The sequence below is a fragment of the Aminobacter carboxidus genome (genome assembly GCF_014863355.1).
Classification (GTDB): Bacteria; Pseudomonadota; Alphaproteobacteria; order Rhizobiales; family Rhizobiaceae; genus Aminobacter; species Aminobacter carboxidus.
Genome location: NZ_JACZEP010000007.1, coordinates 1 through 112,054, shown reverse-complemented (window position 1 = coordinate 112,054; position 112,054 = coordinate 1). Strand labels below are relative to the sequence as shown.

Below are 112,054 nucleotides of genomic sequence, written 5' to 3'. Positions count from 1 at the left end.
GCGCGCGGCTGATCAATGCCGGCAATTTTGCCGAGGTCGCGCGGCCTTGTGGCAATGTCGCAAACAGGCTGCAATCGCGCCGCGGCGCTCTATAGTCTGCGCGCAATATCATCTCGGAGTCGTGGGTAATGGCTGAGTTTCCGAAAACGGCAAAGGTCGTCATCGTCGGGTTGGGCGGCATTGTGGGCGCATCCATTGCCCATCACCTGATCGAGCGCGGCTGGACCGACATTGTCGGCATCGACAAGTCGGGCGTGCCGACCGACATCGGCTCGACGGCGCATGCCTCCGATTTCTGCTACACGACCAGCCACGACTATCTCTCGGTCTGGACCACGCAATATTCCATCGATTTCTACGAGAAGATGGGTCACTACGCCCGCATCGGCGGTCTCGAAGTCGCGCGATCAGGCGACGACACATGGATGGAAGAGATCAAGCGCAAGCTTTCCTCGGCCAAGGCATTCGGCACCCGCGCGCATTACGTCTCGCCCGCCGAGATCAAGGCGATGTTCCCACTGATCGAGGAAGATCAGGTGATGGGCGGCATGTTCGATCCCGACGCCGGCCTCGTCATTCCGCGCTCGCAGACGGTTGCCGGCAAGCTTGTCGATGCCGCTGAAAAATCGGGCAAGCTCCAGGTCTTCGGCAACACGCCTGCGACCTCGCTGATCGTCGAGGGCGGCCGCATCAAGGGCGTCGTCACCCATCGCGGCACGATCATGGCCGACCATGTCGTCGTGTGTGCCGGCATCTGGGGCCGCCTGATCGCCGAAATGGTTGGCGAGGACCTGCCGGTCATGCCGGTCGACCACCCACTGACCTTCTTCGGCCCGTACAACGAGTTCGAGGGCACCGGCAAGGAAATCGGCTTCCCGCTGCTGCGCGACCAGGGCAACTCGGCCTATATGCGCGACACCGGCGACCCGAAGACCACCGAAGGCGGCCAGCTCGAGTGGGGCTATTACGAACAGACCAATCCGCGCCTCTGCCATCCGCGCGAGCTCTTGGAAAAACACGAGGCGCGCCTGTCGCCGTCGCAGCGCGACCTCGACATGGAACAGATCATGGAGCCGCTCGAGCGCGCCATGGAGTTGACGCCGATCCTTGGCGAGATCGGCTACAACGAGAGCCACTCCTTCAACGGCCTGCTGCAGGTTTCCGCTGCCGGTGGCGCCTCCTGCGGCGAAAGCCAGAAGGTGCGCGGCCTCTGGTACTGCGTCGCCATCTGGGTCAAGGACGGCCCCGGCTACGGCAAGCTGATCGCCGACTGGATGACCGACGGCCGCACCGAGATCGACCACAACTCGATCGACTATGCGCGCTTTTATCCGCACCAGCTGGAAGAGAAGTTCATCGAAGGCCGCAGCTTCGAGGCGGCCCAGAAGATCTATTTCCCGGCCGTGCACACCCGCGAGCCTTACGCCACCGGCCGCAACGTCAAGCGTTCGCCGTTTTATGAGCGCGAGGTCGAGCTGGGTGGTTACTTCATGGAACTCGGCGGCTGGGAGCGTGCGCACGGCTACAAGGCCAATGAGCACCTGCTGGAGAAGTATGGCAACCGCGTGCCGGTGCGCGAGAACGAGTGGGACTCCAGGCACTTCTGGCGCGTCTCCAACGCCGAGCATCTGGCGATGAGCGAGGATTGCGGCATCGTCAACCTCAGCCATTTCCACATGGTCGATATCGAGGGCCCCGACCATGTCGAGCTTCTGGAATGGCTGTGCGCTGCCAAGATCGGCGGCGACGGCAACATCGGTAAGGGCGTCTACACCCACTTCCTCGACGACGAGGGCATGGTGCGCGCCGACTTCACCGTGTTCCGCATGGCCGACCGCTGCCGGCTGGTGAACGGTGCCGACGCCGGCCCGCGCGACTTCCACTACATGAAGCGCGTCGCCGAGGATCGTGGTCTCGACGTCACCATCACCGACACCTCGGAAAAATTCATCACCATCGGCATCTGGGGTCCGAACGCCCGCGAGACGCTGAAGAAGGTGGTGGCGAACCCTGATGGTCTCGACCAGGAAAACTTCGCCTTCGCGGCGATCAAGCAGATCGAGATATCAGGCAGACAAGTCACCGCCTTCCGCATCTCCTATGTCGGCGAGCAGGGCTGGGAACTGCACATGAAATACGAGGACGGCCTCGCCGTCTGGGACGCGCTTCGCTCGACTGGCGTCATGGCCTTCGGCGTCGAGACCTATGCCAATTCGCGCCGCATGGAAAAGAGCCTGCGCCTGCAAAACGCCGACCTGCTGACCCAATACAACCTCATCGAGGCCGATCTTGCCCGCCCGAAGGTCAAGGATGTCGATTTCCGTGGCAAGGCCAAGCACCTGGAGTACAAGGCGCGCGAGCACCAGCCCGCCATGCTGTGCACGCTGGTGATGACCGAAAACACCGACAAATCAGGCGTCAAGCGCTACCCGGTCGGCACACTGCCTGTCATGGATCCGGAGACCGGTGACGTGCTGGTCGACGAACTCGGCCGCCGCTCCTACACGACCTCCATCGCCTTCGGCCCGACCATCGGCAAGAACATCGCGCTGGCGTATCTTCCTCACGCTTACTGCCAGCAAGGCCGCAAGCTGAACGTCGAGTATTTCGCCGAGACATATCCGGTCGAAGTCGTCGGCATCGGCTACAAGCCGCTCTACGACCCGGAGAACCTGAAGCCGCGCAGCTGACGCCCGGCTTGGGCTATTCGAGTGCCAGTTCGACCAGCGCCAGATAGGCACTATCGTCGGCGAGGTGCTGGTTGTAGCCGCGCGCCGCGTAGAGGCCGAGCAGTGCCAGATAGAGCATCTTTGCCCTGGCGCGCGCCGTTTCGGCTGTCAGGCCTGCAGCGGCGAGTTCCTTTTCAAGGTAGGCGAGGCGGGCGCCGTCCACGCCTCGCAGGCGTTCGGCGACATGCGCGTCGGTCGCGGCCCATGACTGGATCGCCGCTTCGGCGCGTGCCGAGTCGATGCCGTAGACCGTCTTGACCAGCGCATCCTGCGCCAGGTGGCGCAGGCGCTGCTTGGGCGTTGCCAAATCAGCAGCGTTGTCGATCAACTGCTGCGTGAAATCCGCATCCCAGACGTCGAGGATCGCTGCCAGCAATTGCGGGCGGTCCTTGAAGTGCCAGTAGAACGAACCCTTGCTGACACCGAGCGACTTGGCAAGGCGTTCCACCTTGACGGCCTCGACGCCGCCCTCGGCCAGTGCGGCAACGGCGGCGATCAGCCAATCCTCGCGCGTCAGGTCCTTTGTCTGGCTTTTCGTTTCCACGTCTTTTTCAGCCATCACGTCTCTTTCTGTGGCATCATGCCACGCCATACGCATCCGTATGGCGATTTCGAGGTGATTGCTATACATACGCTACCGTATGTTAATGCCATGTGGCACTGCCAGCACCAAGCGAAGGAGATGGAAGTCATGGTCAAATGGAGCGCCGTTGCGCTGATCGCACTCGGCATCATTCACCTGCTCGTGCTTGGGGCAGATATTCCGGCGGAACTGCCGAACTGGTCGTCGCTCAATCTGTGGACCTGGGATCATTGGGCACCGCTCAGGGCGCAGCCGCTCGACCTGGCGCTCTCCGGCGGCGTGTTCTGGCAGTCGATTGGCTCGCTGGCCGTTCCGTTGCTCATTCTCGGCGCGCTCATCTTCTGGCTCGACCAGCAGGACCTGCCAATACCGGTTTTCGTTGGCTGGGGACTCGTCGTCTGGACAGCCATACTGGCGGCGATCATGCCGCCGAGTGGGTTGCCAGTTGTGCTCGTTGTTTCGATCGTTCTTACGGTCGGCCTGCAGGCTCGGGCGAAAAAGCGTAGCATCTCTCTGCTCAAGTGACAGTTTCGACGCCGGCTTCCCGACAATGTGATTGAAAAGCCCGGCTTTCTGGCCGGGCTTTTCTTTTGAAGCGGGCGATTCTCGCTTACCCTTGGTACATGTCTGCCGTGGCCAAAGCTCTTCTCGCCGGCGGTGCTGCTTTGGCACTGATGCTAGGTCTCGGCCTTCATGCTGACGCGGCCGAACAGGTCGATGTCGAGTTGGTTCTGGCCGTCGACGTCTCGCTCTCCATGTCACCTGATGAGCTCGAGATACAACGTCATGGCTACGCGGCAGCGCTGACTCATGAACGCGTCCTGGAGGCGATCGCCGAGGGCGCCTATGGCAAAATTGCGGTGACCTATGTCGAGTGGGCCGGCTCGACGTCGCAGATCGTCGTCGTGCCGTGGACGGTCATCGCTAATCGTGCCGATGCTGATCGCGTGGTGCGCCAGCTGTCGGCCAAGCCGCCCAACAGCGCCCGCCGCACCTCGATTTCCAGTGCGCTGGAGTTCGGCACCGACCTATTCGCCGAAAGCGCCTTTCGCGGCTTGAAGCGGGTGATCGATATCTCTGGTGACGGACCAAATAACCAGGGCCCACCGGTGGATCTCATCCGCGATGCTGCGGTGGCGCAAGGCATCACTATCAACGGCCTGCCGCTGATGACCAATGGCGGTTTTGGCAACGCCTATGACGTCGAGGACCTCGACCGCTATTATGCCGATTGCGTCATTGGGGGCCCGGGCGCCTTCATGATTCCGGTCAACGAGTGGTCGCAATTCCCCGAGGCGATCCGGCGCAAGCTGGTCATGGAACTGGCCGGACCGGCGTCGCGGCAGTGGGCCGCCGAGGAAGCGGCGCACCCTCCCATCGTGCTTGCCCAGGCACAACCCAAATACGATTGCCTGATCGGCGAGAAGCTGTGGCGCGACCGCTCCTGGCTCTGGGATAGCCGCTAGGAACAACCTCCACACGGCGATGCAGCCGCGTGAAATGCCAAAGTTTGGCCACGTGGCTGTTTTCTCTGCGTCTTCTGGCCCACGAGGACAACGAGAATCATGAAACGCCTAGCACTCCTTGCCACCGTCGCATCGGTTCTGATGGCTGGCAGCGCCAACGCCCAATATGACGACGACGTGGCCTGCGAAATGTACGAGCACAACGGCTATGGCGGTCGTGTCCTGCCGATGCGGGCCGACCAGTCGATCAGCTTCCGCGCCGGCCGGTTCTGGAACGACCGCGTTTCGTCGGTGCGTGTGGCGCCCGGCTGCACCCTTGTCGTCTACCAGCACACCGGCATGCAGGGCGCGTCGGAAGAGTTCGACCGCAATGCCCGCTCCATTGGCGGCTGGAACGACCAGATATCGTCGGCAGAGTGCATCTGCGACGGCTATCAGGACGACGGCGCCGACGATTACGACCCCTACCGGCGGCAGTAGCCGCTCAGGCCGCGATCAGCTGCTTGCGGTCGATACGCTCCTGCTGCGGCGAGCGGGCATAAAGCTCGCGGTAGCACTTCGAGAAGTGCGAGGCCGATACGAAGCCACAGGCGACCGCGACCTCGACGACAGGCATCGACGACTGGATCAGCAGATGCCGGGCGCGGTCGAGCCTGATCTCGAGATAATAGCGGGCAGGCGAGCGGCCCATCTCGGTGCGGAACAGGCGTTCGATCTGGCGCCTGGACAGGCCGACATGGTCGGCGATCTCGATCAGCGAAAGCGGCTCCGACAGGTTGGCTTCCATCAGCTCGATGATGGTCAGGACCTTCGAATTCTGCACGCCGAGCCGCGCCCTGAGCGGCAGGCGCTGGCGGTCGGTCGGGCTGCGGACGCGATCGGTGAGCACCTGTTCGCAGATGCGGTTGACGAGATTGTCGTCGAAATCGTCGCCGATCAGCTTGAGCATCATGTCGAGCGCTGCCGTGCCGCCGGCGCAGGTGTAGATGTTCTGGTCGACCTCGAACAGGTCGGCATAGACATTGGCCTTGGGGAAGGCCTCGGCGAAGCCGGGCAGGTTTTCCCAATGGATGGCGCAGCGCTTGTTGGAAAGCAGGCCGGCATTGGCCAGCACATAGGCGCCGGTGCACAGCCCGCCGACGGCGACGCCGCGATTGTACTCCTCGCGCAGCCAGGCAAAGACGGACTTGTTGGTGTAGGTCTCGACATTGATGCCGGTGCAGACGATGACCATCGAGGGGCGTTCGGGCCCGGCCATCTTCTTGCGTTCCTCGTCGAGCGAGGTGTTGACGGCGCATTCGACGCCATTCGAGGCGGGTACGGCCCTGCCGTCGATGCTGGCCAGGCGCCATTTGTAGGCCTCGTAGCCGAGCATGCGATTGGCGATGCGCAAAGGGTCGAGGGCGGTCGCGAAGGCGACCATGGTGAAGTCGGGGACAAGGAAGAACACAAGCGATCGTTTGATCGGATGTCTGATGGCGTTCAAGGAACCCTCGCGCTGGCCGGGAGCAACGCGACTTTGATGTCGCGAATAGCATAGCGTCAACAGCAAATTCCCTTGCTGTCAATGGGGTTGAAGCTGTCGCTAAAATTAAAGTTTGCGACATGGGCAAAACGCCGCTGGCTGTTTTGAGCGAACAAATGGCGCGTTTGAAATGGTGGGGCTGACCCAAGCCGCGGCGAAACGCCGGCGACGTGGTCAAATGGTGGCGTCACAAAAGAAAAGAGCGGCTTGCGCCGCTCCAATGGTTCGATCCGGGAGGAAAGGATCGAATGAAACTCAGCCGACGAGCATGCCGAGGCGGTTGGCGGCGATCGCGCCGGTCTGGCCGGGCATCGTGTTGGCAAGGCGCTGACGCTCCATTGCGGTCGACAGCGATGCGTCGCGGCGGAAACCGAACAGGCGGGCAAAAATCTTCATGACACGTCTCCATGCATAGTGGTTACACGGGGTGCCTTCGCGTTGTGGAGTGGGGCAGCTCGTTTTGACTGTGCGCATATAGGCCTTGGCCGATGCGGATCATGCTGCAAATGCGAAGTGGCACACCTCAAAAGCGACACGCCATGCGACAATTTTCAGATGCAATGTCGGTCGCGACGAAACAGTCAATGATTACAGTTGCTTGAGAATTTTCGGCGCCGCCATGCACGCCATTCATCCCAGTCGTGCGGCGCTCGCATGGCTAAGACCAGGTCGCATGACCTGCCGACATGATGCGACAGGCTGGCGACTTCGCCTCGACATTGCTCAGACCGTTTCACCGCTATGGCCGCGACGGTAGCCTGTGTTGGAATCGAAGGCTTCGGGCCAGCCGATGTCCTTTTGCAATTCGATCGGCAACGAGCGGATCGAGCGGGCGGTGTTAAAGCGGGTGCGGGCGGCGTTGAATTCGCTGGCGATACGCCCGATCGACGAGAAAATGAACATTGCGGTCTTTTCCTTCCTGCTGGGCCGGTTCAAGGCCGGCTTGAGGTGCACGCCCGGTAGGCACCGCTTGCTTCAACCGTCTCGCGCATGATCGCGCTTCCGTTCCGGGCTAAATCGACGCTTGGCCATTGGCCGCTGCTTCGATGGTGTTGACTATCTCTTATGGATGAGGTTCAATCAAACGAAATGAAATGATGTGTTCGATCAGAAATATTGAAGGTAAGCGGCCATGAACGCACCACTCAATCACCCGCTTCCGTTGCTCGATCTCGACGTGCTGCGTACTTTTGTGGCGATTGCTGAGACCGGCAGTTTCACCACGGCGGCCAATGCGGTGTTCCGTACGCCGTCGGCCGTGTCGATGCAGATCAAGAAGCTTGAGGATATTCTCGGACGCTCGGTGTTCTTTCGCGATGCGCGTTCGGTAACGCTGACCACTGACGGCGAAATGCTGCTTGGTTATGCGCGCCGCATGCTGGCGATCAACCGCGAGGCGGTGTCGAAGTTCATCATTCCTGACATCGTGGGCGTGGTTCGACTGGGTTCGCCCGACGATTTCGGCGAACGGGTGCTGCCGCATGTGCTCAAGCGCTTCGCCCAGACGCATCCCTCGATCGCCGTCGACGTCATCATAGACCAAAGCAGCAATCTCAGGCGCCGCATGGACGACCGTGCGCTCGACATCACGCTGCTCACCAATGCCTGCAAGGCCAATGCCGCAGGCGCCGAAACGCTGCTGACCGAGCCGATCGTCTGGGCCGGTGCCAAGGGCGGCTGCGCCCATCTCCGCGAGCCTTTGCCGGTGTCGATCTGGGAGGAAGGCTGCGCCTGGCGGGCAGGGGCGCTCGAGGCGCTCGGCCGCGACGGCCGCAACTACCGTGTCGCCTATATGAGCGCGCATACCGCCGGCCAGCGTGCCGCGATCCTGTCCGACCTCGCGGTCGCGCCCCTGCCAAGATCGTTCATCGGCGATGAGCTTGTCGAGCTTGGCGTCAAGGATGGCATGCCGGAGATCGGCAATTACAGCCTAGCGATGATCGTGGCACCCGAGGCAAGCGCGCCGGTCAAGGCTGCTGCCGACCACATCCGTGCGGCCTTCGAGACCTTCAATCTGACCGGCAAGTTCTAGAGCGCACCTGCGGTTGAAGCTCCAGCTTCAGCGCCTGACAGCAGTGGCCATGGAACGGTAAATGCTCGCCATCAGCGAGGATGGCGGGTTCCAGGCGAGGTCGCGCTGGATCTCCGGCGGTAGCGCATTCATGATGCGGGTAGTCCGGCGGGCGCTTCGCGCCTGCTTGTAGCGGGCGCCAATGCGCCCGAGATCGTCGAAAAGGGGCATCTGGCCCTCCTTTCAATTGTCGTGAATTCAGCAATCAGATCGCGCGGCGGCGTGGTTTCAATGCCATGCGCGGTCGCCGGTCGGCCGCGGCAGGCCGGCCGGCGGTGCGCTGGCGAAAGGCGAGCAGACCGACCTTTTCGGCGAAGGTCATGCGCAACACGCTTTCGGCCGAGCGAACGCGATGACGTTTGTCGCTGGGGCCAAGGGGCCGACGGGCCAACCGAGTTCGATCTGGATGTCGATGGGGAGTTGGTTGATCAGCAGCGCCACGCGACCGTATTTGTGGAGTTGACCCGCGGCGCCCGACCCGTGATGGGTTACCCCGTCGATCCAGCCGAGCTCGACCTGCAACTCGCGCGGCAAGCCGTTCATCATGTTTTCGATGCGACTGTCGCGGCACGCATGGCGCAACACCGAACCGTACTGATGAAACTCTCCAATGATGGACATGGTCGTCTCCTGGGAGTAACGGGCCGGCAGCACCACGCGAGACTGGATGCGCCGCCGGCCGGGTAAAAGTTTATGCTCGTTTATGTTTCATCTTGATATCGCTTGAGCGCTTTTTTGTTTCATATGGCGCGCGATGCTGAAACATCTGTCGTCAGCGGTCGGGCGACATGTAGATCGTTAGTGTCGCGTGGCGCCCGCCGTGTTCAGGTGCAGGCCAGCCAATGTCCTTCTGGATCTCTGGCGGCAGCCTGTTCAGCATGCGTTCGGATTGGGCCGCGCGACGCGCGCTCTGGATTGCCGTCCCGAAGCGACCAATGGTGCTCATCATCGACATTGTCGTCTCCTGTCATGCCGCTGCGTCGCGCGCCTGTCTGGGCGGGCAATGAACGCTGCGGCTCGCTTGAATCGGTGCCTGTCCTTTCCAAAACCGGTTTCGATTTTCGAGGCCATGCACGTTTGCCGCCTGGAGGCGAGACGAGCGGAAACTAGTTCGGGATTGTTTCGTATCGATTTCGTATAGACGGCAACTTGCGGTGGAGTGGTTGCGTGACGGAAACACACCCGATACGTGCATTGTAGCACAAAAGCACTTCGGCGAGGTATGGAATGCCTCGCCGAAGCGTCAAATCTACAAGTGCGGTCAGGTCAGTCGCGGGAGCGGCGGGCGGCGCGTTCCTCGCGTGAACGTCGGCGTGGTGCCCCGTCAGTCGGCTCGCCTTCCGTGTTCGCCTTGCGTGGCGGAAGCTTCACCGCTGCCGACAGCTTGGGGAACGGATCGACCTTGTTGGGCAGCGCCATGGCGTCGATGAACAGCTGCTGGAAGTGCGGTTCAAGCGCCGTCTCGATCTTTTCGATTCGGCCGACTTCCTGTTCGATCTCGCGGCGATGGTTGCGGTTGAGCAGCGCCATCAGGGCACCGGTGCCGGCGGCGTTGCCGACGGCTTTGACCTCGTCGAGGTCGCAATCGGGGATCAAGCCCAGGACCATCGCGTATTTCGGGTCGATGAATGAGCCGAAGGCGCCGGCGAAACGGATCGTGTCTACGGTCTCGACGCCTTGCTTTTCCATCAAGAGCTTTACGCCGGCGTAGAGCGCTGCCTTGGCAAGCTGGATGGCGCGGACGTCGTTCTGGGTGACGGTGATGCGGGGTTCACCCTGGCGGCCTTCGCGCAACAGGTAGGAGAAGGTGCGGCCGTTCGGGATGATGCGCGGGCTTTTCTCGGCCATCGATCCATCGATGACGCCGTCTTCGGAGATGATTCCCGACAGATACATCTCGGCCACCACCTCGATGATTGCAGAACCGCAGATGCCGGTGACGCCCGTTGTCCACGAGGCCTCGTCAAAACCCTCTTCATCGGACCATTTGTCGGTGCCGATGACGCGGTATTTCGGCTCCAGCGTATCAGGATCGATGCGCACGCGCTCGATGGCGCCAGGGGCGGCGCGCTGGCCTGAGGAGATTTCAGCACCCTCGAAGGCCGGGCCGGTGGGGGAGGATGCGGCGACGACCCGGTTCCGGTTGCCAAGGATGATCTCGGCATTGGTGCCGACATCGACCAGCAGCATCATCTTGTCCTGGCGGTATGGTCCCTCGGACAGGGTGGCGCCGGCGGCATCTGCGCCGACATGGCCGGCGATGCAGGGCAAGGTGTAGAGACGCGCGCCCTTGTTGACCTCGATGTCGATCTCATGCGCCCAGAACTGCAGCGCGCCCGACACTGCGAGCGCAAAGGGGGCCTGGCCGAGCTCGGTCGGGTCGATGCCAAGGAACAGGTGGTGCATGATCGGATTGGCGACGAAGACGCAGTCGAAGATGTCGTCGCGGTTGGCCTGGCCTTCCTCGCAAACCTTGCCGATGAGGCCGTTGACGGCCTCGCGCACGGCCTTGGTCATCGCTTCGCGGCCGTCAGGGTTCATCATCACGTAGGAGACACGGCTCATCAGATCTTCGCCGAAGCGGATCTGCGGATTGGACGTGCCCGATGAAGCGGCGATGCGGCCCGACAGCAGCGATACCAGATGCATGGCAATCGTCGTTGAGCCGATGTCGCAGGCGATGCCGTAGGCCTCGTTCTTCAAGCCGGGGAACAGGCCGATGATGAAGGGCCGCGACGAATCCATGTCGCGATGGACAACGGCGGTGACACCCCATTTGCCCGGGCTGACTTCCGGCTGGTCGGGCAGCTTGGTGCGCAGGATCTTCTGGACCTGGGCGATGAGATGCGGCGCGACCAGCAGGTCTTTCCAGCCCCAGTCCTTTTCGAGCGCCACCTTCAGGCGGTCGAGGTCACCGAGCGGCTTGTGCATGTCGGGCTCTTCAAGCTCGACATAACAGAGCTGGACGGCGGCGTTGCGCTCGATGACGCGGTCGGTGGCGGCCTTGCGCACGACCTGCGCATTGATGACGGTGTCCTGCGGCACGTCGATGACCAGGTCGCCGTGGATCGTCGCCGAGCATGACAGGCGTCGGCCGTCCGGCAGGCCACGTACACGCTCGTAGCGCTCTTCTTTTGGGCCCTTGGGTGAAATGTGGTCGTTGGACGAGATGATCTTGTGCTTGGCGAAATTGCCTTCCTGTACCTCGACCTGGCAGCGACCGCAGGTGGCGCGTCCACCGCACACGCTTTCGACATAGACGCCAAGTGTGCGTGCCGCGTCGAGCACGGGCGTTCCCACCGGAAACCGGCCCCGCTTGCCCGATGGCATGAACAGGACGAGAGGATCGGTGATGTTGGCGGGAGAGTTCATTGCAATGCTCCGGCGTTGAAGCTGCGTTCCTCTCCCCGTTCGCGGGGAGAAGATGCCGGCAGGCAGATGAGGGGCTGCGCCGCCATCCGCGATATTGTCGATATGCTTTTGCCGCCCCTCATCCGCCCCATTGGGGCACCTTCGCCCCGTGAACGGGGAGAACGGATCGCCAGCGCCATCGCATCCGTCGCCCCAGCTAAGGCTGGAGGATGATCGGTGCCGTGAGCAAGCTCAGGGGAGGGCGTGGAATTGTGCACAGTGGGATCCGTTTATCCCCTTGCCATGCGGGCTTCACGTCCGCCACGGCGGCGGCCGCCGGCGGCTTCACCAGGTGCGTTGACGGCAACGGGCGCTGCTACGGCGTGACCACCCTCTGACGGCTTGTAGTCCTTGTAGGTCTTGATCCAATTGGTGCAGTGCTCGTCGGTGCCGTTGAGCACGTTTGCGCCCCGCACCGCTTCCATTTCCTGCGGACGAACAGGGTTCATAATCGCCGACGTCATGCCGGCGCCGATGACCATCGGGATGAAGGCGGCGTTGATGCCGTGGCGGTGCGGCAGGCCGAACGAGATGTTGGACAGGCCGCAGGTGGTGTTGACCTTGAGCTCCTCGCGCAGGCGGCGCAGCAATGCGAAGACCTGGCGGCCGGCGTCGCCAAGTGCGCCGATCGGCATCACCAGCGGATCGACGACGACGTCATGGGCGGGAATGCCGAAATCGGCGCAACGCTCGACGATCTTCTTGGCGACGGCGAAACGCACGTCCGGGTCCATCGAGATGCCGGTCTCGTCGTTGGAGATGGCAACCACCGGCACATTGTACTTCTTGACCAGCGGCAGGATGGCCTCGAGCTTTTCTTCCTCGCCGGTGACGGAGTTGACCAGCGGGCGGCCCTTGGCAACTTTGAGCGCGGCTTCAATCGCAGCCGACACCGAGCTGTCGATTGCCAGTGGCAGGTCGACGAGGTTCTGGACGATCTCCAGCGTCTGCACCAGCAGGCCCGGCTCGGTCTCGTTCGGGTTGACCGAGGTCACGCCGGCATTGATGTCGAGCATGGTGGCGCCGCAGGCGGCCTGTTCCAGCGCGTCCCTGATGACCGTTTCGAAATTGCCGGCGACCATCTCGGCGGCCAGCTTCTTGCGGCCGGTCGGATTGATGCGTTCGCCAATGACGCAGAAAGGCTGGTCGAATCCGATAACGATTTCGCGGGTCGCCGAAGCGACGATCGTGCGGGTCATGAAGTTCTCCCTGAGATATAAAGATTTCTTTATATCGTTGTCTGGTTTCGTTCAAGCGCGACGGCCGCGCCTGCCTGTCAGTGCGCGGTCTTCACCATGTCGACCTGCGATTCGGTAACGTCGTCGTGCAGGATGTGCTCAAGCCGCTCGGCGACGCGCTGGTCGTCGGAACGGGCTTCGCGCTTCCATGGCTGGCGACCCTTAAGTACGCCCGATTCATCGACGATCTCGGCAACATATTCCTCCTGCCGGTAGGCCATCACATGGACGCCCGAAACACCTGATATTTCCTTGACCTCGTTGATGATGTCGATGCAGAGCTGCTTGCCTTCCTTCTTCTGATCCTGGGCGCCTTCCAGGCGCTTGATGATGGCGTCCGGGATGTGGATTCCAGGGACGTTGGCGCGGATCCATTTAGCGGTCTTTGCCGAAGCGAGCGGGCCGACGCCGACCAGGATGTAGCATTTCTCGTCGTAGCCGAGGTCGCGTACGCGGTTCATGAAGGTGCGGAACATCGGCACGTCGAAGCAATACTGGCTCTGCACGAACTGCGCGCCGGCAGCGATCTTCTTACCCAGGTGGACAGGCCTGAAATCATAGGGCGGCGCGAAGGGGTTGACCGCCGCACCAAGGAAAAGCTGCGGTGGGGTGGTCAGCTTGCGGCCCGACAGGAATTTTCCGTTGTCGCGCATGATGCGCACGGTTTCGAGCAGCGACATCGAGTCGAGGTCGAACACCGGCTTGGCGCCGGGCTGGTCGCCGGCCTGCACGCCGTCGCCGGTCAGGCACAGGATGTTTGCCACGCCCATTGCTGCGGCGCCCAAAACGTCGCCCTGGATGGCGATGCGGTTCTTGTCGCGGCAAGCGATCTGCATGATCGGGGCATAGCCCATGCGGGTCAGAAGCGCGCAGATGCCGACCGACGACATGTGGCAGTTCGCACCGGATGCGTCGACCGCGTTGATGCCGTCGACCCAGCCGTCGAAGATCTTGGCGCGGTTGTAGACGTCTTCGGGGTCGGCGCTGTCGGGCGGGTTCAGTTCCGTGGTGACGGCGAACTCGCCCCGGCGCAGCACGCGCTCCAGGCGGCCGCGCGAGGAATGGCCGGGCAGGGGATCGAGCGGCAGCTCGATGCCATCGGGATGCTCGTCGGGCTGGCGCGGGCGCGGCGGGGTCATGCGGCTTCCTTGCTGGCGGTTTCGCGCGTTGCCGCAGCTTGCGCGGTCACCCTCAGCCATGCCGAGGTTTCGCGCAGCGACTGGTCGACCGGTTTCTGGACGTTGAGGATGGCGTCGCCCTTGACCATATTGCGAGAGCCTTCCCAGGCCTTGACCCAGACGCAGGGCATGTCGGGCTCGACCTCGCAATTGCCGTTGGCGCGCACGCCGCCGCACGGGCCGTTGCGCAGCTGCTTGGGACAGTTCATCGGGCAGGACATACCCGTGGACGACAGCACACATTGGCCGCACATGCGGCAGTCGAACATCAGGCCCTTGACCCGCTTCTCGACGAATTTGATCGGGGCTTCGACGCGGCCATAGCCGATCGTCTTCCACAACGGATGAAGCAGCAGGAACATGTCAGCGAAGCGGCTGTAGAACCATTCGAGCAGGCGCGAATGGCGGATCGACCACAGCCTTATCGTGTAGCTGCGCTGGACGCGGCGCTGGGGCGACACGTCCGCGGGCTTGTAGTCGCTTTTCGGCGCGGCCTTCTTGACCAAAGTCGCCTGGGTTACTGTCGGCTGGGTATCAACCATCTTCCTTGCCGCCTGCCTTTACGAGAGCGACCAGCCGCTCGCGTGTGAAATTCGCATCGATCTCGGCCATCGCCCTGTCGGCTTCGGCTTCGAGGTCGTCGCTGACCGGAATCGGTTCGGCCTTGCGCCACTCGGCCAGATAGGCGTCGGTGTCGCCAGCGCCCGTGCGCATGGCGCACATGTCGATCGCTTCGGTGAAACGCAGCGGCAATTCGCGCTTGGCGTTCTGCCGGCCCTTCTTGACGATGACCTGGGCAGGGATGTCGCGCCAGTAGACGATGATCAGGTCGGCCATTTCAGTCTCGCTTTCGATGTTGTTGAGCATTGCCGCAACCATGCGGGTGCCGCTTGTTATGGGACGACGCGCGCGCATTCAAAAGCGACGCGGTCTGCTGTCGCAAAAAGATAAAGCCAGGATTGTCGAAGTTGCGTCTACCAGATGCCGCGGCGAATGCCCGTCGAGAGGTACTGCCAGATGGTCGGATGGTACCATTGCTGCGAGGGCAGACCGGTATCGACAGCTGTCAATCTACCGGCGAGGGCGTCTTCGACGGCCTTGATGCAGATGTCTCGCGAAAACGCTGCCTGGCGCATCGCATAGCTCGCGATGGTGTCGCCTTTTTCAGGATTTCCCCTGGCCTGGTACAGGACGGAACCGGTGTCGACGCCGGCGTCGACGATATGCACCGTCGAGCCGAAATTGCCGCGATCGCCCGTGGCAAGCGCCCAGTAGCCGCCATTCATGCCACGATATTTCGGGTTGATGCCGGAGTGGTAGTTGATGACAGGGCAGGGGATGGCGGCGAGCGTCTTGGCCGACAGCAGACGGCAACTGGCGAGGAACACCACTGATGGCTCGAGCTTGCGGACGGTGTCGACGAGTTCGGGGCTGTTGGCCGAAGACACCGCAACGATTTCCTGGCCGGCTCGCGGCTCGGTTTCCAATTTTTCCTCGGCAACGATGCGCTCGATGCCGCTGTTGAGGAAACGTTTGGCGACACGGATGAGGGCCATGGTTCCCAACTGGCCGGCCACGGAGACCCAGCCGAGCTTCTTGGCGCGGCGCATCAGCAGGTCACGCTTGGAGTAAGGCGTTTCCAGAACGACTGTCATGGGGCCGAAGCGATCGGTCAGGCCGTTGATGATAGCCCAGATATGTTCGCCGCCTTCGGTCACGAAGACGATCGGCCTGCGGTCCATTCAGCCTACCCCAGCCATGCCAGGAAGGCGTGCGTGGCAAAGCCAGCCCCGCCGACGACGGCACAGACGACGGCGAGCGAGGCAACGCCAACGACGCTGCCGACGGCAAACAGGATGCCGTCGCGTTCAGACAGGGCCAGGCCAAGCAGTGCTGTGGCGAAGGCCGGCAGCCAGTTGCCGAACGGGATCGGAAGCGTGATCGAGACGGACAAGATGAGCGCGATGATGCCGATGACGCGGTCGCCACGTTTGCGCCAGAATGGCCAGTAGCGCGGCCGCACCACCTGTTCGAGGCGGACAAGCCTTGGAATGACCCAGTCGGTGACGGTGCGGAACTGCTCCGCCGACAGCGAGCGCTGGGTGATAAAGGTGGGAAGCCAGGCCCGGTTGCTGCCGAAGGCCATCTGTGCCGCGACGATCAGCAGCGGCAGGCCAAGTACGGCCGAGGCGCCCGGTGGCAGCGGCAACATGTTGAAGGCGGCAAACAGCACGAGCAGCGGCGCGAAACTGCGCTTGCCCAGCGTATCGCGGATGTCTCCGATCGAGATGCTGCCCTTGGCGTCACGGGCGAGCTGGGCGAAGATCGTGGACAGGCGCCGGCCACGGCGGCGCTTCGGCGCCGCATCGAATTCGCCTGCGTCGGTTTGGTTGTCTTGCCCTTGCATTCAGCCTTCAGCCCACTTGCGGCCCGCTTTCATACGCGCCAGTCCCCATCGCAGTGTGCGACGGCCAGGTTAATCCTTGATGACCCCGGAGGGTGCGAATGTGATGTCGCTTCGCGCAGAATGCAACATCAGCGGCGGAATTCGATGATGTCGAGTTTGGATTCGTAGCGCGGTGCCGGAAACTCGATCCGCCATGCCGTCGGCCCTGATCTGAAGGCATAGCCGACCTGGTCGGTATCAGGGCCGCGGCCGTAGGCCTTTGGCTTTTCGCCCGTCACGAAGCCTGAGCCCAGATAGATCAGCCTGGTGTCGCTTTCGGTGTAGAAACGGCCCTTGGTGCGCTGCGAGCCCGATATCTTCTCCAGCATCCAGCCCGAGCCGTCATCAGTGACCTTGCACTTGAACCAGCCGTAGACGACGAGCGGGCCGAGGCCTCCGGCCTTGATGGTGCGGCACTGCCAGTTTCCGGTCATGTCAAAATCGGAAAATGACGCCGGCTTCTTGGCAACGATTGCGTCCAGTGTGGCGACCTCGCCGGCCTGGCCGGCCTTCGCCTGCTGAAGCGCTTCCTTGCGTGTGGCGTCGTATTTTTCGAGCCTGGCCTTGTCTGCCGGCGTGATCAGCTTCTGCACCACGCCGTCGGCATGCGCGAAGGTCGCCGTTGCGGCGATGGCTACAGCAAGAATCAGTTGTCGAAACGCCATGGCAAACCTCTCCAAAGGCCGAACCTCTGGCGAGGAATCAGGCTCTTTGATGATTTGCCGCAGCGCCCGATGCGTTGGCAAGAGCCTCGGGCAGGTCGCCATAACCGGTGGCGCGGCGCTCATAGACGAGGCCGAGCATTTTCGCGGCATCCTCGGCGACCTTGTCGAGCGCCGGATCGTCGGTCTGGGCGAGATAGATCAGCTTCTCGTAGTTGCCGAAATAGTCCTTCACCAGCTCGGGGTGCCGGTCGAGGCCGAGCGGCTTGATGAAGAAGGCATCGAATTGCCGGCACAGGAAGTCGGTCATGTAAAACGACATCATGTCGGCCTCGCCGACCTCGGCATAGGCCGCAGCACCCTGGTAGAAGGCAAAGCAATGCGGCCCGGCAATGCGCTCGACGCCATGCTTTTCACAGACACGGTCGAGCAGGCCGCCGGTGCCGCAATCGGCGTAGCCGACATAAATGTGCCGATACCCTTCCGCCTTTGCTTCGGTGATTGCCTTATCCATGGCAGGCGCGATCCGGCTGGGATGAAAATGAAAATCGGCCGGCAGGCAGGTCAGTTCGAGATGATCGAGCGCGAGGTGCCGCTTGACCGCCAAAACCTCGCGCGCAATCATGCCGCAGCCTATGACCAGCAGCCTGTCTTCGACGTCGGGTTTCGTTGTTTGTTTTGCGGCCATGGAACCAGTCGAACCGGCCTTCGTTGCTATAGGACGAAGTTTATCGAGAGAGGGAGACACCGTCCATGAAACTGTCACGTCTGGCACCGATCGCCGTCATCGCCTGTGCGCTCGCACTGGCCTCCTGCGCCAACACCGTTCGCGGCGTCGGCAAGGATGTCAAAGGTACGGCGAACGCCATCGAGGACACAGTCCAATAAGGCACTACGCCTGGCATTTCAGATCGGAATGAAAGGGCCGCGCCGCAAGGTGCGGCCCTTGTTCATTATCCGGCAGCGCGCAGATTGTGCTTGCGCTTCATGTAGTCCTTGGCGGTTTCGACGGCGACAGCCGCGTCGCGGCAATATGCGTCGGCACCTACGGCCTTGCCGAATTCCTCGTTGAGCGGAGCACCGCCGACGAGCACGACATAGTCGTCGCGGATGCCCTTTTCCTTCATCGTGTCGATGACGACCTTCATGTAGGGCATGGTCGTGGTCAGCAGCGCCGACATGCCGATGATGTCGGGCTGATGCTCTTCGATTGCGTTGAGATAGTTCTCGACTGGATTGTTGATACCGAGGTCGATGACGTCGAAGCCAGCGCCTTCCATCATCATGCCGACGAGGTTCTTGCCGATGTCGTGGATGTCGCCCTTGACGGTGCCGATGACCATCTTGCCCTGCTTGGGTGCGCCGGTGGCGGCGAGCAGCGGGCGTAGGATGAACATGCCGGCCTTCATGGCATTTGCCGACAGCAGCACTTCGGGGACGAACAGGATGCCGTCGCGGAAATCCTCGCCGACGATGCGCATGCCTTCAACCAGCGCTTCGGTCAGGACCTTGTAAGGCACCCAGCCGCGCTCGAGGAGGATGTTGGTGCCTTCCTCGATCTCTTCCTTGAGCCCGTCATACAGGTCGTCGTGCATCTGCTGCACGAGTTCGTCGTCGGAAAGCTCGGACAGGATGATTTCGTCGTCGGACATCTTCGGAGGCTCCCTCGAGGCAGCGCTAAAGTGCGGCTTGCTGATAGTGCGCTATACCTAGCTTGCAAGTGCCGCGAATCCATAGCTGATTTGCGACCTCCTGCAAAACGAAAGCGACTGGCAGTCTGGCGACGGGCTTGTCGATTTTGCGACAGGCGTTGGCGCTGGCGAGCCGTTTCGATATGGGTGCATGATTACGATCCGTCGTAGAGCCGCATGGGCGGCGAAAAACGGATTCTTACGGAAGGCAGGGCCATGGGCGAAGACGCGGCAGTCGAGCAGGAACAAGCGGGCGGCAGGCGTGGACGTGGCGCAAGTGGTGGTGCTGCTGCGCGGCGCGCAGCACGCAGCGGCGGCGGTCCAGGCACACAGCTCACCTACATCAAGCGCCAGATCAACGTTTATGAGGTGCTCAACGAGGAGGGCCTCGCCCTCATCGAGAAGAATGCCGACACGGTGCTCGAGGAGATCGGCATCGAGTTTCGTGACGACGCCGAGGCATTGGCGCTGTGGAAGGAAGCCGGCGCCGACGTCAAGGGCGAACGCGTGCACTTTCCCAAGGGCCTTTGCCGCGAGCTGCTTAAAACCGCGCCTTCGGTCTATACCCAGCATGCGCGCAATCCTGAACGCTCGGTGCAGATCGGTGGCAATGCGACCGTATTCGCGCCGGTCTACGGTCCGCCCTTCGTGCGCGACCTCGACGGTAACAGGCGCTACGCGACGATCGAGGACTTCCGCAATTTCGTGAAGCTCGCCTACATGGCGCCGTCGATCCACCATTCGGGCGGCACGGTGTGCGAGCCTGTCGACGTGCCGGTGAACAAGCGCCACCTCGACATGATCTACAGCCACATCAAATATTCCGACAAGCCGTTCATGGGCTCGGTGACAGCACCGGAGCGCGCCGAGGACACCGTGGCAATGGCCAAGATCGTGTTCGGCGACGACTTCGTCGAAAACAACACCGTTCTGACCAGCCTGATCAACGCCAACTCGCCGATGGTCTTCGACGAGACCATGCTGGGCGCAGCCAAGGTCTATGCGCGTCACAACCAGGCCTGCATCGTCACGCCGTTCATCCTTGCCGGCGCGATGAGCCCGGTGACGGTGGCGGGCACTCTGACCCAGGTTCTGGCCGAGGTGCTGGCCGGTGCCTCGTTCACGCAGCTGATCCGCAAGGGCGCGCCAGTGCTGTTCGGCACCTTCGCCTCGTCGATCTCGATGCAGTCGGGCGCGCCGACCTTCGGCACGCCGGAACCGTCGCTGGTGTCTTACGGCGCCGCCCAGTTGGCACGCCGTCTCGGCCTGCCGTTCCGCACCGGCGGTTCGCTCTGCGCTTCGAAGGTCCCGGATGCGCAGGCGGCTTATGAAAGCGCCAACACGCTGAATTCGACGCTGCTTGCCGGCACCAATTTCGTGCTGCACTCGGCCGGCTGGCTCGAGGGCGGTCTCGCCTCGTGCTACGAGAAGTTCATGATGGATATCGACCAGCTCGGCATGCAGCAGAAGTTCGCCGAGGGCGTCGATCTCTCCGAGAACGGCCAGGCGATGGACGCCATCCGCCAGGTCGGGCCCGGCAGCCACTATCTCGGCTGCGACCACACCCAGGCGAACTTCCAGTCGGCGTTCTACCGCTCCAGCATCGCCGACAACAATTCCTACGAACAGTGGCTGGCAGAGGGTCAGAAGACAGCACCTCAGCGCGCCAACGATCTCGCGCGCCGCTGGCTGGAAAGCTACGAGGCGCCTTATCTCGATCCGAGCATCGACGACGGCCTCAAGGACTTCATCGCCGCCAAGAAGGCGTCGATGCCCGACGCCTTCACGTGAAAGGAGCCCGTGTCAGGCGGGGCTAAAGTCGCCAGCATCATTCACAAGGAAGTCTGGCGGAGCGCATTCTCCGACCCGGACCGGAAGGGGTGACGCTTGCCGTCCCCCGATGTGGACCAGATTTCCGCCGCGCTGGCCGCTCATGGCCTCATCCAGCGCGGCGGTTTTGTTCTTAGCGATGGCGATGTGGCGCCGGACGGCCCATCGAACAAGCCGGCGCGATCGGTGCTGCTTGTGGGGCAGGCGGGTGCTGCGCCCTGGTCGCATTTCCAACGCTGGCGCGAGGCGCAACCGGCCAATCTGCAAAATCCGCTCGACAGCTGGTCGCGCGAGGTGATCGGCGCTGTCGCGCGGGAATTTGGCGCGCGCGCGGTGTCGCCATCCGACAAGCCTTTTCTGCCGTTTCAACAATGGGCGATGCGTGCTGAAGGGCTCAGGCCATCGCCGCTGGGCATACTGATGCACCCCGCATACGGGCTCTGGCATGCCTATCGCGGCGCGTTGCTGTTCGAGATCGATCTGCCTTTCGGTGAAGTTCGCGAACAGAGTCACCTTTGCGACCTATGTGTTGGAAAACCTTGCCTGAAATCCTGTCCGGTCGATGCCTATTCGGAAGCTGGGTTTGCCTATGAGCAATGCCTCGGCCATGTGCGCGGCCCATCGGGAGGTGCCTGCCGGACGCGAGGCTGCCTCGATCGCAACGCCTGTCCCTATGGTGTGGTCTTTCGTTACCCTGAAGACGTGCAGGCCTTCCATATGAAGAGCTACGCCAGCCTCTGAGTTCGCGCAATTTGTGCTGGCCCAATCGCTTCCTCGCTTCGCTTGTTGCCATCATTGGCCGATCAGCATATTCAAAATCATCTGATGACTTGATGAATGTTGCGATGCAGCCGGCCACCCGAACCAATCTCACCGACAGCGCCGCCGATAGCCTGCGGGCCGAAATCGTAAGCGGCCGCTGGGTCGTCGGCGAGCGTATTCCCAACGAAGCGGCACTCACCGACCTGTTGTCGGTGAGCCGTGGCACCGTGCGCGAAGCCGTTCGCGCGCTGGTTTCGCAGGGCCTTTTGGATACGCGTCAAGGCTCGGGCACCTATGTCCGCTCGGCGGTCGATCCCTCGGCGGCGCTGGACCGCGTCAAGCGCGCCGGCCTGCGCGACCAGTGGGAAACGCGCGCCGCCCTGGACGCCGAAGCTGCGCGGCTTGCAGCACTGCGCCATACGCCGGCGGATCTGGTGAAAATGCGCCGCTTGCTCGAACTGCGCGGCACCGTGGCCGATGGCGGGCATGAGGCCTTCATTCGCCGCGACATCGCCTTCCACAAGGCAGTCGTCGAGGCCTCGGGCAACCGGGCGATGTTCGAACTCTACGACTTCTTCACCGGTGCCATTGCCGAGACCATCAAGGCGACGCTGGGTGGCGATCTGCCTGAGCCGGACGCGCCAGCGCATGTCGCCATCATCGATGCCGTGGCCTCTGGCGATCCGGACAGGGCTGCCGCAGCAGTCCGCGCCTTCATGGCGCCGGTGCTTCTCGAACTCGACAGGTTGCTTGCCCAATGAACCAGAGCTTTGTCCCAGCCGGCCAAGCCGCCGAGGTCGTGGCCATCGACGGCCTCGGCGACCAGCTTGTCGATGCCGAGATCGACAGCCTGCTGGCGCCGCAGGCGCCCATCCTGCGCAGCGGCATGGCGCGTTTTGTGCTGGGCGCGAGTCTGGTTCTGATTGCCTTCAATCTGCGGCCGCTGTTTTCCAGCCTGTCTGTGCTGTTGCCTGAAGTGATGCAGGCGACCGGCCTGTCGCCTGCCGGTGCGAGCCTGCTTACGACGCTGCCGGTGCTTTGCCTCGGCCTGTTTGCGCCGCTGGCACCCAGGATGGCGCAGCGCTTCGGCGCCGAGCGCACGCTGCTCTTCGCCTTGGCGCTGCTTGCCTTCGGCACGGCTTTGCGAGGGCTTGGCACCGCGCCGCTGCTGTTCATCGCGAGCTTCATCGCCGGTGCGGCGATTGCAATCGGCAATGTTCTGCTACCCGGGCTGGTCAAGCGCGACTTTCCCGACAAGGCGGCGATGATGACCGGCCTCTACACCATGGCGCTGTGTGCGGGTGCTGCGTCCGCATCCGGCCTGACGCTGCCCATCGAGCATCTGGCAACCGGCTCGTGGTCCGGCGCGCTCGCCGCATGGGCGGTGCCGGCCCTCATTGTGCTGTTTATCTGGACGCCGCAAGCGCTGGGCAGCCGCAGGCAGGCAAGCCACAGCGGTTTTCGCGTTGTCGGCCTGTGGCGTGACCGCCTTGCCTGGCAGGTCACCTTGTTCATGGGGCTGCAGTCGGCGCTGGCCTATTGCGTCTTTGGCTGGCTGGCGCCGATCCTGCGCGAGCGTGGCTTCGATGCCACCACCGCAGGCGCGATCGTATCGCTATCGGTCATGGCGCAGGTGGTGACGTGCCTTGCCGTACCTTCGATCGCCATCCGCCGCAAGGACCAGCGCGGCGTCAATGTGGCGCTCGTCGTGGCTGCCGTGGTCGCGCTGCTCGGCATACTGTTTGCGCCGACCTGGACGATCCTGTTCTGGGCGGTGCTGCAGGGCATCGGGCAGGGCGGGCTGATTGCGGCGGCCATGACGCTGATCGTGCTGCGCTCGCCGGATTCGCATGTCGCAGCGCACCTCTCGGGCATGGCGCAGGGTGTGGGCTACACGCTGGCGGCCATCGGCCCGCTGCTGGTCGGGCTGATCCGCAATTGGACCGGCAGCTTCGCCGCCTCTTCGGTGCTGTTCGTGGCCCTTGGTCTTGGCGTTGCGATCACGGGACTGGGCGCGGGCAGGGCGCTGCATGTCGGCGCGCGCACCGAGCGGACCTCTGCCGCCTGAGCTTGTCTGGCGGGCTGAAGTCCCTATGTTCGCGACGGGACAGACAGAAGGAGCTTTGCCATGCCGACCAAGCGCGAGATCGAGATCAGGACGGCGGATGGCGCTTGCAAGGCCGGGCTGTTCGGAGCTGCCAAGGCGAAAGCCGGTGTGGTCCTCTATATGGATGCCTTCGGTCGGCGCCCGGCGCTGGACGAGATGGCCGAACGGCTGGGCAGCCACGGCTATGCGGTGCTGGTGCCCGACCTGTTCTATCGTGCAGGCGCCTATGGTCCGTTCGACGCCAAGACGGCCTTCGTCGAGGAGAAGACGCGGACCGAGTTGCGTGCCCTGATCGGCGGCACGACGCAGGATATGACCGCACGCGACACGGGCTCCTTCATCGACGCGTTGGCAAGGGCCGGCGCGACAGGCCCGATTGGTACTGTCGGCTATTGCATGGGCGGCTCGCGTGCGCTCAACGCCGCCGCCGCCTATCCGGGCCGCATCGTGGCCGCGGCAAGCTTCCATGGCGGCAATCTGGCCAGCGATGCGCCCGATAGCCCGCACCGCAGCGCGGCAAAGATCAAGGCGCGCGTCTATGTCGGCTCTGCCGGTGTCGACGGCAGCTTCCCGCCGGAACAGTCGGCAATCCTGGCCGAGAGCCTGCGCACTGCCGGCGTCGACCACATTCTCGAAAACTATGTCGGCATGGGCCATGGCTGGTGCGTATCCGACCACGGCGTCTACGATGCCGCCGGCGCCGAGCGCCACTGGAAGCGGCTGACGGCGTTGTTTGAGGAAACGCTGGCGTAACTTCCAACTTTGCCATCCCGACAGCTTCGGCTATCAGGCACCGAACAGCTTGATCCGACAAACAGGGTTCGCGCGCCGGCAAGGCGCCCACGGGCCAGCGGGAACACTCCGGAATGCAGTCCTTTGATGTCGTGGTGATCGGCGCCGGCGCGGCGGGCATGATGTGCGCCGTGGAAGCCGGCAAGCGCGGACGGTCGGTGCTGATCGTCGATCATGCCGCCGCACCCGGCGAAAAGATCCGCATCTCGGGCGGCGGGCGCTGCAATTTCACCAATATCCATGCCAGTCCGAAGAATTTTCTGTCGCAGAACCCGCATTTCTGCATCTCGGCGCTGAGCCGCTATACCCAGCGCAATTTCATCGCGCTGGTCGAGCGCTACGGCATCGCCTATCACGAAAAGACGCTTGGCCAGTTGTTCTGTGACGGTTCAGCGCGACAGATCATCGACATGATGCTCGAGGAAATGCAGGGCAACGGCGTCGAACTCAGGCTGTCGACCACGGTCGAGGACATCAGCAGGACCGCCGACGGGTTTGAGCTGTTTCTCTCCGGCAATCGGGTTGCGTGCAAGTCGTTGGTGGTCGCCTGCGGCGGCAAGTCGATCCCCAAGATGGGAGCGACCGGCTTTGGCTACGAGATCGCCGAGCAGTTCGAATTGCCAGTTGTCGAGACGCGGCCGGCCCTTGTGCCGCTGACATTCGACGCCAATACCCTGCAGAAACTGACCCCACTTGCCGGCATCGCGGTCAATGCCGATGTCGCCTGCCGCAAGACCAGCTTCTCCGAAGCCATGCTGTTCACCCACCGTGGCATCAGCGGCCCGTCGATCCTGCAGATTTCGTCCTACTGGCGCGAGGGTGACGAAATCGCGATCTCGATGCTGCCGGGCACCGATGTCGCGGCGATCCTGCGCGAGGCCAAGCGCGCCAACGGGCGACAGGCAGTGCAGACCGTTCTTGCCGCCCATATGCCCAAGAAGCTGGCGCAGGCGATCGCCGAGCGGCTCGGCTTCAACGGCAATCTCGCCGATCTGAACGATACGCATCTGAAAGCCGTCGATGCCGCGGTGAATCAGTGGCGTATCAAGCCTGCCGGGTCCGAGGGTTATCGTACGGCGGAAGTGACACTTGGCGGCATCGACACCAGGTCGCTCGACCAGAAGACGATGCAGGTGAAGTCGGTGCCGGGACTTTTCTTCATCGGCGAGGTCGTCGACGTCACCGGCTGGCTCGGCGGCTATAATTTCCAGTGGGCATGGTCGTCGGGCTGGGCCGCCGGGCAGGCAGCCTGATCTTACTCATCCCTGTTTTCGTTGTGCATCCAACGAACCCGCATCGCAACATCCTGCGGATACACAGGTTTCCGATACCGACTGCCACCTGAATCAATCACAAGGTGTGGTGCGGATGTTCTCGACAATCAAGGCGTTTGCCGTTTCGCTGGCGCTCGGCGGCGCGCTGGTGATGCCTGTTTTGGCCGACCAGCAACAATGCTCGTGCAAGAACCTGCAAAGCGTCCAGGAAGAGCTCAGAAACGCCGACTACGCGGCAAAGTTCTTCGCCGACATGGCAGCACAGCTCAAGGCAGTCGAGGACCCGCTGATCGAGGCGCACAAAATCCCGACACATCCGGATTCCGACGTCAGCATCTATCACCGCTCGTCGCTGAAACGGACCGAAATCATGGGGAGGTTCAGCTTACCCCACCGTCCCGCCCATGGTTATACCGGGCCGGCGACGGTCGACATGAAATATGGCAGTTGCGAGCAGCAACCCGCAGCACTCGAAGCCCTGCGAGCAGGCTCGCAATGCAAGGAACTCGCGGATTTCGCCCTCGAGCACGAAGCTGTTCACCGGGCGAAATGCGCAAGAGACACCGCCACCGTCTACTGGGACAGACTGCCGAGCCACTTCGCAGCCGAGGAAGCGGAGCGCTATCACGAACAGGCCAAGGCGACACGCGCATTGCTCAAGCGCATCGTCGACCAAGGTACGGTTACCATCGAGGCAAAGCTCGAGCCGCGCATCAAGGGGCCGCAGTTCGACGTGACCTACTCCTATGTCACCCAGTCGGTGGAGATGGAGGGCAACAGTTCGCCGGGATCCGACACATGGATGCTGAAGGGGAAAACGCGTCGGGCAGGCAAGATCAAGAGCGTAAGGATTGCCGGCATGTCATGCACCTCGAGCGGCCAGATCAATGACGACATCGACATGGCGCTGGAACTCGACGGGCTGACCATGGCTCTCGACAACAAATCGAAAGGCAGGCCGGGCGACGTGAAGATCCGCTGCAAGGGCGGCCATGGCATGTCGATGCGCCCGCAAGGAGAAGTCGACGGCGGCAATGTCTTTGCCAATGAGAGCTTTACCGTCGACACCGAGGTGTCCCAGGATGTCAGCACCTTGCCCTTCGCCAAATATGTCACCGGCGGCATGTCCGTCAGCGGCAAGAACACGGTGAACGTCAAGCTGGTCTGCCCCGGCTCGTGACGGAGGTGTCGCGCCGCCCGGCATGTCTTGAGTTGGCGCCGAAATTTTTCTTCGCAGCACCCCAAGGATTGCCTCAAAGCTTTCGTCCAACGGACAAATGATGGCGATGATGCTGGACGAAAGCGAAGCCTCCGATGGCGATCTGATCGGACGAGCGCGCGATGGCGACAGGACAGCTTTCGGCGAACTCGTCGAAAGGCATTACGGATTCGTCCACCGTGTCGCCTGGCGCTGGTGCGGCAACAGATCGGATGCCGAAGACATTGCCCAGGAGGTCTGTGCGCGGCTGGGTCGGGCCATTCGCGACTATCGCGGCGGTTCCGCCTTCACGACCTGGCTCTATGCGATGACGCTGAATGCCGCGCGCGACATGCAGCGCAAATCGGCGCGCGAGATGGCGAAGACCACCGCCTATGGCGTCCATGCGCTTGTCGCGGGAGACGGCGGGCCGGAAACGGAAGATCCGACTGAGCGGATGTGGGCGGCGGTCAGGCAGTTGCCGGACAAGCAGCGCGACGCAATCCTTCTCGTCTATGGCGAGGGGTTGAGCCATGCCGCAGCGGCGGATGCCATGGCGATCGCCGAGGCCACCGTGTCCTGGCACATCCATGAAGCGAAGAAACGGCTGAAGCTGCTCATGCGCTCGGCCGGGGAAGAGTGACCATGGTCGACGATAACGAACTCGACATGCTGCGCAATATTCCGACGCCCGCGCCAGGCAGCGAGGCCAAGGCGCGCGCGCTTGCCGCGGCGATGGCGGCCTACGATCTCGAAAAAAATCCCGCGGCCACCCAAGGAACCGCCAATGCCGGTCGTCTCACCGAACGAGCACGAAAGCTCTGGAGAGACATCATGCAAAAGAAGCTGATTGCAGCGCCGGCCCTTGCCGGTCTCGTTGCCCTGCCGATCGCCGGCTATGCCGCATTCTACCTGATGGAGGGCTCGCCATTCAATTTTGGTGCCGACCAGGAGATCGCGGAGGCTCCTTCGGCGCGCTTGAAGGAAGCGCCTGATACCAAGTTGAAGAAGACCGATACAAGCACGACACCGGCCGTCGCGGCCAAGCCGTTGGCTGCTTCGCAGGCGGGTAAGGACGAAGCAGAGGCAAGCGCTGACGAAGCGGTCATTATGAACGAGGCAGCGCCCGCCATGCCTGTGCCAGCACCACTGCGGGATGCCGCCACGCAAATGAGCCGGATGTCCGCGCCGACGCCGACAACCGAGCTTCACGGTGCGATCGCGCCATCTGATGTGCCGATGCCGCTGCCGGAAAACCGCGACCGCGTCGAGGATTTCAAGACCAATCCGGTACGTTCGGCACTCGAGGACCCGGTCTCGACATTTTCCATCGATGTCGACACGGCCTCCTATTCCTTCGCGCGCCGTTTGTTGAAGGAAGGGGTTCTGCCGCATGCCGACACTGTGCGTGTCGAAGAAATGATCAACTACTTCCCCTATGACTGGAAGGGGCCTGAGGCGATCACCACGCCGTTCAACACTACCGTCAGCGTCATGCCGACGCCGTGGAACGAGCACACCAAGCTGATGCATGTCGGCATTAAGGGCTATGATGTGCAGCCTGCCGAGCAGCCGAAAGCCAACTTGGTGTTCCTGATCGATGTGTCGGGGTCGATGGACGAGCCGGACAAACTGCCGCTGCTGCGCTCGGCCTTCCGCCTCCTCGTCAACAAGCTTAATGCCGACGACACGGTTTCGATCGTCACCTATGCCGGCAATGCCGGCACCGTGCTCGAACCGACCAAGGCGTCGGACCGGGAAAAGATTCTGTCGGCCATCGACACGCTGTCACCTGGCGGTTCGACTGCCGGCGAAGCCGGCATTCGCGAAGCCTATCGGCTGGCCCAGAAATCCTTCGTCAAGGATGGCGTCAACCGAGTGATGCTGGCGACCGACGGCGACTTCAATGTCGGCCAGACCGATGACGACGAGCTCAAGCGGTTGATCGAGGACAAACGCAAGTCGGGCGTGTTCCTGTCGGTGTTCGGCTTCGGCCGCGGCAACCTCAACGACCAGATGATGCAGACCATCGCCCAGAATGGCAACGGCACCGCCGCCTATATCGACACGCTGGCGGAGGCCGAGAAGGTGCTGGTCCAGGACGCCACGTCGACGCTGTTTCCGATCGCCAAGGACGTCAAGATCCAGGTCGAGTTCAATCCGGCTGCCGTCGCCGAATATCGGCTCATCGGCTACGAGACCCGCGCGCTCAATCGCGAGGACTTCAACAACGATCGCGTCGATGCCGGCGAGATCGGCTCTGGCCATTCGGTGACCGCGATCTACGAGATCACGCCCAAGGACAGCCCTTCGCTGGCGATGGACTCGTTGCGCTACGGCCAGGCTTCGACAGGCAATGGCGGCGTCGCCAATGCCGACGAGTATGCTTTCGTGAAGATCCGCTACAAGGCGCCAGACGGCGACGTGAGCAAGCTGATCACCACGCCGGTGACGAAGACAAACGAAGTCGCGAGCTTCGATGGCGCCGGCACCGATCAGCGTTTCTCTGTGGCGGTGGCGGCCTTCGGCCAGAAACTGCGCGACGAGGACGCGACAGCCAGGTTCGGCTTTGACCGGATCGCCGAGATCGCCTCGGCGGCGCGCGGTGCCGACCCCTATGGCTATCGCGCCGAATTCCTGTCGCTGGTGCGGCTGGCATCGTCGCTCCAGGGCAACAAGCAGTAAGGCAACAGGCAAGGGCAGGTGGGCCGGCCGACGGAAAGGGGGCTTTCCGTCGGCCATTCTTTTATGATCTCCAGGCGGCGGAAAGGGGGCTTTCCGCCGGCCGTTCTTTTGTGATCTCTAGGTGTCCACCCGAAAATCGAACGGGCGGTGTTTCGGAGACTAAGGATGGCTGACCGGCAACTGGACGAATGGGATATCGCGCATGGCGGCCTGCGCTCGCTGTCGTCGCGCGAGATCAAGGTTTTCTGGGACGGCTATCTCGCCCACCGCAACGATCCTCGCATCCGCCATGGCAGCCTGTATTCGCGCTGGCGGCATGTTGCCGACGATCTGGTTGTTTCGCTCTATCTGACCAACCGAAGCGTCGGGCTGTTCGTCAGGGGCCAACGTGGCGAGGGTTACGCCACCACGGTGAACCGGCTGTCTGCCTTCGAACCCGCAGTGGGCAAAGCGCTCGGAGTCAGCCTGCGCGGCGAGTACGCTCTCTGCTACTTGTCCAATCACCCGGTCGCGATGACCGATCCGGCCAACTGGCCGCAGGCTTACGAGTGGTTGGAGCGGCAGGAAAAGCACTTCAGTCATGTTCTGAGCGACATGGTTGTCGGCGCTTAGGCGCCGGACGGAGCGAAATTCCGTTGCGGCGCCGTGGCCCTGCGAGGACATCTCGATCCAGCCATAAGTGGCTGAAAAAAAACTGAAATCCACTTTCAATCGGACTGGTGAGGGCGCTCCCTTCCGGGCTGTTTCCGCACGCGTTCGCGGAGCGTCGCGAAAATTCCTTACGTTCTATCTTGCAAAAGATATATCTTTGAATAGATATAGCGATATGAAACAGACATCCTGGAGAGGTACTCACATATTCAATCATCCCAATTTCCATGATCGTTGCCGCGGAGAATGGTCCATGTCGGGCCAGAATGAAGGTGGCAGGGGCGGCGGCCGTGGCGGCCGAGGCGGTCCCTTCGGTCGCCACCGCGGCGGTCCGTTCGGCGGACGTGGCCCGCGCATGTTCGATCCCGGCGCGCTGCGCCTGGTCGTGCTCGGCCTGATCGCCGAGGAGCCGCGTCACGGCTACGACATCATCAAGGCGCTGGAGGCCAAGTTCCAGGGCGCCTACAGCCCGAGCCCGGGCGCGATCTATCCGATGCTGCAGATGCTGGAAGAGGCGGACCTCGTCGTCTCCGTCGCCAACGGCAACAAGAAGCTCTATTCGATCACCGAAGCGGGCCAGGCCTATCTCGACGAAAACGCCGCCGAGCTGGCCAAGATCAATGGCCAGATCGAGGAGAACTCGACGCAGGTCAGTGGTGCTGCCCTCGGCGACGAGGTCAAGGCACTGAACTTCGCCCTGTTCAGCCGGTTGCGCAGCGGCTCGCTGACGGCTGCTCAGGCCGAGAAGGCGCGCGAAATCCTCAAGAAGGCGCGTCGCGACATCGAAGACCTCTGATTTCCCTGAAGGCCTCGAAAATTGCCGTAGCTCCCGCCGCAAGGCGGGAGCTTTTCTGTGTAAAACCTTGGAAATGGCCAGATTTGCGGGCCGTTTCCGACAATTTGAATCAAAGGCCAGTTCGCCCCGGAACCCGATCGCAACGATCCGCGGCTAATATAGCTGCGGGTGAACGAGGGTGGTTTGAGAATGCTGGTTGGTCGTGTGATGTCGGGTGCGGTTTCGATTGCTCGCACCGCGGATGCCTTGGCGATGCCGACCCGGCCAGAAGCTGCCAACCGCAATAGCGAAGCCGTGACTGTCGTCACCGCACGGGCACTGGCGCCCGCCACCAGCAGCCACATCTATGTGCCCGCCAAGCCTGTTCAGCAGGCGACGCAAGTCTCCGCCCAGGGGGCATCGCGCTCCCGCATGAGCGATATCGACGATGCCCACCGCACGGCATGGTCGGCGCTCAACAATGAGCGCTTCCGGCTGGCGATGGAAAAGCTGGGCGACGTGCGCACGTCGGATGCGGTGATGATGATGCGCCCGGTCGAAGGCGCGGGCACCGACATCAAGTCGGCACTCGCGCGCTACGAAGAAAACAGCTGATCAGAACAGCCTCAGCCGCGGCGACGGCGTTCGCGGCGGCCTTCGCTGGTTTCCGTGGTGTTCGGCGCTGCCAGCTTGTTGCGCATCGGGCCGATGCGTTCGACGATCGCCTCGACGGTCGGACGTACGTCCTTCTTATGGGCGTCGAGCGCCTTGCGCATGGCGGCCAGATGCTCGAACGAGGTGCCGCAGCAGCCGCCGATGATCTTGGCGCCGCCATCGACAGCAAGGCGGACGTAGTCCGACATCAGTTCCGGGGTGCCCGAATAGTGGATCTCGGTGCCGCGGAATTCCGGGATGCCGCAATTGCCCTTGATGATGATGGTCGCCTCGGGCTTGGCGTCGCTCATGTCGAGCAGCGAAGCCAGGATGTCGGACGCACCGACGCCGCAATTGGCGCCAACGCCGAGCGGCGTCTCGGCAAGGCCGTCAACGACGCCGTGGATGTCCTTGGGCAGCAGGCCCATCATGGTGCGGCCGGCGGTGTCGAACGAGCCGGTATAGGTGTAGGGCAGGCCGATACGGATGGCGGCTTCCGCCGCGGCGCGGATCTCGTCCGGCGCGGACATCGTTTCGATCCAGGCGACTTCGGCGCCGCCGGCCTTGAGGCCTTCGATCTGTTCGGCAAAGGCATCGACCGCCTCGTCATAGGTCATGGCACCGAGCGGAACCAGAAGTTCGCCGGTCGGGCCGACTGAGCCGGCAACGATGACCTTGCGGCCGGCCTTGTCAGCAACGCCACGGGCGATTTCGGCGGCGCGCTTGTTGAGTTCGTGCACCCGGTCCTGGGCATGATGCAACTTGAGCCGGTGACGGGTGCCGCCAAACGAGTTGGTGAGGATGATGTCGGCGCCGGCCTCGACGAACTTCTGGTGCAGCGTCTCGATCTTTTCGGGCGCGCTTTCGTTCCACAGCTCGGGTGCTTCGCCGGCCTCGAGGCCCATGGCAAACAGGTTGGTGCCGGTCGCACCATCGGCGAGCAGCACGCCCTTTTCGGCCAACAGGGCATCGATCGGATTGGTCGTCATTGCAGCGACTTTCATATCAGGTGAATGGATAAGGATATAAAGAAGTCTTTATGTCTAGTCAACGCGCTTGCACGACGGCTATGGCGCGGGCGTGACCTCGACCTCGATCTCGGTGCAGACGCCGCCATTGGTCGGATAGTGGTCGACCGAACACGCGGTGACGACGAGCAGCAGGTCGCGTTCGGCGCGCAAGGCAACGTAGCCACCGGGCGGATTGATCGAAGCAAAGACGTCGATTGCACCGTCGGGCTGCGGCAGCGAGTTCTGGAACAGGTCGACCGGGTCGGGCGTGAAGGGCAAGGAGAGGCCTTCAATGGCCAACGCCTTGTGCAGGTTGTCCTGGCAATTGGGATGCTCGTCGAACCCGGCCCTGACATCGAGCGCATGGTTGCAGGCGGGGTAGAGCATGTCATGCGGGCCGGGCGAAGCATCTTCGACCAGTGTGAGCAAGGGTTCGCCCGTCGTGCCGTAGAAATGTTCGCCGACCTTGGGAAACAGTCGCTCGCCGATGTCGCGCGTGTTGGATGTGCTCAGCCAGTCCTTCATGTCGGGCGTGAATGCCCACAGGTCGGCGACCTGCTGGCCCTTGGGGTCGATGATGCGGATTAGGTCGCCGCGGGCGACATGGATAGAGCGGCCCGATTGGGCGGGTACGACGACACGGTTCTGATCTGGCATGGATTTCCTCGGGATGCGCGGCGCACGCTGCCGTATCGGCGCGCGAAATTCAACCTGAGCGCCGATCAGCCCCAACTGGCTGGAAACGACGCCACCGCAAGCCGCCTCGCGAAGGCTGCGGTTTCGTGGGCATTGATGTCGGCGGCACGGATCAGGTTGTCGAAATGGCGGGTCAGCGTGCGGATCGGATCGGTCGCGTAAAGCACAAGATACATGTCGCCGACATAGATCGCGGCGCGCGAATGGCCGAAGATCGTGTAAGGCACGGAATAGCGCATGCGCCCGTCATAGAGAAATAGCCGGAAGGTCGGGTAGAGATCGTCGAGCAGGTCGGCCATGTGGCGAAGCTGCTGCTTGCGGTCCTTGTCGGGAAAGCCCGACCAGACGCCGAGCCCACGCGCGAAAATCTCGAGCGTGTGGCGCGGCATGCAGACCTCCATGTCGGTCTCGGGCCTGCGGTTGTAGTCGATGCGGTACTGTGTCTCGCCGGCCTGGCTCTCGCGGCTCTTGTTGGAGATGCCCGCCTCGTAGTCGATGAGTGCTTCGGTGCGCAGCAGATCCGGTATGCCGGCCGGCACATAGCGGATCTTGGTGCCGGCTGCCTCGGCATGCCATTTGGCGATCAGCGTGCGCTCGAAACCGCCCGATGCCTCCTCGATCTCCAGGCTTTCGCGGATTTCGCCTGTTACCCCTTCGTCCTGGCTGAGCCCAAGCAGCCAGTCGAGCGAAACCTTGTGGGCGGTGGCAATTGTCAGCAGCGTCTCGGCGCGCGGCAGCCGGATCGTCGCGCCGGAGAGCAGTTGCGACAGTGCCGAGCGGTCGATGCCGACCGAGGTGGCAAAGGCCGACTGGTTGAAGCCGGAGCGCTGCACCAGCGCCTTGAGCCGCTCGCGGAAAACTTCGGATAGATCGCGTTTGTCCATGGCCTGCCCAAAGGTGGAATGGTTTGCCAAACGCACGTAAAGCGCTGGCGGAAAATAGATTCATCTTCCTGTTTGTTTACTAAGTGTAACATTTGCGGCTTAAGAAGCGCAATGTAAACAATCTGTGCGCATTGTCTCGTTGCAGAAACGCAAGCCTACTGACAGCATTATGTCAGGAATCATCGAGTTCCAGGCACATAAGGACAGCAGGCAGCAGCATGGCCAACAGGGGAAACAGACGCGGCACGACCACCAAGGTCGAATGGCCGACGGTGTTTCTGATCGTGGCCTGCTACGGCGCCTGGCTGGTGGCCGGCCTGCTGCTCTGGCCGGGCTATCCTGTGGCGGCGCTTCTGCTTCTGGTGTTCGTGGTGGCGCTGCAGTCGTCGCTGGTGCACGAGGTGCTCCACGGCCACCCGACCCGCAACGCCCGCATCAACGAAGCGCTTGTCTCGCTGCCCATCGGGTTGCTCTGGCCATACCGTCGCTTCAAGACCATTCACCTGCGCCACCATGCCGACGAAAAGCTGACCGATCCGTTCGACGACCCGGAGAGCTACTACCGCGCGCTGTGGCAGCACGACGACCTGCCCGAGGCGATGAAACTGGTGCTCAGGGTCAACAACACCATGGCCGGGCGCTTCGTGCTTGGACCGCTGCTGTCCTGCGTCGGCTTCTTCATCGAAGATGCCAGGGCGATCGCAGCCGGCGACAAGGTCGTTGGCAAAGCCTGGCTGCTGCACGCCGCTGGCCTTGCTGTCGTGCTGCCGGTCATCCACTTTGGCTTCGGCCTGCCGCTCTGGCTCTATGTGCTGGTGCCTGTCTGGCTCGGCCATTCGCTGATTGCGATCCGCACCTTTGCCGAGCATCAATGGTCGGAGCATCCGGAAGGGCGCACCATCATCGTCGAACGCTCGCCGCTGTCGATCCTGTTCCTCAACAACAACCTGCATTTCGTCCACCACAAGAGCCCGACAGTCGCCTGGTACAAGCTGCCGGAACTGTTCTGCGCGCGCCGCGAAGAGTGGCTCCGGATGAACAAGGGTTATGCCTATCCGAACTATTTCGCGTTGGTCAAAGCCTATGCCTTCCGCGCCAAGGAGCCGGTGTGTCACCCAGCACTGCGTCGCGCGCCGGAGCCGGGCAGGGCGTTCGTGCCACGCGTCAGGGCGCGCAACGTCAATGGGCTGGGCACAGCACCAGTGCCGGCAGAGCCGCCTAAGGAATAAGTGCTGCGTCGCTTGCCATTTTCCGCATTCAAGCCTGAAATGAAGCCATGAGCGACTTCATCGCCGCACTGCCGATGTATGACTGGCCCGAGATGCGCGGCGAGGTCGACGCGCAATGGGCAAGGTTGCGAACGGCGTTGCTTCAACTCGGCATCCCCGCACCGGAGGCACTGGCTAGGCGCAATACCGACCTGCCGCCGGTGTCAGGAGGCATTCGCGACACATCAGGCACTGATATCGCGCCGGATCCGGCGACACTACCTCCAGACGAGTTCGACCTGCCGACATTGTGGCGGCATCCCAGGCTGCTGTTTGGCCAGACGTGCTGGGGACCGATGGAAACCACTGGCCTGGCGGCACAGGTCAGGGTGATCGGCCAGCCGAGTTATGATGGCGTCGAGGGCGGGCGCGGCGAGCTTTATTCCAGCGCCATCGTCGTCCGTCGAGGGGCAGTAACGGCCGACCACGCGCATGCGCCTGAAGGCGAACTGCCGCTCATCCCGCTCGATCTGATCCGCGACAAGCGCTTTGCCTTCAACAGCCACGACTCGATGTCCGGCTTCATTGGCATTTCGCGCGATCTTGCAGGCTTGGGCGAGGGGCTGCGGATTTTCTCCGATCGGATCGAAAGCGGCGGGCATCGCGCGTCGATCCTGGCGATCGCAGAGGGTCGGGCTGACGTTGCGACCATCGATTGCCAGAGCTGGGCGCTGGCACAGCGCTTCGAACCGGCCGCCCGGGATGTCGTCGTCATCGGCTGGACGGCCAAGCGCAAGGGCTTGCCCTTCATCACTGGGCTCAACTCGCCAGCTGTGTCCATGGCGCCGCTGTTTTCCGCCTTGGCTCGACTTTGAGCGAAGCAGGCGGTCTCAGCCGCCTGCTCTTCTGATGTGGCCTACTTGGCCGGGACGCCCTTTTCCCAAGCACCCCAATTGCCGATGACGGCATCGGCGAAGGCAGCGCCAACCCGGTAGGCGTTGATGGCGGCCGGACCGAAACCACCAGACTTCGCGCTCAGCGAATCGATTGCGCTGACACCAGATGGTTCGCGGTCGAAGTTCGATGCAGTGCGCAGCAAGGCGATGCGGTCGAAGTCGAGCAGGCCGGCATCGGCCCCACGGCGCAATGCGGTCAGCGAGGCATTGTCCTCCATCTGGGTCGTGCAGTAGTTGCCCTTGCCTTCAGTCAACAGGGACACCCAGTCGCCCATGCTCTTGGCGATCATGGAACCATGCCAGTAGGTGTCGGTGGACAGCGTGTCACAGATGCTGACTTCAGGGGCCGCGTTGCCGGGGGCGGCCGCGTAAGCCACGCGATAGGCTTTTGCTTCGGAGCTGTCGGCGAGCTCGACGCTGCTGGTCAGGGCAAATGCCTTTTGCAGAAGCTGCTCGTTGAGCTGGTAAACCTCGGTTGCCGATCCCCAGCTTGGCTTTTCGCCAGGGCGCTTGGCGCCGAGCCCAACCACGCCATCGGGCCAGTCGGCGGGAATCTGGCGCGGATCGATTGCGTGGCGCAGACCGGCATCGACGGCATAACGCGCCCAATGCGCCGAACCAAGCGTGCCGTCGGTCGGATCGACGCCGGCAATACCGGCGATCACGATGTAGCTCTGCTTGAGATCGACAAGACCGCTGTAAATGAGGGCGGAAACCGAGCTTGCCGCATTGGCATAGCCCATTGCTGTTGTCATGACGCACAGGCCGGCGGCGTCACAGGCCAGTTCCGGATACTCCTTGGCGAAGCCTGGGATTGCCAGCTTGGTGTCAAACTTGCGGCCCTCGAGCCAAGGTTTTGCCTCGCCTCCAAACATCGTAATGACCAGCACTTTGGGTGCCAGGGGCTGTGCCGACGCAATTGATGCGTTCGCGGCAAAGCCGGCGGCAAGGGCGAGGGCTGAAAGGCCAATCCGGTGGATATGCGTCATATGCGGTCCGATCTGGTGAAAGGAAATCTGCGCTGTTGCAGCGCCATCCGCACTATCGGAGCAGGTGACCGCGGAAGCCACTCGCCAACGGTCCTGTCCACATCAAATTGGGAGTGGATCGAATGGTCAGTGACCTTGCGTCATAACAATAAAGTCGCAAGTGGTTGAATTTGGTTGCCAATCTTACGGTTTGGCGGGAAAAGGGCGCAACTTTATGTCGTCCGTGGCGACAGAAGTTCACCCCTCAAGAAGAATCCTCCTAAGGACCCGTCGTGAAAACCATTGCCGCATTCTCCAATTTCATCGGCCGCAGCTTCGCCATCTGGGTGATCGTGTTCGCCGTGCTCGGCTTCCTGTTGCCGTCGACCTTCAGCATTTTCGCCCCTTGGATCGTCGTGCTGCTGGGCATCATCATGTTCGGCATGGGCCTGACCATCTCGGCCAAGGATTTCGCCGAAGTCGCCCGCCGTCCCTTCGACGTCGCCATCGGCGTTGTCGGCCAATTCCTGATCATGCCGCTTCTGGCCGTGCTGCTGACGACCATCATCCCGATGCCGGTGGAAGTCGCTGCTGGCGTGATCCTCGTCGGCTGCTGCCCTGGTGGTACGGCCAGCAACGTCATGACCTATCTCGGCAAGGGCGATGTGGCGCTTTCGGTTGCCTGCACCAGCGTGACCACGCTGCTCGCGCCCATCGTCACGCCGTTCCTCGTCTGGATGTTCGCCAGCCAATACCTGCCGGTCGATGCGATGAGCATGTTCCTGTCGATCGTGAAGGTGATCCTGGTGCCGCTGGCGCTCGGCTTCGTGCTGCAGAAGGTTGCACCAGCACTGGTGAAGTCGGCCGAGCCGATGCTGCCGCTGGTCAGTGTCGCCGGTATCGTGCTGATCGTGTCGGCGGTCGTTGCGGTGAACAAGGTCAACATCGCCCAGTCGGGACTGATGATCTTCGCCGTCGTTGTCCTGCACAACGGCTTTGGCCTGTTGCTCGGCTATTTCGCGGCGCGCGCGGCAGGCCTCTCGCTGGCCAAGCGCAAGGCCATCGCCATCGAAGTCGGCATGCAAAACAGCGGCCTGGGTGCAGCGCTTGCAAACGCGCATTTCTCGCCGCTGGCGGCCGTGCCAAGTGCGGTGTTCAGCGTCTGGCACAACATCTCGGGTGCACTCGTCGCCAACTACTTTTCGCGGATGGAAGATCGCGAGATGAAGAGCGAAGCGGTGTCGCATAAGGCCTGAGCCGGCTGCATCGTGCAAAACGCCGGGGTCTCCCCGGCGTTTTCATTTGCCGAGCAGGCGCTTGTCGAGCGGATAGCTTGAGAGTTGCTCGTGGCCGTCCTCGCTGATCAGTATCTGCTCCTCGATCTTGACGCCCTCATGCCCGCCAAGGCGGCCGATGTAGCTCTCGACGCACACCACCATGCCGGGTTCAAGCACGCCATCGGGCGTATCGGCTGTCCAGTCCGCGGCATGGGGCAGGGTCGGGTACTCGTCGGCCAGGCCGACGCCGTGGAACAGCACGCCGTAGCGCGCCGGGAAGCAGTCCGGCGGCGGCACCGCCGCGCGCTCCACCAGTTCGCGGAAGCCGACGCCAGGTTTCAGCAGCGCCGTGTTGCAGGCAATCTGGTCGGCGGCGATGCTGTAGAGTTCGCGCTGCTCATTGGTCGGCTCTCCGTCGCCGCACAGCCATGTGCGCGACAGGTCGGCGCAAAAGCCGTATGGGCCGATAAGGTCGGTGTCGAACGCGACGAGATCGCCAGCCTCGACAACGCGCGACGAGCACTCCTGGAACCACGGATTTGTGCGCGGGCCTGAGGCCAGAAGACGGGTCTCGATCCATTCGCCGCCCCGGGCGATGTTGCCGCGATGCAGTTCTGCCCAGAGTTCGTTCTCGGAAATGCCGGGGCGGAGCGCCGCCTCCATCTCGCCCACTGCCGCCTCGCAGGCGACGATCGAGCGGCGCATGCAGAGGATTTCGTCAGGCGACTTGATCAGCCGGGCGGTCTCCATCACCGCCTCGCCATTGCCCGGCGAAATTCCAAGGCGGGCGAGCGCGTCGACGCCCTCATGGTCGAGATGGTCGACGGCGATGCGCCTGTTGCCGCCGCCATGCTCACGGACGACATCGGCGATGCCTTGCGCCCAGCGCTCGACCTTCATCTCCGTCAATTCGCCGCTGTAGAGATACATCCACGACACTGCCGGGCGAACCTCGTCGACGACGCCGGAATGATCGGACAGGTGCTCGCAGGAGAAATAGTCGAACAGCACCACCGGGCCGTCGGTGGCAACGAAGCAGTGACGGGTCGGGTTGTGCGCGACCCACAGCTGCATGTTGGTCGAGTCTGTGGCGTAGCGGATGTTGACGGGATCGTAGAGCAGGGCGCCAGCATAACCGCGCCGCGCGAGCTCGGTGCGGATGCGGTCCAGCCGGTATTTTCGCAGGGCCGGCATGTCGGGCGCCGCGATGCCGGCCGCCGCCCATTCGGCTTCGGCTTGCAAGCCGTAGCCGAGAACGTGCTGGTTGAGCCCTGCTGCCTTGTTGCGGGCTTGTTCGCGCAGATCCTCCACGGAGCCCGGCTCGAACGGCATGATCTTGCGGTGGTGGCCGAAGTTGGTGCCTGTCATGGCAGATCGCCGTGAGATTGACCCCCACTCCGGTTTGCTACGCAAACCACCTCTCCCCCGTTCGACGGGGGAGAGGAAGGCCTCCGGCCATGCTCGCACCCGAGTCTGTCCGGGCTCTCCGGTTCGCCGAGCAGAACTAAGCTCTTTTCCTCTCCCCCGGGCAGGGGGAGAGGTGGCGTGCGGAGCGCGACGGAGTGGGGGTGATTGCCGATCATCGACAGCAACGCGTGAACACTACCCCCGCATCTTGTCGCCGCTCGGATCAAAGGGCGGCTCGACATTGATGCGGGCGGGGCGGCGGTGGCCGAGGATCTCGATCTCGAACAGACCTTCCGCCTCGTTTTCGGCAAGCGCTGCCGGCACGTAGCCCTGGGCCATCGACTTCTGGACATAATGGGCATAGCCGCCCGACGTCACCCAGCCGACCACACGCCAGTCGCCGTCGACGATGCTGCGCACGGCGGATGCGCCGGTGGCGGCGTCCGAACCGCGCACTTCCTTGCCTGTCTCATCGAAGCGCGGCGCGCCATAGCCGTGCGGCTTTTCGATCGTGCCGAAGTCCTTGGCGCCGACCTTGGCCCAGATAGGCTCGTCGCCCATCACGTCGGCGTCCTGCGCATCGACATAGAAAGAGACACGGCGCAGCTTTGGCCCCTCGGCGTGCTCCTTGGCGGCTGCCTCGCGGCCGATGAAGTCGTTCTTTTCGAGCTTGATGAAGCGCTCCATCGAACCCTCGAACGGCCCATAGATCGGGCGAAGTTCGCGGAACCAGGTCGGGAAGTTCTTTTCGAGACGCATGGACAAAAGCGCTCTCATGCCGAAATCGACGATGCCGAACTCTTCGCCGGCGTCCTTGATCGCCTTGTAGACGAGGCGCTGGTAGGCAGGTGCCATCCAGATCTCGTAGCCGAGGTCGCCGGTATAGGTGATGCGGTTGACCATGCAGGGCGCACCGCCGACGGCCATCTCGCGAAAATCCATGAAGCGGAAGGCCTTGCTGGAGACGTCCTCGTCGACCAGCTTGGCCAGCAGCGCCTGCGACTTCGGGCCTGCAATCGACAGGCCGACCAGCGTCTGGTCGAAGCGGTGGATGCGCACCGATCCGTCCTTGGGCAGGTGCTGTTCAAACCAGCGCATGTGATACTTTTGCGCCGCCGACGAGCCCCAGATCATGAACTTGTCGTTGCCTGTCTTGGCGATGGTGAAGTCGCCGATCAGGCGGCCGAACTCGTTGAGCATCGGCGTCAGCACGATGCGGCCCTTCTTCGGCATGCGGTTGGTCATCAGCCGGTTGAGGAAATCCTCCGATGCCGGGCCCGACACTTCGTATTTGGCGAAATTGGCGATCTCGGTCACGCCGACGCGGTCGCGCGTTGTACGAACCTCATTGCCGATATGCTCGAAATCGTTGGAGCGGTGGAAGGAGACGATGTCCTTGGGTTCGGTTCCCTCAGGCGCGAACCACAGCGGTGTTTCCAGGCCCCAGCTGTCGCCCATGACGGCGTTGTTGGCGACCATGGTGTCGTAGAGCGGGGTGGTCTGGGCCGGCCTGGCGGCGGGCAGTTCTTCATTCGGAAAACGGATCGAGAAGCGCCGCGAGTAGTTTTCGCGCACCTTGGCGTTGGTGTAGCGCAGGCTCGCCCATTCGCCCCAGCGCGCGACATCCATACCCCAGACGTCGAAGCCCGGGTCGCCATCGACCATCCAGTTGGACAGCGCCAGGCCGACGCCACCGCCCTGGCTGAAGCCGGCCATGACGCCGCATGCGACCCAGAAATTGGTCAGGCCCTGGACCGGGCCAACCAGCGGGTTGCCGTCGGGCGCGAAGGTGAAGGGACCGTTGATGACCTGCTTGATGCCGGCGTTGGCGATGCCGGGGAAATGCTGGAAGCCGATCTCCAGCGACGGCGCGATGCGGTCGAGGTCGGGCGCGAGCAGTTCGTGGCCGAAATCCCACGGCGTGTTGACAGGCGACCACGGCTTGCAGGCCTTCTCATAGGTGCCGAGCAGGATGCCGTTGCGCTCCTGGCGCGTGTAGATCTCGCCCTTGAAATCGAGCACGCCGATCATCTCGCGGCCGGTTTCCTTGTTGAAGGCCTCGACCTCCGGCATCGGCTCGGTGAGCAGGTACATGTGCTCCATGGCGAGAACCGGCAGCTCGACGCCGACCATGCGGCCGACTTCGCGGGCCCACAGGCCACCGCAGTTGACGACGTGCTCGGCCCTGACGGTGCCCTGCTCGGTGACGACGTTCCAGGTGCCGTCGGCATCCTGCGTCAGCTCCTTGACCGGGTTGCGCAGCACGATCTCGGCGCCGAGCTTCTTTGCCGCCTTGGCGTAGGCGTGCGTCGTGCCGGAAGGATCGAGATGGCCTTCGACCGGGTCCCACATGGCGCCGACGAAATGCTTTTCGTCCATCAGCGGGAACATCTTCTTGGCCTCGGAGGGGGTGATCAGCTCGGTATCCATTCCGAGATAGCGGCCCTTGGCATGCGCCAGGCGCAGGAAGTCCATGCGCTCGGGACTGTCGGCGAGCATGACGCCGCCGGTGAGATGCAGCGAGCAGGACTGGCCGGAAATCTCCTCCAGTTCCTTGTAGAGCTGCACCGTATAAGCCTGCAGCTTGGCGACGTTGGGGTCGCCGTTGAGGGTGTGGAAGCCGCCGGCGGCGTGCCAGGACGAGCCCGACGTGAGTTCCGAGCGCTCGATCAGCATGACGTCGGTCCAGCCGGCGCGGGCGAGGTGGTAGAGCACTGAGCAGCCCACCACGCCGCCGCCGATGACAACCGCTTTCACATGGGATTTCATGAGGTTATGTCCAGTTATGCGTAAAATGATTCAGGGAGATGAGGGGTCAGGCGGTCGCCACGCCTTCGATTTCCAGAAGCCATGCTTCGTCGAAGATGCCGGCGATGATGACCGACATCGCGATCTTGCGGTCGCCGAGCACTTCGGCGCGGATGCGGCGGTTGTCGAGGGCATAAGCGCGGCTGGAAAGGAAGACCGTCACCTTGACCAGATTGTCGAGGTTCATGCCTGCGGCATGCAGCTGCGCCTCGACATTCCGCCAGGCGAGCCAGCACTGGCTGTCGAAATCGTCGGGTACCGAGCCATCCTTGGCGACCGGGATCTGGCCGCTGATGTAAAGCGTGCGCGAATTGTTGGTCACCTCGATCGCCTGGGCGTAGCCGCCGGCGGGCATCGGGGCGTCGGGCGAGTTGATCTCTCGTTTGTGCATGGGAAATCTCCTCAGAAATCGGTCGGTGCGCCGCCTTCGGCCTTGCGCTTGTCGACGAAGGCGTTGAGCTCCTCGCGGATCGCCGGATCCATCCAGGGCTCATCATAAGAGGCGAGGCGCTCTTTCCAGACGCGGTTTGCCTTTTCCACCGCGGTCGGGCTGCCGGCTTCGGCCCAGGTCTCGAAATTGCGCCAGTCGGAAATGACAGGCGAATAGAACGCGTTTTTGTAGCGGTCCTGGGTGTGCTGGGTGCCGAAGAAATGGCCACCAGGGCCGACGTCGCGGATGGCGTCAATGGCGAGCGCATCTTCGGAGAGGTCGAGCGGTGTCAGGAACTCGGCCACCATCTGCAGCATGTCGATATCAAGGATCATCTTCTCGTAGGAGCAGCGCAGCCCGCCTTCGAGCCAGCCGGCACCGTGAAGAATGAAATTGGCGCCGCCCTGGATCGCGCCCCACAGGGAAAACACGCTCTCATAGGCTGCCTGTGCATCGACCGCATTGGCGGCACAGACATTCGAGGTCCGGTAGGGGATGTTGTAGCGGCGGGCCAATTGGCCCCCGACAAGCTGGGCCTTCATGTACTCTGGCGTGCCGAAGGCGGGGGCGCCGGACTTCATATCGACGTTTGAAGTGAAGCCGCCATAGCCGACGGGCGCGCCCTTCTTGACCATCTGGGTGAAGGCGAGGCCGGAAAGTGCTTCGGCGTTCTGCTGGACCAGCGCGCCGGCAATGGTGACGGGGGCCATCGCACCCGACAGGGTGAACGGCGTGACGATCACCACCTGGCCCATCGACGACATCTGGATGATGCCTTCCATCATCGGCACGTCGAGCTTCAGCGGCGAGTTGGTGTTGATGATTGTGTAGACCGAAGGCTCCGCCATCATCTGCTCGCGGGAAATGCCGCGGGCGATACGGGTAATCTCGATGCCGTCGACGTTGCGCTCCTTGCCGAGCGAATAGATGTGAAACACCTTGTCGGTCAGCGTCGCTAGGTCGCGGATGCATTCGAGGTGGCGGATCGAGGGGTGGATGTCCACTGGCTCGACCGGATAGCCGCCCGTCGTCTGCAGGATGTTGTGCATCTGGGCGAGCTTGAGGAAGTTGCGGTAGTCGGCCTGGTTGCCCGGGCGACGGCCACGATCGAGATCGGAACAGTTGGGCGCCGACGCCATCTGCGAAATGACGAGATTGTTGCCGCCGAAGCGCACATTGTGGGCCGGATTGCGGGCATGCAGGGTGAATTCGGCCGGCGCCTGCGAGATCAATTCGAGGATCATGTCGGAATCAAAGCGCACGCGTTCGGAGCCGTCGCGGACGTCGGCGCCATGCGCCTTCATGATGCGGCGTGCTTCGTCGTGCAGCACGTCGACGCCGATCTCCTTGAGCACCCTGAGCGATGCCAGGTGGATCGATTCAAGCTGATCGTCAGAGATCAGCTTGGTCGGCGTGAAAGGTAACTTGAGCTGGCGGAACGGCGGCTGCTCGAAGGCCTGGGAGCCGCCGGCGCGCTTGCCGGCACGGCCGCCGCGACGAGCGCGATCGGAGGCGGGAGCCTGTTCGGCTGTTTGCAGGGCCACGGTCATGAAATCCTCACGGCAAGCTTCATTGTCGCGGGCATAATGGACTGGGGCGGTGCGCCTCATTGCGGAGGCGGCGACAAGTAGCGCGAGGGAAACGACATTGCAGATGTGGGTACGCAGATAAGGCTGGACCGACGTTCTCCGTCGCGGTGAGGCATCCGGCATGCGGCGCTTCGTCTGTAGGATCGCCGTCATTCGATTCTCGTGGTGACGACTTTGACATCTCCTGCTTCCACCGCCGCCGAGCCGCCGCTCAGGTGGGCTCCCCTTGTCGGCGTCACCGCCGCACTTGCGATGTTTGGTGCAGCACAGGGGCTGAGCTATCCGCTGTTTTCGCTGTTGATGCAGAAGCAGGGCATGTCGCCGGTAATGATCGGCTTGTCGGCGGCGATGATGCCGCTGGGCCTGATCGCATCGGCAGCCTTCGTGCCTGCGGCGGTGCGTCTGTTTGGGGCGCGAAACCTTGCTGTCGGTTGTGCACTCGCGGCAGCCGCCTGCTTCCTTTTGATCGGCTACCTCCAGGACTGGTTCGCCTGGTTTGTCGTGCGCTTCATGATCGGCGTGGTGATCAACCCACTCTACATCCTGGGCGAGGTGTGGGCATTGTCGATGGCGCCGCCGTCGCGGCGCGGGCGCGTCATGGGCGTCTTCAACACATTGATGGGAATCGGTTATGCCAGTGGTCCGCTGGTGCTGACCTTCGTCGGCATTTCAGGCTGGACGCCGTTCGTGGTGGCAATCGTCGGCTTCATAGCCTGCGCGGCTGTGCTGCGCATCATGTCGGATCTGTCCGGCTTCGAAGATGACGGGCAGTCCAAGGGCGGCGTGCTCGGCTTTGCAGCACTTGCGCCGGCGCTGTTGTTTGCCGTTCTGGTGTCGGCAGCCAACCAGCAGAGCACCTATTCGTTGCTGCCGGTTTTCGGAGCAGGCCATGGCCTGCCGGAGGCCGTGCTTGCCGCCATGCTGACGGCGCTGTCGATGGGAAACATCCTGCTGCAGATTCCGCTCGGCCTGATGGCGGAGCGGGTGGGTGGGCGTGCCATGATCCTGTTTTGCGCTGCAGCTACGGCCAGCTGCTCGGTTCTGTTGCCGATCCTGATCGAGACGCCGCTGATCTGGCCTGTGCTCGTCGTGATGGGAGCGGTCGGCTACGGCGTCTACACCATGGCGCTGGTCGAGCTTGGCAACCGTTTCAACGGCAGTCTGCTCGTTGCCGGCAACGCGGCCTTCGCGCTGATGTGGGGTTTTGGCGGCATTGTCGGCCCGCCGAGTTCGGGCATGGTGATGCAGGCGTTCGGGCCGATCGGATTGCCTGCCGTACTGGCGAGCCTGAACGTTACGCTGCTCGCCTTCGCCTTTTATCGCGCGGCGTCACGGCGGCGCAAAGCGGGCTGAGGCAGGCTGCGCGACGAGGATGGCCTCGCCGCGCAGTGCAAGGTCAGTCGGCCTTGGCGATGTGCCAGACGCCGCCCTTGCCTTCGCCGGTGACGTCGCCGGCCTTCTTGTCCTGGATGAACGTGTAGAGCGGCTTGCCCTCATAGGCCCACATCTTGGAGCCGTCGTCGCGGGTGACGACCGTCCACTCGCCTTCGTCCTTGGCGTCGGCTGCAGCCATCAGCGGCGGCCAGTTGACGGCGCAGTCGCCGTTGCAGGCGGATTTGCCGCCACTGTCCTTGTCGTAGGTATAGAGCGTCATGCCTTTGGCGTCGGTGTACATCTTGCCACCAGCACCTTCCGCGACCATAGCCGGTTCGGCGGCGAAGGAGAGGGCTGAGCTCGCAAGCAGGAGGGCGAATGCGGACAGTACAGTCTTCATGATGGTTCTCCCTGGGTTGGCCGCAAAATGCCGGCCACACAGGCAGTCAACGCTTCGCGCCGCCGATCTATTCCCGTGATGAGATACTGGCGAAGATTTTCCGACGCTTGTGGATTGGCGAAACGCCGGGTTAGAGTGTGGGCATGTGCGCATTTGTTGCCCATATCCCGTTGCCAAGCGCGGTTTCGACGCCATCCCCACGGACGCGGCACACCGAGCTTCTGCGGCTTTGCGCGCGCATTGGCTACTCACCACCGGCCTGATCTCGAATCCGCCCCGGCGCCTGCCGGATTGATTCAAGAGAAAGGCACAAGCCAATGACTTATCAGAACTATTCGCTGAAGCAGCTTCAGCAGATCGACGCCGCGCATCATCTCCACCCGTTCACCGACCACAAGGAACTGCGCGAAGTCGGCTCGCGCATGATCACCCGTGCCGAAGGTCCATTCATCTACGATTCGGAAGGGACGGAACTGCTCGACGGCATGGCCGGGCTGTGGTGCGTCAATGTCGGCTATGGCCGCGACGAACTGGCTGAGGCGGCCTACGCCCAGATGAAGGAAATGCCCTACTACAATTCCTTCTTCAAATGCTCGACGCCGACGCCCGTGCTGCTATCCAAGAAGCTTTCGGAACTCGCGCCTGACAACATCAACCAGGTGTTCTACGGTTCATCAGGCTCGGAATCCAACGACACGGCGCTGCGGCTGGTGCGCCACTACTGGGCTCTGGAGGGCAAGCCCGAGAAGAACCGCATCATTTCGCGCAAGATGGCCTATCACGGCTCGACCGTCGCCGGCACCTCGCTCGGCGGCATGGACGGCATGCATCACCAACTCGGTGGCGCGGTGCCGAACATCGTCCATGTGATGATGCCTTATGCCTATGAACTGGCGCAGGCAGGCGAAAGCGACCACGATTTCGGCCTGCGTGCCGCAAAGTCGGTCGAGGATGCGATCCTGGAGGCGGGTGCGGAGAATGTCGCGGCCTTTATCGGCGAGCCGATCATGGGCGCTGGTGGCGTCAAGATTCCACCGGCGAGCTACTGGCCGGAAATCCAGCGCATCTGCCGCAAATACGACGTGCTGTTGATGCTCGACGAGGTCATCACCGGCTATGGCCGCACCGGCGAATGGTTCGCGGCTCAGACTTTTGGCATCGAAGCCGACACCATCACCACCGCCAAGGCGCTGACCTCGGGCTACCAGCCGCTGTCGGCACTTCTGGTCGGCGACCGCATCGCTGCGACGCTGGTCGACAAGGGCGGCGAGTTCTATCACGGCTACACCTATTCCGGTCACCCGGTCGCCTGCGCGGTGGCGCTGAAAAACCTCGAGATCATCGAGCGCGAAGGGCTGGTTGAAAGGGTCAAGACCGACACCGGGCCGTATTTCGCCCAGATGCTCAAGGAGCGCATCGCTGGCCATGGCCTCGTTGGCGAGGTGCGCTCGGTCGGCCTGATGGGCGCTATCGAGATCGTCAAGGACAAGGCGACCAAGCAGCGCTTTTCGCCGGGTGGCAGCGCCGCTGTCGTCGTGCGCGACCACGCTATAGCCAACGGCATGATGATGCGCGCAACCGGCGACTCGATGATCCTGTCGCCGCCGCTGATCTGGACGCGTGCAACCATCGACATGGCCTGCGACCGTATCCTGAAGGCGCTCGACCTTGCACAAGCCGATTTGAGGACAGCCTGATGCCAATCTGCCGGGTGGGAAGTCCTGCCCGGCACACCCCTGGAGCGACATATGAGCGGCAAACCGATCGTGCCTTTGATCCAGTATGAGGATGCGGATGATGCGGTCCGCGCCGTCTATGACGACATCATGGCTTTCAGGAAGATCGACTGGATCAACAATTTCTGGAAGGTGCTGGCGCATGATCCGGCACTGCTCAAGCGAACCTGGGAGTCGGTGCGCGAGGTGATGGCGCCGGGCGCGCTCGATCCGCTGACCAAGGAACTGATCTACATCGCCGTTTCGGCGACCAATGGCTGCGAATATTGCACCTATTCGCACACTGCCGCGGCGCGCGGCAAAGGCATGAGCGAGGCGCAACTGATGGAGTTGCTCGCTGTCGTCGGGATGGCCAACGAGACGAACCGCCTTGCCAACGGTCTTAGGCCGCCTGTCGATGTGCAGTTCGAACCGGCAGGCTGAGGCGTATCTGCTTGTTCATGACAGTGCGGCAGCGTATATTGTGCACTGCACAATGAGCTCGCCCGCATATGCGGGCAGGCAATGCAGCCGGAGTGCGCAGCATGAAAAACAAACGTTTGGCACGGGCCTCGCGCCAATCCAGCGCCATAGCCGGCAATCTGATGCTGGCGCCGATGGTGATGGCGATGCGCTTGCCAATGATGGCGACGGAGGCGCGCAATGGCGGGCCGCTGCGCGGTGAAAGCCTGGCGGCGGTGACCGAAAAGACCACGGCGCTTGCCGAAGGCATGGTGGCGGCGCAGATGTCGTACATGCAATCGGCGCTGCAATTCTGGCCAGAAGTGCTATCGGGGCGCACGCCTTCGGTTCTCAACGGCGTTGCCGCGCAGAAGTCGGTTGCGGCCGCGTTGAAACCAGCCAGCAATCGCGTGAGGGCCAATTTTCGCCGGTTGGCGACAAAATCCGGAACGTAGCGGCAGGGGTACAACGCAAAAACCGCGTCCCGGACGGGAACGCGGCTTTGCCACTAGTACGCATGGCCCTTCGCGACGCTTGACCAGCGAAGGTTTACAGCTCCGGTACGCGAGACCTGATCCGGAGCCAGAGGCGGCTGCGAAGCCCGCCCTTGCCAACCGTTTTAACTGGACATCGTTACCGCGTGGTTATCGAGAGCTTAAGCAAACCTAAATTTTGAACTTTTTTGGATTAATCAGGCTGTCTCGCCGCGCAGGAACTTGATGATGCCGGAGAAATCGGTGCCGCCGTTGCCGAGGGCCGAATAAAGCGCGTAGAGCTGCGTTGCCTCGGCGCCGAGCGGGGTGACGGCACCTGCCTGCTGGGCTGCCTCCTGCGACAGCTTGAGGTCCTTGAGCATCAGGGCCGCGGCAAAGCCCGGCTGGTAGTCGCGGTTGGCAGGCGAGTTCGGCACCGGGCCGGGGACTGGGCAATAAGAGGTCAGCGACCAGCACTGGCCCGAGGACGTCGAGGCGACGTCAAACAGCGCCTGGTGCGACAGGCCGAGCTTTTCGGCTAGAACGAAGGCTTCGGCGACGCCGATCATCGAGATGCCGAGGATCATGTTGTTACAGATCTTGGCGGCCTGGCCAGCACCGGCGTCGCCGCAATGGACGATGCGCCCGGCCATCGGCTTGAGCGCTGGCTCGGCGATGTCGAACGCCGCCTGCGCGCCGCCGGCCATGAAGGTCAGCGTGCCGGCAGCAGCCCCGCCGGTTCCGCCCGACACCGGAGCATCGACCGACAGCAGGCCGTGCTTGGCGGCGATTGCGTGCGCCTTGCGTGCGGAATCGACGTCGATGGTCGAAGAATCGATGAGCAGTGCGCCCTTCTTCAGCTTCGGCGCGATGTCCTCATAGACCGAAAGCACATGCTTGCCGGCCGGCAGCATGGTGATGACCACATCGGCATCTTTGGCAGCGGCGGCCGCGTTGGCCATCACGGTGACGCCGTTGTTGCGCGCCGTCTCGAGATGTTCGGGCATCAGGTCGAAGCCGAGCACCGCGTGGCCGGCCTTGACGAGATTGGCGGCCATGGGGTTGCCCATGTTGCCCAGTCCGATGAAGGCGATGGTGGTCATTGGTTGGTTCCTCCAGTGGGAAGGGAATAGGGCAATAGGGGAGTAGGGCAATGGGGCAATAGGGAGTGAAGGTTGCAGTTTACTGCCGCACTGCTTTACTCCCCTCGAACCGCTACTTTCCAATCAAATGCCTGGCGATGATCACCCGCATGATCTCGTTGGTGCCTTCGAGGATCTGGTGGACGCGCAGGTCGCGCACCAGCTTTTCGATGCCGTAGTCGTGCAAATAGCCGTAGCCGCCGAGCAGCTGCAGCGCGTCGTTGGCGATGTCGAAGCCGGTATCGGTGACGAAGCGCTTGGCCATGGCCGACCATTTCGAGGCGTCATGCGCCTTGCGGTCGAGCTTGGATGCAGCGGCGTAGAGGAACAGGCGCGAGGCTTGGAGCTCGGTTTCCATGTCGGCGAGGCGGAACTGCAGCGCCTGAAACCGGTCGATGGTCTGACCGAAGGCCTTGCGTTCGGCGGTGTAGGCAAGCGCCTTGTCGAGCGCCGACTGGGCCCCGCCGACCGAGCACGCGGCGATGTTGAGGCGGCCGCCATCAAGGCCGGCCATGGCGATACCGAAGCCGGCACCTTCGTTGGAAAGCAGGTTTTCTGCCGGCACCTTGCAATCGTCGAAGATGACCTGGCGGGTCGACTGCATGTGCCAGCCCATCTTGTGTTCATTGGCGCCGAATGACAGGCCGGGCGCATCCTTGGGGATGACCAGCGTCGAGATACCCTTGGGACCGTCGGCGCCGGTGCGGACCATGGCGACATAGACGTCGCTGTCGCCGGCGCCCGAAATGAACTGCTTGGTACCATTGACGACGAAGTCGCTGCCATTGCCGCCGCTGCGCACCGCTTTCGTCTTGAGTGCTGCGGCGTCCGAGCCAGAGCCCGGTTCGGTCAGGCAATAGCTGGCAAGCCATTCCATCGACGTCAGCTTGGGCAACAGACGCTGGCGCTGCTCCTCGTTGCCGAACCGGTCGATCATCGACGCGGCCATGTTGTGGATCGAAATGAAGGACGAAAAACCCGGGCAGGCATGCGCCAGCTGCTCGAAGACGAGCACCGCGTCGAGGCGGGTGAGGGCGGATCCGCCGACATCTTCCTTGACGTAGAGGCCGCCGAAACCGAGCTGGCCGGTTTCACGGATGACGTCTTCGGGGAAGTGCTTGGCCTTGTCCCATTCGAGCGCGAAAGGCGCCACCTTCTCGGCGGCGAAACTGCCCGCCATTTCGCGGATGGCCAGCTGATCTTCGTTGAGCTCAAACTGACCGGCGGTCGCGTCGATTGCGGCGTCCATGTCGGCCTCCCTGTCGTTTTTTCGGCTATGCGCGGGCCTCAATCTAGACCAATGATGCGGCCGCGCAACCCGACCTTCAACAGAGCGGCTGTGCGCAAATGCATGGGCGAGAACAGGCGTGGCGACAAATTTTGATGGGCTGCTGCAAGCCTTTAGAGAATACCTCGAGGCAACCGATTCGGCGGTAGCGGCAGGCTCGTTCCTCGGCGACATCGACTGGCAAATGCCCGCCCGCCCTTTGAAGCCAAACGGTGTCAAATGTTCTGAACTTCTCGACCGCAGCATTGAATCGGCTCACGCCGAGTCGCGACCGTTGGCGAGAATTCTCGCAGCACAACGCGATGAACTCCGCTGGGGCCAGACCTACACAGCCGCCGATTTCGGCCAGCGTTTCATCGACAACTATGGCTGGGTGGAGCTTTTCGGCACCCGTGGCCACTACGTCAATGACAAGGTCGCAGCAGGGTTTCTCATGCTCGGCCCCGGCGTCGAGTACCCCGACCATCACCATCTCGCCGAAGAGGTCTACATCCCGCTGACCGGCGGCGCCGAGTGGCGGATGGGCGACGCACCGTTTCGCCAAAGACGTGGTGGCGAGGTGATCCACCATGCCTCCAATGTGAATCACGCGATGCGCACCGGCAGCGAACCGCTGCTCGCGCTCTATCTCTGGCGTGGCGGGCCGCTGGCGGCGATGTCGACGGTTTCAGGAACAGTCGCCGGCGGAAAGGACTGAACCATGGCCAAGGCGATCATGCTCCAGGGCACGGGTTCGGACGTCGGCAAGACGGTGCTGGTGGCTGGCTTGTGCCGGGCGGCGCGCAATCGCGGAATGGAAGTGCGGCCGTTTAAGCCGCAGAACATGTCCAACAACGCCGCCGTTGCTGACATTCCGGGCGAGGCCGGCGGCGGCGAGATCGGCCGGGCGCAGTGGCTGCAGGCGATCGCCTGCGGCGTCAAGCCGTCGATCCACATGAACCCGGTGCTGCTCAAGCCGCAGAGCGACATCGGCAGCCAGGTCGTGGTGCAAGGCAAGGTCTTCGGCCATGCCAAGGCGCGTGACTATCAGGAGCTGAAGCCCAAGCTGATGGGGGCTGTGCTCGATTCCTGGCAAAAGCTGGGCGAGGGCGCCGACCTGATCGTCGTCGAGGGAGCGGGCTCGCCAGCGGAGATCAACCTGCGTCCGCGCGACATCGCCAATATGGGCTTTGCCACCCGCGCCGACGTGCCGGTGATCCTTGTCGGCGACATCGACCGCGGCGGGGTCATCGCTTCGGTTGCCGGCACGCACCTGATCCTGCCGCAAGACGACCGGCGCATGATCGTCGGCTATCTCATCAACAAGTTCCGCGGTGACGCCAGCCTGTTCGACGACGGCATCAAGGCGATAGAGCATTTCACCGGTTGGCCGTGCTTCGGCGTCGTGCCGTGGCTCAAGGCGGCGGCGCTGCTGCCTTCGGAGGATTCGGTGATCCTCGAAAGGCTGGCCGGCGGGGAAAAGCGGGCGCTCAAGGTTGCCGTGCCGATGCTCGGGCGCATCGCCAATTTCGACGATCTCGACCCGCTGCGTGCCGAACCGCAGGTCGAAGTGGTGTTCGTGCCGCCAGGGCAGCGGCTGCCCGAGGATGCCGGGCTGGTGGTCATTCCGGGATCGAAATCGACGATCGGCGACCTGCTGCTGTTCCGCGAAAACGGCTGGGACCGCGATCTTGAGGCGCACCGCCGGCGCGGCGGCCATGTCGTCGGCATCTGCGGCGGCTACCAGATGCTCGGCCGTGTCGTGCACGACCCGCTTGGTATCGAAGGCAGCGTCACAACTGCCCAGGGCCTCGGCTTGCTTGACGTCGAAACGGTGATGGCGCCGGAAAAGACAGTGCGCAATGTCGAGGCGCGCTCGGTGCGCTACGGCGAGCCTCTGTCGGGTTACGAAATCCATCTTGGCAAGACGACGGGCGCCGATTGTGTCCGGCCCACCGCCGTCATCAACGGTGTCGACGACGGCGCGACCTCGGCCGACGGCAAGGTGTTCGGCACCTATATGCATGGCCTGTTCGGTGCCGACGGCTTTCGTGGGCGCTTCCTCGAAAGCCTTGGTATCAGGGGCGGCGGCATCGACTATCGCGCCGAAGTCGAGCGCGCGCTGGACGAGATTGCGGAACATCTCGAACGGCACCTCGACTGCGACGCGATTTTTGCCGCCGCGCGCTGACACGTGTCAGCTGGCCGGCTCGCCGGCCTTCGGCCAATAGGTGCCGACGCTCCAGATGTTGCCTTCAGGGTCGCGGCAGATGAACTCGCGGCTGCCATAGTCGCGGTTGGTAAGTGGCTGGACGATGACGGCACCTGCCGCCTTGGCACTGTCATGGATGGCATCGACATCCTCAACCGCCAGATAGACGGACTTGCCGCCGTTCTGGCCCGGTTCGCCGACGATAGCGCCGTAAGCATCGGGACGTGACGATCCGATCATGATCATCGACGATCCAAGCGCGAGTTCGGCATGGCCGACATCGGCGCCGTTCATGTATTTGGCATGCACTGCAAAGCCGAATGCCTTGCCCAGCCAGTCGATCATGCCGGCGGCGTTGTTGTAGCGCAGTGTCGGGAATATGCGGGGAGCTTCTGACGTGGGCATCTGGCGTATCCTGTTGCGTTGAACGAGTGCCCAGTTTGGCCGAGTGCCTGATAGCGGTATTGAACAAATGTAACCGGCTCAGCCGAGCCCGGTCGGCGTTGCGCCGGCAAGCTCCCTGAAGTCACGCACCATATGGGCCTGGTCGGCATATCCGCACTCCGCCGCAAGATCGGCCCAGCCTGTGCGGTTGGGCTGCTTGGCGAGGTTTGCGGCGCGATTGAACCTGATGATACGCGCGATGGCCTTCGGCCCGACACCGACCTGATCCGCGAACCGGCTGGCCAGGTGTTTTCTGCTCCAGCCGATTTCGGTAGCAATGGATGAGATCCGGCTCCGGCCGCCGCTCGCCATTATCTTTTCCAGCGCCCAGCTGATTTCGCTAGAGATTGCCGGCATTTTTGCAAGCCGTTCAATAATGTAGCCTTCTAAGATGTCGAGGCGTCGATGCCAGTCGGCTTCCTGGCCAAGCCGTTCTCGAAGCTGGCGGCCGGCAGCGCCAAGTACCTCGTCGAAAGGCACCATGCGGTCGGCCAGTTCGCTCATCGGCAGGCTGAAGAAACGCCTGGCGCCAAGCGGGGTGAAATTGACCTGGATGCAGCAGGACCGGCCAAAGGAATCGATGACCGCTGGTCCGGCATGAATGCCCGCTGCAAAGCTATCGAAGCGGTCATTGTCTCCGGGCGCCCGGCTCAAGCCGATGGAGAACGGTTCCCCGAAACTGATGACGAGCGGAACATCAAGCGAAGCCGCCTCGGTCTGCCTGACATAGACAGGGACAAGTTCGCGAAAGCCGATCAGCTCGGTGACGATGGAGGCAAGGATTGGTGAAGGACCGCGCCGCACGAACTCGAACTGCGCCTGGACAGCTTCAGCTGATGTTTCGCAAAACTGGCCGCTTGCCATTGTGCTGGCTCCGCTGAGGCAAGCGAACGTTATCAGCAGGGCGATTGACGGTCAAAACGCCGTCAGAAGCCGATCATCAGCCGTAGAGGATTGGTGGGGTCGATGAGCAGGCGTATGGCCAGCGCGACACAGGTGCAGACCAGGAGAGGCTTGATCAGCCTGGCGCCGTTGCGCATGGCCATGTGCGCGCCAAGCCTGGCGCCGAGGAACTGGGCAACGCCCATCAGCAGCCCGATCTTCCAGGCGACCACGCCGACAATCGCGAAGGCGATGAAGCTGCCGACATTGGAGGCGAAGTTGAGCAGCTTGGTGTGGGCGGTCGCCTTGAGCACGCCGTAGCCGGCAAGGGTGACGAAGGCGAGCATGAAGAACGAGCCAGCGCCGGGGCCGAACACGCCGTCATAAAAGCCGATCAGCGGCACCACGGTCAGCCCGAACAGCAGGGGCGGCAGGCGTTCGACGCGGTCGACGTCATCCATGTTCGGCTTGAACGCGAAGTAGAGCGCGATGGTGATCAGCAGGAACGGCAGGAAAATGCGCAGGATGTCGCCCGGCAAGACCGTCGCCAGCATGGCGCCGAGCATCGCTCCAACGAATGAAATGGCTGCGAACGGCAATTGTTTGCGCAGGTCGACATGGCCCTTGGCGGCGTAGCTGATGGTGGCTGAGCCCGAGCCGAAGAGCGATTGAAGCTTGTTGGTGCCCAAAGCTTCGAGCGGCGGCAGGCCGGCGAGCAGCAGTGCCGGAATGGCGATCAGGCCGCCGCCGCCGGCTATGGAATCGATGAAGCCGGCGATGAAGGCGGCTGCGATCAGGACCAGCAAGGTTTCGGTGGCTATGTCGAACATCGGTGCGGAAATCTGTCCAAGTGGATGAGGCCTTCGACCACAGCGCATCCGCTTGCGCAATAGCGCGTCGGCGGCAATGCTGGCCCAGCCATTGGGCCAAGTGTTTTTCGCCGTGCATTGCTCTATATCGGAACTGCAGTTGCCTCGACGGAAGGGATTCGCATGGTGACAGGATTGTTGACCCAGATTCTGAACATGTTCGAGGGCGACCCCGGCGTCCGCAAGGTCGCCGACGACCCCGTGCTTTCGGCCGAGCTGCTGCTGCTGTTCCGGATGATCCTCGCGGATGGCGTTGCCAGTGAAGCTGAGATGATCGCCTTTCGCCGGATCTGCACCGAAGCCTTCGGCATCGCCGAGGGCAGCATCGATGGCGTCATCGAGTATCTCAATGAGTTCGGCTACGAGACGAACGGTTCGCAGGCCATCGCCATGTTCCGTGATCTCGACGTCGAACGACGCCGGCAACTGGCCCGCCATATGGCCGAGATCGCCAAGGCCGACGCCCATCTGGCGGAAAACGAGGTCAAGCTGCTGCGTCGCACGCTCGATCTGCTTGGCATCAGCCCTGTCGATGTGGTGAAGCCGGCGACCTAGGCTTTTTTCCAGGCTTGATCGCCGGGTCCCCGCTGCTTCGCATCGTCCCGGCGTTCGCTAGCCTTTCATCGTGCCACTGGCACGATGAATTCGCTGCGCGAACCGGCTGCTCACCCCTGTTCCTGCAGCCGCCGGGCGATTGCCCGGTGCAGGTCGGGGGCTGCCGAGACAAGCGCCTGCGCCACTTCCGTCTGCGGGTGGTCAAGCACCTCGGATGTCTTGCCGCGCTCGACAATCCGGCCTTCATGCATGACCAGAACGTCGTCTGATATGGCGCGGGCAACAGTCAGGTCGTGGGTGATGAAGAGATAGGCGACGCCCAGCTTCTGGTTAAGCTCGGCGAACAGGTCGAGGATCTGCGCGCGGATCGAGACGTCAAGCGCCGAGACCGGCTCGTCCGCCACCACCAGCTTGGGCCGGGTGATGATGGCGCGCGCTATCGACAGGCGCTGGCGCTGGCCGCCGGAAAATTCATGCGGGTATTTTTCCATGTCCGAACGGCTGAGGCCGACTTCGTGCAGCGCGCGCCCGACCATGTCGCGGCGCTCCTTGCGGTCTGGCTTGCGTTCAAGAAGATGCAGTGGTTCGGCAACCAGTCGCTCTACGGTGTGGCGCGGATCGAACGAACCGTAGGGATCCTGGAACACGACCTGCATGTTGCGACGGGCACGTCGCATGGCGGTCTCGTCGGCGCGATTGATGTCCACACCGCGAAACTTGATGGTGCCGTCGGTGGGCGTGTCGAGCGCCAGGATCATCCGCGCGAGTGTCGACTTGCCGCAGCCGGAGCGGCCGACAAGCGCCACCGATGCGCCCGGTTTCATCTTGAGCGAGACGTCATCGACGGCGCGCACCGGCTCGGGCCTGGAGAACAGTGACCGCCGCCGGCCAGGATAGTCCCTGGTCAGGTTGGCGACGTCGAGCAGGGTGTCGGGTGCGGTTTCGTCGATATGAGGCCTGACGCGGGCCGGCACGTGCATCGAGGCCAGCGCCAGCTGGCGGGTGTAGGGATGCGTCGCCTCCGACAGCGTGCGCGCGGTGTCGCCACACTCCGTCACCATGCCCTGGCGTAGGATGGTGATCCGGTCGGCCATTTCGGTGACGACGGCCAGGTCGTGCGAGATGAACAGCAGGCTCATCCGGTTTTCGCGGACCAGTTCCTTGAGCAGGTCGAGGATCTGCGCCTGCAGCACGACATCGAGTGCGGTCGTCGGCTCGTCGGCGATCAGCAGTTTGGGCTTCAGCGCGCAGGCGATGGCGATGGCGACGCGCTGGCGCTGGCCGCCCGACAATTCGTGCGGATAGCGCGACAGCGGGAACTTCTGCTCCGGCAGGCCGACCCGGTCGAGGATTTTCCGCGCTTGCGCCTCAGCCTCGGCGCGGCTCGCCCTGGTGTGCCACCTGATGCCTTCGGCGACCTGCTCGCCGATCGTCTTGACCGGATTGAGCGCTGTCATCGGCTCCTGGAACACCATGCCGATGTCGTCGCCACGCAGCGCGCACATCTGGGCCTCGGTGGCAGAGAGAATGTCGATGCCGTCAAAGGTGACACGCCCCTCCATCTGCGTTGCCGCAGGCGTGAGGCGCATGACGGCAAGTGCCGTCATGGATTTTCCCGACCCGGATTCGCCGACGAGCCCCATCACCTCGCCGGGTTCGATGGCGAGGTCGATCTCCTTCAGCACCTGCGTCCGGCCGATCCTGAGCGACAGCTTTTCGATCTCGAGCAGGCTCATGGGCGGCGCCTCGACCGCGGATCGAAGATATCCGATATGCCGTCGCCGAGCAGGTTGAGCCCAAGCACCGTGATCAAGATGGCGCAGCCGGGGAACAACGCCAGCCATGGCGACACCATCATCAGCGTCTGGGCGTCGAACAGCATGCGGCCCCAGCTCGGCATCGGCGGTTGCGTGCCGAGCCCGACATAAGACAGGGCGGCCTCGGCCAGGATGCCAAGCGCGAACTGGATGGTGCCTTGCACCAGGAGCAGGTTGGCGATGTTGGGCAGGATGTGCTCGACGGTGATTCGGGTCTTGTTCTTGCCGGCAGCACGGGCGGCAAGGATGTATTCGCGCGGCCAGATCGACAGCGCGCCGGCACGCGCGACGCGGGCGAAGACCGGGATGTTGAAGATGCCGATGGCGATGATGGCGTTGATCGCGCTCGGTCCGAAAACGGCGGTGATCATGATCGCCGACAGCAATGCGGGAAAGGCGAAGACGAGATCGTTGAAGCGCATCAGCGCCTCGTCGACCCAGCCGCCACGCGCTGCCGCCCAGCAGCCGAGCGGCACGCCGATGCCCATGCCGATGACGACGGCGACCAGCGCCACAGCGATCGAGTTGCGTGCCCCGATCATGATCATCGACAGCACGTCGCGGCCGAAATGGTCGGTGCCGAACCAGTGCTCGGCGGAGGGTGGCTGCATGCGGTCGGCAACGACCAGCCTGGTGACGTCGAAGGGCGTCCAGAAGAACGAGACGGCCGCCATGGCAGCGACGACCAGGGTGATGACGAGGCCGATGACGAAGGAGCGGTTGCCGAACGCGCGGCCGACCAATTCGCCGAAACCTTCGCTTCGAGGTGTCGTTTCGTTCATTGCCGCGCTCTCAGGCGCGGATCGACAAGCGCATAGGAGAGATCGACGGCCAGATTGACCAGGACGACGGCGGCGACGAGCAGCATGACCACGCTTTCGACGACGATCAGGTCGCGCTGAGTGATTGCCTGGAAGACAAGGCGGCCCAGGCCTGGCAAGTAGAAGACGTTTTCGATGATGATCGTGCCGGCGAGCAGGAAGGCGAACTGCAGGCCCATGATGGTCAACACCGGGATCATGGCGTTGCGCAAGGCGTGCCGCCACATGACCGCGCGCATCGGCATGCCCTTGGCGCGGGCGGTGCGGATGTAGTCTTCGTTCAGCACCTCGATCAAGGCGGCGCGGGTGACGCGCGCGAGAATCGCGGCCTGCGGCAAGGCAAGGGCGAGAGCTGGCAGGATCAGCGCCTTGAGCGCGGGCCAGATGCCGTTGCCCCAGCCGGGAAAGCCGCCGGCCGGCACCAGCCGCAACCAGACGGCGAAAACATAGACGAGCAGCAGCGCGAACCAGAAATTGGGCATGGCGACACCGACCTGCGCCACGGCCATCGCCGCAGTGTCGCCTGCCTTGCCGCGCCGCGCGGCGGCGAACAGCCCGACAGGAATGGCAATCAGCGTCGACAAGGTCAGTGCGATCACGGCAAGCGGGAAGGAGACGACCAGCCGCTCCCTGATAAGGTCGATCACCGGCACCGAATAGGTGTAGGACTTGCCGAAATCGAGCTGGAGTAGGCCGCTGGCCCAGTCGAGATAGCGCAGGGCCAGCGGCTGGTTCAGCCCCATCTGCTCGCGCAGCAGTTCGACCTGCGCGTCGCTGGCGTTCATGCCCAACATCAGCCGCGCCGGATCGCCCGGCACGACTTCGAGCATCAGGAACACGACGAGCGAGGCGACGACGAGGGTCGCAATTCCGATCAACAGGCGTTTGAGCAGATAGATCGTCATCAAGCGCAAACTGCCCGAGAAAGTGCCGCTTCGAAAGCTCGCAAAGGTTGCGGGGAAGCGCAGTTCACAGAACTCTTGCGATGCTCCCAGAAATAGTGGCGACGAACTCCATCAGAGCACCCCGCATTGGCAGGCAACATGCCGCGCTCCCGCAGAGGCTAGGGGTGGCGCACCGCGACGGCGCGCCACCTTGTCGTCAATCGACCCATTTCACCTTGGTGAGGTCGTTGGCCTGGATGGGCGAGTTTTCCCACAGGCCTTCGACCTTGGCGTCCCAGATGCCGACCTTGGGCAGCTCGAACAGGAAGCCGTTGACGGCATCGTCGGCGAGGATCTTCTGCGCCTGCTTGTAGAGTTCGGTGCGCTTGGCCTCGTCGGAGGTCAGGTTGAGCTCGTCGATGACCTTGTTGAAGGCCGGGTTGTCGTAATTGAAGTAGTAGTCCTTGCGGGCATAGATATCGATGTCGTTGGGCTCGGTGTGCGAGACGATCGACAGGTCGTAGTCCTTGTCGGTGAACGCCTGCTTGAGCCAGTCGGCCCATTCGACCGGGATGATCTGCAGGTCGATGCCGATCTCGCGCATCTGGGAAGCGACGATCTCGCCACCCTGGCGGGCATAGCCGACGGGCGGCAGCTTGAGCGTCGCCTTGAAGCCGTCGGCGAGGCCCGCTTCCTTGAGCAGTTTCTTGGCCTTGGCGATGTCGTGCGGGTAGGTGCCGGTCAGGTCGACATAGGCTGCGTTATGTGGCGCGAAATGCGAGCCGATCGGCGTGCCAAGGCCACCGGTCGCGCCGTCGATCAGCGCCTTGCGGTCGAGCGCATGCGCGATCGCCTGGCGGACCTTGAGATTGTCGAAGGGTGGCTTCTTGTTGTTGGTCGAAAGCACCGTTTCGCCTTCTGTGGTGCCGATGACAACCTTGAAGCGCGGGTCGGCCTTGACCTGGGCAAGCGCGTCGCCAAGCGCGAAGTTGGGCAGGGCCTGCACGTCACCCGAAAGCAGGGCAGGGATGGCGGCCGCGGCATCCGGGATGATGCGGAACTCGGCTTTGTCGAGTGCCACTGGGTCGCCCCAATAGCCGTCGGTCTTGACCAGCGTGATCGATGAGCCCTTGGCCCAGTTCTGGAACTTGAACGGGCCGGTGCCGACAGGCTTTTCCTTGTTGGTGTCGGCACTTTCTGGCGCAACGATCACCGCGTCGCCCCAACCGAGATTGTAGAGGAACGAGCCAAGCGGGTTCTTGAGCGTTACCTTGACGGTGGTCGGATCGACGACCTCGACGGTGTCGACCGGCGCGAACAGACCCTTCTGTGCATTGACCGAGCTTTCGCCGCGGGCGCGGTCGAGCGAGAACTTGACGTCGGTGGCGTCGAAGTCGCTGCCGTCATGGAACTTCACACCGGAGCGCAGCTTGAAGGTATAGGTCTTGCCGTCATCGGAGATCGTCCAGCTCTCGGCCAGATCGGGCAGGACCTCGCCACGCGAGCCGATGCGGGTCAGGCCTTCAAAGACGTTGGCGTAGAACACTTCGTCGATGGCGGCGGCGGCACCCGCGGTCGGGTCGAGATGCGGCGGCTCCAGCGGCATACCAAGCACAAGATCGGTGCGGGCGGCCATAGCAGCGGTGCTGGATGCCAGCGCCAGCGCTGCGGCTGCCAGGATGGTTTTCCATTGCTTCATACTCAGATCTCCCCGCTTCGACTTCGACGGCCGGATAGAAGCGCGATTTTCCGGCCGAGTAAATCAAGTTTGTTGCAATTGCAGCGGTGCTGCCGAAATGAGTTTCCTCGCGCCGCTGACAAGCGTTGCTTGGCCTTTCAGCCGTTGAACTGGCCACGCAGCAAGATGTCGAGGCCGATTGCCATCACCTTCGCCGATTGCACCATGTCGTCGATGCCGACCCATTCGTCCGGCCGGTGGGCAAGGTCGAGGATACCCGGGCCATAGGCGATGCAATCGTACAAATGGCCGATGCGGGCGACATGCTTCTGGTCGTAGGTGCCGGGCGAGATGACATATTCCGGCTCCTTGTCGAAAATCTCGCGGATGCCCTGGGCAATCGCCGACGCCACCGGCGCGTCGCGCTCGGTCATCAGTGGCTGCACCTCCATGATGTCGCGGATCTCGTAGTCGAATTTCTTTCGCTCGCGCTTCAGGCGGTCGAGGATGCTGATGACTTCGCCTTTGACGTCGTCAATCTTTTCTTCCAGCAGGAAGCGGCGGTCGATGGTCAGCCGGCAGGAGTCGGGCACGTTGGGCGAGGGCAGGCCGGGGCGGAAATCGTCGGTCTGGCCGCCATGGATCGAGTTGATGTTCATGGTCGAGCGCCTGGCGCCTTCCGGCACTACCGGCATGCGCGTCGTCTTGCGGTCGAGCGCGGGAAACAGCTCTTGTTCGAAGGCTTCGAGCACGGCGCCCATGTGGCGCACGGCACAGTCGCCGAGGAACGGCATGGAGCCGTGCGCGATCTCGCCCTTGGTCTCGATCTCCGCCCACCACACGCCGCGATGGCCGAGGCAGATACGGTCCTTGTTGAGCGGCTCGGGAATGATGACATGGTCGACCCTGGGCCTGGAGAAATATCCCTTGCCGGCGAGGTAGGCGACGCCGCCGAATCCGCCCGATTCTTCATCGACGGTGCCTGATATCTCGATGGCGCCGGGAAAATCCGGGTTGACGTCCATGAACGCCTCGGCGGCAATGATCGATGCAGCCAAGCCGCCCTTCATGTCGCAGGCGCCACGACCATAGACGCGGCCATCCCTGATGACGCCGCCGAAGGGATCGACCGACCAGCCTTCGCCTGCCTCGACGACGTCGATGTGGGAATTGAAATGGACGGTAGGCCCCGCCGTGCGGCCGTCGAAACGGGCAATGACGTTGATGCGCGGATAGCGGTCGGTGTCGCCAGGCGTGCCCACAGCCCTGATGTATTCGACACCGAAGCCGCGCTTGGCGAGGCGATTGCCCAAATATTCCGCGCAAGGGCGATAGGCGTCGCCAGGCGGGTTGATGGTGGGAAAGCGGATCAGCTCCGCAGTGAGCTCCGCCATTTCGTCACGACGGTCGTCTATGGTCTTGAAAAGCTTGTCATACATGCGGTCGACGTGACTCATCTTTGACGGGATCTTTGACCAGTCTTGCGCATCCGCCAAGTCCTGTCGAGCACGCAGACTGCGTGTGCAAGCAGCCTGCGCAGATCGTTCCGCTCAGGGGCGGACGGCGGTGACTTCGATCTCGACCAGCCAGCCCGGGGCAACGAGGCCGGCGACCTGCATGACCGAGCGCGCCGGAAGGTTCGGCTGCTCCTTGGTGCCGAAGAACTTGGTGTAGCCCTCCATGAAGCCACCAAAATCCATCTTGCCACCCTTGTCGGGGTCGCCGACGAGGAAGACCTGCATCTTGACTACGTCGCCCATCTTCAGGCCGAGGCCGTCGAGGGTCTTTTCGATGGATTTCAGGACCGATTCCGTCTGCGTCTTGGTGTTGCCATAGGCGGCGAGGCTGCCGTTCTCGGCTTTTTCGTCGACGACGGAGGGAACGGCGCCGCTGACATAGACTGTCGTCTTACCGGCGGGCACTTCGACAGCCTGGGCGATGGGGAAGTCCGAATTCGGATTCTTGTGGCGCACGACGTCCTGGGCCATCGCGCTGCCGGTGAGGAAAAGGCCAGCCGCAAGCGTGGCGGCGCAAATCCGCAGTGTTGTCATGTCTTTCTCCTTTGCCGCATGAAGGGAAGCAGCCAGCAGGATCACCGGCTGCTTCGATCGCTAGAGCTGTGGTTCCAACCTGTTGGATTCGTGCATGATCGTCGGTCAACTTTGGCGATGATGTGTCAGCGCGAACCGGCGACGTCTTCGGCCGTCACGGCGTCCTTGTAGTCGTTGCCGAAATTGGTCCTGACATAATTGACCACGGCGGCCACCTGGTCGTCGCTCATCATGCTGCCGACCGGCGGCATGCCCTTGAGACCGTGCAGGATGACGTAGACAGGGTAGCCACCGGCCTCGAGGTTCACGTTCTTGGCCAGCGCCGGGTACTTGCCGGCGCCGACCGCGCCCTGGCCCTGGTCCATGTGGCAGGCCTGGCAGACGTTGGCGTAGAGTTCCTGGCCGGTCTTTTCGGAGAAGTTGTCACCGTCGCTGAAGGTTGCGCCTGCCGAGTCGGCGACGGCGGCACTGGCAGAAAGTGCAGAGAAAATGACGGCGGCGGCGAATGGGCCGATTGCGTGTTTCGATTGCTGGGTCATGTCGACATGCCTTGCGAAAACGAGGATTGAGGGATGAACGGTTCTGCCGTCATCCCGCGACGACGCGTTGATGCAGCCTTGTGATGGCATCGAGCGACGACAGGATCGCGCCTTCCATCCACGCCGGAATGTAGGATGCGTGCTCGCCGGCCAGCACGATGCGGCCGTCGATCTGGCAGAGATTGTCGTAGTGCTCCTTGCGCGCTTCCTCGGTCCAGTCGCCGGCGCAGCCCAGTGTGAAGGGCGAGCGGTGCCAGGCCATCGAGATGCCGTTCTCGAACTCGTCCTTGTATTGCGGGTGGATCTGCGAGCCGTACTCGACGGCACGCTTGACGCGTTCCTCCGGCGCCATCGAAGTGAACTCGTAGGAGTGTGGGCCGTTCCAAGTGTAGGCGCCGAGCAGAACGCCCTTGCCGTTGGTGTTGAAGCTGGTGCTCGGATAGGAGATCTGGGTGATCGGCAGGTCGGTATAGCTGACGCCGCCGAAGATCAGCTCATCCTGTTCCCAGAAGCGCCGCTTGAACTGCAGGCCAACCTTGACCGACGAGGCATAGGGCACTGCCTCGATTGCCGCCTGCATCGGGGCGCCGACATTGATCTCGATCTGGCTGAGGATGGTCAGCGGAATGGTGCAGATACACCAGTCGGCCTTTTCCTCGGCCATCGTGCCCGGTTTCTGTACGTCCTCGTAAGTGACGGTCACGCCCTTGTCGTCCTGATGGATCTTCGAGACCTTGGCGTTGTAGGTGATCAGGTCGCCGACTTCCTTGGTAAAGGCCTTGCCGATCATGTCGACGCCGCCGACTGGCTGGAACATTGTCGTCTGGAATTCGTAGAGCGCGAAATTGGCGAGGCTCCCCCACAGCCCTGAGCTCAGGATGTCGGTCAGTGCAATCGGATCGCTCGGCACCGGTGCCGCGCCGAGGCCACCGCCGGGATCCTTGGCAAAGCCGCGGAATTCCGAATTCGCGACGCTCTTGGTATAGGCATAGTCCTTGTCGAGCGCCCCCCAGGAGCGCAGAGCCTCGACCAGCATTTCCTGGTCCTGTTTGGTGACGCCGCCTTCGAGCTTGCCGGTGTGCGCCACCTTGGCGAGCAGTTCCGACACATGGCCCTGGAAATCGATCTTGATGTCGCGCACGCGCTGCGGCTTGCCGCCGAAGGCCTTGGACGAATGAAGGAAGGCGTTGTGGTTGATCTGCTGGAACGGCTCCAGCGTGACGCCGAGACGCCGGCAATAGGCGAGCAGCCCGTTGTGGTGATATGGAATTCGCCACGGGCCCGGATTGATGTAGAGACCTTCGTCGAATTCGCATTTCTGGGTCGCGCCGCCGAGTTCGGTGTAGGTGTCGCCGCCGCGCAGCGTCCAGTTACGGCCGCCCGATCTGTTGTTGTATTCGAGGATCTTGACCTTGTAGCCAGCCTGGCGGAGCTCGAGCGCTGCCGTCATACCGGCAAGACCGGCGCCCAGGATGAGCACGCTGGCGCCCTTCGGATCGCCTTCCAGCTTGACCGGTCCCTTGTAGCCTGACTCAACCGCGAGCCCGAGGCTGGTCATCGCCTGGTACATCGCCGCCGTGCCTGCCGTGAGGCCGATCAACGACAGCAGGTTTCGCCTGCTCATGCCGCTAAAATATTGGGATGGTTGCATTTTTGAGATCCTCCGGGCGACGGTCCGCTGTTGGCCGCACGTTATCCGGCTGGAGCATCTTGGAACGTGGCCCCAGCTGCACGGGGCAGCCTATGCCCATGTCGGGTCGAGTCAACTGGGCCAGAGGGTGCGGCGAGCGGCACTGGTTTGGGCCACCTGAAAGCCTGCCGATACTACCTCTGGTGGGTGTTTTGGTTGCGCACATCTTTCGCGTTCAATTTACGAACCGTACAGCTTTTTATGCTCCCATCTTCTGTGGGCAGGGAAAATACTGCCGGTTTGGGGAGTGTGCGAAGAATGTACAAGGCTCTCTTCATGGTCGCCGCATTGGGCTTTGCTGGCGTTCCAACTCAGGCACTTGCAGATGTTCTTGTCGCAAGGGTCAGTATCGCGACGCAGACGATGACCGTCAGCTTCGATGGTCGGGTCATCCACCAATGGCCGGTTTCGACGGCACGCAGGGGATATGTCACGCCACGCGGCAGCTGGCGGCCGAAGCGCCTGCACCGGATGTGGTACTCGCAGAAATACGACAACTCGCCGATGCCCTACTCGGTATTCTACAATGGCGGCTACGCCATCCACGGCACGGGTGCCGTGAGGCAACTGGGCCGCCCAGCATCGCACGGCTGTGTCCGGCTGCAGACGGCGAACGCCGCCAGATTCTACTCGCTGGTCAGGGAAGTGGGAGCGAGCAACACGCGCATTGTCGTCACCAACTAGCGCTCGGAGGCAGAAATATACGTATCATTTGCCGGGGTACTGGCATTTCTGTTGCAAAATTGCTTCATGCGGCGGCCAAAGTCCCTTGATGGGACGTTGATCAACGGCTCAGGAATTGCTGCCAATCAAGTTGGTGCTAATGTGCCGTCAGTTCGGTTTGGGGCGACGTGCCTGCGAAAAGGCCGGGGAGTGGGGGCTCCTCGGCTTTTTCATTTCTGGCGCGACTTTAGCCGCCTGATCTAAGTTCCTTTCAGGCCATAGACAAATTTTGCCGTAGAGAGCCATTTCAGGGCATTTCCTTTCAGCTGCCGCATCGGTAGGACTCTTGCTCAGGGAGTCCACCGGATGAAGTCAGAACCGCATGTAGCGCTTTCGGAACCTGTCTCCGACGAGGTCCGCAAGACCACCTGCTACATGTGCGCCTGCCGCTGCGGCATCGACGTTCATCTCAAGGATGGCAAGGTCCGCTACATCGAGGGCAACCGCGACCACCCGGTCAATCGCGGCGTGCTGTGCGCCAAGGGCTCGGCCGGCATCATGCAGCATTACGCTCCGGCGCGGCTGCGTGCGCCGCTGCTCAGGACCGGGCCGCGCGGCTTGGGCCAGTTCAAGGAGATTTCCTGGGACGAGGCCCTGGCGCTGGCGACCGGCTGGCTTGACGGGGTCAGGCAGGCCGATCCGAAGAAGCTGGCCTTCTTCACCGGGCGTGACCAGTCGCAATCGCTGACCGGCTTCTGGGCGCAGCAGTTCGGCACGCCCAACTACGCCGCCCATGGCGGCTTCTGCTCGGTCAACATGGCTGCCGCCGGCATCATGACCATCGGTGGCGCATTCTGGGAATTCGGCGCGCCCGACTGGGACCGGACCAAGCTGTTCGTGATGTTCGGCGTCGCCGAGGATCACGATTCCAACCCGCTCAAGATCGGCATTTCGAAGCTCAAGAAGCGCGGCGCGCGCTTCGTCTCGGTCAATCCGGTGCGCACCGGTTATTCGGCGGTTGCCGACAATTGGATCGGCATCCGGCCCGGTACCGATGGCCTGCTGATCCTCGCCGTCGTGCATGAATTGCTGAAGGCGCGAAAAATCGATGTCGACTACATCGTGCGCTATTCCAACGCGACCTGGCTGGTGATGGATGCGCCCGGAAGCGCCGACCACGGGCTTTTCGTGCGCGACGACAGCGGCAGACCGCAGGTCTTTGAATCCGTGACGGAGCATGTCGTGCCGCTGGGCACGAAAGGCGCAAGGGCAGCTTTGTCAGGCCGGGTGGAATTGCCGGACGGGCGGTTCGCGGTGCCGTCGTTCCAGCTTTTGGCCGAGAAATACCTCGATCCGCAATATGCGCCGGAAGCGGTGGCCCCGGAGACCGGCGTCTCTGCCGATGTCATTCGCGGCCTCGCCGCCGAGATCGCACGTGTCGCCTTCGACGAGGCGATCACGATCGACCAGTCCTGGACCGACATGAATGACGAACGCCACGAGGCATTCGTCGGACGGCCGGTGTCGTTCCACGCCATGCGCGGGCTTTCGGCGCATTCCAACGGCTTCCAGACGGCCCGCGCCCTGCACATGCTGCAGGTGCTGATCGGCGCTGTCGATTGCCCCGGTGCGTTCCGTTTCGAGCCGCCGTACCCCAAGCCGATCGAGGCGCATCCGACGCCGCACGGCAAGGCCGAGCATTTCGGCTCCAACAAGCCGCTGTCCGGCCCGCATCTCGGTTTCCCGCGCGGCCCGGAAGACCTGCTGATCGACGCCGACGGCAAGCCGATGCGCATCGACAAGGCGTTCTCCTGGGATGCGCCGATCTCGGCCCATGGGCTGATGCACATGGTGATCGCCAACGCGCATGCCGGCGACCCGTACCCGATCGACCTGATGTTCCTCTATATGGCCAACATGGCGTGGAACTCGTCGATGAACACGGCGGGCGTCATCAAGATGCTCGAGGACAAGGATCCTGAGACTGGCGAATACCGCATCCCGAAGATCATCTATTCGGACGCCTATTCCTCGGAGATGGTCGCCTATGCCGACCTGGTATTGCCCGACACGACCTATCTCGAGCGCCATGACTGCATTTCGCTGCTCGACCGGCCGATCTCCGAGCCCGACGCGGTGCAGGATGCCATCCGCTGGCCGGTGGTCGAACCCGATCGCGACGTGCGCGGCTTCCAGAGCGTCCTGATCGACCTTGGCGCCCGGCTCAAGCTGCCCGGTTTCGTCGACAGCCGCGGCAAGGCGCTTTATGCGGATTATGCCGACTACATCGTGCGCCACGAAAGGCGGCCGGGCATTGGGCCGCTCGCCGGATTCCGCGGCAGCAATGGCGACCGGGCAGGGCGCGGGGCGATCAATCCGGAACAGCTCAACCGCTACATCGAGAATGGCTCGTTCTTTTCGGCGCATATTCCACTCGAAGCGCAGTTCTTCAAGCACGCCAACAAGGCCTACCAGGATTTTGGCGTGCGCATGGGCTTCTTCGACGAACCGAAGCCGGTCATTTTCCAGCTCTACCAGGAGACGATGCAGAAATTCCGGCTCTCGGCCGAGGGTCTGCGCGAACCGGTGGCGCCCGAGACGCATCGCGAGCGCATCCTCGCCACCTTCGATCCGTTGCCGGTCTGGTATCGGCCGTTCGAGGAGGCGGCGGTCAGCCGCGAAGAGTACCCCTACCACGCCATCACCCAGCGGCCGGCAGCGATGTACCATTCCTGGGGCTCGATGAATGCCTGGCTGAGGCAGATCCACACAAGGAACCCGCTCTACGTGCCCGGCCCGATCTGCGACGAGATCGGGCTCGTCGACGGCGACTGGGTCTGGGTGATCTCGCACCATGGCCGCATCAAGGTCGAAGTAGCGCGGATGGAGGCGGTCAACTCGAGCACGATCTGGACTTGGAATGCGATCGGCAAGCGCGAGGGTGCCTGGGCGCTCGACAAGGATGCGCCCGAAGCCAAAAAAGGCTTCCTGATGAATCACTTGATCCACGAACTTCTACCACCCAAGGGCGACGGCATGCGCTGGTCGAACTCGGATCCGATTACCGGCCAGGCAGCCTGGTACGACCTCAGGGTGCGCATCGAGAAAGCCGAACGGGCCGAGGTCAGCGAGCCGCATTTTGCTGCCCTGGCGCAACCGGGTGGAGGGGGGCCGCATGTCGAAGAGCTCCGCTACGGCCAGGAGTGGGCGAAATGACCAGTCTGCCGTCGCTGCCGACACCCAAAAAGCTCGGCCTTGTCATCGACCTCGATGTCTGCGTCGGCTGCCATGCCTGTGTCATCAGCTGCAAGGAGTGGAATACCGGCGGCTATGGCGCGGCGTTGTCCGACCAGGACCCGTATGGGGCCGATGTCTCCGGCGCCTTCCTCAATCGCATTCACACATTCGAAGTTGTGCCGGAGGGCGGGCAGGTGATCGGCGAAGCGGGCGAAGCGCGGATCGTGCATTTCCCCAAGTCATGCCTGCATTGCGAGGACGCGCCGTGCGTCACCGTGTGCCCGACGGGTGCCTCCTACAAGCGTGCCGAAGACGGCATCGTTCTGGTCGACGAGAGCAAGTGTATCGGCTGTGGCCTCTGCGCCTGGTCTTGCGCTTATGGCGCGCGCGAAATGGATCTCGCCGCCGGCGTGATGAAGAAATGCACGCTGTGCATCGACCGTGTCTACAATGAGACACTGAGGGAAATCGACCGCGTGCCTTCGTGCGTGCGCACGTGCCCGGCCAACGCCCGGCATTACGGCGATCTCGCCGATCCCGGCTCCGACGTCTCGCGCATGGTTGCCGAGCGCGGCGGCTATGACCTGATGCCGGAGCAGGGCACGCGCCCGACCAACAAATACCTGCCGCCGCGTCCGCGCAAGCCGCTGGCCGCAAGTGCCGGTTCTGCCGTGCTCGCTGAAAACACTGAGGGCGCAAAGGGCTTCTTTGCCTGGCTCGACGGCATGCTGGACCGAATCTGAAACATGCATCCCGCATTCTCCATCATCTTGTTCACCACGCTTTCCGGGCTCGGCTACGGCCTGGCAGCGGTGCTCGGCCTTGGCCTGCTCGATGCCTCGACCCTGTCGGCCAAGCTTGCCCATGCGGGTGCGCTGGCGATGATCGCTGGCGGCCTGCTGTCGTCGACGTTGCATCTCGGCAATCCTCAGCGCGCATGGCGGGCGCTGTCGCAATGGCGCTCAAGCTGGCTGTCGCGCGAGGGCGTGATGGCGATCGCGACCTTCGTGCCGCTGACGGTTTCGGCATGGTTCGCTGTGATCGAGGGCCGATACCTTCCGGCTGCCGGACTGATCGGCGCGGTCATGTGTAGCATCACCGTCTACTGCACGGCGATGATCTATGCCTCGCTGCGCTCGATCCAGGCCTGGAACAGCGGGCTTACGCCGCTTTGCTACCTGTTGTTCGCCGCAGCCGGCGGTTTCCTGCTTGCATCGGTCGCCGGCTACTCTTCAAGTGCCGGCGGCACAATTTGCGCGGCCATCGCAATCGTGTTTGTCATGGCAGCGTGGGTCGCCAAGTACCAGTGGTGGCAGCGGCTGCGGACGCTGGCGCCGTTGTCGACGCCCGAGAGCGCCACCGGGCTCGGCAATATCGGCCATGTCAGGTTGTTCGAACGGCCGCATGTCAATGAAAACTACCTGACCCGCGAGATGGGGTTCAAGGTCGCGCGCAAGCACGCGCTCAAGCTGTCGGAACTGGCCATCCTTGTTGGCGGGCTGGCGCCCATCGCGCTGTTGCTGGCGGCGATCTTTGCCGGCGGCGCGGTCGCCCTACCGGCTGCGGCACTGGCCGCCTTGTTCTACGCGCTCGGTCTTGTCGTCGAGCGCTGGCTGTTCTTCGCCGAGGCCCGACACGCCGTCATGAACTACTACGGCGGATAAACCGTCAGGAATCGGCTGAAATCTTGCCTGCCTTGTTGACCTTGCGGCGCTTGCCCTCGGTCAAGCCCCAACGCTTGTGAAACCACATCCACTGGCCCGGGTCCTCGCGAATCCAGCGCTCGACGGTGTCATTGAGCATCTGGGTCGTCGCCTGGACATCGACCGCGCCGTCGTCGCGGCGCGGCAGCGTCAACTTCTCTTCGATCGTCAGCCTGTAGCGGCCGCCAGGCAGGCGGATGCAGTGGGCCGGGTAGACGTCGCAGTCATAGTGACGGGCCAGCATGGCGAGCACTGGGTTGGTCTCGCATTCGCGACCGAAGAAGGTCGTCCTGAGGCCGCGCTTAAATTTCTGGTCGACGAGTACGCCGACATTGCCGCCGCGGTCGAGAATGCCGGCGAGCGCAAAGGACGCGCCGCGCTGCGACGCCAGCAGGTCGCCCATGTTCGACGCACGTGTCGAGAAGATGTATTCCGCCAAATAGGGGTTGTTCGGCGGGCGGAACAGCGATGTGATTTTCATGCCGAAGGTGGCGGCGGCGATCGGCAGCAGCTCGAAATTGCCGAGATGGCCAGTGAAGACGATGTGCGGCCTGTCCTCGCTGGCGATTTTGAGGAAATGGTCGCGGCCGGTGACTTCGATGCGACCAGGCGTCGTCGCCTCCGGATCGTGGTCGAAAATCTGCTCGAGAAAGATGTATTCCGCGCCAAGCCGGCCCATATTGCCCCACATGTCGAGGGCGATGGCTTCGATTTCGGCTTCGCTTTTGTCCGGATAGGCGGCGCGCAGGTTGGAGAGCGCGACGCGGTGGCGGCCGAACCACGGTCCGACGGTGCGAGCGGCGCGATCGGCGAAGTTGAGCGCCTTGTCGACCGGCAGGAGGCGCAGCAGCTTGAGCGCCACCAGGGCGACCTGGGCCACCAGCCAGTAGTTCAGCATGCGTAGCCGCCCCATGATGCGCATCATCGTGGGGCTAGGGATCTTGCTGGCCTTCCTGCGGGGCAATTCGGGAAAATCCTCAGTCGATACGGAGGATGATCTTGCCGAACACGTCGCGACCTTCCATCCGCTTCAGCGCGGTGTCGATGGAGGTGAAGTCGACTTCGGTGTCGATGATCGGCTTGACCAGGCCGGCGGCCATCTTCTGCATGGCATCGGCCATGTTTTCCATGCGGCAGCCAAAGGAGCCGAGCAGCTTGAGCTGCTGCTGGAACAACATCATCAGGTTGATTTCGGTGGATACACCCGACGTCGAGCCGCAGGTGACGAGGCGGCCACCGCGCTTGAGGCTGAACATCGAACCGGCCCAGGTGTCCTTGCCGACATGCTCGAAGACCACGTCGACGCCCTTCTTCTTGGTCAGCTTGCGCACGACGCCTTCGAAGCGGTCCTCGCGATAGTTGATGACATGGTCGGCGCCGAGCGCCTTGGCCTTCTCGATCTTGTCGTTGGAGCCGACAGTGGTGATAACGGTGCAGCCCATCTTCTTGGCGAGCTGGATCGCGGCCGAGCCAATGCCAGAACCGCCGGCATGAATGAGAATGGTCTCGCCCGGCTCGAGCTTGGCGTTGTCGAACAGCATGTGCTCGACAGTGCCGAAGGTGACGGGGGCGACCGCAGCACCAATGGCGTCGACGCCGGGAGGGGCCGGCACCAGAAGGCGCGCCGGCAGGTTGATCTTTTCCTGGGCAAAGCCGTCGAGGTGGAAACCGTGCACGCCCGAGACGTGTTCGCACAAATTGTCACGGCCTTCGCGGCATGGGCGGCACAGGCCGCAGGTGCGGGCGCCATAGATCGAAACGAGCTGGCCAGGTGCAAGGCCGGTGACGCCGGGGCCGACTTCGTCGATCTCGCCTGAGGCTTCCGCACCGATGACCAGCGGCAGCTTGCGCTTGGCAAAGGCCATGCCGCGCCAACCCCATACGTCGATGTGGTTGAGCGCTACTGCCTTGATGCGCAGCGTGACTTCGCCAAGGCCGGGAGGGGGAGGCGGTACAATGTCCACCTGCTCGAGCCGGCGGTCCTCAACGAGCTGCAATGCGCGCATGATGTCGCTAAATCCTTGTCTCTGGGACGTGTAGGCGGTCGCTTAGACCGGTTCCCGCGCCATGACAAGGCAGGTGTTCTGGCCGCCGAAGCCGAAGGAGTTGGAAAGCACGGTGCGAACCTCGGCCTTCCGCATCACGTTGGGCACCACGTCGAGCTCGATCGAAGGATCGGGATTGTCGTAGTTGATGGTCGGCGGTATGACGCCTTCACGCATCGTCATCAACGAGAATGCGGCCTCGATGGCGCCGGCCGCAGACAGCGTGTGACCGATCATCGACTTGTTCGACGACACCGGGATCTTGCGGATGCGCTCACCGAACACCGTCGACAGCGACAGATGTTCCATCTTGTCATTTTCGGGCGTCGAGGTGCCATGGGCGTTGACGTAGTCGATCTCGTCTTCGGCGAGACCGGCGTCGGCAAGGGCTGCCTTGACCGCGGCGATCGCCGGCGAGCCGTCGGGCTTGGAGCGGGTGCGGTGGAAGTCGTCGGCTTTTTCGCCGCAGCCCCTGAGGATACCGAGCACCTCGGCGCCACGGGCAAGTGCGCTTTCGAGCGATTCGAGCACCAGGGCCGCCGAGCCTTCGGCGAGCACGAAGCCGTCGCGGTCCTTGGAGAACGGCTTGGAGGCTTTCTCCGGCACGTCGTTGTTGGTCGACAGTGCCGACAGCAGCGAGAATCTGATCAGCGCCTCGGCTGTCGCCGAACCGTCGGCGCCAACCGACAGCGCGCGGTCGCATTCGCCGCGACGAATGGCCTCGACGCCGAGCTGGATGGCGGTGGCGCCGGATGCGCAAGCGGTCGAGGTGGTGATCGGCAGGCCGCGTGTGCCGAACCGGTCGGCGAGGCGGTCGGCGATCGAACCGAACTGCGAAGTGTCGAACATGTCGAGCGAGTTCTGGCTGCGCGCCACCTTCAAAAGGCGCTCGGAGGCCGAGCCTTCATCATCACCGGCATAAAGCGTGAAGCGGTCGCGCCAGTCGAGTTCGACCGGCGGCGAGGCGAGGAACAGCGGTCCATCGAAATCGTCTGTTGCAAAACCGGCTTCCTCTACGGCTTCAAGGGCTGCCGTTTCGGCAAGCTCATAGGTCAGCGCGCTGGCGCCCTTGGTGCTCGAGGGCAGGTAGTCGACCATGCCGGAGATGCGGGTGTTGAGCAGATCGGTAGGGAAGCGGGTGATTGGATGGATGCCCGACTTGCCCGACGTCAGCGCTGCCCAGTTGTCTGCCTTGCCGACGCCAAGCGAGGTGACGACACCGATGCCGGTGACGGCGACGACGGGTCTGCCGAGATGATCCTTCAGATTGACCATGTTTTGTCCTGACACCCTTCAGCGCGGCGCGGAGACGAGCGCCATGCCTTCAAATTGGTGGTAGCCGATCGCCGTTGCGAGAACATTGCGCGGCTGGCCGGAGAAATCTCTTTCGCCCGCCTCGAAGGCCGGGTAGCCGGCGCCACGATCGACGGCCAATGCCGCCAGCGCCACCGCGAACGGAAATTGTGCTTCCTTCATGTGCCCGGTCAGCGACGAAAGGGCGCGGGCCGCGATCGCCGGATTGCCGTCCAGCGCGGATCTTTCGGCAGCCGTTGCGGCGTGCGCGCCCGAGGCGCCCGAAATGGCGAGCAGTTCGCCCTCCGGCAACTCGGCCTTGGCCAGCAGTTCGGCAATGTTGGCACTAAGGCCGCCATTGCGGCGCCGGGCGCGCCCGGAAAGCACCGGGCCAAGCTCGGCATAGATCTTCTGGCCACGTGCTTCGGCATGGTCACGCGATTCAAGCACCAGGAATGCACCGCCGGAACCGGTGACGACGCCGCCGCCTTCCGAGCCCTGGCGCTGCCAGACGGGCTTCCATGGGCCGCGATGCAGATAGCCAGCCAATTCGTAGCCGAGCAGCATGTCGGAATGTTCGGTCTGGAACGCGCCGCCGACCAGCACATGCGTCGACTGGCCAGAGCGGATGCGGGCTGCCGCCGTCTCGATGGCCGAAACGCCGGCACCTTCTTCGCCCATGAAGGTGCGCGAAGAGCCGGTGACCTTGTGGACGATGGAGATGTTGCCGGCGAGCAGGTTGGACAGCTGGGCCAGGAACAACGTCGGCCGCAGCTCCGTCGTCAGCTTCTCGTTGATCAACACGTCGCGGTCGGTGCGGTTTTCCGATGCCGCCAGAACGCCGGCGTCGACCGCCTCGTCGCGCTCGCCACCACCTGCCGCCACAACCATGTCCATGGTCGCGCTGAGCTCGTCATTGCCCTTGATGCCTGCGTCGTCCAGCGCCATGCCGGCCGTATAGGTGCCAAGCCGCTGCCAGGTCTCCATCTGGCGCTGGTCGCCGCGCTTGGCGATCTGCAGGCCCCAGTCGATCTCGGGAAGCGGATGGATGGCATAGGGCTGGAAGCGTTCGGCGTCGATCACCGGGGCGGTGCCCGCTGTTGTCAGCTTGTCCCAGTGGGCTGCACCGCCTTCTCCCAGCGAGGAGACGAGGCCGATGCCTGTGATGACGACGTCGCGATTGGCCATAGGTGGCTTCAGCGTGCTCAGGCGTTCTTCGCAGCGACGAGCGCGTCGATCTTGGCGCAGAGGTTCTTCATGACGAAGTACTCGTCGGTCGAAGCCTTGCCGTCGTTGACTTCCTGCGTCCACTTCTCGAGCGGCACCTTGATGCCGAATTCCTTGTCGATCGCAAAGACGATGTCGAGGAAGTCGAGGCTGTCGATTCCCAGATCGTCGATGGTGTGGCTTTCCGGCGTGATGGTGTCGATGTCGATCTCGCTGGTCTCGGCAATGATCTTGGCGACTTTGTCGAAGGTCGTGGACACGGTTTTTCCTTTGGTGAGGGCGATCATGAACCCGGGACAGATTCTACGCGCATAGTTTTGAGGGGCTGTCTAATCGGTTTTTCCGGACAGGAAAAGGCCAAATCCTGCGCCTTCGTCAAGGCGTGCGGCCCGGAACGCAAGGGAAGGCAGGCCGCCCGGAGTTCTAAAAGACGATGCGGCCAAGCACATGCAGCTTTTCTCCTTGCAGGCCCACGATCAGCGCTTCGCCTTCGCGTGCGGCGGCGCCGGTCAGCGCCTGGATGTTCTCGATATGGGTGACAAGCACGATGTTGTCGGAGCCGGAATAGTTGCGGATGATCTCCATGACGGCAGCGACATCGGCCTCGCGGGTCGCATCCGTCGGCTTGTCGAGTGCTGCGGTCGGCTCGAGAATCCGTTCACCGAATGCAAGACGCGCAGTTTCCAGCGTCCGGCAAAAGCGGCTGGCCAGCACGCGCTCGACAGGGGCGGCGCGGGCGGCGAACAGCGCCCCGATCTTGCGCGCCTGCTGGCGGCCGCGATCGGACAGGTTGAGCTGGGTCGCGCATTTGTCGATGTCGAAGCTGGGCGGCTCGACCGTGCCGGTGGTCATGGCATTGCGAAGCAGCACGACGTGGCCGCCATTGCGCAGCAGCGCCCAGCCGGCTTCCGTGGCTTGAGCGGGCAGGGCGCCGAGCAACAGCATGATCGCAATGGTAATTCTGAGCATGAATGATCCCGAACAGGCGATGCGGATATAGGGAGGCCAAAGTGGAATGAAAGGCAAGGCGAGGCCAAATGCTGTTCGCCGACTTCCAATCTCGTGTCGTGACTTGATCGAACGTGACCGCGGGGCAATGCTCGGCAAAGCCGATTCCCCACCTGCCGAGCGCCGATGTCACCTCTCGTAGAAACCGTGCTCTTCGTTTTCGGCCTCGTGGCCCTGGGTTATCTCGCGGGCGCGACCGGCTACTTGCGCAGCGAAACCGGGGATGCCCTTTCCGAGTTCGCCATCGGCGTGGCGCTGCCGCTGCTGCTGTTCCGGACCATGATCGGCGCCGATTTTCATGGTTCAGCCCCCTGGTCGCTATGGGCGACCTATTTCATTGCCGTAACGGTCGCCTGGACTGCGGGACATCTGGTGACGACCCGCATTTTCGGCCGTGACGGTCAGGCCGGCGTGGTCGGCGGCGTGTCCTCGGCTTTTTCCAATCTCGTGCTGCTCGGCATTCCTTTCATGCTCGGCGTCTTCGGACAGGAGGGGTTCGAACTCCTGTCGCTGATCGTCTCGGTGCATCTGCCAACCATGATGATGGCGTCGATCATCTTGTTCGAGATGTTCGGACCGAGACGCAGCGAACCTCTGCATCCGCTTGTCATCATTCGCGATTTTCTGCGCAAGATACTCACCAATCCGCTGATCATCGGAATCCTGGCCGGACTTGCCTGGAGGGCGACCGGGGTGGCCTTGCCTAGCCTTGCCACGCGCTTCGTCGATGCGCTGGCCAACATCGCCGGGCCGGTCGCGCTGTTTGCTATGGGCCTCGGGCTCAGAAAGTTCGGCATATCGGGCAACATCAAGCCGGCATTGGCGCTGTCGGTGCTCAAGCTGATGCTGATGCCGGCCGTGGCATTGCTGTTTGCCTGGTTGTTCGGGCTGCCGCCCTTGTCGGCGAAGGTGGCAGTGGCAGCAGCCAGCCTGCCGTCGGGCGTCAATTCCTATCTCATTGCCACCCAGTTCGGCACCGGCCAGGCGCTGGCCTCCAACCAGATGACAATCGCCACCGCCTGCGCTGTTGTCACGACCGCGTTCTGGCTGACCATCGCGACAATGGTGTTTGGCTAACTTGGTTGTTTGGCTAACTTGGGTATTCCGTTAGGTGGGGTGCCCGGCTACGTGCGTTCGGCCAGGCGGCGTATTCGGTTAGGCTGGACCAACGTATCTGTGCCATAATGCGGTTGATCGCCGACCCGGCGGCAGGCTACTAAATTGCCAGGCGCTTCGGGCTGCAACCTGTCCCGAAAGGGCGCTTTTCGAAGATTTTCAGAGTAAGCCTGCGTCGCAACCGACGCCATTTCAGGAGGTGAAGCCATGCTTCAGAAAACAAGTCATTTCATGCGGCAGGCCAATCTCATCAACGGCGAATGGGTGCAGGCCGATTCCGGCAAGACCATCGACGTCACCAACCCCGCGACGGGTCTGAAGATCGGCACCGTGCCGCGTTCGGGCGCGGCCGAGACCCGCCGCGCCATCGAAGCCGCAAACGAGGCTTTCAAGACCTACCGCAAGACCTCGGCGCTCGAGCGCTCGAAGCTGCTGCGCAAGCTGCATGACGCGATCATGGACAACCAGGACGCGCTGGCCGAACTCTTGACCATCGAACAGGGCAAGTCGCTGACCGAGTCCAAGGGTGAGATCGGCTCGTCGGCGGCCTATGTCTTGTGGTTCGCCGAGGAGGCGCGCCGCACCTATGGCGATGTCGTGCCTTCGCCCTGGGCTGACCGTCGCATCCTCGTCAACAAGGAGCCGGTCGGCGTCATCGCCGCCATCACGCCGTGGAACTTCCCGTCGTCGATGCTGTCGCGCAAGCTCGGGCCAGCGCTGGCCGCCGGCTGCACGGCCGTGGTCAAACCGGCATCGCAGACGCCTTATTCGGGCCTGGCCTGGGGCGCTCTGTGCGAGGAAGTCGGCTTCCCCAAGGGCGTGGTCAACGTGCTGACCGGCTCGGCCGGCGAGATCGGCGACGAGATCTGCGCCAACCCGCTGGTCAAGAAGATCACCTTCACCGGCTCGACCGAGGTCGGCAAGATGCTGATCGCCAAGTCGGCTTCCACGGTCAAGAAGGTCTCGATGGAACTCGGCGGCAACGCACCGTTCCTCGTCTTCGACGACGCCGACATCGATCGTGCCGTCGAGGGCGCGATCACCGCGAAGTTCCGCAATTCCGGCCAGACCTGCGTCTGCACCAACCGCTTCTTTGCCCAGGCCGGCATCTACGACAGGTTTGTGGCCAAGCTGGCCGAGGCGTCGAACAAGCTCAAGGTCGGTTCCGGCCTCGACGCCGGCGTGCAGCAGGGCCCGCTGATCGACGACAAGGCCGTCGAAAAGGTCGAGGAATTCATCGCCGACGCCACCGCAAAGGGCGGCAAGGTGGTTGCCGGCGGCAAGCGCCACGCGCTGGGCGGTTCGTTCTTCGAGCCGACGGTCATTTCAGGCGCCACGCCCGACATGATGTTCATGAAAGACGAAATCTTCGGACCAGTCGCTCCGGTGTTCAAATTCGAGACGGAAGAGGAGGCGATTGCGCTCGCCAACGACACCGAGTTCGGCCTCGCCAGCTATTTCTATACCGGCAACCTCGGCCGCGCGTTCCGGGTCATGGAAGGCCTGAAATACGGCATGGTCGGCGTCAATGAAGGGCTGATCACCACGCCGGAAGCGCCGTTCGGCGGTGTCAAGGAATCCGGCCTCGGCCGCGAAGGCGGGCATCAGGGAATCGAGGACTATCTCGATACCAAATATGTCTGCATCGGCGGGCTGGGGCTCTAAGGCGCTACAGCGCCCCTGATTTTGAACGAACGCGTGGTCCGCAGGGGTCGCGCGTTTATTCTTGTTCTTTGACAGGAAGAATCCGAAAGCCGACGTAACTTGCTGCAATTGTTATGTTCAGGTCGCTCGGCCCCCGCGTCGCCTGTCGAATAGCCAAGTGCTTGAGAACCGGCCATCTTGCGGATGCCGCGAATCTGTTGGTGCAAGGAAGGCGCGTTGTCAGCAAAACGTTCTCGGCGGGCGGGAGGAACTGGAATGACTTCAGCGTGGCGTATGATCGTCGGAGCGTTCGGGCTGGTTGCCCTGGCAATCGGCTTTCTTTCGATCGTCTTCCTGACGGCACCTGCCGCTCCGGGGCCTGATCTTGCGCGCTCCAAGAATTCGGCCAAGGGCCTCTATTCGGTTGCAATCGCCCCCGAGGCGACCGAGCCGAAACAGGGCGAACTGCATGCCTGGGTGGTGACGGTGAAGACGCGGCAAGGCGCGCCCGTCGAGGGTGCCGCGATCGCCATAGGCGGCGGCATGCCCGAACATGCGCATGGCCTGCCGACCAGCCCCGAGGCGACTGCCTATCTCGGCGACGGACGTTACCGCATCGAAGGCATGAAGTTTTCCATGACCGGCTGGTGGCAGCTCAAACTCGGCATCACCGCACGTGCCGGCGCTGATGAGGCCACCTTCAACCTGGTGCTGTGAAGCGATGGCACGCAGCCTCCTCACCAAGCTGATTGCGACCGCGGTGATTGCGGTGGTCGCGGGCTGCAGCGACACTGATTTCACCGATGCGGAGAAGCGCACCATCGCATCGATGTCGCTGGCAGCACTTGCGCCGTTGCCGTCGGATCCGACCAATCGTTTTGCCGACGACCCTGGCGCTGCGGCACTTGGCGCCACGCTGTTTTTCGACACCGGCATGAGCCGTGACGGCAATGTCGCCTGCGGCACCTGCCACAAGATCGACCGGCAGTTTCAGGACGATCTGCCTCGCGGCATAGGCGTCGGCGAGACCAACAGGCGGACAATGCCCCTGGCTGGCGTGGCGCGCGATCCCTTTTTCTTCTGGGACGGCAGGCGCGACAGCCTGTGGTCGCAGGCGATGGTGCCGCTGGAAAATGTGCTCGAACATGCCGGCACGCGTACCGCCTATGCGCACTACCTCAAGCGCCGCTTCGGCGAGCGCTACGAGCGTATTTTCCGGCCACTGCCCGACCTGTCGGTGCTTCCGGCAAGTGCCGGGCCGTACGGAACACCTACCGAAATGGCTGCCTGGGCTGCGATGACCGATGCGCAGCGCGATGGCGTCGACCGCATCTTTTCCGACATCGGCAAGGCAATCGCCGCCTTCGAGCGCTCGCTGGTCCACGGCAAGACCCGCTTCGACCGTTTCGCCGAGCCGCTGGCGCAGGGTCGGACGCCAGCCGCCGATGACGAACTGTCCGCGGAGGAACGGCAGGGCCTCAGGCTTTTCATCGGCAAGGCGAATTGTTCAACCTGCCACACCGGCCCGCGCTTCACCGACAATCATTTCCACAACACCGGTGTGCCACAGGTTGCCGGACTGCCGCCGGACCGCGGACGGATTGCCGTGGTTGGCGAGGTTCTGGCCGATCCGTTCAATTGCCTCGGGAAATTCCGTGATGGCGGAGAGGAGGCGTGCGGCGAACTACGCTTCATGCAGAAGAGCTCGCCCGAACTGGTCCGGGCCTACAAGACGCCGTCGCTGCGCAATGTAGCCGGACGCCCGCCTTACATGCACGCAGGCCAGTTTGCGTCGCTGGAACAGGTCGTCGAGCACTACGCGTCGGCACCCAAATCCGTCGAGGGCGAAACGGAGATCCATCCGGTGGCGCTTTCGGAGCGCGAAAAGGCAGCGCTTGTGGCTTTCCTGAAGACGCTGTCGGACTAGTCAGCGGTCCTTCACCGTTTCCATGGCCACGAAAGTCGAGGTCTGGGCGACATGGGGCAGAGCGGAAATGCGTTCGCCGAGCACACGTCGGTAGGCGGCGATGTCCCTCGTCCGCACTTTCAGCAGGTAATCGAAGCTTGCCGCCATCATGTGGCACTGCTCGATCTCACGTACGGCGCGGACAGCGCGGTTGAAATCGTCCAGCGCCGCCGAGCGGGTATCCGACAGCTTGACCTGGACGAAGGCGACGTGGCCTTCGCCCATACGTTCGCTGTCGATAATCGCCTGATAGCCCTTGATGAAGCCGTCTTTTTCCAGTCGCTTGACCCGCGCCTGCACGGGGGTCTTGGAAAGTCCGACTTTTGTGGCAAGCTCAGCCATGGACAGGCGGCCATCGCGCGACAGGGCGAACATGATATTGCGGTCAATGCGGTCCAATTGGTCTTCAGTCATATCATTTGTAGCCCATATCGTCGTACAGACACATAAATCGTAGATCATTTGGTCTTTCCAGTCGATGTCTTTGGACCGGCCTGAAAATGGGCGCTATGCTAGTTTCAGGCAAAGGGTTCTGCGGCACCTTATGCCGCCGCGCCGTCATGCCAACCGCTCCATAGGATCGCCATGCAAGCGCTCGACGCCATCCGCCAGGAAATTCGCGCCAACTACCTCCCAGATGAAGCGGAAGCCGTTAAGCGGCTGGCTGCTACTGCTGCCCTTGGCAACGACGATCGCATGGCGATCTCTGCCCGCGCGGCCGATCTGGTGCGTGCCGTGCGCGGTTCGACCGATCCGCGGCTGATGGAGGTTTTCCTCTCTGCTTACGGCCTGTCGACCAAGGAAGGTGTGGCGCTGATGTGCCTGGCCGAGGCGCTGCTGCGCGTGCCAGACACCGAGACGATGGACGACCTGATCAAGGACAAGATCGCGCCGCATGACTGGTCGTCGCATTCGGGCGGTTCGAGCTCGATCTTCGTCAACGCCTCGACCTGGGCCCTGATGCTGACCGGCCGTGTCCTCGACGAAGGCGAGGGTTCGATCGAACGTACCCTGCGCTCGATGGTCCGTCGCCTCGGCGAGCCGGTGATCCGCACGGCAGTCGCGGCTGCGATGCGCGAGATGGGCGAGCAGTTCGTTCTGGGCCGCACCATCACCGAGGCCGTCAAACGCGGCCGCTCGATGATCCAGAAGGGCTATCTCTATTCCTTCGACATGCTGGGCGAAGCCGCCCGCACCGAGACCGACGCGCTGCGCTATCACCGGGCTTATGCCGAGGCGATCTCGTCACTCGACAACGGCACCAACGGTCCCGACATCCGCTACAACCATGGCATTTCGGTCAAGCTTTCAGCGCTGCATCCGCGCTACGAAGTCTCGCACAAGGACGACATGCTGCCGATCATGACGGAGCGCCTGCGCTCGCTGTGCCTTGCCGCCAAGCAGGCGCGCATGGGTCTGAACATCGACGCAGAGGAAGCCGACCGGCTTGATCTGTCGCTCGATGTCATCGAGGCCGTGCTGGCCGACCCGCAGCTCGAAGGCTGGAACGGTTTCGGCGTCGTTGTCCAAGCCTATGGGCCGCGTACCGCCTTTGTCATCGACTGGCTCTATGCGCTTGCCAACAAGCTCGACCGCAACATCATGGTGCGGCTGGTCAAGGGCGCTTATTGGGACACCGAGATAAAGCGCGCCCAGACGCTAGGCCTGCCGGGCTATCCGGTGTTTACCCGCAAGGCCAATACCGACGTCTCCTACATGGCCTGCGCCCGCAAGCTGCTGTCGATGACGGACCGCATCTATCCGCAATTCGCGACGCATAACGCTCACACCGTCGCTGCCATCCTGTCGATGGCCACGGATCGCACGTCGTTCGAGTTCCAGCGCCTGCACGGCATGGGCGAGGCGCTGCATGAGACCGTGCGCAAGGCTGAAGGCACCCGCTGCCGCATATACGCACCGGTCGGCGCGCATGCCGACCTGCTGGCCTACCTCGTTCGGCGTCTTCTCGAGAACGGCGCCAACTCGTCTTTCGTGCATCAACTGACGGACGAGGACGTGGCGCCGGAAGACATCGCCCGCGACCCGCTCGAGACGGTGGAGACGCAAGGCTCGGCAGCTAATCCCTCGATCCCGACGCCTTCGGCGATCTTCGGCGCTGGCCGCACCAACGCCAAGGGCTGGGATATCACCGACCCGGTGACGCTTGCAGCGCTCGACCGTGCCAAGGCGGAGTTCAAGGGTCCGGAGCGCTGGACGGCCAAGCCGGTCACTCGCGCCGCCGGCTATGGCGCGTCGCGCAAGGTGATCAATCCGGCCAAGCCCGACGACATCGTCGGTACGGTGACCGAGGCTGCGGCCAAGCAGGTGCCGACTGCAGTGCGTTTCGCAATCGAGGCACAGCCGGCCTGGGCGAAGAAGCCTGTCGGTGAACGCGCAGCCATCCTGCGCCGCACGGCTGATCTGTACGAGGCCAATGCCGCCGAGTTCTTTGCGCTGGCGACACGCGAGGCCGGCAAGTCGCTGTCGGACGGTGTCGCCGAGGTCCGCGAGGCGGTCGATTTCCTGCGCTACTACGCAGCCGAAGCCGAAAAGGCCGAAGTCGGCACCGAAGCACGCGGCGCCATTGTCTGCATTTCGCCGTGGAATTTCCCGCTCGCCATCTTCACCGGCCAGATCGCTGCAGCGCTCATTACCGGCAACTCGGTCATCGCCAAGCCGGCGGAACAGACGCCGCTGATCGCCGCCCGTGCGGTTGCCTTGATGCGCGAGGCCGGCGTGCCGGAGGACGTGATCCAGCTTCTGCCCGGCGACGGCCCGACCGTTGGCGGACCGCTGACCGCGGATCCGCGCATTGCCGGTGTCTGCTTCACAGGCTCGACCGAGGTCGCCAAGCTGATCGAAAGACAGCTCGCCGAGACAGCGGCACCCGACGCGATGCTGATCGCCGAGACCGGTGGCCTCAACGCGATGGTCGTCGATTCCACCGCATTGCCCGAGCAGGCTATCCGCGACGTTGTAGCATCGTCGTTCCAGAGTGCCGGGCAGCGCTGCTCGGCCCTGCGCGTGCTCTACGTCCAGACCGATGTCGAAAAGAAGATGGTCGAGATGCTGAAGGGCGCGATGGATGCCCTGACGATTGGTGATCCGTGGCAGCTGTCGACCGACGTTGGTCCCGTCATTGACGAAGAAGCGCAGAGCTCGATCCGCGACTATTGCGCCAAGATGGAAGCCAAGGGCAAGCTCATCGCCAAGCTCGACGCCCCTGTGGATGGCCGCTTCGTTGCACCTCATGTCTTCAAGGTGAAGGGCATCGAGGAGATGGAGCGCGAGGTGTTCGGACCTGTGCTGCATGTCGCAACCTTCGAGGCCGATGAGATCGACGACATTATTTCGGCGATCAATCGCAAGGGCTACGGACTGACTTTCGGCCTGCATACCCGCATCGAGGGCCGCGTCCAGCACATCGTCGACGGCATCCACGCCGGTAACATCTACGTCAACCGCAACCAGATCGGCGCCGTCGTCGGTTCGCAGCCGTTCGGCGGCGAGGGGTTGTCGGGCACCGGACCGAAGGCGGGCGGCCCGCACTATCTCCGTCGTTTCCGCACATCGCCCGAAGCCGGCACGGAGTTGCCGGAAGGCCGCAAGGTCACCGCGACCGAGCTGGTGGACAATCTCGTCGATGCCGGTGAATGGGCGACCCGACCCGACCGCATCGCCATCCTGCGCAAGCATCTGCGCGGCAAGGGTGCTCAGGCCATTGCGGCTGCGGCGAGCATCGACTTCGGCCAGGTCGACCTTCCCGGGCCGACCGGCGAGGCGAACACGCTATCGCTCAACCCACGTGGCCGGGTGCTGTGCCTCGGCCCCGACGCCGAAACCCTGCTTGCCCAGGCAATCCAGGCGCTGGCCGCAGGCAATGCGGTCCTGGCCGTTGCTCCCGGTGCGCCGGCGGCAGTCCACGCCCTGATGGGCAAGGATTTGCCGATCGCCGCGATCGACGGTCGCCCCGACCCGGTGGAAGCGCGCGCGCTTGCCGTCGACGTCGTGGCCTATTCGGGAACGGAAGAGAGCGCGCGGATCGTCCGCAAGGTGATCGCCGAGCGCAAGGGGCCGATCGTTCCGCTGATCAGTGAAGTGATCTATCCGGCCGCCTACGCGCATGAGCGTGCTGTCTGCGTCGACACGACGGCGGCCGGCGGCAATGCCAGCCTGCTGGCATCGGCCTGAGGCTTGCGAGCAAGATTACGCGCGGACAAAAGGAAAGGGGCAGGTTTGAACCTGCCCTTTTCAGATTTCTTCGGGCGCGCAACCGAAGCGCAGCAGATTGCCATGCGGGTCGTGGATGTAGAATTCCTTCATGTTCCACGGGCGCACGGTGAACGGGCTTAGCCGTTCGACACCGCGCGCCGAAAACTCGGCGTGAAGTGCGGGAACCTCGCCGCCCCTGATGTAGCAGGACGTCACCTCGGGCAGCTTGCGGTCGTCCGATTTCCAGAAATGAATCTCGATCTCGCCACGCCGCACGATCAGATAGTCGTCCATCTCGGGACCGACGACGTCGAAACCGAGCCTGTCGCGGTAGAAATCGCGGCTCTCGCCGATGTCCGGCGAGGGCATGACAGGGATGCTGCGGGCGAGATCAGTCAATTTTCAAGCGCCTTCGACGACCGAGAAGCCCTCGAACTGCGGATGACCGACATAGGACGCCTTGGACGAGCCGGCGTTCTTGTGGGCGTTGCGGAAGTTTTCCGATTTTGTCCAGGCGACAAAATCGTCCTGGCTCGCCCACACGGTGTGCGACGCGAAGAGCGTGTAGCCTTCGGCTTCGTTCACCGGGCCGCGCAGCAGGTGGAATTCGCGAAAGCCCTTCATCTCGTTGAGCGAGGAGTCGCGGTTCTTCCAGACGTCTTCAAAGGCGGTCTCAGAGCCGTTCTGCACCTTGAAGCGGTTCATTGCGATGTACATGTTCTTCCCTTTCAACGGGCCTTGCGTTGCGCTGTTGTAGTCTTTTGAGCGCTGCGTAGCGACACAACATTGGCGCCGGTGTGGTCTCCGGCAAAGTTCGGGTTCGGGCCAGCCTGGATCGGCGACTGTGCACGGTAGCTGGCGAGGTCGGTGACGTTTTCGCTCGCCCTTATCGCCGCCAGGCGATCGAACAGCTCGCGCATCTCGGGCAGCAGCCCGTCACCCTGGCGTTTCACCATATGGTCGAATTTGTTCATTCCGAACATGGGCTTATGCCTTTCGATGCGCCTGGCGCCAGGGGAGAGGAGTCTGGGCAAGGCTGGTTTCAGATGCCGAAGGCGATGCCGGATTTGGATTCGGTCCGCAGCGCCTTGAGACAGGCGGCTGCGTCGATGCCACCGCCGGCGCAATCGGTGGCCTGGTTGATCAGGACGCGGCTGACCTTGGTGCAGTCGGTGCCCGACAGGTCGAAACGCGTGACCTTGGTCTTGCCGGCCGGCAGTTCCTTGAAGTCGAGCACTGTCAGCCTGTCGACAACGCCGGCTTCGTTGAACAGCGCAATCTCGAACGCCGCCTTGGAAAGCTCAGCACCGAGATTGTTGGTCACAACGAAGGTAAAGCGGCAGCCCTTGTCTGAGGGCTGCGCCGCATTGAGCTCCAGCACCAGGGCAGGGGCCGGCGGCGCGCTTTGAGCGCCCGCCATGCCTGTGGCGGCGAGGAGTGCAAGGCCGGCGAGAACGCCGGTCGCGGATCGCGACTGCTGCATTATTGGTATCCGAACTGCTTGGCGAGGGTCAGCTTGAAGGTGCGGCCCTTGGAGCGGTCGTTCAGCAGGTTCTCGCGGTAGTCTGCGTTGAATACATTCTGGACACCGAACTGGCCTTCCCAGCCGACAAACTGGCCTTCAGTAGGCTTCCACGAGGCGAACAGATCGACACGGGTCCACGAACCGGAAGGACCGTCGCCTGCCGCTTGACTTGCCGGGTTGAACGGAACCGGCGCAATCGGGGTGAAGTAGTCGGGCCGGAATGCGAAGGTCGTCGTGGCGCCCAAGGTGATGCCATGCTCGGGCAGGCGTCCGCCGAGGGTCAGCACAAGCTTGTCCTGGGGAATGGTCTCCAGAGTGGTGCCGGGTGCGATGGTGTTTGCCGCGTTACGACCGATCCAGCCGTCCGGATACTCGCCCTTGAGGTGGGTATAGGCGAGGCGGCCGAAGACATATTCCGACTCGTAGGAGCCCTCGAGCTCGACGCCGTAGATGTTGATCTTGCTGACGTTGACATAATACGGAGCCGTCGGACCAATCGCGAACGGATTGATGCGGATACCATCGGTGATGTCGTTGTTGAACGCCGTCACCTTCAAACTGACGGTGTTGTCGAGACCCAGCACATTGTCGGTCGAAGCACCGAAGCCGACCTCGTAGTTGTTCGACGATTCCTTCTTGAGATCCAGGCTCATGCCGCGAGCTACCGGCGCCCCGGCTGTCGAAAACAGCTCGTCGAGGGTCGGGAAGCGCTCGGTATGCGCGACCGAGCCGAAGACGTTGAAGTTGTCGTTGAACTTGTAAAGCGCGGCGACCTTCGGCGAGAAGGCTGTGCCGTCGATGCCTTTCGCGCCGGGGATCGAGTCGGACGGGTCCATCGAATGGAAATCGGTTCGCGCGCCGGCAATCAAGGTCAGACGGTCGTCCCAGACGAATTCGTTCTGGGCAAACAGGCCGAGCTTGTTTTCCTGGCCTTCAGGATGGGCCGTCAGCCTGGCCGCGCCCGAAGGGCGGTCGGCAACACGATCCTGATGGCTGGCCTGGAAACCGACGGTCAGGAAGTTCTTAAAACTCTCGCCGGTGTAGTCGAAGGTGTTGTCGGCCTTCAACTGGATCGTCTTGTAGCCGTAGTCGGTGTCGTTGAGGATCGCGGTGTTGCCGGTGCTTGGCAGAGCCGGAGCGTTGGGATTGCCCGATTGGCTGTTGGTCGTGTCCGAGTAGGACAGGTTCACATTGAGGTCGAGCCACGGATTGTCGGCGGCTTCGTTCTCATAGCTCAGCACCCAGGTCTGGTCGATGACATGGCGGTCGGTGGTGCCGAAGCCAGCGGCCGGGTTGGTCGTGCTGGTCTGGGTGTAGGGCTGGTCGTCGGCGTCGCTGTCCCAGCGCTGATACGACGCGCGAACGATCTGCTCGTCGTCGATGCGATAGGTGCCTTTGAGGAGGCCAGAAAACGCGTCGAACTCCGAGCCGGCGAGTGTAACCCCGTTGGCCTTTTCCATGTCGTTGGAGCGGCGCCAGTTGCCCTGCGCCAGAACTTCGAACGCGTCGTTGAAACGATGTGCCCAGATGGCCGAGGTCAACGTGCCGTCGCCATTGCTTTCATAGGCGCCCTTGAGCCGGACGGCGCCACGGTCGCCTTCGGCGATGAAGTCGGAAGCGTCCTTGGTCGTGAAATTGATGACGCCGCCGAGGGCGCCCGATCCATAGAGGGTCGACGATGCCGGACCGCGCAGGACCTCGACCTTCTTGTAGAGCTCGGGGTCGGAGAAGAACGAGCCCATGCGGTACTGCTCATTGAACTTCGGCGCGCCGTCGACGGTGACGACGATGCGGGCTGCGTCGGCCGAGTTTTCCGTCGCGCCAATGCCACGGATGTTGAAGGCTTCGCCGAAGACGCGGTCGGATCCGAGCACCTGGACACCGGGAGTGGTCTTCAGGATTTCGCCGATGGTGGTCGCCTGCTTCTGGTCGATGTCTTCCTGGTCGATGACAGTCACCGCCTGTGGCGTGTCGATGGCGACCTTGGCGACGCCGGCGCTGACAACGAGGCGCTGGAGGACGGTGACGCGCGGCTTTTTGTCCTGCTCAGTGGTTTTTGCTTCCTGCGCGTGGGCCGCATGCGCGCCCACGAGTACCGCTATCGCCGCTCCGCCCAGCAGAGCTGCCTTGTTCCGACCAACTAGCCCCATGTCCCACTCCAAAATGTCTCGTGCTGGCTTGCTTTTCGCTCGCTAGCAATTTTTCGCTCGCCGGCTACGTCTTAAATCTTGACTTGATCACTCCGGTATTGCACTGACTAGTAAACATGAATGTACGAGTCAACTAATAGATTCAAGCATGAGGGCCTCGACCGGGCTTTTCCGGCGCGGCGGACGGATGAAGGAGTGGAATGAGATGAATTCACACAATCCGAACCATTTCCGTTCTGGTCAGTTTCGGGCCGGATATGGCCGGCCGGAAGGCCAGGTGGCGCCGCGTCCAATCGCCGGATCGACTGCCAGGACACTGACCAGCGAGTCGCTGTTTCTCGGCGATTTCGAGATCGGCATCGATCATGGCGGCGCTCTCTATCGCCTGAAGATTACCCGTCAAGGCAAACTCATTCTCAACAAGTAGGTGTTTCCAAATGGACCAGCGCGTAAGGCCCAACCCACACGAAATCAGGCGGGCGCGAACTGACAACCCCAAGATGCGCGAGCGCGATCTCGCCAGCCAGCTCGGTATTTCCGAAGCTGAACTGGTGGCCGCGCATTGCGGCGAGGGTGTCGTTCGCATCGAACCGCGCGTCAATGACCTGCTCGCCGGCATCGAGGCCGTCGGCGAGGTCATGGCTCTGACCCGCAACGAAAGCGCGGTCCATGAGAAGATCGGCGTCTACGACAAGGTTGTACCCGGCGCGCAAGCCGCGATGGTGCTCGGCGAACAGATCGACCTCCGGATCTTTCCGAGGGCCTGGGTTCACGGCTTTGCCGTAGAAAAGCGTGACGGCGACGAAATCCGCCGCAGCCTGCAGTTCTTCGATGCTGCCGGCATGGCGGTGCACAAGATCCATCTGCGCCCGGCGTCCAACCTCTATGCCTATCAGAAGCTGGTGGAGCAGCTTATCAGCGACAACCAGGATCCTTCCATCGTGACGGTTCCTTCCGTCGTGAAGTCGCAGGTCGAAGAGACGTCGACCGGTGTCGAGGAGCTGCGCGAGCGCTGGAGCAAGCTGACCGACACGCATGAGTTCTTCGGCATGCTCAAGTCGCTCAAGCTCGGCCGCCAGCAGGCGATGCGCATGGTCGGCCAGGACTATGCCTGGAGGCTCGAAAAGGACGCTCTGCCGGCGGTGTTCGACCGGGCGGCTGAAAGCGGACAGCTGATCATGTGCTTTGTCGGCAATCATGGCTGCATCCAGATCCATTCCGGCTCCGTCAAGAACATCAAGCCGATGGGCCCGTGGCTTAATGTGATGGACGAGACTTTCCATCTCCATCTCCGAACCGATCATGTCCAGGAGCTCTGGGCTGTTCGCAAGCCGACCAAGGATGGCCATGTGACCTCGGTCGAGGCTTATGACGCCAATGGCGAGATGATCATCCAGTTCTTCGGCAAGCGTAAGGAAGGTCACGACGAGCGCGCGGATTGGCGCGGACTGGTCGAGGCGCTGCCGGTCGTCCAGCAGAACGCGGCGTAAGGAGATGATTATGTCGACACCCCAACGGCTGCTTCGCTCAGCCGCACTAGGCCTGTCGGTTCTGCTTGCGTCTGGGACAGCCAGCCTGGCGGTCGAGGGAGCCACGGTTCTGCCTGATCGTACGCGCGTCGCCTCCGTCGGCGGCTCGATCACCGAAATCGTCTATGCGCTTGGCGAAGAAGGGGCACTCGTTGCCCGTGATTCGACCAGCGTCTATCCGGAAGCCGTCTTCAAGCTTCCCGACGTGGGCTACATGCGGGCGCTGTCGCCCGAGGGCGTTTTGTCGGTCAATCCGACTGGCATTCTGGCGCTCGAAGGCAGTGGGCCGAAGGAAGCCATCGACGTCCTCAAGAAGGCCAGCGTTCCCTATATCCAGGTGCCGGAAGGCTTCAGCCACGACGGCATCCTCCAGAAGATCCGCATCGTCGGCAAGGCGCTCGGCGCCGATGCCAAGGCCGAGGCACTCGCCGCCGATGTCGGCAAGCAGTTGTCCGACGCCGAGGCGCTGACCAAGTATATTCCGCAGGGCGAGCGCAAGCGCGTGCTGTTCATCCTGAGCATGCAGGGCGGCAAGATCCTGGCTTCCGGCAACCATACGGCCGCCGATGGCATCATCGCGCTTGCCGGTGGTGTCAACGCGGTCGAAGGCTATCCCGGATACAAGCAACTGACCGACGAGGCGGCGATCACGGCAAAGCCCGATGTGATCCTGATGATGGATCGCGGCGGTGGTACCGCGGTTCCGGATGCCGACCTGTTTGCCCATCCGGCCATTGCCTCCACACCGGCCGGCCAGGCCAAGCGCGTGATCCGCATGGACGGCGCCTATCTGCTCGGCTTCGGCCCGCGCACGGCGGCGGCGATTAAGGATCTCGCCATGGCGTTCTATGGCGACGCGGTCAAGAAATAAGGCCGGGACAGTGGTGGATGAAACAATCGCCGGTGATGCCGGCGTGCAGGAGCAAGGTCGCCATGCCGTCGGCGACCGCTCCGGCCGTGCCTTGCTGGTCATCGGCGTGCTCGCCGTGGCTCTGGCCGCAACCGCGCTGTTCAGCCTGACCTGGGGGGCATCGGACGCCTCGGCGCTGGGTCTCGTTCGCAGTTGGCTGTTTGGTGCGACGCCGGGTGACGAGGCGCTGTCGATGCGCGATAGCGTCATCGTCTACGACATTCGCCTGCCACGCATCGTGCTGGGCATGCTAGTGGGGGCGGCGCTCGCCGTTTCAGGCGCGGTCATGCAGGGCCTGTTCCGAAATCCACTGGCCGATCCGGGCCTGGTCGGCGTGTCGGCCGGCGCAGGACTAGGTGCTGTCTCGGTGATCGTGCTGGGTGCCACGGTGCTTGCGCCGTTCACGGCTTTGCTTGGTACTTACGCGCTGCCGTTCGCAGCATTCGGCGGTGGCCTGCTCACCACCATCATCCTCTACAACGTTGCAACCCGTCAGGGGCGGACATCGATCGCCACCATGCTTTTGGCCGGCATCGCGCTGGGCGCGATGGCCATGGCTTTGACTGGTGTGCTCGTCTACATCGCCGACGACAGGCAGTTGCGCGACCTGACCTTCTGGCAACTCGGCTCGCTCGCCGGCGCCACCTGGCTCAAGATTGCAGGTGCCGGGCCGATCATCATCCTGGCGCTGGCGACGACACCTTTCATGGCCAAGGGGCTGAATGCACTTGCCTTGGGCGAGGCGACGGCAAGTCATCTCGGCGTTCCGGTGCAGCGGTTGAAATATGTGGCGATCGTTGCGGTTTCGGCGGCGATCGGCGCCTCGGTGGCCGTCAGTGGCGGCATCGGCTTTGTCGGCATCGTCGTACCACACCTGCTGCGCCTGGCGATCGGACCCGACAACCGCTACCTGCTGCCGGCGTCGGCGCTGCTGGGGGCATGCCTGTTGCTTCTGGCGGATGCGGTCAGCCGCACCATCGTGGCACCTGCGGAGCTGCCGATCGGTATCGTCACGGCGGCCGTCGGTGGCCCATTCTTCCTGTGGATATTGCTGCGCAAGCGCGGCGTCGTCGATCTTTGATGCGGCGAACTGTGAGGTACATATGATCGAAGCACGCCAAGTCTCGGTGTCGATCGGCAGCACGCGCATCGTCAGCGATGTGGATTTCACCGTGCGTCCAGGCGAACTGGCAGCGATCGTCGGACCCAATGGTTCCGGCAAGACGACCTTCCTGAGGGCGCTGACGGGCGAGCTCGCCTTTTCGGGCAAGATATCGCTCAATGGCCGCGACACTGCTAAGCTCAAGCCGTGGGAAGCGGCGAGCATCCGGGCCGTGCTGCCGCAGTCGACAGCCCTGTCATTCCCGTTCACGGTGCGCGAGATCGTCAAGCTTGGCGTGACGGGTGGCCGCTCCGGCGCATTGGCAGGCGAGGGCGACCGCCTGCCGGAACGCGCACTGGCCCGAGTCGATCTCGAGGGCTTTGCAGGGCGCTTCTATCAGGAGTTGTCGGGTGGCGAGCAGCAGCGTGTGCAGCTGGCTCGGGTGCTATGCCAGGTCTGGGCGCCGGTGCTGGATGGGCAGCCACGCTATCTGTTCCTCGACGAGCCGGTATCGAGCCTCGATATCAAGCACCAGCTGATCATCATGGACATCGCCCGCGATTTCGCGCGGCGCGGTGGCGGTGTCGTCGCGATCCTGCACGACCTCAACCTGACTGCGATGTATGCCGACCAGATCTGCGTCATGTATCGCGGCAAGCTGGCGGCAGCTGGTGCTCCGCAAGCCGTGCTCACCGACAGTCTGATCGAAAAGGTATTCGGCTGCCGGCTGCGCGTGGGGGCTGTGCCGCAGGCAAATATCCCGTTCGTGCTGCCGCAGTCGGCTGTCGCCTGACCGGCGTCAGCCGGCCAAGGCGTGCTGTTCGGGGAAGTGGATGCCGAGCAGATCGCGCATGTTTGGTCGAGCCGCGACAAGGTCGGCGATCGAGTAGCGCCCAAGCACCTCAAAGAAGGCGTTCAAAGCTTCGCGCAGCGCCGCATTCAGGCCGCAGCTATCGACCAGCGGGCACTCAGCCGCGTCGTTCTCGAAGCATTCGGCCATGGCGAAGCTCTCTTCGGTGACGCGCACGACGTCGAAAAGCGAGATCTGGTCAGCCGGCTTGGCAAGGCGTACGCCGCCGTTGCGACCTCGCACAGTCTCGACCAGCTTGGCTTCGACCAAGGGCTGCAGGATCTTGAACAGGAACAGTTCCGACACCGTGTAGGCAGCGGCGATTTCAGGGACGCGGCTCAGCCGTCCTTCATTCGCTGCGCAATACATCAGGATGCGCATGGCGTAGTTGGTCTGGCGTGTGAGGCGCATTGCGTGTTCCTTGCCCTGCGTTGAATCCGCGAGTCCCGCTAATATGGCTCATACCTTAGAATAATTCCAGACAGGGTTTCGAAAATATATGACATCATTAGTCATATTTCCGACGCACACCAGCCCTTACATTTACGTATAGGTCAAACAGTTGATTTTGATGCTGCGCTGCACAATATGCGCTTTGTCGGGAGTCGAAGACTCTGGGGAGGAACCCATGAGGACTACGACATGGAACAGATCATACATACACATCGGCCATTGACGGGCGTAATCCGTCAATTGCGGCCGTCCGATCTGCCCCGCTTTGCCGAACATCTGCTGCGACTTGACGATCAGAGCCGGCGCGACCGCTTCAATGGGCTGACGCATGACGGCTTTCTCGAAGCCTATGCCGAACGCAGCTTCCACGAAGGCGCTACCGTCATCGGCTACGTCGAAGGCGACAAGGTGCTTGCCGCCGCCGAACTGCACGAACGCGCCGAAGAGAGCGAGCCGACGGCCGAGATCGCCTTCAGCGTCGAGCACGAGATCCAGAACCGCGGCATCGGCGGACGGCTGTTTCAGCGCCTCGTCGCCCAGGCGAGGGGGCTCGGCTACCTCAGGCTGCAGGTGACGACACACTCCAACAACAGCGCCATGAAGGCCTTGGCACGCCGCTTCGATGCCAAGCTCAGCTTTCAGCAGGGCGAAACCAACGGCGTCATCGACCTGGCCGGCGAGGCCAGCCTCGATGCCGATTGGCGCGCACCCGCCGACCTCGGCAGGCGTGGCACCGGCAAGGCCATTGCCGCCTGAAGCATGCCTCGGCGTGGTGTAGCAGCGCCCGCTTCGCTACATTCTGGCGGATAGAGGAGCCTGATCACGATTTCCCGTAGATCCTTGCGATCTCGTGGAAGGCCAGCTTTGGCTGCCAGCGGATCGTGCCTCTGGCGAGATCGATGCCTTGGCATTTGACGATGGCGTGGCTCGCCATGTCGAGGTCATAGTGCGGATCTGACGAATGCACTTCGCCCTCCGACAGGAACTGGTAGACGAAGGCGCCGTCGATCCCTTCTTCCTCGTAGATGCGTAGCAGGTCGGCGATCTCGGCCGCCTGGGTTTGCTCGCTCCTGACATAGCCTTGCCGAACCCGCGGCGGGTCCTGTTCGTAGTCGATGATATCGAACCCCATTCCGCCGCGCTGTTCGGCACCTTCAAAGGTGCAGCAACCGAATTCGGTGATGACCACGGGCTTGCCATGGCGCCGCAGCTTGCGGAGGCCCTCGACATAGGTCGAGCGGTTGTCGGCGTCGCGGTAGTAGTTGGCCGACACGATGTCGAACAACTTCCAATCGACGTTCTCCCAAGGGATCGGGCTGTAGGTAATCTCGCCTTTGAAGTGCTTGCGGGCAATTTCACTCGCTTGCCCAAGGTGCTCGGCAAGCGCCTTGTTGACCTCAGGGAAAAGCGGAACCGGTGAGGCATAAAGCGTCGCCATGCGCTGCTGGAAGTTGCTACCTTCGATGAAGCCTTGCGTGAACATCGAAAGTTCGCAACCGACATTGAGAACGAGTTGTCCGCGGCCTTGCCGCAGTGACTCGGCAGTCGTTGCGACCTCACCGAGATAGGTCAGCATCTCTTGCTTGGTGGCATCGAACAGGCGCGGCTGCATCCAGACCTGCAGTCCCTGGCTGAAAGCGGCGGTCGCCGCCTGCTCGAGCCGCTGGATGTTGGTGCCCGAAATGCTGATTGCGTTGCAGTGCAACTGGTCGCGGATGACACGCATGTCCTCGTGCACCACGGCCCGGTTCCAGATCTGCCGCGACAGTTGTCCCGACCCGTAATTGGTGCCCGTGTCGTAATCGATGCCGCGCAGGCGAAGGTGCTTGCGCGTGGTCTCAACTGCGCTGGCCCGCCCAACGCGGACGGAGGTCAGCGCCAGGCCGGCAGCGATCGCCGCTCCGCTCTTGATGATCTGTCGGCGTCCGGACGCAGCTGTCCTTTTGGCCGGAACGGTTTCGTTCGCCATTTTCATCTCCATCAGCGTTCAGCTTGTGTCGCCGATCCCTGATCGGCATTCGTTCAGCGTGGGGCGTCGGCTCCGGGTGCCAGGAAGCGCGTGATGATGCGCCGCAAGCTGGCCTTGTCCTTGGAGGGCTGGAAGCCGGCGTCGGCAGAGGCCCGGACGAACGCACCTTCGATCAGCACCAGGATCCAGTTGGCGGCTGCGACCGGATCAAGCGTCGGGTCGATCTGGCCGGCCTCTGCCGCTCGTTTCAACAACATTGTCACGCCGTCGCGGTTTTCGCGGTCGTTGCGGTCGAGAAGGGCGGCGAATTCGGCATCGCGCTTGGCATTGGCGATGACCTCGAGCATCAAGCCCGCCAGATGCGGGTACTCCGTCTGCGCGACCATAAAATCGGCGAAGCCCAGCAATGCCTCGAGAGCATCGTCGGCCTTAGCTGCCTGCTCGAGCAGGGCGGCATTGTCGCGACCGTCCTGTTCGAAGATCGCCGTGAAGATTGCCTGCTTGGAGGGGAAGTAGTGAAACAGGTTGCCGGAGCTCATGCCCGCGGCCGCGCAGATGTCGGCGGTGCGCGTGCTTTGAAATCCCTTGGTGGCAAAGCACTCGGCGGCCGCAGCGAGGATATGCCGGCGCCTGGCCTCGTGCTTGGCAGGGTCAACCGTGCGCATGGGCAGGCTCCACCAGCGATGCGCAGATGCTCTGGTCCATCGGTTCATTCATCCTGTGGCTGCTCCTGCCGGGAAATCTTCCTGAGTCGCCGGCGCCTGACTTCATTGAAGCTGACGGCAATCGCCACCACAATCGGAACGACCCACTTCATGCAGGCAAGCACCTGTCTTAGCCAGTCCGGCAGGTTGAAATGCAACCAGGAGGGCCAAAGCCAGCGCAGCGTCAGCCAATCCGGCCAGAGGTCGCGCAGCCATGACAGATCCAGGCTTGGCCAGGGGATCCACGACCAGTCGATGTTGGGGATCAGGAAAGCGAAAATCGCACCAACGCCCAAAATGCCGGCCAGCACCTCTGCTGTTGCCAGGATCACGTGACGCGATGCGTAAAGCCTTGGGCGCCGCCGGGCAAAAGCCGCCAGCCTGGTCTTGAGGCGGATGGCGTTGGATCGTCGGGCAATCGGTTTCGGGCGCATTGATTAATAATAGACCGCGCACTCTGTTTATTCAAGATGACGGCTGCTGATTTGTCGGAAGGGTTGTAATCCGCCGCGCCGTCTCGATATCTGACCGGCATGAGGCATGTTTGTCGTGTCGACCCTGAAGCGGCAGGCGAGGGCGGAAAATGAGCAAGGATGGACCTGGAATGGTTGCAGCAAACGGGAACGCCGCCGTGCCGACAGCCGCCCGCGCTCTGAACTCCGATGAAGCTGCCAAACTGTTGGCATTGCGGCGGACAAAGTTCATCGCAACCGGCGCGCTGGTAGCCTGTGTCGCGGTGTTTGCCATTGCCAAGTCGCTGCAAGGGCGCTGGCCATGGCTTGGGTTCGTTGCCGCCTTCGCCGAGGCAGCGACAATCGGTGGTCTGGCCGACTGGTATGCGGTGGTGGCGCTGTTCAAGCGGCCGCTTGGCCTGCCGATCCCGCATACGGCGATCATTCCGTCCAACCAAAACAGGATCGCCGACAACCTCGGCCATTTCATCGAAGCCAACTTCCTGGCGCCCGAGCCGGTGCGGCAGAAGCTCAAGGAGGTGGATTTCGCGGCCCTCGTCGCTGACTGGCTGTCGGACCGCAGCAGGGCGGAGGGGCTGTCGCTGTTTGTCGGTCGACTGGTGCCGCAGATGCTGCAGGCGATCGAAGGCTCCGGCCTGCGCGAGTTTGCGACGCGCCGGATGCTGGATCGTATCGGCAAGGTTGAGGTCGCGCCTTTGGCGGCGGAGTTGCTGTCGGCCTTTACCGAAGATCGCCGACATCAGCGCCTGCTCGACGAGTTCACCAAGATCATCGGCAACTTCCTGAGTGATGAGCAGGCGCTGGCTGTGCTGCGCGAGAAGATCAGGGAAGAACTACCGTCGGTGTTCAACCTGTTTCGTGCCGATGCCTACCTGCTCAAGCGCATCGTCGCATCCGCAGCCACTTTGCTTGAAGAGGTTAAGGCCGATCCCGACCATCCGCTGCGCGGCGAATTCGACCAATTCGTCCACGGCTTTATCGAGCAGCTTCGTCACTCGCCTGATTATGCCCGGCGCGCCGAGGAGCTAAAGCGCAACTTCCTCGCTCGCCCCGAACTGCGGGGGCTGGCGCAGGATGTCTGGAAAAGCATGCGCGGCTTCATCGAACAGGACGTCGCATCGCCTCAATCCATGACGCGGAAGCACCTGACCAGCCTGTTCATCGAGGTCGGCCAGAACCTGGCGCGTGATCCGCATATCCGCGCCGACATGAATGCAGGTTTCGTCGTAGCACTCGCCTCGTTCGTCGAAAGCCAGAAGAGCGGCGTGTCAAGTTTCATATCCGAGCAGGTCAGGCGCTGGGACCTCGGCCAGCTGACCCGGCTGATCGAGATCAACATCGGCCGCGACCTGCAATACATCCGGTTCAACGGCATGCTGATCGGCGGCCTTGCCGGCCTCGTGCTTTATTCCGCCGAGTTGCTGTTGCTCGCGAATTGACCCTCACCACTGCTGCTCTATTCTGGTCTTGTACCTCCGGGAGTGCCTCGGAGCCAAACGGGAGCAAGTCATGGCGAAGAAGCCGGAAGCGGAATCCTTTCTGGACATGTTTTCGAAGTTCGGCCGCGATCTGAAGATGCCTGCGGTCGATGTCGACGACATTGTCAGCCATCACCGCAAAAACCTCGAAGCGCTGGAAAAATCGGTCAAGGCGAGCGCTGCCGGTGCTTCCTCGCTTGTCGCCAAGCAGCGTGAAATGATCCAGAGCGCGCTGCACGAAATCACCGAGGCGGCACAAGGAATCCGCGCGCCGGGTAATCCGCAGGAGCTGCTCGGCAAGCAGGCAGACTTTGCCAAGCGCTCCTTTGAAGCCGCGCTGAAGAACGCTGGCGAGGTCGCCGAGATCGTACGCAAGTCGGGTACGGAGTCGGTCGAAATCCTGCGCGAGCGCATCCGCGCATCGATGGACGAAATTCGCGACAGCTACGACAAGAAGAAGTAGCCGTCCCGGCTCGGCCCTGACCTCAGCTCTCTTGTGGGTTTCGCGAGAGCGTTCGCGCATTGCCCGTCGTCGGATGCTATTGAAGGCCGATCACCATCGGAGCGCGTTACGTCCGTCCGGGCGCACAAAGACGCTTTAACACTTTGAATCCGGGTATTGTGCCTTCCGCGAATCGACACAGATTCGCGGACCGGCGCAGCAGGGTTCAACTGGGGTAGAGGATGAAGGTAGGCATCGAGATGGGAGCGGCGTCCGGCGGGGCGAAGGCTCAGCTTGATCTCGAAGAACTGTTGGCGACCCGTTTGCTGGTTCAAGGCAATTCGGGTTCGGGAAAGTCGCATCTGTTGCGCCGCCTGCTCGAACAGAGCGCGCCGTGGGTGCAGCAGTGCGTCATCGATCCCGAGGGTGATTTCGTCACGCTCGCCGACAAGTTCGGACACGTCGTGGTCGATGCCCAGCGCACCGAGGCCGAACTGACCCGCATCGCCGGCCGCATCCGCCAGCATCGCGTTTCGGTCGTGCTCAACCTCGAAGGGCTCGATGTCGAGCAGCAGATGCGCGGTGCCGCGGCCTTCCTGAACGGCATGTTCGATGCCGAGCGCGATTTCTGGTACCCGGTTCTGGTCGTCGTCGACGAGGCGCAGCTGTTTGCGCCGGCCATCGCCGGTGAGGTCTCCGACGAGGCGCGGAAAATCTCGCTTGGCGCGATGACCAACCTGATGTGCCGCGGCCGCAAGCGCGGCCTGGCCGGCGTCATCGCCACCCAGCGCCTGGCCAAGCTTGCCAAGAACGTCGCCGCCGAGGCGTCCAACTTCCTGATGGGCCGCACCTTCCTCGACATCGACATGGCGCGTGCCGCCGATCTGCTCGGCATGGAGCGCCGCCAGGCCGAAATGTTCCGCGATCTGGCGCGTGGCAACTTCATTGCGTTAGGACCGGCCATGTCGCGACGGCCGCTGCCTGTCGCTATTGGTCCGGTGGAAACGTCGGCGCGTTCGGTCAGCCCCAAGCTGATGCCACTGCCTGATGCCAATGACGATACGCGCGAGTTGATCTTCGCACCGGCCCCGCTGGAAACGCGCCAGACAGTCCGGCGCGTGGTGCCGCCGACGCCGACGCCCACGGCCGACATCATCGCCCAGCTTTCACAGGTGCGCGCCGAAGCGTCCGCGCCCGTCGCCGAGCCGATTTTCCCGCTGTTCGACGAAGCCGAGCGTGAGGCCCTGATCGACACCATCGTGCGTGAGATGGTCGAAGATCCCGACGCGGCGTTCCGCACCGATGCCGTGCTCTACCAGGATTTTCTTGTGCGTTGCCGCATCAAGCGCCTGCAGGGTGAGCCGCCGCCGCTTTCCTCCTTCCGCCGCCGCTACGCTGTGGCACGGTCAGGCATCGACGACGAAACGGCGTCGAGCGACACCTGGCAGCAGGCGCTTGGCATGTCGGTGGCGCTTCCAGAGGATCTGCAGGCGGTGTTTCTGATCGTTGCGCAGGCAGCGGTAAAGGGGGCGCCTTGCCCATCGGACGCTGCCATCGCGCATGCCTATGGCAGTCATTCGGCGCGCCGGGCACGACGGCTGCTTACCTATTTCGAGGAGCAGGGGCTGGTCGTCGTACGCACCGATTTTCACGGCAAACGCTCGGTGGCATTCCCCGAACTCGGCTGCGAAACAGCGCCCGGCGACCCCGAGAGAATCGACGATCTGCCTGAGCGCGAAGCTGCGGAGTAGCGTCTCCGATGCGCTTGGAGGTTGACAAGCGCGCCTCGTTTATGGTCCCCAACGCAGCACTTGGCCAGCTGACGTCGGAGAGGAAGCGTGTGCAAACCTATCGAGACCTATGAGGAATTGCGCCAGAAGATCGGGCAGGAACTCGGCGTTTCGGATTGGGTTCTCGTCGACCAGACCCGCATCGACGCTTTTGCCGATTGCACCGGCGACCGCCAGTGGATCCACGTCGATCCTGAAAGGGCGAAGCGGCGCAGCCCTTTTCGCACCACCGTTGCACATGGCTTTTTGACCTTGTCGTTGATCGGTGCGCTGGTCCAGGAGATCGGCGTGGTGCCCGACAACACGCTTGCCGCCTTCAATTATGGGCTCGACAAGGTGCGTTTCGTCTCGCCGGTGAAGGTCGGTTCGCGAGTGCGCATGCGCACCGTGCTGATGTCGATGGACGACAAGGGCCCGGGGCAGTACCTGCTCAAGGCCGAAAACACCATCGAGATCGAAGGCGAGGACAAGCCAGCACTCGTCGCCGAAACGCTGGTCATGCTCTACGAGAAGCGCAAGAAGGCGACTGCCTGAGCCGCCGCCATTTTCCTGTCAGTTACGCGATCGAAATCTCGATCTCGCCCACGCCGGCGACACCGCCTGATATGCGGTCGCCCGGCTTCACGGCGCCGACGCCCGCCGGCGTGCCGGTGTAGATCAGGTCGCCGGCCTTCAGTTCCATGGATTCGCTGCAGATGGCGATCACTTCGGGGATCGACCAGATCAGTTCCGAGAGGTCGCCTTGCTGCCTGGTCTCCCCGTTGACGGCAAGCCAGACACGTCCTTTGGCCGGGTGGCCGATCTCGGACACGCGGACGAGCGGCCCACATGGCGCCGATTGGTCGAACCCCTTGCCCCAGTCCCAGGGGCGGCCCAGCTTCTTGGCGGCATCCTGCAGGTCGCGGCGGGTCAGGTCGATGCCGACGCCGTAGCCCCAGACATGGTCCAGCGCATTTTCTGTCGCGATGTTGGAACCACCTCGGCCTATGGCAACGACAAGTTCGATCTCGTGATGCAGGTCGCTTGTCAGTGGCGGGTAGGGGATGGTTGCGCCGCTGTCGACCACGCAATCGGCTGGCTTGCCGAAGAAGAACGGCGGCTCGCGGTCGGGATCCTTGCCCATCTCGCGGGCATGCGCCGCGTAGTTGCGGCCGACACAGAAGATGCGTCGTACAGGAAACCGTTCGGACGAGCCGGAAACGGCGACCGAAGCCGGCTCGGGCGGAGCGATGACGAAGTTGACCAAGCAGTGCCTCCCGCAAACGTGATGACGGCTTTTGGCACGATCTGCGCGCGCATTCCACTTGCAATCAACGATGAGGCGGCGGCCGTTGCTCGCTCGCGGCAAGATGACGGAAGTCGAAGCGGCTCCGATCTGGCGTCTTTTCTGCCCTGGCATGCACGCATTGCGTGTCTGGATCCAAAAAGGCGCTTGCAGCCGGCATTGGCACAGATAGGATTTGCTCACCTGACTGGTGCGGGGTCTACCTAGCCGGTCGCGGCAACATGGGAGGTTTCATGTCGGAGGTATCTTTGGTCGTGAATGGCCGAAAGGTCAGCGGCGCGGTGGAGGACCGTACGCTGCTCGTTCATTTCCTGCGCGAGCATTTGGGTTTGACCGGAACGCATGTCGGTTGCGACACGTCGCAATGCGGCGCCTGTGTTGTCCATGTCGACGGCAAGGCCACCAAGTCCTGCACGATGCTCGCCATTCAGGCATCGGGTTCGACCGTTACCACCATCGAAGGCCTTGCCAATGGTGCTGACCTTCATCCCGTCCAGGCGGCATTCAAGGAACATCATGGCCTGCAGTGCGGCTTCTGCACGCCGGGCATGATCATGACCGCGACCGACATGATCCGCAGGCATCCCGAAGGGCTCGACGAAACCACCGTGCGCGCGGAACTCGAAGGCAACATCTGCCGCTGCACCGGCTACCACAACATCGTCAAGGCGATCCTCGCCGCTTCGAAAACGATGTCGAAGGCGTCCAAGAGCAAGGCGAAAAAGGCGGCGTGATTGGAAGGAGCGAGTAGTGAGTAGCGAGTAGGGGCTTTGCCGCTGCCGCCGTCACCGCTTTCTCCATTCGCTATGCACTACTCACTATTCGCTATTCGCTTTTTCAGGTTCGGGAGGAACTCAGATGGGAATCGAAGGCATCGGCGCGCGGGTTGCGCGCAAAGAAGACAAGAGATTCATCACCGGCGCCGGGCGCTATGTCGACGACATGGTCGTTCCAGGTATGAAACACGCGGCATTCGTGCGCAGCCCGCACGCGCACGCCGACATCAAGAAGATCGACACCAAGAAGGCGGAGGCCATGCCAGGTGTCATCGGCGTGCTCACCGGCAGGCAGCTCAAGGCTGACGGCATCGGCAACTTGATCTGCGGCTGGATGATCCATTCCAAGGATGGTTCGCCGATGAAGATGGGCGCGTGGTCGCCGCTGGCGGTCGACCGGGTGCGCTATGTCGGCGACGCCGTCGTCGTGGTGGTCGCCGATACCAAGGGCCAGGCGCGCGATGCGGCGGAAGCAGTCGAGATCACCTACAAGGAACGCAAGTCGGTCGCTGACGCGGTCGACGCTTTGGGCAAGGGCGCGCCGCAGCTCCATCCTGAAGCAGATGGCAATCTGATCTTCGACTGGGGCATTGGCGACGCCGCCGCCACCGACGCGGCGCTCAAATCCGCCGCCCACGTCACGCGCCTCAACATCGTCAACAACCGGCTGGTGCCCAATGCGATGGAGCCGCGCGCAGCACTTGGCCACTACGACAAGGCCGAGGATCACTACACCTGCTGGACGACCTCGCAGAACCCGCATGTCGCACGGCTGGTGATGAGCGCGTTCTACAACGTCGCGCCGGAAAACAAGCTGCGCGTCATCGCCCCTGATGTCGGCGGCGGCTTCGGCTCAAAGATCTACATCTATCCCGAGGAAATCGTCTGCCTGTGGGCCTCCAAGCGGACCGGCGTGCCGGTCAAATGGGTGGCCGACCGCACCGAGAGCTTCCTGACCGATGCGCATGGCCGCGATCACCACACCACGGTCGAGATGGGTTTTGACAAGAACAACAAGATCGTCGGGCTGAAGGTCGACACCATCGCCAATCTCGGCGCCTACATGTCGCTGTTTTCCTCGGCGACGCCGACCTATCTTTACGCCACGCTGCTGTCGGGCCAGTACAACATCCCGGCGATCTACGGCAATGTGCGCACCGTCTACACCAACACCGCACCGGTCGACGCCTATCGCGGCGCCGGGCGGCCGGAGGCGACCTTCGTGCTCGAGCGCACGATGGAGATCGCCGCGCGTGAGCTTGGCGTTTCGCCCGCCGAACTGCGGCGGACGAATTTCATCACCCAGTTCCCGCACCAGACGCCTGTCATCATGTGCTACGACGCCGGCAATTATGGCGCGTCGCTCGATGCGGCGATGAAGCAGGCCGATTATGCCGGCTTTGCCAAGCGCAAGACGGCTGCGGCCAAGAAGGGCAAACTGCGCGGCATCGGCATGAGCTGCTACATCGAGGCCTGCGGCATTGCGCCGTCGGCGGCGGTGGGTTCGCTCGGCGCTGGTGTCGGTTTGTGGGAGTCCGCCGAGGTGCGGGTCAATGCGGTGGGCACGATCGAGGTGCTGACCGGCTCGCACAGCCATGGCCAGGGGCATGAGACGACCTTCGCCCAGCTGGTCAACTCACGCTTCGGAGTGCCGCTGGACAGCGTCTCGATCGTCCATGGCGACACCGACAAGGTGCAGATGGGCATGGGCACCTATGGCTCGCGCTCGGGTGCCGTCGGCATGTCGGCGATCGTCAAGGCGCTCGACAAGGTCGAGGCCAAGGCCAAGAAGATCGCCGCCCACCTGCTTGAAGCCGACGAAGGTGACATCGTCATCGAAAACGGCCAGCTCAAGGTTGCCGGTACCGACAAGAACGTGCCGTGGTTCCAGATGGCGCTCGCCGCCTATACCGCGCACAACCTGCCGCAAGGCATGGAGCCCGGCCTGAAGGAGACGGCGTTCTACGATCCGTCCAACTTCACCTTCCCGGCCGGATGCTACATCTGCGAGGTCGAAATCGATCCCGACACCGGCAAGACCGATATCATCCAGTTCGTCGCCGCCGATGACTTCGGCAACATCATCAACCCGATGATCGTCGAGGGGCAAGTGCATGGCGGTATCGCGCAAGGCGTTGGCCAGGCGTTACTGGAAGGCGCCGTCTATGACGCCAGCGGTCAGCTTTTGACGGCAAGCTACATGGACTACACCATGCCGCGTGCCGACGATCTGCCGTCATTCCAGGTCTCGACGTCGAATACGCCTTGTCCGAGCAATCCGCTTGGCATCAAGGGGTGCGGCGAGGCCGGCGCCATCGGTTCGCCGCCGGCGGTCATCAACGCCATCACCGATGCGCTCGGCCATGACAACCTGACCATGCCGGCGACGCCGGGCAAGGTTTGGGCCGCACTGCGCGCCGGCGCGAAACACTGAGGAGGACGCACCATGTATTCCGTCAACTATCATCGCGCCACCTCGGTCGCGGATGCCGCCAAGAAGATCAAGAGCGGTGACGCCAAGTACCTCTCGGGTGGCATGACGCTCATTCCCGCCATGAAGACCCGACTTGCGGCACCGTCGGATCTCGTCGACCTGAACCATATTGCCGACCTCAAGGGCATCAAGGTCTCGGGCAAGAGCATCACCATTGGTGCTGCGACGACGCATTTCGATGTCGCCAACGACGAGAAGCTGAAGAAAGTCTGTCCCGCGCTGTCGCATCTCGCCAGCCACATCGGTGATCCCGCGGTTAGGCATCGCGGTACCATCGGTGGCTCGGTCGCCAACAACGATCCGGCCGCCGACTATCCCTCGGCGCTGCTGGCGCTGGGCGCGACTGTCGTCACCAACAAGCGCCAGATCGCCGCTGACAAGTTCTTCAAGGGCCTGTTCGAAACAGCACTCAAGGACGACGAGATCGTCACCGCTGTCACCTTCACTGCGCCGGCCAAGTCGGGTTACGCCAAGTTCCCCAACCCGGCGTCGCGGTATGCGATGACCGGCGTATTCGTGACGAAGGGCAAGGATGGCGTGCGCGCGGCGGTCACCGGGGCAGGCGACGACGGCGTGTTCCGCTCCAAGGAGATCGAGGCGGCACTGACCAAGAAGTTCGAGGCATCGGCGCTGGAAGGCGTGACGGTTCCGTCAGGCAGTCTGATGGGCGACATCCACGCCACGCCCGAATATCGTGCCAATCTGGTGGTGGTGATGGCCAAGCGCGCGGTTGCCGCCGCCAACGCCTGACCGCAAACAAACGCAAGGTGCCAAGGGGGGCCTTCGGGCCCCTTTTGATGTCAGAAAGGAAACAGGACATGGCCGTTCGTCGCATCGTCGCCAATCTCCACGCAGCCGACCCGACGGCGGCAAAAGCATTCTACGGCGAATTGCTTGGGCTTGACGTCCTCATGGATCACGGCTGGATCCTGACCTTCGGCACCGGTGGTGCGATGACACCGCAACTCGGCGTGGCCAGCGAGGGTGGATCGGCTACGCCGGTACCGGTGCTTTCGATCGAGGTCGACAATGTCGATGAGCTTTATGACAGGGTGAAGACTTCGCGTTATGCGATTGTCTATGATCTCGCCGACGAGCCTTGGGGCGTGAGGCGGTTTTTCGTCCGCGATCCGTTCGGCAACATCATCAACATCCTCGAGCACGCGACATAGAACGAAAGTCTGCGATTTTCGGATAGACATCTTGCCGGTCAGCCCTTGGCATCGGTCGCGAAGGCGGCTTACATGCCGCGCGCATGTCGTCGCATCAACATCAGCATTCTGGAGCTTAGTGGAATGGCGCGTCCGATAACTTCGATCGCCGATCTTCGCGCAATCGCCAAGCGCCGCGTGCCGCGCATGTTCTACGACTATTGCGATTCCGGTTCCTGGACCGAGAGCACCTATCGCGAGAACGAAAGCGACTTCGTGCCGATCAAGCTGCGCCAGCGCGTCGCCGTCGACCTGCGCAACCGTACACTCAAGACCACGATGGCCGGCGAGACGGTATCGATGCCGGTGGCGATCGCACCGACGGGACTCACCGGCATGCAGCATGCCGATGGCGAGATCCATGGCGCGCGGGCGGCGGAAAAGGCAGGCATTCCGTTCACGCTGTCGACGATGAGCATCTGCTCGATCGAAGACATCGCCGAAAACACCAGCAAGCCATTCTGGTTCCAGCTCTATGTCATGAAGGACCGCGATTTCGTCTCGCGGCTGATCCAGCGCGCCAAGGCGGCGAAATGCTCGGCACTGGTGCTGACGCTCGACCTGCAGATTCTCGGCCAGCGCCACAAGGACGTCATCAACGGCCTGTCGACGCCGCCGCGCATGACGATCCCCAACATCATCAACCTGGCGACCAAGCCGCGGTGGTGCCTCAACATGCTGCGCACCAACCGGCGCACCTTCCGCAACATCGCCGGCCACGCCAAGGGCGTCACCGACCTGCGCTCGCTGTCGTCATGGACAGCCGAACAGTTCGATCCGGCGCTGAGCTGGGACGACGTCAAGTGGATCAAGGATCAGTGGGGCGGCAAGCTGATCCTCAAGGGCATTCTCGACCCGGAAGACGCGGAGAAGGCAGCGGCAAGCGGCGCCGATGCTTTGATCGTCTCCAACCATGGCGGCCGCCAGCTCGACGGCGCGATCTCGTCGATCTCGGCGCTGCCTGCCATTGTCGACGCTGTCGGCGACCGCATCGAAGTGCTGATGGATGGCGGCATCCGCTCCGGCCAGGACGTGCTCAAGGCCGTGGCGCTCGGCGCCAAGGGCGTGTTCATCGGCCGTTCGTTCCTCTATGGCCTCGGCGCCGGCGGGGAAGCGGGGGTAACCGCTTGCCTCGACATCATCCGCAAGGAGCTCGACATCACCATGGCCTTCTGCGGCTTGCGCGACATCAACGACGTTGACAGCCGCATCATCGCCCGGCGCTGAACCGTCGCCAAGCTGCCATTGGAGCTGGCTGAATGAAGCCGTTGTTTCACCGTGCCACCGGCAAGGCGGCATTCAAGGCGAAACGCGTCGGGCTCGTCGCGCTCGGCGTGCTCATGCTCGCCCTCGGTGTCATCGGCGCATTCGTGCCAGTCATGCCGACGACGATCTTCCTGATCCTGGCGGCGTGGTGTTTCGGGCGATCGTCGCCGCGCATCGAGGCGTGGATGCTCAATCATCCTAGCTTCGGCCCAACCTTGCGGGCCTGGCGGCAATATGGCGCCGTCCCGCGCAAGGCGAAGATCCTGGCCGGCCTGGGCATGGCTTCGGGCTATGGCCTGTTTTTCGTTGGCGCTAAGCCGGAGCCATTGCTGGCTGTCGCGGTCGCCGCATTCGTTGCAGTGGTGGCCATCTATGTCACCACACGACCCGAACAGACTGATGCCGCCGGCGATGCTGAAGGCGCCGACGAGGTGCGCCCGACGGCCAGGCAGAACGAAGATGTTTGAGAGCTTTGTTGGTTGAACATCACTGACTTGAGCCGGCCGCTGGCGTAGCTGGGCCGTGCTGGCTGGCGTGCGCATTGGTGCCAGACCTTGCGATTTCAGCCGATGTCGTCGATATGAGGCACAAGATCCTTGCCTATATGCTTGGCTCACGCTGCAATGCTGGGTGACGGAACGCGCCGCAGCAATCACATCTTCGATGTCGGAAAATGGCTGGATATCACGACTACAAGCTAGCGGTTGCACCGATGATGGATAGGGAAGATAGATAAATAATATCAGTTAGTTATGAGTGTTCGTGTGCAAAAATTGCACGCGAAAGTTCTGCTTCTCTTCTTTTTTCGTTCCCGCGAGGGACCCGCCGACAGCCCTTTTTGGGCGCACTGCTGCCGAAGGCTGTGACCTCTCCAACGCGGTTGGTCGCCATGATATCCGTTCCTGTTTATCTGCCGCGGCGTCCAGTGTGCCTAGGGAACCTGGATTCGAGCCAGGATCAGACAGATTTACGGTCAAATGCTCGAATGAATTTGACCGGCACTGTTGTGCTGCGGTGCATCTCCCGGCGAAGTTCCGAAGGAACAATGAAACGAAGCAACGGCGAAACCCAGGACATATCGATCTGAGCGGATCGTACTTGCATAGAGCAGACACCGTCCGCTGCCCCCTTTGGCTCAATTGCTTCTGTTTTGGAAACTGCCGCCCTAGCTGGTCGCTTGGGGCGGTGCTTCATTTTGCCAGCCGGCTAGCTCTGGTAGATCATCAAGCCAGCTTTTCTCTGTCATCGAGGCATCCTCGGTCTGCGGTGCAGCCTCGGTGGCGTTTTGAATGAGCCAGTCCACCCATTTCCGATAGGCAGCCGGGTCCAGTTGGGGCGGCAGCACCTTGGCCTTGGCCAGCATGCGTTTGCGGAAACTGACTTGCCTGCGAAGTTTGGTCGTCGTGAACTTGATCGCCTTGCCTTGGTATTCAACCGTCCAGCGCCCATCCCCATGGCTGGCGAGCCTATCAATGGCGAAACCGGCATCGACCGGCCTGTCCCGCCAAGGAAGCTCGATGGCATTCTTCCTCAGGTCGATAGCCCATCGCCGGTAGTTGGCCCCGGCACGCTGGGGCGGCAGCACACCAGCCTGTTCGAGTATCTTCCTTCGGAAGGTAGGCTGCTTCTTGATCTGGCCCGTCGTCAGTTCGATGCGATGCCCACGGAATTCGACGTGCCACCGAATCCTCCCGTTACCGAAATACTTTACCAGCCTGTCGATGACGAACTCGTCATCGCTAAGCGTCGTGCATCCCTGCTTGATGCTTTCGAGAATGTACTGGCTATCGGTGAGCATGACGCGGCCTCGTGCAGGACCTATCGGAAGCTTAGAGATTCAAAAAAATCAAGGACCAATTTCCCCACCGTATCATGATTTGTGTTGTGGAATTGTTGGCTGGAGTTCGTGAAATCCTTTCAAACTTTCTGCTTCGCGCATGCTTTTTGCTGCTATGGCCGTCGCAGAAGTCGTTTCTAAACTTGTGGGATTTTAACTCGCGGTCCGTAATATGCTTCATCGGCCAGCCGCGGCGTATGAAATGCGGCGAGTCTTTCCTCGCTGTCGTCGACGATTTTCTCCGCCATGGCTGGCGCTCTGCAAAGGCACGGGCAAAATCGTCAAGTTCGATGGGATTGTCCTTCATGGCCGGGCCATCAAGTCGGAGTAGCCGATCACGGCCGATCAACAGTCCGGCTTGCCCCAAGGCAGCCTGGCGGTCCACAACGCGGTCATGATCAGTTTCTTGCGCCCACTCTGCTCAACCGCCTGGCGAAACTCGAAATCCTCCCATGCGTTGATCGTCGTTCGATCATAGGTGGGCAGGAAGTCGAGAACCTTGCGGAGCTGCGGTATCGGCGGCTTGTTGAGGCCGCTCTTAACATTCACCGTTGAATGAATGATCGGCAAGCCATAGGCGACCGCCGCCTTGGACGCCCCAACGATGTTGTTGACCAAGAGTTGCCGGTCCATGGAGGCTATAGAATTCACCTAGACCGGCTGATAGTCGATGATGACGAATGCAGAATTCTGAGGCGTCAGAAGATGATCGCTGACCGGATCACGAATAGGTTCGCTGGCCATTTCCGTCCTTTCATTCGCCGCTCGGACTTAGCGTGGTGGCGATAACGGAACGATTGAGCTCATTTGCTCGGGCATCGAATGATTGTATCAGATCACTGGGCAAAGTCAGCATGAGACGCAAGACCCGGCATTACGCCGTGACTCCGGCGATGCTCCATGCAGCGGTTCAAAGTCGGCCTGTGCTGGCGTCAACCGTCCAGCATGGCAGCATATTCGGGATGGCGGCTTGCGAACATCGCCATGAACGGACACTTTGCAATTACCCTCCGCTCGCTGGCGCGAATAGCCTCGAAAACCCCTTTGGCCAGCTTCGTACCAATGCCCTGTCCAGACAGGTGTTGTGGCACTTCGGTGTGGACTAGGACGACCTTGCCGTTTTCGATCCGGTAGTAGGCAACGGCCACCTAATCATCAACGGTGAGTTCGAAGCGGTGGTGCGCCTGGTTGTCGACGACTTGGTCGGTCATACCTGAAACCCCTCATTTAGTTCCCTGTTGAAAGCACGGTGCGTACCCCCAATGGGTGAGCGTCCAGAATGACGGACGCACCAATGGGGCGCTAGATGTCGTTTCCAAGAAGGTTGTTCAGCCTTTGGAACGGGCTGATGCCGCCGAGTGCAGAGTGTGGGCGCGTTAGGTTGTAGTTTGCTGCCCAGTGGTGAATGGCTTTGGCGCGTTCGTTCGATGAGGCGTATGGCCTGGCATAGGCCCATTCGC

General features: G+C 62.7%; 112 protein-coding genes and 1 pseudogene. 53 read left to right on the top strand and 60 right to left on the bottom strand.

Annotated elements, in window-relative coordinates:
- Positions 1–128 precede the first annotated feature (128 nt).
- Positions 129–2,690 carry a GcvT family protein gene (locus IHE39_RS20925; RefSeq protein WP_192567839.1) on the top strand — a complete coding sequence of 854 codons (2,562 nt, stop codon included), beginning with the start codon at positions 129–131 and terminating at the stop codon, positions 2,688–2,690.
- 13 nt (positions 2,691–2,703) lie between these two features.
- Here IHE39_RS20925 and IHE39_RS20920 read toward each other — a convergent pair whose 3' ends face one another.
- Positions 2,704–3,288, bottom strand: a complete 585-nt coding sequence (locus IHE39_RS20920; RefSeq protein WP_192567838.1) for a TetR/AcrR family transcriptional regulator — start codon at positions 3,286–3,288, stop codon at positions 2,704–2,706.
- Between the two features lie 21 nt (positions 3,289–3,309).
- On the opposite strand from IHE39_RS20920, the gene IHE39_RS20915 reads away from it, so the two are divergent.
- The 3 genes from IHE39_RS20915 (at position 3,310) to IHE39_RS20905 (ending at position 5,258) form a co-directional block, all read left to right on the top strand.
- The gene (locus tag IHE39_RS20915) at positions 3,310–3,837 is read left to right on the top strand and encodes a DUF6463 family protein (protein ID WP_192567837.1); all 528 of its coding nucleotides are present in this window, start codon (positions 3,310–3,312) and stop codon (positions 3,835–3,837) included.
- 98 nt (positions 3,838–3,935) lie between these two features.
- The gene (locus tag IHE39_RS20910; RefSeq protein ID WP_184767305.1) at positions 3,936–4,778 is read left to right on the top strand and encodes a DUF1194 domain-containing protein; all 843 of its coding nucleotides are present in this window, start codon (positions 3,936–3,938) and stop codon (positions 4,776–4,778) included.
- A gap of 99 nt (positions 4,779–4,877) precedes the next feature.
- On the top strand, positions 4,878–5,258 hold the full coding sequence (locus IHE39_RS20905) for a peptidase inhibitor family I36 protein (RefSeq protein WP_184767306.1): 381 nt from the start codon (positions 4,878–4,880) through the stop codon (positions 5,256–5,258).
- 4 nt (positions 5,259–5,262) lie between these two features.
- Here IHE39_RS20905 and IHE39_RS20900 read toward each other — a convergent pair whose 3' ends face one another.
- The 3 genes from IHE39_RS20900 to IHE39_RS20890 all read right to left on the bottom strand — a co-directional run bounded on the left by IHE39_RS20900 (position 5,263) and on the right by IHE39_RS20890 (position 7,206).
- A complete protein-coding gene (locus IHE39_RS20900) occupies positions 5,263–6,201 on the bottom strand; it encodes a GlxA family transcriptional regulator (protein ID WP_353527998.1) in 939 nt (312 codons plus the stop codon).
- Positions 6,202–6,558: 357 nt separating this feature from the next.
- Positions 6,559–6,699 carry a hypothetical protein gene (locus tag IHE39_RS20895; RefSeq protein ID WP_184767307.1) on the bottom strand — a complete coding sequence of 47 codons (141 nt, stop codon included), beginning with the start codon at positions 6,697–6,699 and terminating at the stop codon, positions 6,559–6,561.
- A gap of 327 nt (positions 6,700–7,026) precedes the next feature.
- On the bottom strand, positions 7,027–7,206 hold the full coding sequence (locus tag IHE39_RS20890; protein WP_184767308.1) for a hypothetical protein: 180 nt from the start codon (positions 7,204–7,206) through the stop codon (positions 7,027–7,029).
- A 229-nt stretch (positions 7,207–7,435) separates the two neighbouring features.
- Between IHE39_RS20890 and IHE39_RS20885 the strand changes: the two genes are divergently transcribed.
- Positions 7,436–8,335: a LysR substrate-binding domain-containing protein gene (locus tag IHE39_RS20885; protein WP_184767309.1), complete on the top strand. Its 900-nt coding sequence runs from the start codon at positions 7,436–7,438 to the stop codon at positions 8,333–8,335.
- A 27-nt stretch (positions 8,336–8,362) separates the two neighbouring features.
- Here IHE39_RS20885 and IHE39_RS20880 read toward each other — a convergent pair whose 3' ends face one another.
- The 12 genes from IHE39_RS20880 to IHE39_RS20825 all read right to left on the bottom strand — a co-directional run bounded on the left by IHE39_RS20880 (position 8,363) and on the right by IHE39_RS20825 (position 17,997).
- On the bottom strand, positions 8,363–8,545 hold the full coding sequence (locus IHE39_RS20880) for a hypothetical protein (RefSeq protein ID WP_192567835.1): 183 nt from the start codon (positions 8,543–8,545) through the stop codon (positions 8,363–8,365).
- 147 nt (positions 8,546–8,692) lie between these two features.
- A complete protein-coding gene (locus IHE39_RS20875) occupies positions 8,693–8,995 on the bottom strand; it encodes a hypothetical protein (RefSeq protein WP_184767311.1) in 303 nt (100 codons plus the stop codon).
- A 151-nt stretch (positions 8,996–9,146) separates the two neighbouring features.
- Positions 9,147–9,329 carry a hypothetical protein gene (locus IHE39_RS20870; protein WP_184767312.1) on the bottom strand — a complete coding sequence of 61 codons (183 nt, stop codon included), beginning with the start codon at positions 9,327–9,329 and terminating at the stop codon, positions 9,147–9,149.
- Between the two features lie 311 nt (positions 9,330–9,640).
- Positions 9,641–11,746: an ASKHA domain-containing protein gene (locus IHE39_RS20865; RefSeq protein WP_192567834.1), complete on the bottom strand. Its 2,106-nt coding sequence runs from the start codon at positions 11,744–11,746 to the stop codon at positions 9,641–9,643.
- Positions 11,747–12,015: 269 nt separating this feature from the next.
- On the bottom strand, positions 12,016–12,984 hold the full coding sequence (locus IHE39_RS20860) for a methyltetrahydrofolate cobalamin methyltransferase (protein ID WP_192567833.1): 969 nt from the start codon (positions 12,982–12,984) through the stop codon (positions 12,016–12,018).
- A gap of 77 nt (positions 12,985–13,061) precedes the next feature.
- On the bottom strand, positions 13,062–14,162 hold the full coding sequence (locus IHE39_RS20855) for a methylenetetrahydrofolate reductase (RefSeq protein WP_192567832.1): 1,101 nt from the start codon (positions 14,160–14,162) through the stop codon (positions 13,062–13,064).
- Positions 14,159–14,743 carry a methylenetetrahydrofolate reductase C-terminal domain-containing protein gene (locus tag IHE39_RS20850; RefSeq protein ID WP_192567831.1) on the bottom strand — a complete coding sequence of 195 codons (585 nt, stop codon included), beginning with the start codon at positions 14,741–14,743 and terminating at the stop codon, positions 14,159–14,161. Before IHE39_RS20850 ends, IHE39_RS20855 begins: the two co-directional genes overlap by 4 nt.
- Entirely contained in the window at positions 14,736–15,038 is a 303-nt protein-coding gene (locus tag IHE39_RS20845; RefSeq protein ID WP_184767865.1) for a virulence factor, read from the bottom strand. The genes IHE39_RS20850 and IHE39_RS20845 overlap by 8 nt, the downstream gene beginning before the upstream one ends.
- 137 nt (positions 15,039–15,175) lie before the next feature.
- Positions 15,176–15,943 carry a formyl transferase gene (locus IHE39_RS20840; protein WP_192567830.1) on the bottom strand — a complete coding sequence of 256 codons (768 nt, stop codon included), beginning with the start codon at positions 15,941–15,943 and terminating at the stop codon, positions 15,176–15,178.
- A 5-nt stretch (positions 15,944–15,948) separates the two neighbouring features.
- Positions 15,949–16,608, bottom strand: a complete 660-nt coding sequence (locus IHE39_RS20835) for an exopolysaccharide biosynthesis protein (protein ID WP_192567829.1) — start codon at positions 16,606–16,608, stop codon at positions 15,949–15,951.
- 128 nt (positions 16,609–16,736) lie between these two features.
- On the bottom strand, positions 16,737–17,312 hold the full coding sequence (locus tag IHE39_RS20830; RefSeq protein WP_192567828.1) for a DUF4893 domain-containing protein: 576 nt from the start codon (positions 17,310–17,312) through the stop codon (positions 16,737–16,739).
- Positions 17,313–17,349: 37 nt separating this feature from the next.
- Positions 17,350–17,997, bottom strand: coding sequence for a DUF1638 domain-containing protein (locus IHE39_RS20825; RefSeq protein WP_192567827.1), 648 nt, complete (start codon positions 17,995–17,997; stop codon positions 17,350–17,352).
- 65 nt (positions 17,998–18,062) lie between these two features.
- Between IHE39_RS20825 and IHE39_RS20820 the strand changes: the two genes are divergently transcribed.
- Entirely contained in the window at positions 18,063–18,197 is a 135-nt protein-coding gene (locus tag IHE39_RS20820; protein WP_115731652.1) for an entericidin A/B family lipoprotein, read from the top strand.
- A gap of 65 nt (positions 18,198–18,262) precedes the next feature.
- Here IHE39_RS20820 and IHE39_RS20815 read toward each other — a convergent pair whose 3' ends face one another.
- Positions 18,263–18,961, bottom strand: coding sequence for a corrinoid protein (locus IHE39_RS20815; protein WP_115731653.1), 699 nt, complete (start codon positions 18,959–18,961; stop codon positions 18,263–18,265).
- Between the two features lie 255 nt (positions 18,962–19,216).
- On the opposite strand from IHE39_RS20815, the gene IHE39_RS20810 reads away from it, so the two are divergent.
- The 12 genes from IHE39_RS20810 (at position 19,217) to IHE39_RS20755 (ending at position 31,689) form a co-directional block, all read left to right on the top strand.
- Complete coding sequence (locus IHE39_RS20810; protein ID WP_184767321.1) at positions 19,217–20,791, top strand: trimethylamine methyltransferase family protein; 1,575 nt, start codon at positions 19,217–19,219, stop codon at positions 20,789–20,791.
- Positions 20,792–20,887: 96 nt separating this feature from the next.
- Positions 20,888–21,571, top strand: a complete 684-nt coding sequence (locus tag IHE39_RS20805; protein WP_192567826.1) for a 4Fe-4S dicluster domain-containing protein — start codon at positions 20,888–20,890, stop codon at positions 21,569–21,571.
- A gap of 104 nt (positions 21,572–21,675) precedes the next feature.
- Positions 21,676–22,353 (top strand): FadR/GntR family transcriptional regulator, encoded by a 678-nt coding sequence (locus tag IHE39_RS20800; protein WP_192567825.1) that lies wholly within the window; start codon positions 21,676–21,678, stop codon positions 22,351–22,353.
- Complete coding sequence (locus IHE39_RS20795) at positions 22,350–23,660, top strand: CynX/NimT family MFS transporter (protein WP_192567824.1); 1,311 nt, start codon at positions 22,350–22,352, stop codon at positions 23,658–23,660. The genes IHE39_RS20800 and IHE39_RS20795 overlap by 4 nt, the downstream gene beginning before the upstream one ends.
- A 60-nt stretch (positions 23,661–23,720) precedes the next feature.
- The gene (locus IHE39_RS20790) at positions 23,721–24,452 is read left to right on the top strand and encodes a dienelactone hydrolase family protein (protein WP_192567823.1); all 732 of its coding nucleotides are present in this window, start codon (positions 23,721–23,723) and stop codon (positions 24,450–24,452) included.
- 113 nt (positions 24,453–24,565) lie between these two features.
- Positions 24,566–25,744: a BaiN/RdsA family NAD(P)/FAD-dependent oxidoreductase gene (locus IHE39_RS20785; RefSeq protein WP_192567822.1), complete on the top strand. Its 1,179-nt coding sequence runs from the start codon at positions 24,566–24,568 to the stop codon at positions 25,742–25,744.
- 115 nt (positions 25,745–25,859) lie between these two features.
- Positions 25,860–26,945, top strand: coding sequence for a hypothetical protein (locus tag IHE39_RS20780; protein WP_192567821.1), 1,086 nt, complete (start codon positions 25,860–25,862; stop codon positions 26,943–26,945).
- A 100-nt stretch (positions 26,946–27,045) separates the two neighbouring features.
- Positions 27,046–27,606: an RNA polymerase sigma factor gene (locus IHE39_RS20775; protein WP_184767328.1), complete on the top strand. Its 561-nt coding sequence runs from the start codon at positions 27,046–27,048 to the stop codon at positions 27,604–27,606.
- Between the two features lie 2 nt (positions 27,607–27,608).
- Positions 27,609–29,648 (top strand): vWA domain-containing protein, encoded by a 2,040-nt coding sequence (locus tag IHE39_RS20770; RefSeq protein WP_192567820.1) that lies wholly within the window; start codon positions 27,609–27,611, stop codon positions 29,646–29,648.
- Between the two features lie 165 nt (positions 29,649–29,813).
- Positions 29,814–30,260, top strand: coding sequence for a hypothetical protein (locus IHE39_RS20765; protein ID WP_184767330.1), 447 nt, complete (start codon positions 29,814–29,816; stop codon positions 30,258–30,260).
- Positions 30,261–30,552: 292 nt separating this feature from the next.
- Positions 30,553–31,095 carry a PadR family transcriptional regulator gene (locus tag IHE39_RS20760; protein WP_246470518.1) on the top strand — a complete coding sequence of 181 codons (543 nt, stop codon included), beginning with the start codon at positions 30,553–30,555 and terminating at the stop codon, positions 31,093–31,095.
- Between the two features lie 189 nt (positions 31,096–31,284).
- Positions 31,285–31,689 (top strand): hypothetical protein, encoded by a 405-nt coding sequence (locus IHE39_RS20755; protein WP_192567819.1) that lies wholly within the window; start codon positions 31,285–31,287, stop codon positions 31,687–31,689.
- An 11-nt stretch (positions 31,690–31,700) separates the two neighbouring features.
- Here the strand turns inward: IHE39_RS20755 and bmt are convergent, their stop codons facing one another.
- From bmt to IHE39_RS20740, 3 genes are all read right to left on the bottom strand, one after another.
- Positions 31,701–32,717: a betaine--homocysteine S-methyltransferase gene (gene bmt / locus IHE39_RS20750; protein WP_246485588.1), complete on the bottom strand. Its 1,017-nt coding sequence runs from the start codon at positions 32,715–32,717 to the stop codon at positions 31,701–31,703.
- A gap of 78 nt (positions 32,718–32,795) precedes the next feature.
- Positions 32,796–33,395, bottom strand: coding sequence for a DUF1989 domain-containing protein (locus IHE39_RS20745; protein ID WP_192567817.1), 600 nt, complete (start codon positions 33,393–33,395; stop codon positions 32,796–32,798).
- Between the two features lie 65 nt (positions 33,396–33,460).
- Entirely contained in the window at positions 33,461–34,318 is an 858-nt protein-coding gene (locus IHE39_RS20740; protein ID WP_192567816.1) for a helix-turn-helix domain-containing protein, read from the bottom strand.
- Positions 34,319–34,536: 218 nt separating this feature from the next.
- On the opposite strand from IHE39_RS20740, the gene IHE39_RS20735 reads away from it, so the two are divergent.
- On the top strand, positions 34,537–35,547 hold the full coding sequence (locus tag IHE39_RS20735; protein WP_192567815.1) for a fatty acid desaturase: 1,011 nt from the start codon (positions 34,537–34,539) through the stop codon (positions 35,545–35,547).
- Positions 35,548–35,594: 47 nt separating this feature from the next.
- Positions 35,595–36,401 carry a phosphate/phosphite/phosphonate ABC transporter substrate-binding protein gene (locus IHE39_RS20730; protein WP_184767337.1) on the top strand — a complete coding sequence of 269 codons (807 nt, stop codon included), beginning with the start codon at positions 35,595–35,597 and terminating at the stop codon, positions 36,399–36,401.
- Between the two features lie 41 nt (positions 36,402–36,442).
- Here IHE39_RS20730 and IHE39_RS20725 read toward each other — a convergent pair whose 3' ends face one another.
- Entirely contained in the window at positions 36,443–37,471 is a 1,029-nt protein-coding gene (locus tag IHE39_RS20725) for a purine-nucleoside phosphorylase (protein WP_192567814.1), read from the bottom strand.
- 272 nt (positions 37,472–37,743) lie between these two features.
- On the opposite strand from IHE39_RS20725, the gene IHE39_RS20720 reads away from it, so the two are divergent.
- Positions 37,744–38,706: a bile acid:sodium symporter gene (locus tag IHE39_RS20720; protein WP_192567813.1), complete on the top strand. Its 963-nt coding sequence runs from the start codon at positions 37,744–37,746 to the stop codon at positions 38,704–38,706.
- 42 nt (positions 38,707–38,748) lie between these two features.
- On the opposite strand, the gene IHE39_RS20715 is transcribed toward IHE39_RS20720, so the two are convergent.
- From IHE39_RS20715 to IHE39_RS20700, 4 genes are all read right to left on the bottom strand, one after another.
- The gene (locus tag IHE39_RS20715; RefSeq protein ID WP_192567812.1) at positions 38,749–40,095 is read right to left on the bottom strand and encodes a M24 family metallopeptidase; all 1,347 of its coding nucleotides are present in this window, start codon (positions 40,093–40,095) and stop codon (positions 38,749–38,751) included.
- 234 nt (positions 40,096–40,329) lie between these two features.
- A complete protein-coding gene (locus tag IHE39_RS20710) occupies positions 40,330–42,903 on the bottom strand; it encodes a GcvT family protein (RefSeq protein ID WP_184767341.1) in 2,574 nt (857 codons plus the stop codon).
- A gap of 46 nt (positions 42,904–42,949) precedes the next feature.
- Complete coding sequence (locus tag IHE39_RS20705; protein ID WP_184767342.1) at positions 42,950–43,333, bottom strand: RidA family protein; 384 nt, start codon at positions 43,331–43,333, stop codon at positions 42,950–42,952.
- A gap of 11 nt (positions 43,334–43,344) precedes the next feature.
- Positions 43,345–44,922: a trimethylamine methyltransferase family protein gene (locus tag IHE39_RS20700; protein WP_192567811.1), complete on the bottom strand. Its 1,578-nt coding sequence runs from the start codon at positions 44,920–44,922 to the stop codon at positions 43,345–43,347.
- A gap of 213 nt (positions 44,923–45,135) precedes the next feature.
- On the opposite strand from IHE39_RS20700, the gene IHE39_RS20695 reads away from it, so the two are divergent.
- Positions 45,136–46,314: an MFS transporter gene (locus IHE39_RS20695; protein ID WP_192567972.1), complete on the top strand. Its 1,179-nt coding sequence runs from the start codon at positions 45,136–45,138 to the stop codon at positions 46,312–46,314.
- Positions 46,315–46,357: 43 nt separating this feature from the next.
- Here the strand turns inward: IHE39_RS20695 and IHE39_RS20690 are convergent, their stop codons facing one another.
- Positions 46,358–46,735 carry a COG4315 family predicted lipoprotein gene (locus tag IHE39_RS20690; protein ID WP_184767344.1) on the bottom strand — a complete coding sequence of 126 codons (378 nt, stop codon included), beginning with the start codon at positions 46,733–46,735 and terminating at the stop codon, positions 46,358–46,360.
- A 317-nt stretch (positions 46,736–47,052) separates the two neighbouring features.
- Here IHE39_RS20690 and IHE39_RS20685 point away from each other — a divergent pair, with 317 nt between their 5' ends.
- From IHE39_RS20685 to IHE39_RS20675, 3 genes are all read left to right on the top strand, one after another.
- A complete protein-coding gene (locus tag IHE39_RS20685) occupies positions 47,053–48,432 on the top strand; it encodes an aspartate aminotransferase family protein (RefSeq protein ID WP_192567810.1) in 1,380 nt (459 codons plus the stop codon).
- A 51-nt stretch (positions 48,433–48,483) separates the two neighbouring features.
- Complete coding sequence (locus tag IHE39_RS20680) at positions 48,484–48,894, top strand: carboxymuconolactone decarboxylase family protein (protein WP_184767346.1); 411 nt, start codon at positions 48,484–48,486, stop codon at positions 48,892–48,894.
- Positions 48,895–48,995: 101 nt separating this feature from the next.
- The gene (locus IHE39_RS20675) at positions 48,996–49,367 is read left to right on the top strand and encodes a hypothetical protein (RefSeq protein WP_184767347.1); all 372 of its coding nucleotides are present in this window, start codon (positions 48,996–48,998) and stop codon (positions 49,365–49,367) included.
- Between the two features lie 236 nt (positions 49,368–49,603).
- Here the strand turns inward: IHE39_RS20675 and mmsB are convergent, their stop codons facing one another.
- On the bottom strand, positions 49,604–50,488 hold the full coding sequence (mmsB, locus tag IHE39_RS20670; protein WP_192567809.1) for a 3-hydroxyisobutyrate dehydrogenase: 885 nt from the start codon (positions 50,486–50,488) through the stop codon (positions 49,604–49,606).
- A gap of 112 nt (positions 50,489–50,600) precedes the next feature.
- Complete coding sequence (locus IHE39_RS20665) at positions 50,601–51,776, bottom strand: isobutyryl-CoA dehydrogenase (RefSeq protein WP_192567808.1); 1,176 nt, start codon at positions 51,774–51,776, stop codon at positions 50,601–50,603.
- A 223-nt stretch (positions 51,777–51,999) separates the two neighbouring features.
- On the opposite strand from IHE39_RS20665, the gene IHE39_RS20660 reads away from it, so the two are divergent.
- Positions 52,000–52,512: a dimethylsulfonioproprionate lyase family protein gene (locus tag IHE39_RS20660; RefSeq protein ID WP_434781332.1), complete on the top strand. Its 513-nt coding sequence runs from the start codon at positions 52,000–52,002 to the stop codon at positions 52,510–52,512.
- Between the two features lie 3 nt (positions 52,513–52,515).
- Positions 52,516–53,985, top strand: a complete 1,470-nt coding sequence (locus IHE39_RS20655) for a cobyric acid synthase (RefSeq protein ID WP_192567806.1) — start codon at positions 52,516–52,518, stop codon at positions 53,983–53,985.
- 6 nt (positions 53,986–53,991) lie between these two features.
- Here the strand turns inward: IHE39_RS20655 and IHE39_RS20650 are convergent, their stop codons facing one another.
- From IHE39_RS20650 to IHE39_RS20640, 3 genes are all read right to left on the bottom strand, one after another.
- Positions 53,992–54,411 (bottom strand): VOC family protein, encoded by a 420-nt coding sequence (locus IHE39_RS20650; protein WP_192567805.1) that lies wholly within the window; start codon positions 54,409–54,411, stop codon positions 53,992–53,994.
- 78 nt (positions 54,412–54,489) lie between these two features.
- Positions 54,490–55,314 (bottom strand): helix-turn-helix domain-containing protein, encoded by an 825-nt coding sequence (locus IHE39_RS20645; RefSeq protein WP_192567804.1) that lies wholly within the window; start codon positions 55,312–55,314, stop codon positions 54,490–54,492.
- A gap of 62 nt (positions 55,315–55,376) precedes the next feature.
- Complete coding sequence (locus IHE39_RS20640) at positions 55,377–56,162, bottom strand: TSUP family transporter (protein ID WP_184767354.1); 786 nt, start codon at positions 56,160–56,162, stop codon at positions 55,377–55,379.
- Between the two features lie 162 nt (positions 56,163–56,324).
- Here IHE39_RS20640 and IHE39_RS20635 point away from each other — a divergent pair, with 162 nt between their 5' ends.
- Complete coding sequence (locus IHE39_RS20635; protein ID WP_184767355.1) at positions 56,325–56,756, top strand: tellurite resistance TerB family protein; 432 nt, start codon at positions 56,325–56,327, stop codon at positions 56,754–56,756.
- 110 nt (positions 56,757–56,866) lie between these two features.
- On the opposite strand, the gene IHE39_RS20630 is transcribed toward IHE39_RS20635, so the two are convergent.
- From IHE39_RS20630 to IHE39_RS20595, 8 genes are all read right to left on the bottom strand, one after another.
- The gene (locus IHE39_RS20630) at positions 56,867–58,492 is read right to left on the bottom strand and encodes an ABC transporter ATP-binding protein (protein WP_192567803.1); all 1,626 of its coding nucleotides are present in this window, start codon (positions 58,490–58,492) and stop codon (positions 56,867–56,869) included.
- Entirely contained in the window at positions 58,489–59,355 is an 867-nt protein-coding gene (locus IHE39_RS20625) for an ABC transporter permease (RefSeq protein WP_192567802.1), read from the bottom strand. The genes IHE39_RS20630 and IHE39_RS20625 overlap by 4 nt, the downstream gene beginning before the upstream one ends.
- The gene (locus IHE39_RS20620) at positions 59,352–60,299 is read right to left on the bottom strand and encodes an ABC transporter permease (protein WP_192567801.1); all 948 of its coding nucleotides are present in this window, start codon (positions 60,297–60,299) and stop codon (positions 59,352–59,354) included. The genes IHE39_RS20625 and IHE39_RS20620 overlap by 4 nt, the downstream gene beginning before the upstream one ends.
- Before the next feature lie 196 nt (positions 60,300–60,495).
- Positions 60,496–61,977, bottom strand: coding sequence for an ABC transporter substrate-binding protein (locus IHE39_RS20615; RefSeq protein ID WP_192567800.1), 1,482 nt, complete (start codon positions 61,975–61,977; stop codon positions 60,496–60,498).
- 137 nt (positions 61,978–62,114) lie between these two features.
- A complete protein-coding gene (locus IHE39_RS20610) occupies positions 62,115–63,395 on the bottom strand; it encodes an acetylornithine deacetylase/succinyl-diaminopimelate desuccinylase family protein (RefSeq protein WP_192567971.1) in 1,281 nt (426 codons plus the stop codon).
- Between the two features lie 111 nt (positions 63,396–63,506).
- The gene (locus tag IHE39_RS20605) at positions 63,507–64,007 is read right to left on the bottom strand and encodes a RidA family protein (protein ID WP_192567799.1); all 501 of its coding nucleotides are present in this window, start codon (positions 64,005–64,007) and stop codon (positions 63,507–63,509) included.
- A gap of 125 nt (positions 64,008–64,132) precedes the next feature.
- Positions 64,133–64,546 (bottom strand): c-type cytochrome, encoded by a 414-nt coding sequence (locus tag IHE39_RS20600; RefSeq protein WP_192567798.1) that lies wholly within the window; start codon positions 64,544–64,546, stop codon positions 64,133–64,135.
- A gap of 49 nt (positions 64,547–64,595) precedes the next feature.
- Positions 64,596–66,197 (bottom strand): flavin monoamine oxidase family protein, encoded by a 1,602-nt coding sequence (locus IHE39_RS20595; RefSeq protein ID WP_246470521.1) that lies wholly within the window; start codon positions 66,195–66,197, stop codon positions 64,596–64,598.
- A 297-nt stretch (positions 66,198–66,494) separates the two neighbouring features.
- Between IHE39_RS20595 and IHE39_RS20590 the strand changes: the two genes are divergently transcribed.
- The 4 genes from IHE39_RS20590 (at position 66,495) to IHE39_RS20575 (ending at position 71,800) form a co-directional block, all read left to right on the top strand.
- Complete coding sequence (locus tag IHE39_RS20590; protein ID WP_184767362.1) at positions 66,495–66,920, top strand: L,D-transpeptidase; 426 nt, start codon at positions 66,495–66,497, stop codon at positions 66,918–66,920.
- A 345-nt stretch (positions 66,921–67,265) separates the two neighbouring features.
- The gene (locus IHE39_RS20585; RefSeq protein WP_192567797.1) at positions 67,266–70,115 is read left to right on the top strand and encodes a molybdopterin oxidoreductase family protein; all 2,850 of its coding nucleotides are present in this window, start codon (positions 67,266–67,268) and stop codon (positions 70,113–70,115) included.
- A complete protein-coding gene (locus IHE39_RS20580; protein ID WP_192567796.1) occupies positions 70,112–70,879 on the top strand; it encodes a 4Fe-4S dicluster domain-containing protein in 768 nt (255 codons plus the stop codon). The genes IHE39_RS20585 and IHE39_RS20580 overlap by 4 nt, the downstream gene beginning before the upstream one ends.
- Before the next feature lie 3 nt (positions 70,880–70,882).
- On the top strand, positions 70,883–71,800 hold the full coding sequence (locus IHE39_RS20575) for a dimethyl sulfoxide reductase anchor subunit family protein (RefSeq protein ID WP_192567795.1): 918 nt from the start codon (positions 70,883–70,885) through the stop codon (positions 71,798–71,800).
- Positions 71,801–71,804: 4 nt separating this feature from the next.
- Here the strand turns inward: IHE39_RS20575 and IHE39_RS20570 are convergent, their stop codons facing one another.
- The 6 genes from IHE39_RS20570 to IHE39_RS20545 all read right to left on the bottom strand — a co-directional run bounded on the left by IHE39_RS20570 (position 71,805) and on the right by IHE39_RS20545 (position 77,373).
- Entirely contained in the window at positions 71,805–72,764 is a 960-nt protein-coding gene (locus IHE39_RS20570) for a lipid A biosynthesis lauroyl acyltransferase (protein ID WP_192567970.1), read from the bottom strand.
- 52 nt (positions 72,765–72,816) lie between these two features.
- Positions 72,817–73,845 carry a zinc-binding dehydrogenase gene (locus IHE39_RS20565; RefSeq protein ID WP_192567794.1) on the bottom strand — a complete coding sequence of 343 codons (1,029 nt, stop codon included), beginning with the start codon at positions 73,843–73,845 and terminating at the stop codon, positions 72,817–72,819.
- A gap of 42 nt (positions 73,846–73,887) precedes the next feature.
- The gene (locus IHE39_RS20560; RefSeq protein WP_192567793.1) at positions 73,888–75,159 is read right to left on the bottom strand and encodes a beta-ketoacyl-ACP synthase; all 1,272 of its coding nucleotides are present in this window, start codon (positions 75,157–75,159) and stop codon (positions 73,888–73,890) included.
- 18 nt (positions 75,160–75,177) lie between these two features.
- Positions 75,178–76,365 (bottom strand): beta-ketoacyl-ACP synthase, encoded by a 1,188-nt coding sequence (locus IHE39_RS20555; RefSeq protein WP_184767368.1) that lies wholly within the window; start codon positions 76,363–76,365, stop codon positions 75,178–75,180.
- Positions 76,366–76,382: 17 nt separating this feature from the next.
- Complete coding sequence (locus IHE39_RS20550; protein ID WP_154383938.1) at positions 76,383–76,691, bottom strand: acyl carrier protein; 309 nt, start codon at positions 76,689–76,691, stop codon at positions 76,383–76,385.
- 136 nt (positions 76,692–76,827) lie between these two features.
- A complete protein-coding gene (locus tag IHE39_RS20545; RefSeq protein WP_192567792.1) occupies positions 76,828–77,373 on the bottom strand; it encodes a histidine phosphatase family protein in 546 nt (181 codons plus the stop codon).
- Positions 77,374–77,538: 165 nt separating this feature from the next.
- On the opposite strand from IHE39_RS20545, the gene IHE39_RS20540 reads away from it, so the two are divergent.
- From IHE39_RS20540 to IHE39_RS20525, 4 genes are all read left to right on the top strand, one after another.
- Complete coding sequence (locus tag IHE39_RS20540; protein WP_192567791.1) at positions 77,539–78,489, top strand: AEC family transporter; 951 nt, start codon at positions 77,539–77,541, stop codon at positions 78,487–78,489.
- A 246-nt stretch (positions 78,490–78,735) separates the two neighbouring features.
- The gene (locus tag IHE39_RS20535; RefSeq protein ID WP_184767371.1) at positions 78,736–80,193 is read left to right on the top strand and encodes an NAD-dependent succinate-semialdehyde dehydrogenase; all 1,458 of its coding nucleotides are present in this window, start codon (positions 78,736–78,738) and stop codon (positions 80,191–80,193) included.
- A 255-nt stretch (positions 80,194–80,448) separates the two neighbouring features.
- Entirely contained in the window at positions 80,449–80,889 is a 441-nt protein-coding gene (locus IHE39_RS20530) for a FixH family protein (RefSeq protein WP_184767372.1), read from the top strand.
- A 4-nt stretch (positions 80,890–80,893) separates the two neighbouring features.
- A complete protein-coding gene (locus IHE39_RS20525) occupies positions 80,894–82,099 on the top strand; it encodes a cytochrome-c peroxidase (RefSeq protein ID WP_192567790.1) in 1,206 nt (401 codons plus the stop codon).
- Here the strand turns inward: IHE39_RS20525 and IHE39_RS20520 are convergent, their stop codons facing one another.
- Positions 82,100–82,552: an Lrp/AsnC ligand binding domain-containing protein gene (locus tag IHE39_RS20520; RefSeq protein WP_192567969.1), complete on the bottom strand. Its 453-nt coding sequence runs from the start codon at positions 82,550–82,552 to the stop codon at positions 82,100–82,102. It lies immediately after the preceding gene.
- A 171-nt stretch (positions 82,553–82,723) separates the two neighbouring features.
- Here IHE39_RS20520 and putA point away from each other — a divergent pair, with 171 nt between their 5' ends.
- Positions 82,724–86,329, top strand: coding sequence for a bifunctional proline dehydrogenase/L-glutamate gamma-semialdehyde dehydrogenase PutA (putA, locus tag IHE39_RS20515; protein WP_192567789.1), 3,606 nt, complete (start codon positions 82,724–82,726; stop codon positions 86,327–86,329).
- 60 nt (positions 86,330–86,389) lie between these two features.
- Here the strand turns inward: putA and IHE39_RS20510 are convergent, their stop codons facing one another.
- The 5 genes from IHE39_RS20510 to IHE39_RS20490 are packed head-to-tail and all read right to left on the bottom strand — an operon-like array spanning position 86,390 to position 90,025.
- A complete protein-coding gene (locus IHE39_RS20510; RefSeq protein ID WP_246485587.1) occupies positions 86,390–86,749 on the bottom strand; it encodes a bleomycin resistance protein in 360 nt (119 codons plus the stop codon).
- 3 nt (positions 86,750–86,752) lie between these two features.
- On the bottom strand, positions 86,753–87,067 hold the full coding sequence (gene hmuQ, locus IHE39_RS20505; RefSeq protein WP_184767376.1) for a heme-degrading protein HmuQ: 315 nt from the start codon (positions 87,065–87,067) through the stop codon (positions 86,753–86,755).
- Between the two features lie 11 nt (positions 87,068–87,078).
- Positions 87,079–87,333, bottom strand: a complete 255-nt coding sequence (locus tag IHE39_RS20500) for a hypothetical protein (RefSeq protein ID WP_192567788.1) — start codon at positions 87,331–87,333, stop codon at positions 87,079–87,081.
- 59 nt (positions 87,334–87,392) lie between these two features.
- Positions 87,393–87,833: a hypothetical protein gene (locus IHE39_RS20495; protein WP_184767378.1), complete on the bottom strand. Its 441-nt coding sequence runs from the start codon at positions 87,831–87,833 to the stop codon at positions 87,393–87,395.
- Entirely contained in the window at positions 87,833–90,025 is a 2,193-nt protein-coding gene (locus IHE39_RS20490) for a TonB-dependent receptor domain-containing protein (RefSeq protein ID WP_192567787.1), read from the bottom strand. The genes IHE39_RS20495 and IHE39_RS20490 overlap by 1 nt, the downstream gene beginning before the upstream one ends.
- A gap of 205 nt (positions 90,026–90,230) precedes the next feature.
- Here IHE39_RS20490 and hemP point away from each other — a divergent pair, with 205 nt between their 5' ends.
- The 5 genes from hemP to IHE39_RS20465 are packed head-to-tail and all read left to right on the top strand — an operon-like array spanning position 90,231 to position 94,359.
- Positions 90,231–90,452 carry a hemin uptake protein HemP gene (gene hemP / locus IHE39_RS20485; protein ID WP_184767380.1) on the top strand — a complete coding sequence of 74 codons (222 nt, stop codon included), beginning with the start codon at positions 90,231–90,233 and terminating at the stop codon, positions 90,450–90,452.
- Positions 90,453–90,462: 10 nt separating this feature from the next.
- The gene (locus tag IHE39_RS20480; protein ID WP_192567786.1) at positions 90,463–91,515 is read left to right on the top strand and encodes a hemin-degrading factor; all 1,053 of its coding nucleotides are present in this window, start codon (positions 90,463–90,465) and stop codon (positions 91,513–91,515) included.
- A gap of 10 nt (positions 91,516–91,525) precedes the next feature.
- The gene (locus IHE39_RS20475; RefSeq protein WP_434781328.1) at positions 91,526–92,425 is read left to right on the top strand and encodes a heme/hemin ABC transporter substrate-binding protein; all 900 of its coding nucleotides are present in this window, start codon (positions 91,526–91,528) and stop codon (positions 92,423–92,425) included.
- 10 nt (positions 92,426–92,435) lie between these two features.
- A complete protein-coding gene (locus IHE39_RS20470) occupies positions 92,436–93,545 on the top strand; it encodes a FecCD family ABC transporter permease (RefSeq protein WP_184767383.1) in 1,110 nt (369 codons plus the stop codon).
- Between the two features lie 22 nt (positions 93,546–93,567).
- Positions 93,568–94,359: a heme ABC transporter ATP-binding protein gene (locus IHE39_RS20465; protein ID WP_192567784.1), complete on the top strand. Its 792-nt coding sequence runs from the start codon at positions 93,568–93,570 to the stop codon at positions 94,357–94,359.
- 6 nt (positions 94,360–94,365) lie between these two features.
- Here IHE39_RS20465 and rirA read toward each other — a convergent pair whose 3' ends face one another.
- A complete protein-coding gene (rirA, locus tag IHE39_RS20460; protein ID WP_184767385.1) occupies positions 94,366–94,827 on the bottom strand; it encodes an iron-responsive transcriptional regulator RirA in 462 nt (153 codons plus the stop codon).
- A 231-nt stretch (positions 94,828–95,058) separates the two neighbouring features.
- On the opposite strand from rirA, the gene IHE39_RS20455 reads away from it, so the two are divergent.
- Positions 95,059–95,625, top strand: coding sequence for a GNAT family N-acetyltransferase (locus tag IHE39_RS20455; RefSeq protein WP_184767386.1), 567 nt, complete (start codon positions 95,059–95,061; stop codon positions 95,623–95,625).
- A 64-nt stretch (positions 95,626–95,689) separates the two neighbouring features.
- On the opposite strand, the gene IHE39_RS20450 is transcribed toward IHE39_RS20455, so the two are convergent.
- Genes IHE39_RS20450 through IHE39_RS20440 form a run of 3 tightly spaced genes read right to left on the bottom strand, consistent with a single transcriptional unit; the run spans position 95,690 to position 97,874 of the window.
- On the bottom strand, positions 95,690–96,838 hold the full coding sequence (locus IHE39_RS20450) for a glycoside hydrolase family 113 protein (RefSeq protein WP_192567783.1): 1,149 nt from the start codon (positions 96,836–96,838) through the stop codon (positions 95,690–95,692).
- Between the two features lie 53 nt (positions 96,839–96,891).
- Complete coding sequence (locus tag IHE39_RS20445) at positions 96,892–97,503, bottom strand: TetR/AcrR family transcriptional regulator (protein WP_192567782.1); 612 nt, start codon at positions 97,501–97,503, stop codon at positions 96,892–96,894.
- A gap of 44 nt (positions 97,504–97,547) precedes the next feature.
- On the bottom strand, positions 97,548–97,874 hold the full coding sequence (locus tag IHE39_RS20440) for a hypothetical protein (protein WP_192567781.1): 327 nt from the start codon (positions 97,872–97,874) through the stop codon (positions 97,548–97,550).
- Positions 97,875–98,146: 272 nt separating this feature from the next.
- On the opposite strand from IHE39_RS20440, the gene IHE39_RS20435 reads away from it, so the two are divergent.
- The 4 genes from IHE39_RS20435 (at position 98,147) to IHE39_RS20420 (ending at position 102,259) form a co-directional block, all read left to right on the top strand.
- Positions 98,147–99,454, top strand: a complete 1,308-nt coding sequence (locus tag IHE39_RS20435; RefSeq protein WP_192567780.1) for a DUF445 domain-containing protein — start codon at positions 98,147–98,149, stop codon at positions 99,452–99,454.
- A gap of 70 nt (positions 99,455–99,524) precedes the next feature.
- Complete coding sequence (locus tag IHE39_RS20430) at positions 99,525–99,956, top strand: phasin family protein (RefSeq protein ID WP_184767391.1); 432 nt, start codon at positions 99,525–99,527, stop codon at positions 99,954–99,956.
- Positions 99,957–100,177: 221 nt separating this feature from the next.
- The gene (locus IHE39_RS20425) at positions 100,178–101,686 is read left to right on the top strand and encodes a helicase HerA domain-containing protein (protein ID WP_192567779.1); all 1,509 of its coding nucleotides are present in this window, start codon (positions 100,178–100,180) and stop codon (positions 101,684–101,686) included.
- A gap of 87 nt (positions 101,687–101,773) precedes the next feature.
- On the top strand, positions 101,774–102,259 hold the full coding sequence (locus IHE39_RS20420; protein ID WP_312880711.1) for a MaoC family dehydratase: 486 nt from the start codon (positions 101,774–101,776) through the stop codon (positions 102,257–102,259).
- A gap of 22 nt (positions 102,260–102,281) precedes the next feature.
- Here IHE39_RS20420 and IHE39_RS20415 read toward each other — a convergent pair whose 3' ends face one another.
- A complete protein-coding gene (locus IHE39_RS20415) occupies positions 102,282–102,971 on the bottom strand; it encodes a fumarylacetoacetate hydrolase family protein (protein ID WP_192567778.1) in 690 nt (229 codons plus the stop codon).
- A 272-nt stretch (positions 102,972–103,243) separates the two neighbouring features.
- Between IHE39_RS20415 and IHE39_RS20410 the strand changes: the two genes are divergently transcribed.
- The 6 genes from IHE39_RS20410 (at position 103,244) to IHE39_RS20385 (ending at position 109,224) form a co-directional block, all read left to right on the top strand.
- Entirely contained in the window at positions 103,244–103,744 is a 501-nt protein-coding gene (locus IHE39_RS20410) for a (2Fe-2S)-binding protein (protein ID WP_184767394.1), read from the top strand.
- Positions 103,745–103,868: 124 nt separating this feature from the next.
- Complete coding sequence (locus IHE39_RS20405) at positions 103,869–106,220, top strand: xanthine dehydrogenase family protein molybdopterin-binding subunit (RefSeq protein WP_192567777.1); 2,352 nt, start codon at positions 103,869–103,871, stop codon at positions 106,218–106,220.
- A 12-nt stretch (positions 106,221–106,232) separates the two neighbouring features.
- A complete protein-coding gene (locus tag IHE39_RS20400) occupies positions 106,233–107,030 on the top strand; it encodes an FAD binding domain-containing protein (protein ID WP_192567776.1) in 798 nt (265 codons plus the stop codon).
- Between the two features lie 68 nt (positions 107,031–107,098).
- Entirely contained in the window at positions 107,099–107,452 is a 354-nt protein-coding gene (locus IHE39_RS20395) for a glyoxalase superfamily protein (protein WP_192567775.1), read from the top strand.
- A 123-nt stretch (positions 107,453–107,575) separates the two neighbouring features.
- Positions 107,576–108,718 (top strand): alpha-hydroxy acid oxidase, encoded by a 1,143-nt coding sequence (locus IHE39_RS20390; protein ID WP_192567774.1) that lies wholly within the window; start codon positions 107,576–107,578, stop codon positions 108,716–108,718.
- Positions 108,719–108,750: 32 nt separating this feature from the next.
- Entirely contained in the window at positions 108,751–109,224 is a 474-nt protein-coding gene (locus IHE39_RS20385) for a YbaN family protein (RefSeq protein WP_184767399.1), read from the top strand.
- Positions 109,225–109,922: 698 nt separating this feature from the next.
- On the opposite strand, the gene IHE39_RS20380 is transcribed toward IHE39_RS20385, so the two are convergent.
- The 4 genes and pseudogenes from IHE39_RS20380 to IHE39_RS20365 all read right to left on the bottom strand — a co-directional run.
- A complete protein-coding gene (locus IHE39_RS20380) occupies positions 109,923–110,555 on the bottom strand; it encodes a hypothetical protein (protein ID WP_192567773.1) in 633 nt (210 codons plus the stop codon).
- Positions 110,556–110,972: 417 nt separating this feature from the next.
- Positions 110,973–111,227, bottom strand: a pseudogene (locus IHE39_RS20375) (cysteine hydrolase family protein); the annotation flags it as partial.
- A gap of 299 nt (positions 111,228–111,526) precedes the next feature.
- A complete protein-coding gene (locus IHE39_RS30745) occupies positions 111,527–111,742 on the bottom strand; it encodes a GNAT family N-acetyltransferase (RefSeq protein ID WP_343070116.1) in 216 nt (71 codons plus the stop codon).
- Positions 111,743–111,896: 154 nt separating this feature from the next.
- A partial coding sequence (locus tag IHE39_RS20365; RefSeq protein ID WP_192567772.1) for an integrase core domain-containing protein occupies positions 111,897–112,054 on the bottom strand: 158 nt, incomplete at its 5' end.

Coding starts and splice junctions, on each gene's coding strand:
- IHE39_RS20740 (WP_192567816.1), bottom strand. CDS start 34,318: ATGGACAAACGCGATCTATCCGAAGTTTTCCGCGAGCGGCTCAAGGCG.
- IHE39_RS20715 (WP_192567812.1), bottom strand. CDS start 40,095: ATGACAGGCACCAACTTCGGCCACCACCGCAAGATCATGCCGTTCGAG.
- IHE39_RS20840 (WP_192567830.1), bottom strand. CDS start 15,943: ATGGACCGCAGGCCGATCGTCTTCGTGACCGAAGGCGGCGAACATATC.
- IHE39_RS20425 (WP_192567779.1), top strand. CDS start 100,178: ATGAAGGTAGGCATCGAGATGGGAGCGGCGTCCGGCGGGGCGAAGGCT.
- IHE39_RS20680 (WP_184767346.1), top strand. CDS start 48,484: ATGAGCGGCAAACCGATCGTGCCTTTGATCCAGTATGAGGATGCGGAT.
- IHE39_RS20635 (WP_184767355.1), top strand. CDS start 56,325: ATGGTGACAGGATTGTTGACCCAGATTCTGAACATGTTCGAGGGCGAC.
- mmsB (WP_192567809.1), bottom strand. CDS start 50,488: ATGACCACCATCGCCTTCATCGGACTGGGCAACATGGGCAACCCCATG.
- IHE39_RS20630 (WP_192567803.1), bottom strand. CDS start 58,492: ATGAGCCTGCTCGAGATCGAAAAGCTGTCGCTCAGGATCGGCCGGACG.
- IHE39_RS20410 (WP_184767394.1), top strand. CDS start 103,244: ATGTCGGAGGTATCTTTGGTCGTGAATGGCCGAAAGGTCAGCGGCGCG.
- IHE39_RS20430 (WP_184767391.1), top strand. CDS start 99,525: ATGGCGAAGAAGCCGGAAGCGGAATCCTTTCTGGACATGTTTTCGAAG.
- IHE39_RS20610 (WP_192567971.1), bottom strand. CDS start 63,395: ATGTATGACAAGCTTTTCAAGACCATAGACGACCGTCGTGACGAAATG.
- IHE39_RS20780 (WP_192567821.1), top strand. CDS start 25,860: ATGTTCTCGACAATCAAGGCGTTTGCCGTTTCGCTGGCGCTCGGCGGC.
- IHE39_RS20595 (WP_246470521.1), bottom strand. CDS start 66,197: ATGCAACCATCCCAATATTTTAGCGGCATGAGCAGGCGAAACCTGCTG.
- IHE39_RS20545 (WP_192567792.1), bottom strand. CDS start 77,373: ATGCTCAGAATTACCATTGCGATCATGCTGTTGCTCGGCGCCCTGCCC.
- IHE39_RS20745 (WP_192567817.1), bottom strand. CDS start 33,395: ATGCCAGATCAGAACCGTGTCGTCGTACCCGCCCAATCGGGCCGCTCT.
- IHE39_RS20785 (WP_192567822.1), top strand. CDS start 24,566: ATGCAGTCCTTTGATGTCGTGGTGATCGGCGCCGGCGCGGCGGGCATG.
- IHE39_RS20480 (WP_192567786.1), top strand. CDS start 90,463: ATGGACCAGCGCGTAAGGCCCAACCCACACGAAATCAGGCGGGCGCGA.
- IHE39_RS20580 (WP_192567796.1), top strand. CDS start 70,112: ATGACCAGTCTGCCGTCGCTGCCGACACCCAAAAAGCTCGGCCTTGTC.
- IHE39_RS20380 (WP_192567773.1), bottom strand. CDS start 110,555: ATGCTCACCGATAGCCAGTACATTCTCGAAAGCATCAAGCAGGGATGC.
- IHE39_RS20765 (WP_184767330.1), top strand. CDS start 29,814: ATGGCTGACCGGCAACTGGACGAATGGGATATCGCGCATGGCGGCCTG.
- IHE39_RS20655 (WP_192567806.1), top strand. CDS start 52,516: ATGGCCAAGGCGATCATGCTCCAGGGCACGGGTTCGGACGTCGGCAAG.
- IHE39_RS20615 (WP_192567800.1), bottom strand. CDS start 61,977: ATGAAGCAATGGAAAACCATCCTGGCAGCCGCAGCGCTGGCGCTGGCA.
- IHE39_RS20880 (WP_192567835.1), bottom strand. CDS start 8,545: ATGCCCCTTTTCGACGATCTCGGGCGCATTGGCGCCCGCTACAAGCAG.
- IHE39_RS20435 (WP_192567780.1), top strand. CDS start 98,147: ATGGTTGCAGCAAACGGGAACGCCGCCGTGCCGACAGCCGCCCGCGCT.
- IHE39_RS20735 (WP_192567815.1), top strand. CDS start 34,537: ATGGCCAACAGGGGAAACAGACGCGGCACGACCACCAAGGTCGAATGG.
- hmuQ (WP_184767376.1), bottom strand. CDS start 87,067: ATGTACATCGCAATGAACCGCTTCAAGGTGCAGAACGGCTCTGAGACC.
- IHE39_RS20500 (WP_192567788.1), bottom strand. CDS start 87,333: ATGTTCGGAATGAACAAATTCGACCATATGGTGAAACGCCAGGGTGAC.
- IHE39_RS20860 (WP_192567833.1), bottom strand. CDS start 12,984: ATGACCCGCACGATCGTCGCTTCGGCGACCCGCGAAATCGTTATCGGA.
- IHE39_RS20725 (WP_192567814.1), bottom strand. CDS start 37,471: ATGACGCATATCCACCGGATTGGCCTTTCAGCCCTCGCCCTTGCCGCC.
- rirA (WP_184767385.1), bottom strand. CDS start 94,827: ATGCGCCTCACACGCCAGACCAACTACGCCATGCGCATCCTGATGTAT.
- IHE39_RS20705 (WP_184767342.1), bottom strand. CDS start 43,333: ATGCACAAACGAGAGATCAACTCGCCCGACGCCCCGATGCCCGCCGGC.
- IHE39_RS20525 (WP_192567790.1), top strand. CDS start 80,894: ATGGCACGCAGCCTCCTCACCAAGCTGATTGCGACCGCGGTGATTGCG.
- IHE39_RS20825 (WP_192567827.1), bottom strand. CDS start 17,997: ATGGCCGCAAAACAAACAACGAAACCCGACGTCGAAGACAGGCTGCTG.
- IHE39_RS20640 (WP_184767354.1), bottom strand. CDS start 56,162: ATGTTCGACATAGCCACCGAAACCTTGCTGGTCCTGATCGCAGCCGCC.
- IHE39_RS20675 (WP_184767347.1), top strand. CDS start 48,996: ATGAAAAACAAACGTTTGGCACGGGCCTCGCGCCAATCCAGCGCCATA.
- IHE39_RS20800 (WP_192567825.1), top strand. CDS start 21,676: ATGCAGCCGGCCACCCGAACCAATCTCACCGACAGCGCCGCCGATAGC.
- IHE39_RS20870 (WP_184767312.1), bottom strand. CDS start 9,329: ATGTCGATGATGAGCACCATTGGTCGCTTCGGGACGGCAATCCAGAGC.
- IHE39_RS20395 (WP_192567775.1), top strand. CDS start 107,099: ATGGCCGTTCGTCGCATCGTCGCCAATCTCCACGCAGCCGACCCGACG.
- IHE39_RS20555 (WP_184767368.1), bottom strand. CDS start 76,365: ATGGCCAATCGCGACGTCGTCATCACAGGCATCGGCCTCGTCTCCTCG.
- IHE39_RS20690 (WP_184767344.1), bottom strand. CDS start 46,735: ATGAAGACTGTACTGTCCGCATTCGCCCTCCTGCTTGCGAGCTCAGCC.
- IHE39_RS20845 (WP_184767865.1), bottom strand. CDS start 15,038: ATGGCCGACCTGATCATCGTCTACTGGCGCGACATCCCTGCCCAGGTC.
- IHE39_RS20905 (WP_184767306.1), top strand. CDS start 4,878: ATGAAACGCCTAGCACTCCTTGCCACCGTCGCATCGGTTCTGATGGCT.
- IHE39_RS20775 (WP_184767328.1), top strand. CDS start 27,046: ATGGCGATGATGCTGGACGAAAGCGAAGCCTCCGATGGCGATCTGATC.
- IHE39_RS20710 (WP_184767341.1), bottom strand. CDS start 42,903: ATGAAATCCCATGTGAAAGCGGTTGTCATCGGCGGCGGCGTGGTGGGC.
- IHE39_RS20540 (WP_192567791.1), top strand. CDS start 77,539: ATGTCACCTCTCGTAGAAACCGTGCTCTTCGTTTTCGGCCTCGTGGCC.
- IHE39_RS20835 (WP_192567829.1), bottom strand. CDS start 16,608: ATGCAAGGGCAAGACAACCAAACCGACGCAGGCGAATTCGATGCGGCG.
- IHE39_RS20855 (WP_192567832.1), bottom strand. CDS start 14,162: ATGACCCCGCCGCGCCCGCGCCAGCCCGACGAGCATCCCGATGGCATC.
- IHE39_RS20920 (WP_192567838.1), bottom strand. CDS start 3,288: ATGGCTGAAAAAGACGTGGAAACGAAAAGCCAGACAAAGGACCTGACG.
- IHE39_RS20570 (WP_192567970.1), bottom strand. CDS start 72,764: ATGATGCGCATCATGGGGCGGCTACGCATGCTGAACTACTGGCTGGTG.
- IHE39_RS20390 (WP_192567774.1), top strand. CDS start 107,576: ATGGCGCGTCCGATAACTTCGATCGCCGATCTTCGCGCAATCGCCAAG.
- IHE39_RS20400 (WP_192567776.1), top strand. CDS start 106,233: ATGTATTCCGTCAACTATCATCGCGCCACCTCGGTCGCGGATGCCGCC.
- IHE39_RS20760 (WP_246470518.1), top strand. CDS start 30,553: ATGTCGGGCCAGAATGAAGGTGGCAGGGGCGGCGGCCGTGGCGGCCGA.
- IHE39_RS20660 (WP_434781332.1), top strand. CDS start 52,000: ATGCCCGCCCGCCCTTTGAAGCCAAACGGTGTCAAATGTTCTGAACTT.
- IHE39_RS20520 (WP_192567969.1), bottom strand. CDS start 82,552: ATGACTGAAGACCAATTGGACCGCATTGACCGCAATATCATGTTCGCC.
- IHE39_RS20895 (WP_184767307.1), bottom strand. CDS start 6,699: ATGAAGATTTTTGCCCGCCTGTTCGGTTTCCGCCGCGACGCATCGCTG.
- IHE39_RS20550 (WP_154383938.1), bottom strand. CDS start 76,691: ATGATCGCCCTCACCAAAGGAAAAACCGTGTCCACGACCTTCGACAAA.
- IHE39_RS20700 (WP_192567811.1), bottom strand. CDS start 44,922: ATGACCGTGGCCCTGCAAACAGCCGAACAGGCTCCCGCCTCCGATCGC.
- IHE39_RS20665 (WP_192567808.1), bottom strand. CDS start 51,776: ATGGACGCCGCAATCGACGCGACCGCCGGTCAGTTTGAGCTCAACGAA.
- IHE39_RS20650 (WP_192567805.1), bottom strand. CDS start 54,411: ATGCCCACGTCAGAAGCTCCCCGCATATTCCCGACACTGCGCTACAAC.
- IHE39_RS20565 (WP_192567794.1), bottom strand. CDS start 73,845: ATGCGCGCATTGCAGCTCGTTGAGGACCGCCGGCTCGAGCAGGTGGAC.
- IHE39_RS20585 (WP_192567797.1), top strand. CDS start 67,266: ATGAAGTCAGAACCGCATGTAGCGCTTTCGGAACCTGTCTCCGACGAG.
- IHE39_RS20645 (WP_192567804.1), bottom strand. CDS start 55,314: ATGGCAAGCGGCCAGTTTTGCGAAACATCAGCTGAAGCTGTCCAGGCG.
- putA (WP_192567789.1), top strand. CDS start 82,724: ATGCAAGCGCTCGACGCCATCCGCCAGGAAATTCGCGCCAACTACCTC.
- IHE39_RS20450 (WP_192567783.1), bottom strand. CDS start 96,838: ATGGCGAACGAAACCGTTCCGGCCAAAAGGACAGCTGCGTCCGGACGC.
- IHE39_RS20790 (WP_192567823.1), top strand. CDS start 23,721: ATGCCGACCAAGCGCGAGATCGAGATCAGGACGGCGGATGGCGCTTGC.
- IHE39_RS20910 (WP_184767305.1), top strand. CDS start 3,936: ATGTCTGCCGTGGCCAAAGCTCTTCTCGCCGGCGGTGCTGCTTTGGCA.
- IHE39_RS20755 (WP_192567819.1), top strand. CDS start 31,285: ATGCTGGTTGGTCGTGTGATGTCGGGTGCGGTTTCGATTGCTCGCACC.
- IHE39_RS20590 (WP_184767362.1), top strand. CDS start 66,495: ATGTACAAGGCTCTCTTCATGGTCGCCGCATTGGGCTTTGCTGGCGTT.
- IHE39_RS20495 (WP_184767378.1), bottom strand. CDS start 87,833: ATGCAGCAGTCGCGATCCGCGACCGGCGTTCTCGCCGGCCTTGCACTC.
- IHE39_RS20795 (WP_192567824.1), top strand. CDS start 22,350: ATGAACCAGAGCTTTGTCCCAGCCGGCCAAGCCGCCGAGGTCGTGGCC.
- IHE39_RS20535 (WP_184767371.1), top strand. CDS start 78,736: ATGCTTCAGAAAACAAGTCATTTCATGCGGCAGGCCAATCTCATCAAC.
- IHE39_RS20810 (WP_184767321.1), top strand. CDS start 19,217: ATGGGCGAAGACGCGGCAGTCGAGCAGGAACAAGCGGGCGGCAGGCGT.
- IHE39_RS20490 (WP_192567787.1), bottom strand. CDS start 90,025: ATGGGGCTAGTTGGTCGGAACAAGGCAGCTCTGCTGGGCGGAGCGGCG.
- IHE39_RS20925 (WP_192567839.1), top strand. CDS start 129: ATGGCTGAGTTTCCGAAAACGGCAAAGGTCGTCATCGTCGGGTTGGGC.
- IHE39_RS20385 (WP_184767399.1), top strand. CDS start 108,751: ATGAAGCCGTTGTTTCACCGTGCCACCGGCAAGGCGGCATTCAAGGCG.
- hemP (WP_184767380.1), top strand. CDS start 90,231: ATGAATTCACACAATCCGAACCATTTCCGTTCTGGTCAGTTTCGGGCC.
- IHE39_RS20820 (WP_115731652.1), top strand. CDS start 18,063: ATGAAACTGTCACGTCTGGCACCGATCGCCGTCATCGCCTGTGCGCTC.
- IHE39_RS20815 (WP_115731653.1), bottom strand. CDS start 18,961: ATGTCCGACGACGAAATCATCCTGTCCGAGCTTTCCGACGACGAACTC.
- IHE39_RS20475 (WP_434781328.1), top strand. CDS start 91,526: ATGTCGACACCCCAACGGCTGCTTCGCTCAGCCGCACTAGGCCTGTCG.
- IHE39_RS20890 (WP_184767308.1), bottom strand. CDS start 7,206: ATGTTCATTTTCTCGTCGATCGGGCGTATCGCCAGCGAATTCAACGCC.
- IHE39_RS20575 (WP_192567795.1), top strand. CDS start 70,883: ATGCATCCCGCATTCTCCATCATCTTGTTCACCACGCTTTCCGGGCTC.
- IHE39_RS20830 (WP_192567828.1), bottom strand. CDS start 17,312: ATGGCGTTTCGACAACTGATTCTTGCTGTAGCCATCGCCGCAACGGCG.
- IHE39_RS20560 (WP_192567793.1), bottom strand. CDS start 75,159: ATGGTCAATCTGAAGGATCATCTCGGCAGACCCGTCGTCGCCGTCACC.
- IHE39_RS20865 (WP_192567834.1), bottom strand. CDS start 11,746: ATGAACTCTCCCGCCAACATCACCGATCCTCTCGTCCTGTTCATGCCA.
- IHE39_RS20625 (WP_192567802.1), bottom strand. CDS start 59,355: ATGAACGAAACGACACCTCGAAGCGAAGGTTTCGGCGAATTGGTCGGC.
- IHE39_RS20900 (WP_353527998.1), bottom strand. CDS start 6,201: ATGGTCGCCTTCGCGACCGCCCTCGACCCTTTGCGCATCGCCAATCGC.
- IHE39_RS20605 (WP_192567799.1), bottom strand. CDS start 64,007: ATGACAACACTGCGGATTTGCGCCGCCACGCTTGCGGCTGGCCTTTTC.
- IHE39_RS20770 (WP_192567820.1), top strand. CDS start 27,609: ATGGTCGACGATAACGAACTCGACATGCTGCGCAATATTCCGACGCCC.
- IHE39_RS20730 (WP_184767337.1), top strand. CDS start 35,595: ATGAGCGACTTCATCGCCGCACTGCCGATGTATGACTGGCCCGAGATG.
- IHE39_RS20685 (WP_192567810.1), top strand. CDS start 47,053: ATGACTTATCAGAACTATTCGCTGAAGCAGCTTCAGCAGATCGACGCC.
- IHE39_RS20915 (WP_192567837.1), top strand. CDS start 3,310: ATGCCACGCCATACGCATCCGTATGGCGATTTCGAGGTGATTGCTATA.
- IHE39_RS20465 (WP_192567784.1), top strand. CDS start 93,568: ATGATCGAAGCACGCCAAGTCTCGGTGTCGATCGGCAGCACGCGCATC.
- bmt (WP_246485588.1), bottom strand. CDS start 32,717: ATGACGACCAATCCGATCGATGCCCTGTTGGCCGAAAAGGGCGTGCTG.
- IHE39_RS20620 (WP_192567801.1), bottom strand. CDS start 60,299: ATGACGATCTATCTGCTCAAACGCCTGTTGATCGGAATTGCGACCCTC.
- IHE39_RS20445 (WP_192567782.1), bottom strand. CDS start 97,503: ATGCGCACGGTTGACCCTGCCAAGCACGAGGCCAGGCGCCGGCATATC.
- IHE39_RS20600 (WP_192567798.1), bottom strand. CDS start 64,546: ATGACCCAGCAATCGAAACACGCAATCGGCCCATTCGCCGCCGCCGTC.
- IHE39_RS20875 (WP_184767311.1), bottom strand. CDS start 8,995: ATGTCCATCATTGGAGAGTTTCATCAGTACGGTTCGGTGTTGCGCCAT.
- IHE39_RS20405 (WP_192567777.1), top strand. CDS start 103,869: ATGGGAATCGAAGGCATCGGCGCGCGGGTTGCGCGCAAAGAAGACAAG.
- IHE39_RS20850 (WP_192567831.1), bottom strand. CDS start 14,743: ATGGTTGATACCCAGCCGACAGTAACCCAGGCGACTTTGGTCAAGAAG.
- IHE39_RS20885 (WP_184767309.1), top strand. CDS start 7,436: ATGAACGCACCACTCAATCACCCGCTTCCGTTGCTCGATCTCGACGTG.
- IHE39_RS20455 (WP_184767386.1), top strand. CDS start 95,059: ATGGAACAGATCATACATACACATCGGCCATTGACGGGCGTAATCCGT.
- IHE39_RS20530 (WP_184767372.1), top strand. CDS start 80,449: ATGACTTCAGCGTGGCGTATGATCGTCGGAGCGTTCGGGCTGGTTGCC.